The 115,343-nt window shown below is 44.3% G+C and carries 75 protein-coding genes and 1 pseudogene (1 of these 76 running past the window's edge); 42 read left to right on the forward strand and 34 right to left on the reverse strand.

Features of this window, described 5'->3' with window-relative positions; translation table 11 throughout:
- Nucleotides 1-282: 282 nt before the first annotated feature.
- Nucleotides 283-1,245, forward strand: coding sequence for a hypothetical protein (locus VB073_RS15815; RefSeq protein ID WP_323405157.1), 963 nt, complete (start codon nucleotides 283-285; stop codon nucleotides 1,243-1,245).
- Nucleotides 1,246-1,285: 40 nt separating this feature from the next.
- Complete coding sequence (locus VB073_RS15820; protein ID WP_323405229.1) at nucleotides 1,286-1,579, forward strand: S41 family peptidase; 294 nt, start codon at nucleotides 1,286-1,288, stop codon at nucleotides 1,577-1,579.
- A 69-nt stretch (nucleotides 1,580-1,648) separates the two neighbouring features.
- Here the strand turns inward: VB073_RS15820 and VB073_RS15825 are convergent, their stop codons facing one another.
- Complete coding sequence (locus VB073_RS15825; RefSeq protein WP_323405158.1) at nucleotides 1,649-2,488, reverse strand: head GIN domain-containing protein; 840 nt, start codon at nucleotides 2,486-2,488, stop codon at nucleotides 1,649-1,651.
- 721 nt (nucleotides 2,489-3,209) lie between these two features.
- Between VB073_RS15825 and VB073_RS15830 the strand changes: the two genes are divergently transcribed.
- The 13 genes from VB073_RS15830 to VB073_RS15890 all read left to right on the forward strand — a co-directional run bounded on the left by VB073_RS15830 (nucleotide 3,210) and on the right by VB073_RS15890 (nucleotide 31,730).
- A complete protein-coding gene (locus VB073_RS15830; RefSeq protein ID WP_323405159.1) occupies nucleotides 3,210-6,323 on the forward strand; it encodes a TonB-dependent receptor in 3,114 nt (1,037 codons plus the stop codon).
- A gap of 24 nt (nucleotides 6,324-6,347) precedes the next feature.
- Nucleotides 6,348-8,417: a RagB/SusD family nutrient uptake outer membrane protein gene (locus tag VB073_RS15835; protein WP_323405160.1), complete on the forward strand. Its 2,070-nt coding sequence runs from the start codon at nucleotides 6,348-6,350 to the stop codon at nucleotides 8,415-8,417.
- A gap of 49 nt (nucleotides 8,418-8,466) precedes the next feature.
- Nucleotides 8,467-9,849, forward strand: coding sequence for a DUF4959 domain-containing protein (locus VB073_RS15840; protein ID WP_323405161.1), 1,383 nt, complete (start codon nucleotides 8,467-8,469; stop codon nucleotides 9,847-9,849).
- A gap of 24 nt (nucleotides 9,850-9,873) precedes the next feature.
- A complete protein-coding gene (locus VB073_RS15845; protein WP_323405162.1) occupies nucleotides 9,874-11,577 on the forward strand; it encodes a DUF4998 domain-containing protein in 1,704 nt (567 codons plus the stop codon).
- A gap of 215 nt (nucleotides 11,578-11,792) precedes the next feature.
- Nucleotides 11,793-13,262 carry a glycoside hydrolase family 76 protein gene (locus VB073_RS15850; protein WP_323405163.1) on the forward strand — a complete coding sequence of 490 codons (1,470 nt, stop codon included), beginning with the start codon at nucleotides 11,793-11,795 and terminating at the stop codon, nucleotides 13,260-13,262.
- A gap of 12 nt (nucleotides 13,263-13,274) precedes the next feature.
- Nucleotides 13,275-15,458, forward strand: coding sequence for a hypothetical protein (locus VB073_RS15855; RefSeq protein WP_323405164.1), 2,184 nt, complete (start codon nucleotides 13,275-13,277; stop codon nucleotides 15,456-15,458).
- 96 nt (nucleotides 15,459-15,554) lie between these two features.
- Nucleotides 15,555-16,451 (forward strand): ABC transporter ATP-binding protein, encoded by an 897-nt coding sequence (locus VB073_RS15860; protein ID WP_323405165.1) that lies wholly within the window; start codon nucleotides 15,555-15,557, stop codon nucleotides 16,449-16,451.
- Between the two features lie 19 nt (nucleotides 16,452-16,470).
- Entirely contained in the window at nucleotides 16,471-20,421 is a 3,951-nt protein-coding gene (locus tag VB073_RS15865; protein WP_323405166.1) for a xanthan lyase, read from the forward strand.
- A 79-nt stretch (nucleotides 20,422-20,500) separates the two neighbouring features.
- Nucleotides 20,501-21,949, forward strand: coding sequence for a TolC family protein (locus VB073_RS15870; protein ID WP_323405230.1), 1,449 nt, complete (start codon nucleotides 20,501-20,503; stop codon nucleotides 21,947-21,949).
- Nucleotides 21,950-22,083: 134 nt separating this feature from the next.
- The gene (locus tag VB073_RS15875) at nucleotides 22,084-23,136 is read left to right on the forward strand and encodes an efflux RND transporter periplasmic adaptor subunit (protein WP_323405167.1); all 1,053 of its coding nucleotides are present in this window, start codon (nucleotides 22,084-22,086) and stop codon (nucleotides 23,134-23,136) included.
- A 42-nt stretch (nucleotides 23,137-23,178) separates the two neighbouring features.
- Nucleotides 23,179-26,283, forward strand: a complete 3,105-nt coding sequence (locus tag VB073_RS15880; protein ID WP_323405168.1) for an efflux RND transporter permease subunit — start codon at nucleotides 23,179-23,181, stop codon at nucleotides 26,281-26,283.
- Between the two features lie 31 nt (nucleotides 26,284-26,314).
- Entirely contained in the window at nucleotides 26,315-31,009 is a 4,695-nt protein-coding gene (locus VB073_RS15885) for an efflux RND transporter permease subunit (protein WP_323405169.1), read from the forward strand.
- A gap of 4 nt (nucleotides 31,010-31,013) precedes the next feature.
- A complete protein-coding gene (locus VB073_RS15890; protein WP_323405170.1) occupies nucleotides 31,014-31,730 on the forward strand; it encodes a hypothetical protein in 717 nt (238 codons plus the stop codon).
- Between the two features lie 69 nt (nucleotides 31,731-31,799).
- Here the strand turns inward: VB073_RS15890 and VB073_RS15895 are convergent, their stop codons facing one another.
- Nucleotides 31,800-32,954 (reverse strand): ATP-binding protein, encoded by a 1,155-nt coding sequence (locus VB073_RS15895; RefSeq protein WP_323405171.1) that lies wholly within the window; start codon nucleotides 32,952-32,954, stop codon nucleotides 31,800-31,802.
- A gap of 279 nt (nucleotides 32,955-33,233) precedes the next feature.
- Here VB073_RS15895 and VB073_RS15900 point away from each other — a divergent pair, with 279 nt between their 5' ends.
- The 7 genes from VB073_RS15900 (at nucleotide 33,234) to VB073_RS15930 (ending at nucleotide 41,947) form a co-directional block, all read left to right on the forward strand.
- Nucleotides 33,234-35,513: a GH92 family glycosyl hydrolase gene (locus VB073_RS15900; RefSeq protein WP_323405172.1), complete on the forward strand. Its 2,280-nt coding sequence runs from the start codon at nucleotides 33,234-33,236 to the stop codon at nucleotides 35,511-35,513.
- A gap of 247 nt (nucleotides 35,514-35,760) precedes the next feature.
- The gene (locus tag VB073_RS15905) at nucleotides 35,761-36,249 is read left to right on the forward strand and encodes a hypothetical protein (protein ID WP_323405173.1); all 489 of its coding nucleotides are present in this window, start codon (nucleotides 35,761-35,763) and stop codon (nucleotides 36,247-36,249) included.
- Between the two features lie 12 nt (nucleotides 36,250-36,261).
- Nucleotides 36,262-36,858 carry a hypothetical protein gene (locus VB073_RS15910; protein ID WP_323405174.1) on the forward strand — a complete coding sequence of 199 codons (597 nt, stop codon included), beginning with the start codon at nucleotides 36,262-36,264 and terminating at the stop codon, nucleotides 36,856-36,858.
- Nucleotides 36,859-37,015: 157 nt separating this feature from the next.
- A complete protein-coding gene (locus VB073_RS15915; RefSeq protein WP_323405175.1) occupies nucleotides 37,016-37,519 on the forward strand; it encodes a hypothetical protein in 504 nt (167 codons plus the stop codon).
- Between the two features lie 12 nt (nucleotides 37,520-37,531).
- Nucleotides 37,532-38,074, forward strand: coding sequence for a hypothetical protein (locus VB073_RS15920; protein WP_323405176.1), 543 nt, complete (start codon nucleotides 37,532-37,534; stop codon nucleotides 38,072-38,074).
- 12 nt (nucleotides 38,075-38,086) lie between these two features.
- Complete coding sequence (locus VB073_RS15925; protein ID WP_323405177.1) at nucleotides 38,087-38,596, forward strand: hypothetical protein; 510 nt, start codon at nucleotides 38,087-38,089, stop codon at nucleotides 38,594-38,596.
- Between the two features lie 12 nt (nucleotides 38,597-38,608).
- Complete coding sequence (locus VB073_RS15930) at nucleotides 38,609-41,947, forward strand: T9SS type A sorting domain-containing protein (RefSeq protein ID WP_323405178.1); 3,339 nt, start codon at nucleotides 38,609-38,611, stop codon at nucleotides 41,945-41,947.
- A 91-nt stretch (nucleotides 41,948-42,038) separates the two neighbouring features.
- Here the strand turns inward: VB073_RS15930 and VB073_RS15935 are convergent, their stop codons facing one another.
- On the reverse strand, nucleotides 42,039-43,211 hold the full coding sequence (locus VB073_RS15935; protein WP_323405179.1) for a Xaa-Pro peptidase family protein: 1,173 nt from the start codon (nucleotides 43,209-43,211) through the stop codon (nucleotides 42,039-42,041).
- Between the two features lie 80 nt (nucleotides 43,212-43,291).
- On the opposite strand from VB073_RS15935, the gene VB073_RS15940 reads away from it, so the two are divergent.
- The 4 genes from VB073_RS15940 (at nucleotide 43,292) to VB073_RS15955 (ending at nucleotide 46,609) form a co-directional block, all read left to right on the forward strand.
- Nucleotides 43,292-44,653, forward strand: coding sequence for a sigma-54 dependent transcriptional regulator (locus tag VB073_RS15940; RefSeq protein WP_323405180.1), 1,362 nt, complete (start codon nucleotides 43,292-43,294; stop codon nucleotides 44,651-44,653).
- A gap of 337 nt (nucleotides 44,654-44,990) precedes the next feature.
- Nucleotides 44,991-45,533, forward strand: a complete 543-nt coding sequence (locus VB073_RS15945; protein ID WP_323405181.1) for a hypothetical protein — start codon at nucleotides 44,991-44,993, stop codon at nucleotides 45,531-45,533.
- Nucleotides 45,534-45,545: 12 nt separating this feature from the next.
- Nucleotides 45,546-45,905 carry a hypothetical protein gene (locus VB073_RS15950; protein WP_323405182.1) on the forward strand — a complete coding sequence of 120 codons (360 nt, stop codon included), beginning with the start codon at nucleotides 45,546-45,548 and terminating at the stop codon, nucleotides 45,903-45,905.
- Between the two features lie 134 nt (nucleotides 45,906-46,039).
- On the forward strand, nucleotides 46,040-46,609 hold the full coding sequence (locus VB073_RS15955) for a T9SS type A sorting domain-containing protein (RefSeq protein ID WP_323405183.1): 570 nt from the start codon (nucleotides 46,040-46,042) through the stop codon (nucleotides 46,607-46,609).
- 2 nt (nucleotides 46,610-46,611) lie between these two features.
- Here VB073_RS15955 and VB073_RS15960 read toward each other — a convergent pair whose 3' ends face one another.
- From VB073_RS15960 to VB073_RS15985, 6 genes are all read right to left on the reverse strand, one after another.
- Complete coding sequence (locus VB073_RS15960) at nucleotides 46,612-49,101, reverse strand: hybrid sensor histidine kinase/response regulator (protein ID WP_323405184.1); 2,490 nt, start codon at nucleotides 49,099-49,101, stop codon at nucleotides 46,612-46,614.
- Between the two features lie 511 nt (nucleotides 49,102-49,612).
- Nucleotides 49,613-50,365 (reverse strand): shikimate dehydrogenase, encoded by a 753-nt coding sequence (aroE, locus tag VB073_RS15965; protein WP_323405185.1) that lies wholly within the window; start codon nucleotides 50,363-50,365, stop codon nucleotides 49,613-49,615.
- Between the two features lie 101 nt (nucleotides 50,366-50,466).
- The gene (gene ubiE / locus VB073_RS15970) at nucleotides 50,467-51,213 is read right to left on the reverse strand and encodes a bifunctional demethylmenaquinone methyltransferase/2-methoxy-6-polyprenyl-1,4-benzoquinol methylase UbiE (protein WP_323405186.1); all 747 of its coding nucleotides are present in this window, start codon (nucleotides 51,211-51,213) and stop codon (nucleotides 50,467-50,469) included.
- A 27-nt stretch (nucleotides 51,214-51,240) separates the two neighbouring features.
- Nucleotides 51,241-52,185, reverse strand: coding sequence for a phosphoribosylaminoimidazolesuccinocarboxamide synthase (locus VB073_RS15975; protein ID WP_323405187.1), 945 nt, complete (start codon nucleotides 52,183-52,185; stop codon nucleotides 51,241-51,243).
- A 153-nt stretch (nucleotides 52,186-52,338) separates the two neighbouring features.
- Complete coding sequence (locus VB073_RS15980) at nucleotides 52,339-53,322, reverse strand: PhoH family protein (RefSeq protein ID WP_323405188.1); 984 nt, start codon at nucleotides 53,320-53,322, stop codon at nucleotides 52,339-52,341.
- Nucleotides 53,319-55,247, reverse strand: coding sequence for an amidophosphoribosyltransferase (locus VB073_RS15985; RefSeq protein WP_323405189.1), 1,929 nt, complete (start codon nucleotides 55,245-55,247; stop codon nucleotides 53,319-53,321). The genes VB073_RS15980 and VB073_RS15985 overlap by 4 nt, the downstream gene beginning before the upstream one ends.
- A gap of 224 nt (nucleotides 55,248-55,471) precedes the next feature.
- On the opposite strand from VB073_RS15985, the gene dgt reads away from it, so the two are divergent.
- From dgt to VB073_RS16010, 5 genes are all read left to right on the forward strand, one after another.
- Nucleotides 55,472-56,800: a dGTP triphosphohydrolase gene (gene dgt, locus VB073_RS15990; protein WP_323405190.1), complete on the forward strand. Its 1,329-nt coding sequence runs from the start codon at nucleotides 55,472-55,474 to the stop codon at nucleotides 56,798-56,800.
- A gap of 268 nt (nucleotides 56,801-57,068) precedes the next feature.
- Nucleotides 57,069-57,419 carry a hypothetical protein gene (locus tag VB073_RS15995; RefSeq protein WP_323405191.1) on the forward strand — a complete coding sequence of 117 codons (351 nt, stop codon included), beginning with the start codon at nucleotides 57,069-57,071 and terminating at the stop codon, nucleotides 57,417-57,419.
- Nucleotides 57,420-57,431: 12 nt separating this feature from the next.
- The gene (locus VB073_RS16000) at nucleotides 57,432-57,986 is read left to right on the forward strand and encodes a GYF domain-containing protein (protein ID WP_323405192.1); all 555 of its coding nucleotides are present in this window, start codon (nucleotides 57,432-57,434) and stop codon (nucleotides 57,984-57,986) included.
- A gap of 18 nt (nucleotides 57,987-58,004) precedes the next feature.
- Complete coding sequence (locus tag VB073_RS16005) at nucleotides 58,005-58,406, forward strand: CD225/dispanin family protein (RefSeq protein WP_323405193.1); 402 nt, start codon at nucleotides 58,005-58,007, stop codon at nucleotides 58,404-58,406.
- A gap of 32 nt (nucleotides 58,407-58,438) precedes the next feature.
- Nucleotides 58,439-58,798, forward strand: coding sequence for a DUF2752 domain-containing protein (locus VB073_RS16010; RefSeq protein WP_323405194.1), 360 nt, complete (start codon nucleotides 58,439-58,441; stop codon nucleotides 58,796-58,798).
- A gap of 116 nt (nucleotides 58,799-58,914) precedes the next feature.
- Here the strand turns inward: VB073_RS16010 and uvrA are convergent, their stop codons facing one another.
- A complete protein-coding gene (gene uvrA / locus VB073_RS16015) occupies nucleotides 58,915-61,710 on the reverse strand; it encodes an excinuclease ABC subunit UvrA (RefSeq protein ID WP_323405195.1) in 2,796 nt (931 codons plus the stop codon).
- Nucleotides 61,711-61,836: 126 nt separating this feature from the next.
- On the opposite strand from uvrA, the gene VB073_RS16020 reads away from it, so the two are divergent.
- The 3 genes from VB073_RS16020 to VB073_RS16030 all read left to right on the forward strand — a co-directional run bounded on the left by VB073_RS16020 (nucleotide 61,837) and on the right by VB073_RS16030 (nucleotide 67,339).
- On the forward strand, nucleotides 61,837-63,906 hold the full coding sequence (locus VB073_RS16020) for a cation:proton antiporter (protein ID WP_323405196.1): 2,070 nt from the start codon (nucleotides 61,837-61,839) through the stop codon (nucleotides 63,904-63,906).
- A gap of 72 nt (nucleotides 63,907-63,978) precedes the next feature.
- Nucleotides 63,979-65,499, forward strand: a complete 1,521-nt coding sequence (locus VB073_RS16025; RefSeq protein ID WP_416349566.1) for a glycoside hydrolase family 10 protein — start codon at nucleotides 63,979-63,981, stop codon at nucleotides 65,497-65,499.
- Between the two features lie 250 nt (nucleotides 65,500-65,749).
- Entirely contained in the window at nucleotides 65,750-67,339 is a 1,590-nt protein-coding gene (locus VB073_RS16030) for a THUMP domain-containing class I SAM-dependent RNA methyltransferase (RefSeq protein ID WP_323405231.1), read from the forward strand.
- A 76-nt stretch (nucleotides 67,340-67,415) separates the two neighbouring features.
- On the opposite strand, the gene bglX is transcribed toward VB073_RS16030, so the two are convergent.
- The 9 genes from bglX to VB073_RS16075 form a co-directional block, all read right to left on the reverse strand.
- Nucleotides 67,416-69,710, reverse strand: a complete 2,295-nt coding sequence (gene bglX, locus VB073_RS16035; RefSeq protein WP_323405198.1) for a beta-glucosidase BglX — start codon at nucleotides 69,708-69,710, stop codon at nucleotides 67,416-67,418.
- Nucleotides 69,711-69,838: 128 nt separating this feature from the next.
- Complete coding sequence (locus VB073_RS16040; RefSeq protein WP_323405199.1) at nucleotides 69,839-71,212, reverse strand: glucoamylase family protein; 1,374 nt, start codon at nucleotides 71,210-71,212, stop codon at nucleotides 69,839-69,841.
- Nucleotides 71,213-71,228: 16 nt separating this feature from the next.
- Entirely contained in the window at nucleotides 71,229-72,023 is a 795-nt protein-coding gene (locus VB073_RS16045) for an alpha/beta hydrolase-fold protein (protein ID WP_323405200.1), read from the reverse strand.
- Nucleotides 72,024-72,071: 48 nt separating this feature from the next.
- Nucleotides 72,072-73,727 carry a glucoamylase family protein gene (locus VB073_RS16050; RefSeq protein ID WP_323405201.1) on the reverse strand — a complete coding sequence of 552 codons (1,656 nt, stop codon included), beginning with the start codon at nucleotides 73,725-73,727 and terminating at the stop codon, nucleotides 72,072-72,074.
- A 117-nt stretch (nucleotides 73,728-73,844) separates the two neighbouring features.
- On the reverse strand, nucleotides 73,845-74,648 hold the full coding sequence (locus tag VB073_RS16055; protein ID WP_323405202.1) for a LamG domain-containing protein: 804 nt from the start codon (nucleotides 74,646-74,648) through the stop codon (nucleotides 73,845-73,847).
- 12 nt (nucleotides 74,649-74,660) lie between these two features.
- On the reverse strand, nucleotides 74,661-76,199 hold the full coding sequence (locus tag VB073_RS16060) for a RagB/SusD family nutrient uptake outer membrane protein (RefSeq protein WP_323405203.1): 1,539 nt from the start codon (nucleotides 76,197-76,199) through the stop codon (nucleotides 74,661-74,663).
- Between the two features lie 68 nt (nucleotides 76,200-76,267).
- Nucleotides 76,268-79,279 carry a TonB-dependent receptor gene (locus VB073_RS16065; RefSeq protein ID WP_323405204.1) on the reverse strand — a complete coding sequence of 1,004 codons (3,012 nt, stop codon included), beginning with the start codon at nucleotides 79,277-79,279 and terminating at the stop codon, nucleotides 76,268-76,270.
- Nucleotides 79,280-79,641: 362 nt separating this feature from the next.
- Entirely contained in the window at nucleotides 79,642-82,527 is a 2,886-nt protein-coding gene (locus tag VB073_RS16070; RefSeq protein ID WP_323405205.1) for a triple tyrosine motif-containing protein, read from the reverse strand.
- 29 nt (nucleotides 82,528-82,556) lie between these two features.
- Nucleotides 82,557-83,282, reverse strand: a complete 726-nt coding sequence (locus tag VB073_RS16075; protein WP_323405206.1) for a hypothetical protein — start codon at nucleotides 83,280-83,282, stop codon at nucleotides 82,557-82,559.
- Nucleotides 83,283-83,401: 119 nt separating this feature from the next.
- Here VB073_RS16075 and dut point away from each other — a divergent pair, with 119 nt between their 5' ends.
- From dut to VB073_RS16100, 5 genes are all read left to right on the forward strand, one after another.
- Nucleotides 83,402-83,836, forward strand: a complete 435-nt coding sequence (gene dut, locus VB073_RS16080) for a dUTP diphosphatase (RefSeq protein ID WP_323405207.1) — start codon at nucleotides 83,402-83,404, stop codon at nucleotides 83,834-83,836.
- A gap of 13 nt (nucleotides 83,837-83,849) precedes the next feature.
- Nucleotides 83,850-85,598 (forward strand): tetratricopeptide repeat protein, encoded by a 1,749-nt coding sequence (locus VB073_RS16085; RefSeq protein WP_323405208.1) that lies wholly within the window; start codon nucleotides 83,850-83,852, stop codon nucleotides 85,596-85,598.
- A gap of 2 nt (nucleotides 85,599-85,600) precedes the next feature.
- A complete protein-coding gene (locus tag VB073_RS16090) occupies nucleotides 85,601-86,446 on the forward strand; it encodes a DUF4292 domain-containing protein (protein ID WP_323405209.1) in 846 nt (281 codons plus the stop codon).
- A 90-nt stretch (nucleotides 86,447-86,536) separates the two neighbouring features.
- Nucleotides 86,537-87,898, forward strand: a complete 1,362-nt coding sequence (locus VB073_RS16095) for a peptidoglycan DD-metalloendopeptidase family protein (RefSeq protein ID WP_323405210.1) — start codon at nucleotides 86,537-86,539, stop codon at nucleotides 87,896-87,898.
- Between the two features lie 24 nt (nucleotides 87,899-87,922).
- Nucleotides 87,923-89,203 (forward strand): MFS transporter, encoded by a 1,281-nt coding sequence (locus VB073_RS16100; RefSeq protein ID WP_323405211.1) that lies wholly within the window; start codon nucleotides 87,923-87,925, stop codon nucleotides 89,201-89,203.
- Between the two features lie 92 nt (nucleotides 89,204-89,295).
- On the opposite strand, the gene VB073_RS16105 is transcribed toward VB073_RS16100, so the two are convergent.
- From VB073_RS16105 to VB073_RS16125, 5 genes are all read right to left on the reverse strand, one after another.
- The gene (locus VB073_RS16105; RefSeq protein ID WP_323405212.1) at nucleotides 89,296-92,100 is read right to left on the reverse strand and encodes a M16 family metallopeptidase; all 2,805 of its coding nucleotides are present in this window, start codon (nucleotides 92,098-92,100) and stop codon (nucleotides 89,296-89,298) included.
- Between the two features lie 108 nt (nucleotides 92,101-92,208).
- Complete coding sequence (locus VB073_RS16110; RefSeq protein ID WP_323405213.1) at nucleotides 92,209-93,075, reverse strand: nucleoside phosphorylase; 867 nt, start codon at nucleotides 93,073-93,075, stop codon at nucleotides 92,209-92,211.
- A gap of 29 nt (nucleotides 93,076-93,104) precedes the next feature.
- Complete coding sequence (gene floA / locus VB073_RS16115; protein ID WP_323405214.1) at nucleotides 93,105-94,091, reverse strand: flotillin-like protein FloA; 987 nt, start codon at nucleotides 94,089-94,091, stop codon at nucleotides 93,105-93,107.
- 56 nt (nucleotides 94,092-94,147) lie between these two features.
- Nucleotides 94,148-94,648 carry an NfeD family protein gene (locus VB073_RS16120; RefSeq protein WP_323405215.1) on the reverse strand — a complete coding sequence of 167 codons (501 nt, stop codon included), beginning with the start codon at nucleotides 94,646-94,648 and terminating at the stop codon, nucleotides 94,148-94,150.
- Between the two features lie 6 nt (nucleotides 94,649-94,654).
- Nucleotides 94,655-96,046, reverse strand: a complete 1,392-nt coding sequence (locus VB073_RS16125; protein WP_323405216.1) for a tetratricopeptide repeat protein — start codon at nucleotides 96,044-96,046, stop codon at nucleotides 94,655-94,657.
- A gap of 504 nt (nucleotides 96,047-96,550) precedes the next feature.
- Between VB073_RS16125 and VB073_RS16130 the strand changes: the two genes are divergently transcribed.
- Nucleotides 96,551-97,750, forward strand: coding sequence for a 6-bladed beta-propeller (locus tag VB073_RS16130; RefSeq protein WP_323405217.1), 1,200 nt, complete (start codon nucleotides 96,551-96,553; stop codon nucleotides 97,748-97,750).
- Between the two features lie 27 nt (nucleotides 97,751-97,777).
- Here the strand turns inward: VB073_RS16130 and VB073_RS16135 are convergent, their stop codons facing one another.
- Both VB073_RS16135 and VB073_RS16140 read right to left on the reverse strand, forming a co-directional pair.
- Entirely contained in the window at nucleotides 97,778-98,770 is a 993-nt protein-coding gene (locus tag VB073_RS16135; RefSeq protein WP_323405218.1) for a CPBP family intramembrane glutamic endopeptidase, read from the reverse strand.
- Between the two features lie 10 nt (nucleotides 98,771-98,780).
- The gene (locus VB073_RS16140; protein ID WP_323405219.1) at nucleotides 98,781-100,238 is read right to left on the reverse strand and encodes an amino acid permease; all 1,458 of its coding nucleotides are present in this window, start codon (nucleotides 100,236-100,238) and stop codon (nucleotides 98,781-98,783) included.
- Between the two features lie 329 nt (nucleotides 100,239-100,567).
- Here VB073_RS16140 and guaA point away from each other — a divergent pair, with 329 nt between their 5' ends.
- Nucleotides 100,568-102,088, forward strand: coding sequence for a glutamine-hydrolyzing GMP synthase (gene guaA, locus VB073_RS16145; protein WP_323405220.1), 1,521 nt, complete (start codon nucleotides 100,568-100,570; stop codon nucleotides 102,086-102,088).
- A gap of 104 nt (nucleotides 102,089-102,192) precedes the next feature.
- A pseudogene (locus tag VB073_RS17535) lies at nucleotides 102,193-102,498 on the forward strand (four helix bundle protein); the annotation flags it as partial.
- Nucleotides 102,499-102,547: 49 nt separating this feature from the next.
- Here VB073_RS17535 and VB073_RS16150 read toward each other — a convergent pair.
- From VB073_RS16150 to VB073_RS16185, 8 genes are all read right to left on the reverse strand, one after another.
- Nucleotides 102,548-104,602 (reverse strand): HDIG domain-containing metalloprotein, encoded by a 2,055-nt coding sequence (locus VB073_RS16150; protein ID WP_323405221.1) that lies wholly within the window; start codon nucleotides 104,600-104,602, stop codon nucleotides 102,548-102,550.
- A 23-nt stretch (nucleotides 104,603-104,625) separates the two neighbouring features.
- A complete protein-coding gene (gene gltX, locus VB073_RS16155; RefSeq protein ID WP_323405232.1) occupies nucleotides 104,626-106,158 on the reverse strand; it encodes a glutamate--tRNA ligase in 1,533 nt (510 codons plus the stop codon).
- Nucleotides 106,159-106,281: 123 nt separating this feature from the next.
- On the reverse strand, nucleotides 106,282-107,448 hold the full coding sequence (locus VB073_RS16160) for a DUF4998 domain-containing protein (RefSeq protein ID WP_323405222.1): 1,167 nt from the start codon (nucleotides 107,446-107,448) through the stop codon (nucleotides 106,282-106,284).
- Between the two features lie 35 nt (nucleotides 107,449-107,483).
- Nucleotides 107,484-108,782 carry a DUF4959 domain-containing protein gene (locus tag VB073_RS16165; protein WP_323405223.1) on the reverse strand — a complete coding sequence of 433 codons (1,299 nt, stop codon included), beginning with the start codon at nucleotides 108,780-108,782 and terminating at the stop codon, nucleotides 107,484-107,486.
- A gap of 63 nt (nucleotides 108,783-108,845) precedes the next feature.
- Entirely contained in the window at nucleotides 108,846-110,807 is a 1,962-nt protein-coding gene (locus VB073_RS16170; protein WP_323405224.1) for a RagB/SusD family nutrient uptake outer membrane protein, read from the reverse strand.
- 24 nt (nucleotides 110,808-110,831) lie between these two features.
- The gene (locus VB073_RS16175; RefSeq protein ID WP_323405225.1) at nucleotides 110,832-113,972 is read right to left on the reverse strand and encodes a TonB-dependent receptor; all 3,141 of its coding nucleotides are present in this window, start codon (nucleotides 113,970-113,972) and stop codon (nucleotides 110,832-110,834) included.
- A gap of 180 nt (nucleotides 113,973-114,152) precedes the next feature.
- Nucleotides 114,153-114,572: a hypothetical protein gene (locus tag VB073_RS16180; protein WP_323405226.1), complete on the reverse strand. Its 420-nt coding sequence runs from the start codon at nucleotides 114,570-114,572 to the stop codon at nucleotides 114,153-114,155.
- A 573-nt stretch (nucleotides 114,573-115,145) separates the two neighbouring features.
- Nucleotides 115,146-115,343: the 3' end of a WbqC family protein gene (locus VB073_RS16185; RefSeq protein WP_323405233.1), read on the reverse strand. Its footprint extends 417 nt past the window's final position; only the last 198 of its 615 coding nucleotides appear in the window; the start codon falls outside the window, past its right edge — the gene reads right to left on this strand; its stop codon occupies nucleotides 115,146-115,148.

Genomic DNA, 115,343 nt, shown 5'->3' on the forward strand with positions numbered 1-115,343 from the left:
GAACAGAGAAGTTAAGCCCGATCGCGCCGATGGTACTGCATGTCTTGTGGGAGAGTAGGTAGCCGCCATCCTTTACAGGAGCCCCCGTGAGAGTAATCTTGCGGGGGCTTTTTTTTCATGCCATAGAACACTGTTTTAGAACATAAAGAGTTATTGTTTTTATTCCTTAAATTGGTCGTATGTTTGTAATCTGATTCTATAACATGAATTGGAGGTGTATGGACATCTAACAGTTACATTAACCGTTAAAGTAATTCTATAGAAATACAATAAAGTAACCGTATGAAAAGCGATTTTTGCTCTTTGTTGGCATTTCCTGCAATTTCCCTATTAGGCAGGATTCTTTTGGCCGGAAAGTTTCAGGTTTTTATCCTTTTTCCATTGTTTGTTTTCTTGTCATGCACTGGAAAATCTATAAACGTAGCGAGCGAGTCAGGCAACGATAGTATTCCCGAGGGTGCAATCCCGTTTGAATACGATTTCAAAATGAAGAAGGTAATTTTAATTCCAGGACTACTGGATGATTCTATTCCTATGAAATATTTATTGGAGACAGGATTAGGAGTAACTGTATTTTCTGATAGTTTTGCTTATGATTTCGAGGATGATGGACGGGTACAAAAATTAAAGACTATACAAATAGGAAAATGGAAAAAGAGTTACGGTAATTCGTTAAAAGCTAACTATTTGGATAAAAATAATTATATATATAAGAATTTTTTAGAAGAGCAAGTAGCTTTTATCCCATGGCATTTCTTCGATAAGAAAATAATAGAAATATCATTTACACATCAATACATTCGGGAAATTTTTACTACAAAGAACCTTTCAGGGTATGATTCTGTAAAAATTACGATCGATTCAGGTTTATTGAAAATACCCGTCAGTGTTTTTTTACAAGGGAAAAAAATAAATGAGTTTGTTTTTATTGATACAGGTTCTAATGGAGATGTATCGCTCAATTATAACATTTCACTTAAATACAAAATAAACACCGAGAACGCGACTCAGGGTAGGTTGAGAGGATATAGTGTGGCGCATTCCCGTTTTTCCCTTCCTGCTGATACCATTAAAGTAGGTAGAAATTTTGTAACCACTGGACACTATATTTCTTTTGCCTCAGAGAAGGCTCAATTGATGCCTTTTGGGGGGCTTATAGGTACTCGATTTTTCGAGAATTTTGATGTCATTTTGGATTTGAAAAATTATTATCTGTATCTCAAACCGGTGAAGAGAAATAATTGAATTTTAAATTCGTTTGTTTGACAGGTGTACATAAAAGTCTATTTATGAAAACACCCAGAGCGCAGGAGAGACATGGGCCATGTCTCATCGTCTTGCGCCAAACAGCATTATCGTTGGACGACAGACTGCTGGTGCAAATGGAAATGTTGGAAGAATTTATTTGCCCGGAGGTATTGAATTCAAATATACCCAATTGGGAGCTTATTATCCCAATTGGGTGAAATTACAACGAGAAGGTGTGAAAATAGACATTCCCGTATCTCCTACACTGGATGATATTAAAGCTGGACGGGATGTTTGGATCGAGAAAGCCATTGAGATCATTGAAAATTAATTCAACGATCAATATGGGACCGAACAATAAACCGAAGATGGAGCTATAATTTAAATGCAAGAATAATGATCAACTGAACTTCAGTGAACTGCTCTTATTCACACTTTTATCCACTTCTTTCGGATTACCGAAACAGGTAACGTCGGCAGCACCCGAAACGGAAATATCGAGGCGATTCGTAACCCGGATGCTCCCGTCGGCTGCACCTGAAAAACCGGCATTACAATTGCGGGCAGTGAGTTTGGAAGCCGAAACATCACATCCGCCGCTGGCATTCAAGATGAGCTCGTCGGTCTTCCCGGACAGTTCAATATCACATCCTCCACTGGCGGTGATCACGGCCGCCTGTGCGGATATATCATACAAGTCCACATCGCTTCCACCACTCACGTCGGCTCTCACTGTCTCTGCTGCAATAAAGCTTATCCTGGCATCACATCCTCCCGAAAACTGGCCCTTAAATAGCTTACACTCCAGCCTTAAATTTTCCAGATCGGTACCACCACTCAATTCAAGCTCAAAATCACCTGTTTTTATGGGAGTATCAAAACGGATATCTACACCACCCGATGCGTCTATCCTTTCTAAATCCGTAACAGTGACATATACTTTTTGAACTGTGTTATGTGAACGAAGCAATTTGTTGAGAGAAAATGAGCTGTTACCCTTTTTGTTATAAACATACAGCGTGCCATTTTTGACTTCCACGACAGCCCTGTCCAATATATCCTCGCTGACTTCTATAGAAACCGACTGGCGGTCACCTTGACGAACCACAACATCCCATCCGCCCGAGGCATTGATCGCAGTAAAGGACGATACCTGACGGTTTTGTTTTATGATCTTGTTCTGCGCCGGTGCGCTGACGAGTGCCATTGTGGCAAGGATAATTGTAAATAATGTCTTCATTGTTGAAAATGTTTAGTTTATATTCTATTTTATTATAAGACTTGATTTGCGTCGGTTTGGTTACAACTTTCTTTCAATTTTTTTATTTACCATTCAAGCTTGGTTTTTCACTCGACTTTTACTATATTTGTGCTAAAAAAGGAGATATAGACAATGAATAAGATCTGCCAGCCAAAATAACTCTGGTTGAAAGTGTGGGCTAATGGGAAATTGATAAGTCGATTCTTTTATTATTCTGTGGTTTATATTTGATATTTTTATTAAATAATATTTTGAATCTATTATATGTTTGCGTTAATTAACTATATTATTTTGTGTTTTAACTTTCAGAACTCTATTTTTGTGCGTTGTATTTTTCGCAGATTGTAATATTGACTTCTTGCTATATAATGTAAAAATAAAATTTTAAGATAGATGTTGACCCTTTTATTAATTGTGCACGTCCACGTCTATTTTTTGTGTACGTACACGGTTGAATGGAGGTGATTATAAAGCATTCGGTTGATTTTTAATTTCTGATTTTTAATGAGTTAAGTTGGTTTTTCGAGTTGTTGAGAGATTGAAAAATATAGATGGGTATGCATGTTCTTAAAGAGTTTTTTGAGGTTATTTTGTCTATTATGTCAAATTATTAAAAACGAAAGATTAATCAACAAATGTTCACTGTGGTTTTCGGAGTGGACTCAATTATTGAATTTATAAATTTAGTAAAAACATTCACATGAAAAAGCGAATTCAAATTATTCTATTACTGATTTTTCTTATCTCTCCCTTGTGGGTAATAGCTCAGGAACAAAAGCTTATAAGAGGTGAGGTTATTGAAGAGGATTCCGGGGAGCCTTTACCTGGTGCAGCAGTCTTAGTCGAAAAATCAACCAGAGGAGTAACGACCGACATTGATGGGACTTTCGAAATAAGAGCCTCCCAATCGGACAAGTTGGTAATTTCTTTTGTCGGAATGGTCTCACAAACTGTCGAAGTGGGCAAGCAGACATACATAAAAGTGGCTCTCCGTTCAACAGCCAGTGAACTTGAAGAAGTTACCGTTGTGGCATTTGGCCGACAAAAGAAAGAGAGTGTCGTTTCTTCTATATCGACTGTAAAAATTGGTGATATAAAAATTCCATCCTCTAACCTGACTACCGCATTTGCCGGAAGAGTAGCAGGACTCATTTCTTATCAGACTACCGGAGAACCGGGTGCAGATAATGCTGAGTTTTTTGTACGTGGAGTTTCCTCTTTCGAAGGATCCCGTTCTTCTCCTTTGATTCTTATCGACGGTTTTGAGGCCACAAAAGATGATTTGGCGCGTTTGCAGCCCGATGATATCGAAAGCTTTTCAGTTATGAAAGATGCCACTGCGACTGTTCTTTATGGTGCTCGTGGTGCTAACGGTATTCTTATCGTGAACACGAAATCGGGATTGGAAGGCAAGCCCAAAATCAGTGCAAGATTTGATATGAACGTAGCTACCCCTACCCGTGTCAAGGAAGTGTTAGATGGCGTATCTTATATGCGGATGTATAATGAGGCTCAGATCAGTCGCAATCCGGAAGCTGTTCCTTTCTACAGTGAACAAAAAATCCAATCAACCATGCGTGGAGATGATCCCATGATTTATCCCAATATAAACTGGTACGATGAGCTTTTCAATTCTACTACCATGAACACCAAGGCTAACATCAATATATCGGGTGGAGGACAGGTAGCCACTTATTATGTAGCGGCGGGTTTTGATCATGATAACGGATTGTTGAAGGTTGCGGAAATGAATAATTTCAACAATAATATCAGTATCAATCGAGTACATGTACGTAATAATATCATATTGAAATTGTCTCCAACGACCAAGATAGATACGCGTATCCAAGGACGTTTTGAGAAATATAACGGTCCTTCGATATCTGCTACCGATATTTATAAAATGGTTATGAATGCAAACCCGGTTGATCATCCTGTAATTTACAGGCCTGATGAAGCACGTATACATGCCGACCATATTCTTTTTGGTAATACCTTTAATAATAACCAGGTAATGAAACAAAATCCTTTTGCCGAAATGGTAAGAGGATATGAGCAGCGAAATGAGAACAGGATTTTGGCACAAGCCTCTTTATTGCAGGATCTTGACTTCATAACTTCGGGCTTGAAGATGCAGTTGAAAGTCGCAGCCCAAACATGGAACAAAAGTTCAGGAACAAGGTCTTATACCCCGTTTTATTACGGATTGGATAATTACAATTTAGTGACCGGTGAGCACAAACTCTATGTGCTGAATCCCACCAACACGAATTACAAGTTGGGTGATGTCAGACCCGATAACGATTCCGATGCGTTATTCAATGGTGAACTTCGGTTCAATTGGGATCGTAATTTCAATAAACATGCTGTCGGTTCAATGCTGGTGGGTATGATTAGTGAAAAGTTATTGACAAACGGAAAGAATAATTCTATTTACCAAACATTGCCTGAAAGGAATCTGGGGGTTTCGGGAAGAAGTACATATGGCTATGATTCCCGTTATTTCCTTGAGTTTGCCTTTGGATTTAACGGCTCGGAAAAATTTTCAACGGATAGAGCATTTGGTTTTTTCCCTTCCTTTGGTGCAGGGTGGTTGATCTCTAATGAGCCTTATTGGAAAGTGAGTAATAAAATCATCAGCAACATGAAACTGAGATTCTCTTGGGGACGGGTCGGAAATGATGTGCTCGACGGACGTGGTGGACGTTTCTTTTACCTTTCGTCCTATAATCGGGGGGGAGGTTCTTATACTTTCGGCACCGACTTCCTGAACTATTACCCGGGTTACAGTATCTCCAGCTATGCCAATGCCGATATATCCTGGGAGGTATCCACAAAGTACAACTATGGACTAGAGTTAGGGTTGCTAAAGAATGAAGCCATTAAAATTCAGGCGGATTATTTTATCGACGAACGAAACAATATTTATGAAGTACGTAACAATTATCCACACAGTGCCGGTTTGGAAGTGCCGATCAAGACCAACTCCGGAAGGGTCCGTTCAAATGGTATTGATATTTCGATGGATGTTGAGCACAGTTTTAATAAAGAGTTCTGGATGACCGGCCGCGGTACATTCACTTATGCCGTCAATAAAATCCTGCAAAAGGATGAGCCCAATTACAGGGATGCCTACCGCAGTCAGATAGGATACTCCACCTCACAAAGATGGGGATTGGTGGCCGAACGCCTCTTTGTGGACCAGTTAGAGATTGAAAATTCACCCAAACAATTCGATGGTAATTATTTGCCGGGTGATATCAAATATAAGGATGTCAATGGTGATGGAGTTATCAACTCGGAAGACCGGGTGCCGATGGGATGGCCTACTTCTCCCCAGATACAGTACGGTTTTGGGCTATCAACAGGATACAAAAAAATAGATTTTTCCTTCTTTTTCCAGGGTAATGCCAATGTTTCATTCTTTATCGACTCCAGTTCGGGCGAGGGGATTGCTCCTTTTGTCAACCGCCGAAATGCCCTGAAAGTGGTTGCCCGTGATTATTGGAGCGAGACAAATCCTAATGTTCATGCTTTCTGGCCCCGACTGTCGGTCACCGATGTGTCAAATAATACACAACAGTCGTCATGGTGGCTGCGTAACAACTCATTCTTAAGATTGAAAACCGTTGAGATGGGTTATAATATTTCATCTCTTAAAAAAATGGGTATTGAAAATATGAGACTCTATTTTACCGGTGAGAATTTCTTTGTGCTGAGTCAGTTTAAGTTATGGGACCCCGAGCAGGGAAGTAACGGATTGGGATATCCTCTCACCAGAAAATTCAATCTGGGAATTCAGGTGTCGTTTTAGTAACCACTTTAAATAAACAATAAAATGAAAAAAATATTTATATTTTTATATATTATGGTTTTTGCGGTATCATCCTGCAAAGATTATTTAGATGTAGTCCCCGATGAGGCTGAAACACTGGAAAGTCTTTATGCAACCCGTGAGAGTGCCTGGAACGGCTTGGCGAAAATATATAACTATTTGCCCAATATCACTGATGCCGATCTTTCTCCCTGGTTGTTAGGTGACGAATACATGGGAAGAAAAGACTGGGATTCCGATAACAATAAATATCTTCCCATACGAATTATGAGAGGCCTTCAAAACGAAGAAAATCCCGTTTTGGGTTATTGGTCCGGAACACGGGGTGGAAAAAAATTATATGAAGGTATCAGGCAGTGTAATATTTTTATTGAACATATTCACTTGCCTTCGAATATGGACGAATCGGAAAGGGAAGACTGGAAAGCACAGGCAAAGTTTTTGAAAGCCTATTATCATTTCTTGCTGATACAGCAATATGGTCCTATCATTATTCGGGATAAGAGTCTTTCACTCGATGCACCTAAGGAAGAATTATATCAAAATCGTTCTAAATTGGAAGATTGTTTCGATTACGTGATTCGTACCATGAATGAAGCAATACCTTACCTGAAAGGCCAGGCGGTTACCGAGGATGCCGGTCAAATCGACCAAATTGGCGCTAAGGCGATAAAGGCACGTGTATTACTTTTTCGGGCAAGCCCATTCTATAATGGAAACAGTGATTATTATGCTTCTTTCAAAGACTACGACGGTGAACCTTTTTTCCCGCTGACTTATGATGAAAATAAGTGGAAAGATGTGATAGATGCTTGTGACGATGCTCTTGCAACATGTGCTAAATTCAATAAGGGATTATTTCATTTTGAAGGCGAACCCTATCTCTACGATAGAGATGCTTTTGAAGTTAACAAAGAGCGGATGCAGACGCTCTACGACTTGAGATTACTTATAACCACTCCATGGAATAAGGAGTTGCTTTGGGGGTATAGCAATATTCTGTCGAGCAATGGCGACGGTGGTTGGAACACGGGAAGGAATGCGCTGTATGGCAGAACACAAATACGTTTTTGGGCTGTTATGCAATCAGTAATGGGTGCATTTACCGGTTTTTCCGGTGATAACGACGAAGTGGAAAATTTTGCCAATCAACATCTTGGTGCAACTTATGCGATGACCGAAAGATACTATACACAAAATGGCCTTCCTTTGACAGAAGACATTGATTTTATTGAAAGCTCGAAATACCATCAGTATGATGTGCCGAATACGGATGATCCGGCTTATGCTCCCTGGGCAGGCTATATGCAGCCCGATATGGAAACCATCTATTTATACATGAATCGGGAACCCCGGTTTTACGCTAATCTGGGTATTACCGGAGGTTATTGGAGAGGACACTATTTTCTGATACCCTTTAATCCCTATTATAGCACTTCGGGAACGACCGCTATCCCACGGGGAGATAATGGTAAAATACTCTATCCTTTTGGCGGCAGGGAAACATGGAGAAAAGCAAACGACTATCTGGAGACTTGCATCGGAATCCAGAAATTTGTACACCCCGAATCCTATTCCGGCAACTGGACACGCCTTCAACGCAGCCCATTTCCCATTATTCGTTACGCCGACCTTCTGTTGATGAAAGCAGAAGCGCTTAATGAGTTTTACGGCCCTACTCAGGTTGTTTATGATGCGCTGGATGAAGTTCGCACCAGAGCTGGCATTCCATCTATACAAGAAGCATGGAAAATTGGTGGAAAGGCTCGAAATGCCGGCAAACATTTGACCCAGGAGGGATTGCGTGAAATTATCCTCCAGGAGAGAGGAATTGAATTGGCTTTTGAAGGAAGCAGGTTTTATGATATGCTACGTTATAAGAGGGCACCGAAAGAATTCTCTAAACCCGTATATGGCTGGAACAATACTGCTAGTGATATTGGCGCTCAAACCGGTAGGGGACCGGAATTGAAACAGATTCGTAGCTTTACAATCACCGATTGTTTATGGCCGATCAGCATTGGCGAACTGAATATTCAGGGAGGATTGAAACAGAATCCCGGATGGAGATAGAAATTATTAATAATTAAAAGTTAAAAGTTAATAATTAAAAATTAAGAATATGATGATTTTTAGATATTTATTGATAGTAACCTTCTCGTTGTTAATGCTTTATGGGTGTGCGGAAGAAGGTCGGTTTGAAATCAGCGCCAGCGACGATACCGTCCCGGGTGTACCGGTGGTGACCAGAATAGAGCCATTGGATGGAGGCGCACGTATTTTCTACGATTTGCCAAGAGATGAACAACTATTGCAGATAGTAGCTGAAATTACCGCTTCCAACGGAAAGAATTTTAAATTCTCATCCTCTTATTATAAAAAATATCTCGAAGTATGGGGATTAGGGGAACAAAGAGAGTATGTTTTTAATATCTGGGCGGAAACCAGAGGGGGAACTAAATCCGCCATGGTACCCGTTAAGGTTACTCCTAACACATCCAGTATCTGGTATGTGAAAGAGTCAATCGGCGTCAATCCTGGCTTTGGTGCTTTAATCGTGGACTGGAAAAATCCTCAGACGCAAACTGTAAACGTGTTTGTAGACCTTGATTTTATGTTGAACGGCGAACGAAAACTATTAGGATTGGTTTATTCGTCTAACACCGACTCGGTTCATCAGGTGATTCCTGATTTGCCTCCCGGAGAAGCTATTAATGTAAATGTACGCGTTGAAGATATCTATGGGAATAGTACCGATAAATATGTAGTGAATAATGTCCGGTTGTTGGAGGATATGAAAATCCCTAAAAGAGATGCCAGCGGTAATCCTATCTGGATATTGCCTAAAACAAATGATTCTATTGACTGGATCCCCATGTGTTTTGGTGACGGTTTTAACGGTAGATTGGAGCGTGTGATAGATGATCAAATCGACTTCAAGCAGGGATCAAGTGCCGCATCGAATAACTATATGCATACCAGTGGTATGGGACGTACCGGTATTCCCGGTATTCAAATGGCTAATGTATGGAATTTAATTATCGATTTGGGCGGTTACTGGCATATTAGCAGGGTAACTACTCATCAGCGTTGGGATTATTCTGTGAGTGCCCCAAGAAGTACTCTCTATCAGGGAGAAAATGTAGGTCATTTCGCATTGTGGGTTTTGGATGAAGACCAACCCGGAGACAGAGTCTGGAATATTTATGGAGAAGAGGTCAGTGGCACGTGGGTACGTATTTCGGAGCATTATATACCCATTCCGGTCGGCTTGGCATCTATTGAGTATGTCCCGTTAGGAATAAAAGGAGATGAATCCTATATGTTCCCGCAAACGCCCGGATACACAAAACCGGTACGTTGGTTCCGCTACGAAGCGCTTTCCGGGATAAATGCTGAGAATAATATTCCTTATTCATCTTCAAATTTTAACTGCTTGTCGGAAATCACGCTATACGGGATGCCCGAAGGGGACGTTAACGATAAAGAAGTGATTATTAAATAGAACATTCTTTAAAAAATAGGAATTATGAAAAAAGTTATTTTTATAATTATGCTTGTGACAGTGTGGATGACCTCCTGCAAATCGGGGTTTGACAACATAGAAGAATTCGCATCCTCTGAAACCATCTATCCCGGTAAGTTTGATACCATTGCTCTCTCTGTGGGATACAACAGGATCGAACTCGATTTGCTCAAAGACAATTTCGAGTTGGTGAATAAAAAGATGGTGAGGAAAGAGATACCGGTGTCTTCCGAACAAATCTGGCTGGGTAAGGCGGTAAAGACAGTTGTGGAAGTTGAAGGTGAAGATAAACCCCGCGTATGGGACCGTCTTCTCTCGAGAATAAGCATCGACGGACTGAATGAGGCGAGATTATACCATTTCAAGGTATATACCGAGGATGAATTTGGAAACAAGTCGGTACCACAGGAAGCATCGGAGGTACCTTTTACCGACATCGACCTGGATGTGTACGATGATATCCCTGTGCCAAAAATTTCTCCGTCCCCATTCTCTGCTACTTTAAGTTGGCTGGATATATCCAATCCGTTAATGACATATGTCGGCATGCAATATGAGTATTATGATATGGAAAATGTTTTAAGGAAAGGTGAATTGCTTCCGGATGAAGAACTGAACTTTAATATGCAAAATCTCAAAGGTGAATCAAATTATTCGGTTGACGTATATGTTCGTGTCATGCCTTTTAGAGGAGAAGTGCAAATTATAGATACTATTGCTTTTAAACGTACCTATTCTACCACCACACTCAATGAACAAACTTATCGGGAATGGTGCAGGGACAAAGCCCGCAAAGTGGCAACTGTTGGCTGGACACAAGGTGCTACTGTTTTTTGGCAAGTGGAGTCAGACCCAACCCAGATTTTTTCAGTGGTGGAATATACAGACTATACCAATCCCGAAAATCCGGAACAGGCATCGGTTAAAGCTCTCAGAACAGATGCAATCACTATTTTACCGGGTGCCCGGCCCGGCCAGCCCATTACGATTCATTCTATCTATCAACCACCCGGATCTATTGCCGAAGTACCCACTGATGAACGGAAATATACCACGTTGTCGGTTGTGAATGGAATGATTGACATTGACAGGACATTCTGGAAAAATGTGTATACCTCGGTACAGCCCGCGACGGATGGTAAACCGCAGAACGGTAGACCTTTTCAGGACGCTTGCTATGATGGTTCCGACCTGTCGATTAATTCATTCCTGTCATTGTCAAAGCCCAGCAAAAGTTCGGGTGGCTCCAATAATACGGCAGGAGGCGGTAGAAAAGTGTATTTCGTGCTTGATATGGGATATAAGACCACTTTCAATAGTTTCTACTGGATTCATAGAACCGCATCTGGTGATGGCCAGGGATTGATGTGGTGGGGTGTCAAATTATACGGCTGTAATGATTACCTCGGTCTTCGGCAATTTACCAATCCGGTGAGCGCTGCCGACGATCCTGATCCCTCCGCTTGGGAACTTATAAAGGATATCAATTTCGGTGAGGATGAAAAAGGTGTTCTCTTCCCCAGTAATAAACCGCCATTGAATTACAATCCCGTGTATGCACCTACGAATCATAGCAGGCAAACTCCTGTTTACAATCTTCCTGAATGCAATTATAGGTTTGTGAAGGTAGAACTTTCAAAATATGATCTGGTAAATAACAGTAACGTGGGAGTTAAATCATTTAATCTCTGTTTTAAAACAGAGTGAGTTTAGTAGATTGAGACAGAGAAGGGATTGTGATTGGAAAATAACCATCACAATCCCTTTATTGTATCTATTGTACAGGATAACGAACAAGCAGATGCAATAATCGAGTAAAATTTAAAAGCTTGAATAAGTTTGGACTTTCACTTGTGTGACTCCCTGAAAATGCTTAATATTGTACTCCGTAGGTTATTATTGAAGACAATCAGATAAAGTATATGAAGGTGACAAGAAAAAATTATGTGAGAAAAAATTCGGTAGGAGTGATAGGTATCCTGTTCTTTTCTATACTGTTATCTTGTGGTGTAAAAACGCCGCAAGGTAAAAATCAGGAATTTTCTTCCGAAAGAAAGAGTTTGAGTGAAAGAAATCTCAAGCGGGCGATGGAGATTACCGATCATACAATCGCTGCCCATTTTACAGGAAGCGGAATGAGGATGGCCCGGTTTTATAACCCTTATGCCGATACCCGCCCGGATGAAGTGGGAAGCGTATGGATGTATACCAGCGCCATCGAAGCTGTCAACGCCATCCTGCACGCTTTGCAGGCAGAGAAAGAACATGGAGATGGAACTCTCTATAATACGCATTTTAAACGTTATACCGATCAACTTCGGGAACTGTATGATAATGCTGATTATTATTTGGGTACGTTCACCCTGACCTCTTATACCCAGACGAAAGAGTGGACCATTTACGGTGTGAACCGTGGCAGATCTAAAGGCACCGCTAAAGTAGAAGGCATTGAGAATGTATATGACGACCAGATGTGGTTGACCCGCGAACTGTTGGAATCGTATAAACTGACCGGCGAAGAAAACTATCTTCAGAAAGCGGAATACCTGACTGAATATGTGCTCGATGGATGGGATTGTACCATTGATGAAAATGGCAACGAGGTCGGTGGTATCCCCTGGGGGCCGGGCTATGTCACGAAACACTCATGCAGTAACGGTCCGATGGTAAGTCCCCTGGTCTGGCTCCACGAGCTCTATATGGGAAAGAACGACGAGATTACCCATCGCTATATCGACCCCGTAGACAGGAGAACAAGGAAGACGGCACAGATGAAGAAAAGTGATTACTATCTCATATTCGCCGAAAAGGTCTATGACTGGCAGAAGAAACACCTGATTCGCGAAGATGGTGTCTACAGCGATATGATGGGTGGCTGTACTCCTGGAAAACCGGAACTGGAAACGATCGATGGGGTTACTTACCGCAAAGGGGTTATTTGCCGCGACAGGGTAGGGACTCCGCTTACCTATAACAGTGGAACGATGCTGTCGGGTGCGGCCGATCTCTACAGGGCGACGAGCTATAACAGATACCTTACCGATGGTGTGGCGCTATCGGATGCAACTTTCTCTTTCTTCGCGAAAAAAGACCGGGAGGTGGAAGGCTATTACAGCTATAAGATCGATGGATTCAATAACTGGTTCAACGGAGTGCTGATGAGAGCTTACGTCGATTTTTATCCGAGGTATCCCGAAATCGATAGTTATATCGATACTTTCCAGAAGAACCTCGATTATGGTTATGAACACTTCCTCCATAACGGTTTCCTGCCTTCCAACCTGCTGACCGGATGGAAGCCTGATCACAAGGAAAACAATACGGAAGGGATGTTCAGTTTTTCTTTCGCTGCCGAATATGCTGTATTGGCACGTTATCAACTGACAAAATAAAATGTGAATTCTATGAAAAGATCAATCATTGCCCTATCGGCAGGACTATGCTTTTTACTGCCGCTGCACGCCCAACAGGAGAAGCCGGTAAAAACCACCCTACAGACATCCAGGGAGTGGAGGCCCACGATCGATGTGAGATCGGATGCAGTGATGGTCTACGGAGTTGGTGGTAACCCTTCCGACAAATCAAGGAGGATCCCTTTCGAAGAACGGGTACAATCCTGGAGAGATAGAGGTTATATTACCCATTTTATGACCGGTATCGCGTGGGGTGAATATCAGGACTACTTTACCGGCCAATGGGACGGGAAGATGCATCTCGACGAAGGACAGGTACAACAGAACGGCGATACCATCTGGCATGGTCATATGGTACCCTACATTGTTCCTTCCGAGAATTTCCTGACTTATCTCAAGGAGATGCACGTGAAGAGGGTGATCGATGCCGGTATTGATGTGATTTTCATGGAAGAACCCGAATTCTGGGCGAGAGCGGGATACAGTGAAGCATTCAGAAAAGAATGGAAAAAGTATTACGGTTTCGACTGGAGGCCGCAGCACCTGTCGCCTGAAAATACCTATCTTGCCAATAAACTGAAATATCATCTCTATTATAATGCCCTTGACGAGGTCTTTTCGTTTGCCAAGGAGTATGGGAAAAGCAAGGGAATGGATGTGAAATGTTATGTTCCTACCCATTCTTTGGTCAATTATGCCCAATGGAAGATTGTCAGCCCGGAAGCGAGCCTGGCTTCGCTTCCTTCTGTCGATGGTTATATCGCTCAGGTATGGACAGGCACTTCCCGCGAGCCGAACTACTTCAATGGTAAGATGAAAGAACGGGTCTTTGAAACCGCTTTCCTTGAATATGGTTCCATGGAGTCGATGACGGCACCCACGGGAAGAGAGATGTTTTTCCTGACAGATCCTATCGAGGACTGGCCACGCGACTGGGGGGATTATAAGAAAAATTACGAGGCCACCTTTACTGCCCAACTGCTCTACCCCGGTATCGACAAGTATGAGGTGATGCCATGGCCGGAACGGATCTATGAGGGGCTCTACCGTACCAGCCACGACAGCGACAAGAAAGAACGGATCCCACGGCATTACTCTACACAGATGCAGGTGATGGTCAATACATTGAACCATATGCCGAAAAGTGAGAATCGGGTGGACGGATCACCCGGTATCGGAGTGCTTATGTCGAATTCACTGATGTTCCAGCGTTTCCCGGAACATGACGGCTATGAGGATCCGCAACTGGCCAACTTTTACGGTCAGGCCCTCCCCTTGTTAAAGAGAGGAGTGCCGGTTCAGACAGTACATATGGAGAACCTCTCCTATCCTGAAACACTGAAAAATATAAAGGTATTGATCGGTTCCTACTCCGGGATGAAGCCGATGGAAGAACGGGAACACCAATTCCTTGCCGAATGGGTGAAGAAAGGAGGAATCCTGCTCTATTGCGGGAGGGATAGCGATCCCTTCCAGCAGGTGACGGAATGGTGGAACAGCAACGGGAAAGATTATCCTACTGCATCTGCCCATCTTTTTGAATTGTTAGGCGTACCGAAACCTTATGCAGCCGGGCAATATAGTGTAGGAAAAGGCCAGTTGCATATTGTGCGGAATGATCCGAAAGAGTTTGTGTTGACTGAAAACGGAGATACCCATTTTATGGAGCTCCTGAAGAAACTCTATAGCAAGGCTACCAAAAAAACTCTGCAGTGGAAGAATTATTTCAGCCTGAGAAGGGGCCCCTACCTGATGGTTTCCGTTTTGGACGAGTCGGTGAGCCAATCGCCTTTTGTAGCAGAAGGATGCTTTATTGATCTTTTCGATCCCGAGATACCGGTACTGCAGAAGAAAGTGTTACATCCGGGACAACAAGCACTGTTATATGATATTGATAAGATTGACAACCGGAAGCAACCCGGTGTACTTGCAACGGCTGCACGTGTCAGCGATGAGAAAAGAGATGGAAATCGCTACACTTTCACTGCGAAAAGCCCGATTCAAACTACCAACGTGATGCGTATTCTTTTGCCGGGTGAAGCATCTGCCTGTAAGGTGACGAACAAAGACGGAGAACCGGTAGACCACCACTTTTCCATGGATAAGAAAAGCGGCACCGTTTTTCTGAAATTTGAAAATGACCCTGACGGAATCAATGTGCAATTAGAATGGTAGAATAAAAATAAATGAACTATATTTGTAGCGATTTAAGATAAATCAGTCATTTCTTGGTAAAGAAATACATCATTGTGTATTTTGGATGAATAAACGATGAGCATATCAATACGGTCGCTGAATAAGGTTTACCCGAATGGGAACCATGCATTAAAAGATATCAATATGGAGATTCCAACAGGTATGTTTGGCCTGCTGGGACCCAATGGTGCCGGGAAATCCACCCTGATGCGAATCCTTGTGGCTCTTATGGAGCCGTCGTCAGGTGAAGTCGATGTATTTGGATATAACCTGTTGAGAGAGCGTAAGGAGGTGCGTGGTATCCTTGGTTATTTACCGCAGGACTTCCGTTTTTTTGCCAAATATAAAACCTATGAATTTTTAGACTATGCTGCCCGATTATCCGGTATGAACAACAAAAAGCAGCGTCGTCAGGCGGTGGATGAGATGTTGGAAAGTGTCGGATTGTTTGATGTGAGGGAACGGTATGCCGGTAAACTGTCGGGTGGAATGAAGCGTCGCCTGGGTATTGCCCAGGCACTGATCCATAATCCGAAATTGATTATCGTGGATGAACCCACCACGGGGCTCGATCCGGAAGAGCGTATCCGTTTTCGTAACCTGCTTTCAAAAATCAGCGAGCAGGATGTAACCATCATTCTATCGACCCATATCGTGGGTGATATATCGAGTACCTGTAACAGTATGGCTTTGATGAATAAAGGTGAAATAGCCTTTTTCGGTTCGCCCGAAGAGATGCGGAAGACAGCGGAAGGGAAAGTATGGCGTATGCAAATCAGTGGCGACGAGTTGCCGCTGATCGATAAGAAATATCCGGTTATCACTACAATACCATCGGGGACGGGATGGGAGGTTCAGGTCGTTGCCGACGAAATAGAGGGATACGACGCGGAGCCTTATCCGCCCAATCTCGAACACGCGTATGTCTATTATATGGAGAAAAAGTTGAATCGGTGGTTTGATAGTGAATAAGTAGATTAAGATAGAGAGCATGTCTAAATTGCATAATATACAGTCTGTTGCCAAATATGAGAGTAAGCTCCTGATGCGAAGCTGGTTTTACCGTATTTTTCTTATACTGGCGATTCTATTTTTGTGCATATTCAATTTTGGGGCGTTGGTCGCTGAAGGAGGCGGCTTCTGGATCATGAAGGCGTTGCCCGCCAATGTCCCCTATGTTAACCTGATGTTTTTAAATACCGGACAGGCTATCATCGCCGTATTCCTCTCCTCCGAGTTTCTGAAATCGGATAAAAAACTCGATACTTCGGAGGTCTTTTATGTACATCCTCTTAGCAATGCGGAATATGTGATCGGTAAGATTTGGGGGAATATGGCGGTTTTTATCCGTCTCGACCTTTTTGTCATCCTGTTGATTGTTATTTTCAATATTGTCTCCGGCGTATCCATCGACTGGATGGCTTATGGGGTCTATTTTCTGCTGATTTGTATCCCCACCTTGATCTATATCTTCGGCTTATCGGTCGGACTTATGCTTGTGCTTAAAAGCCAGGCCATTACTTTTGTGGTTTTATTGGGATATATCGCCCTTACGCTGTTTTATATTGGTGATAAGTTCTACTACCTCTTCGATTACATGGTGTATAATCTGCCGCTGGTGAAATCGACGATTGTGGGTTTTTCCAATTGGGGTACGTTGATTAACCACCGTATGATCTACCTTTTACTCGGATTGGGATTTATTTGCCTTGCCATCTTTCTGTTCAGGCGCCTTCCTAATACAAAATATGGCAGTTATCGCTGGCTTTTCTTGTCACTGCTCTTCGTGGTTGCCGGGATATGGTCGGCATACAATCATGTGGACTCCATTATGAAAGCGGCCAAAATGCGTCAGTTATATACCGAAGTGAACAATCAATATGTGAGCAAGCCTAAGATGGTGATCGACCATTATGATATCAGCCTGAATCAGCATCCCCAGACCATCTCTTCGGAAGTGGAGATGCGTGCGGTAGCTTTGGAAAAAGCGACTGTATTTACATTTTGCCTGAACCCCGGATTGAGAGTGAGCGAAGTAACCGAAAATGATCAATCATTGTCATTTACACGCGATCATCAAATCCTGTTGATTAATTTCGGACGTGAGATAGCCTCGGGAGATTCGGTTCGTGTCAAGGTGAAATATGATGGGGTAATCGATGATGGCTTTTGTTATCTGGATATTCCTTCCGAGATATTGGAGGAGGAGTATGCCAGTCAGATGTTCAAGATCGACAAGAAATATAGTTTCCAGGATAAGAACTACCTGCTTTTCACCCCCGAAACCTACTGGTATCCACGCCCCGGTACGTCGTACAGCAGTGAAAACCCGGATTGGCAACAGGCTTATTTCAGCCATTTCCGCCTGAAGGTGACGACGATCAACAACTTGAAAGCGCTGTCGCAGGGAACCATGAAATGGCCGATCGTGAAAAGAACCGAGGTAGAGGTTGATGAACCGGAGGAAGAGAATAGTGAATTAGCCGCTCCTGAAGAAGATGACCATCCTGACAGGGATAGGTTCTCCCGAAGAGATTCAACCAGAGGCCCCGGCCGGGATAGGGATACAACCCGATTCTCAGGTCGCGATAGAGACTCAATCCGACCCTTTAGCCGTGATAGAGATACAACCCGGGTCTTTTCACGCGATTCGCTTCGCAGACAGCGAGGCAATAGAGATGGTAGGTCCGGTGGAGAAGAGAATCGTGAAGCGGGCGCTGAACGGGGAGGGAATCGTGAAGCAAGAGCTGAGCGAGGAGGAAATCGTGAATGGGGTGCTGAAGGAGGACGGAGTCGTGAAGGAAGACCGGAAAGAAGTGAGAATCGCCAAGGGAGAGAAAATAGAGGCGAAAATAGCGAAAGAAGAGTAGAGAGAGGAGGAAATGTAGGAAATAACAGGAGCCAGGAAGGGATTACAGATAGAAGTGCCGGAGCAAGAAGCCCTCGTGGGGAGAATCCTTTTATCGCTACCCTATCGGATTCGGTTTCGGATCAAAAGAGTGAATTGCCGAAGAAAAGGACGAAAATAGTTACCGAGGTCACATATGATAGCCTGTTCATTTATGAGACTGATTTCCTGACCCCATCCATTTCACTTATCATCGGTGATTATGAACAGAAAAGTATCGATGTGAATGAAACTCTTTTCAGTATCTGGCACCTGAAAGAGCATGACTATTTTTCTTCCGCCTTCAATTCGATCGTCGACACGATACCTGCACAGATCAGGGAGCGAAGACGTTCGATAGAAAGAGCTTATTCGCTTGATTATTCGTTCAGTCGTTTTTCACTCGTGGAAGTGCCTGTGCAATTTTACAGTTATATGCGCACATGGACGCAGGCACAAGAGGTGATGCAACCTGAAATGGTGTTGATCCCTGAAAAAGGAAGTCTGATCAACGATGCGGATGTGGTAAGAAATGTCCAGAACGAGAAAAATTGGGCAAAACGGAATGGTCAGGAAATCAGTGATGAAGAGGCGGCTATACGTGTTTTGAACCGTTTTATGAGGTTGTTCGAGAGAACCGAAAGCAATTTTGATTGGTCACAGGATCGGGGATCGGTCAATGTTTCCGTGAAGCCCAATCCTTATTTTGTCTTTCCGCAATTATATAATTTCAGATACAATATTTTTTCATCCGAGTGGCCTATTGCCAATCGCTTGGTTGAACTTTACCTTCAGGATAAATCGGATAATAACAACTGGATCAGGCAAATGAACGGGATCAGTAATAGTGAAAAAGCAAACTTACTGATGGAGCAGTCACCCTTCAAGGAACTACTTGCCGATGCGGAACACCGGGATTTATTGGATAACGTCACTTCTCTGAAAGCCAATTATTTGTTTGCTTATGCAGAGCAAAATGTGGGATATAAAGAATACAGGGATTCGTTACGTGCTGTTTTGCAGCGCAATATATTTACCAACCTTAGATTTGAAAATCTATTAGATACCATGGGAATGATTGCCGAGGTAGACTTGCGTACACCTCTTCAAGCATGGAACTATCCTACACCTCTTCCCGTCTATATATTTGGAACGCCGGAAGTCACCCAGATTACGAATCGTGATAAAGAGGTATTTGTTGTGAAACTACAGGTTACAAATGATTCCGATCACGATGGAGTAATCAATGTGGAAATAAATACGGGAGGACAAGGCGGTGCAATATATGATCCGCGTGCAAAAAGGAAGGTGCCACTCAAGGCACATGAAACGAAAAACTTGATATCGGTATGGGACGAAGCGCCTCGCAATATTCATGTCAATACGTTGATTTCGGCGAATTTGCCCAATCTGATCAATCTTCCCGTCAACAATATCATTCGTGAAAGGAACAAACCCATAGATGAAGAAGGCGATTTCATTGTGGGAAACGCATCTTACAGCATACCAGGAGAGGTGATTGTCGATAACGAAGACTCGATTCTGTTCGTGCTGTCGGCACCTGATGTCGTGGGACTCTTACCGCAATGGCTTGATCGAGTGGATGACAACTCATTCCGCTATTCGGGTGTATCGGGGTGGCGTCCGCCGTTGCAGTGGACATTGACTACCAATGATAAATATTATGGCACGCATGTCCGTTCCGCTTATGTGATCAAAAGCGGAAGTGGAAGCCAGACCGCAACATGGAAGATCCCCGTTCCTGAAGCAGGACAGTACGACCTCTATTATTATTTCTACAAGCCGGAAGAACTTCGTAGGGGTGGCAGAGGTGGCCGTGGCCGGGGAGGTTCCGGTGGAGATGCTGAATATCACTTTAAAGTGAGGTATGACGATGACGAAGAGAATGCATACATCAATTTGCAGCGCTCGGAAGAGGGGTGGAGCATATTGGGAACTTACTTTTTTAGTAATGATACGGTACAAGTTGTGTTGAGTAATGATTGCAAGATACGTACCGTCACGGCCGATGCCGTTAAGATTGTCAGAAGATAAATAATTGTTAGTAAATTAAATAGTTATGAAGGATAAATGGTTGAGGATAAAACTTTCCTGCTTGCTGATATTTTTTGCAATGGTGTCATTGCTTTCGGTCACCCATGCCCAGGCGCCGTTAACCATTGAACAGGCATTGGATATTGCAGAAGAGAATAATCCCGATTTGAAAGCATCGAAGCTGAGCCTTGAAAGGTATCAACAGAATCTTGTCGCACAGCGGGCATCACTCAAGTCCAAATTCTCATTGGATCTTAATCCGCTGAGTTATGGCAGGTCGAGAAGGTTTGATAACAGACTTTCTCAATGGTATACCAATGAAACTCTTAATACGAGCGGGACGTTTATGATATCACAACCCATTTTACTGACCGATGGTGAAGTGTCGCTTATCAATACCTTCGGCTGGCAGGATAATAAATCGACGGTGGAAGGTATAGATAACAGTAACAGGGCATTTAGCAACGATCTTTATTTGCGGTTGACACAACCGATTTTTACCTATAATCGTCGGAAAATGGAGTTGAAACAGATTGAGTTTGACTATGAAAACGCGGGAATACGATATGCCTTGCAACGCTTAAATACCGAACGAAGCATTACCAATCAGTTCTATGCCGTATATATGGCCCAAAACAACCTTGCAATCAGTAAGGAAGAACTTGAAAATACGCAACAAAGCTTTGAAATCATCAAAAATAAAGTGGAGGCCGACCTGGCGGCGAAGGAAGAGCTTTTTCAGGCGGAATTGAATTTGGCAAATGCGCAATCTGCTGTTGAAGAACGACGTGTATCTCTTGAAAATGCGAAGGATCAGCTGAAACAAAGTTTAGGAATGTCGTTGAATGAAGATATAGAAGTGATGGCAGAGATAGAGGTGAGCCCCATAGCCGTAGATTTGAACAGGGCTGTGCAGAGCGGTTTGAGTTCAAGGATGGAAATCCGTCAACGTGAGATCGATATTGAACTGGGAGAACTTCAGATGATTCAGACCAAGAGTCTCAACGAGTTTAAGGGAAATATTTCCTTATCGGTAGGTATCATCGGCGACGATGAAAAGCTGAACAATATCTATGAGAATCCTACCCAAAATCCGCGTGTAGCCATCAGTTTCACCGTTCCTATCTTTGACTGGGGTGAAAAGAGAGCGCGGGTAAAGGCGCAAAAGATAGCGCAGACCATTGCCAAACTGGAGCAGGAAAATCTGAGGATCGATATCGAACTGGATGTGAGACAGGTGTGGAGGAGACTTGAAAATCTTCGTACACAGATTGATATCGCAGAAAAGAGTGTGCGCAATGCACAGCTTACATACGATATCAACCTGACAAGGTATCGTGAAGGTGATCTTACAGGTATGGAAATCAATCAGTTTCAAACCCAGCTCTCCAACAGGAAGATGGCCCATGCACAGGCGCTTATCAACTACAAGATCGAACTGCTCAACCTGAAAATTTTATCATTGTATGATTTTGAAAAGGATGAACATATTGTGCCGATCAGGGAATTGGCAGAAGCTACCAATTGAATTTTACTGACTTGAACTATTTCGATAAGCTAAATGAGCAGGGCCAAGCTTGCTTGAACTATGCCATAGCGAGAAATAGTCTAAATAATTGAAAATAAAATAAGAAATCATTTAATATAAAAACAAATAATCGGATGAAGTACAGGATCTTATTATCTACGGTAATTGTTGCTTTACTTACGGCTTGCGGAAATCAACCCCAAGGCACCCAAAGCGATATTGAAACACCTGTATCTGTGCAGGAACTTAAGAAAGGTTCGATCAGCAAGTTGATTAATACGACAGGAACGGCGCTGGCGACTTACAGCGTAGAACTCAATTCCGAGACGAGCGGATTTTACGCGCTTCAGACGAATCCTTCCACCGGCAGGCCTTATAAACTGGGAGATGCAGTTAAAAAAGGTCAACTGATCATACGGCTCGAAAACAAGGAGTATGAAAACGGGATTGCACTGGAATCGAAAAAACTCAGCCTTGAAATTACCGAACAGGAACAGAGCAAACAGAAGGCACTGTATGAAAAAGGAGGTGTTACACTGAGCGAAATGCGCAATACTGAGGTGAGGGTGACCAATGCCCGCCTTGACCTTGAAAACGCCACCATCAACCTGGAGAAAATGAGCGTGAGGGCACCATTCGACGGAGTGATCGTCACCTTGCCGCATTATACCCAGCAGGGGCGTGTGAACCAGGGAAGCCTGATGGTAGGGCTGATGGCCTATTCACGTATGTATATGGATATCAACCTGCCGGAAAGCGCCATCGGGTATGTGAAATCAAACCAGCCGGTATATGTGACACATTACACTTTGCCCAATGACACGCTTCGTGGTGAAATCAGTGAATTGTCACCGGCTATCAGCACTGAAACACGTACCTTCAAAGGAAAGGTGTTGATTGATAACAACGGATTGAAGCTGCGTCCCGGTATGTTTGTGAAGGCCGATATCGTGGTGGATAGGGCAGACAGTGCGATTATCATCCCGAAAGATGTTATCCTTTCACGGAGAAACAGGAAATATGTCTATGTCGTGGAAAAAAATACCGCAATCGTGAGAGATATTCAGACAGGTCTTGAAGATGAAGATAACGTAGAGGTAACCCAGGGATTGAATGTAAATGACAATCTGATCATCAGGGGATACGAGACTTTGCGTGAGAACAGCCGCGTGAAAGTATTGAAGTAGCCTGGACAGAAGGGTAATTATACTTTTAACATGATACAGTAAATGAGGAATATAGTCAGATTTGCATTAAGAAATCCCGTTACCATCAGTATGATCGTATTTGCCATCCTGCTGTTGGGTAAGATCTCGTACGACCGGCTGAGTGTGGATTTATTGCCTGATATGAATTCGCCGCGTCTTTTTATAGAGTTTGAGGCGGGAGAACGTCCACCGGAGGAGATCGAGAAGATGTTTGTCGAAAACATGGAGTCGATGGCTATCCGTCAAAGCGATGTGACGCAGGTATCATCTATTGTCAGGGCAGGATCTGCCCGCATAACGGTCGAGTATGTACAGAATAAGGATATGGATGAAGCCTTCCTCGATCTTCAGAAGGCGATGACCCCGTTTTCGCAGAATCAGGATATAGAATCGATCAATATCACCCAGCACGATCCGAATACAGCGCCGGTAATGCTAATCGCCATGTCCCACCATTCGATAGATGATATGACGGAGTTGCGCAAGATGGCGAATAGTTATGTGCGTAACGAACTCATACGTCTTGAGGGAGTCGCCGAAGTGGCTTTGTCGGGTGAAGAGATTCCTGTGTTAACCGTGGAGACCGATCCTTATAAATTGAGTGCTTTCGGCCTCACCATGGAAGAGATTGCTTCGAGAATTGAGACCAATAACCAGAGTATCTCCGGAGGACGGGTGAGCGAACTGGGGCTTCAATACCTGGTTAAGAGTTCGTCGCTGTTTGCATCCGAATCGGACTTCGAGAATCTGATCGTCGGTTATAAGGCTACCGAGGCAACCTCAGGTGGAACTGCAACACAAGGTGCGAACGGCAGTATGGAAAGAGCACCCCTATTTCTACGTGAATTGGCCACGGTGAAGTTTAAAAACGCTCATCCCGACAATATTGTGCGTATCAACGGTGAGCGTTGTATCGGCCTTTCCGTCTACAAGGAGACCCGGTTTAATACTGTCAAGGCTGTAGATCTGATCAACAATCAGTTGAAGGTGATAGAGCATGCGCTGCCGGGATACAAGTTCCAGGTGATCAGCAATCAGGGAACTTTTATCAAGCAGTCGATCGGTGAGGTGATGGATAGCGCCCTCTTTGGTATGTTATTGGCTGTGCTGGTCCTGTTTTTCTTCCTTCGCCGTATAGGTACAACCCTTATTGTCAGCGTGTCGATACCGATATCGATCATTGCCACGTTTAACATGATGTATTTCAATGGGTTGACGCTTAATGTGATGACCCTGAGCGGCCTTGCGTTGGGCGCGGGGATGCTTATCGACAATGCCATCGTGGTGATTGAGAGTATCTTCCGCAACCGTGAACAAGGACTGGACCGGGAAAAATCGATTATCAACGGAACTACCGAGATATCGGGTGCGGTGATTGCCTCCACATTAACCACCATCGTGGTGTTTATCCCGATCGTCTATTTGCATGGCGCTTCGGGAGAGCTTTTCAAGGATCAGGCATGGACTGTGACCTTTTCACTGCTGTCTTCGCTATTTGTCGCCTTGCTGGTAATCCCCATGTTATACGACCGGTTGTCCGGGCGAAAGAATGTGAAAATCGAGACAAAGGCTGTGCAATTCAAAGGATATAGTAATCAGCTTCGTCGTTTGCTCAAGCAACGGTGGTGGGTGATCGGTATTTCGGTGGCTATCCTGGCTGTTTCCCTCTTTTTCCTTCCCTTTATCGGCACCGAGTTTCTGCCGCGTTCGGAAGGGAAAGATTTTACTATATCCGTTAAATTGCCCGAAGGCACCCGGTTGGAACGGACCGATGCCGTGGTGAATAATCTGGAATACCTGCTCCATAACGTCAGCGAAGACAGTCTGGCCACGATATATAGCCATATTGGCAAAGGATCTTCGGCCAACGAGATCTTCGAAGGCGAGCATACCGCCATGATGAAAGTTATCTTATCCAAAGAAAGCCGGTTGTCACCCGAAGAGGTGATCGCCCGTTTTCTCGATGAGACAAGCGACATAGAGGGGCTGGAACTTTCGTTCAAGCAGGATAACAATTCATTGGGTGAATTTTTGGGAAGCGAGGAAGCCCCCATTGTAGTAGAAGTGAAAGGGGACGATCTCGAAGAGATTGCTTTCCTGACGGATGAGGTGCTGTCGCAAATGGTATCTGTAAACGGCATTTATAATACCAAATCGTCAATGGCGGACGGAGCACCCGAACTCAACGTGTCGCTCAACCGTACCATTGCGGGGATCAATAATATCACGGTGGCCACGGTCATCCAGCAAATAGGACAGCAACTACAGGGACGTGACGTCGGAAAGATGGATTACAGGGGTGAGATGCGTGATATAGTCATCAAGGTGCCGGATATTACCAGGAAAGATCTGGAAAATCTGGTGATACGAAGCGGGAGCCAGGAATTCCGGTTGAGCGAGATAGCTACCATCACCGGTTCGAATGCGCCCAAAGAGATATTCCGCCGCAACCAGAGCCGCATCAACAAGATTGTCGCCGATATGGATGCAGGTAAATCACTCGACAAGGTAGCCCAGGAGATCCGTGCAGCTGTCCGGGATATAGAGCTCCCCACCAACTATTCTATCACAGTGACCGGAGAAGAGGAAAAGCGGAAAGAGTCGATGGAAGGCCTTCTGTTTGCCTTATTACTTTCTGTCATTCTCGTGTATATGGTGCTCTCTTCCCAGTACGAATCACTACTTTATCCCTTTGTGATATTGCTGACCATACCGTTTGGCCTGATTGGCGCCGTCATGATCTTCCTGATAACGGGTACGCCCCTTAATATCATGGGAGTGATGGGTATCATCATGCTGGCGGGGATCGCTATCAACAACTCTATCCTGCTGGTGGGACGCATCAATCAATTGAAGAACTCGATGGATCTTACCGAGGCAATCGTAGTAGCAGGACAGCAGCGTATACGGCCGATCATCATGACAACTCTTACCACGATCCTGGTATTGCTGCCCATGACGTTTGGTTTCGGGGAAGGTGCATCGATGCGCTCATCGATGGCGGTAGCCGTGATAGGCGGGCTGGTTACTTCCACGTTGATGAGCCTGGTGGTGATCCCGTGCGTGTTTTATGTTTTTGAACAGATGAAGCGGAATTTAACCGGACGGCGGTTGAAGGAAGATTGAAGATAGATTGAATTAGATTGACAAGAAAAGGATGAACTTTCTTTTAAATAGAAGAGTAACAATCAGTATGTTGTTTATTGCATTTACCCTGTTGGGGTATGTGTCGTATAAACAATTACCGGTAGAATTGCTTCCTAATGCAGAGCTGCCGATGCTGTACGTATCCGTCAATTCGCAACAGGATATGGATCCTGCCTATGTGGAATCGGAAGTGATCATTCCGCTTGAGGGGGCTATCAGTTCCGTGGGAGGGGTCGACAAGATACAATCGGAGGTCAGTAGCCGCCAGTCGTCTATCCGTATCGATTTTAAAAGCAATGTGAACTTTAAGACCACATCGTTGCGGCTAGAAGAGAAAATGAAAGAGGTGGCGACTTCACTTCCTACCGGATTTAACGTGCGTGTGCAGAAAATGGATGTGTCGATGATGAGCAACACTTTCATGTCGCTGCAGGTACGTGGCTTCGGAGGGGTCGACCGGGTGCGGAGTATCGTGGATGAGGAGGTGGTATCGGAACTGGAGAATATCGACGGGATTGCTGCCGTGCAGGTGTATGGCGGACGTGAACGGGCTATCGAGGTACAGTTGAATAAAGATGCTGCGAAAGCATTGAATATCACTCCTTCCCGTATAAGCAACCTGTTGAATAGTAACGCCCGTGAAAAAATATTTGTCGGTACCGTCAAGGAAACCGACAGTCAATATTTTGTGCATGTAAACTCATCGTATACCAAGGTATCGGACCTGGAAAACCTGGTGGTTGCCCCCGGCCCCATCCTGTTGAAAGATGTGGCCACCATATTCTTCGACTTGAAAGAAGAGACCTCTTTCAGCCGTGTTAACGGGAAGGAGTCGATCTCTGTTTCACTGGTCAATGATGCGCAAACAAATCTTATCGACCTGTCGCATCGTACCCTGGAGGCTATCAATCAACTCAATGAGCATCTGGCCCCATTGGACGTGGAGATCGTTGTCGACTCCAATACGGCCGAAACGATGGAGGATAATATCAACCAGATCATTAATCTCGCTTTGATGGGTGGGCTATTGGCCGTAATTGTGCTTTGGTTTTTCCTGAAGAATGTGCGGCTGGTATTCTTTATTGTCCTTTCCATGCCGATCTCTATCTTTACTGCATTCAACTTCTTTTATTATGCGGGGATTTCAGTCAACAGCCTTACCCTGGTAGGTATGGCCTTGGCTGTGGGTATGTTGCTCGATAACAGTATTGTCGTACTGGAGAATGTATACCGGCTGTCGGGCACGGGCATGCCTGCCGACCAGTCGGTCAAGCAGGGGACAAAAGAAGTGTGGCGTTCCATTGTGGCGGCCACCTTCACCACGGTGATTGTATTTCTGCCTTTTGTTTTCTCGGATAACTTCATGCTCAAGCTGATGGGATCACATATCGGTGTGTCGATCATCTCCACCCTCCTGGTCTCCTTGGCTGTGGCGTTGCTGTTCATACCGATGACAGCCTATTTTGTATTACGCAGTAAAAAGGGCAAAAGTGTTTTCTATGAAAAAGTATCGTTGTCACAACGCCCGATCCAGGTCTACCTTGTACTGTTAAAGGCCTGTATGCGGAATCCCGGTGTGACCATCTTCGGTTCTATTATCCTTCTTTTTCTCACTCTGATTTTATCCCTTTCCACCACAACAAGACAAAACAGGGAGGTGGATTCCGACCGTTTTAATATTTATGTGACGATGCCGGCAGGAAGCACATTGGAGAGCACCGACAAAATTGTTGCTGTTTTGGAAGAGCGGCTGGAGGAGATCCCCGAAAAGAAAGACCTTATCAGTCGCGTGAATGAGGAAGAGGCAGTGTTGACACTCGTTTTACAGGAAGACTTCCAAAAGATCGGGAAACGCAAGATCTCCGATATCAAGGCAGATGTGCAATCTAAAATACCGAATGTGGGTGGTACTGAGATTTTTGTGGCAGATGCTACGGGAGGCGGGCAAAACAGTGGCGGTGCATTGAGTGGTATGGTCGGTTTCATGAGTATGTTGGGGATCGGAGATAACCAGGAACGGATTGTTGTCAAAGGTTCGGATTATGAGATGATGCAGTTGGTGGCGGAGGATATTCAATATCAGATCGATCAACAGGATTATATCCAAAATTCGAGGGTCACTTTTGCGCGTCGTCAGCCGGAAATCCTGCTTGATTTCGACCAGATATTACTCACTTCGTATGGTATTACGCGTGCCAATATACTGACCGGATTATCTGAACTGAATACCGAGTTCTCCTCGGGAACCACTTTCAAGGTGGGCGAGGATACATACGATATCATCATACGGGATCAGACTCCCGAAGAAGAGGAGGAGCAACGGAAAAAACAAAAAACGATAGATGATCTTCAGGCGGTACAGATCACCAATACCAGCGGAGGGCTGCACAACCTGAAAGATATTGCTACCGTCAATAAGGGATTCGGGCGTGCCCGCATTACACGTGTCAATCAGGACAAACAGCTTGAGGTCCGTTACGGATTTCTGCGGAGTGTAGAGCAATCCAAAACGTTGCTTGAAGGTTATCGCTCCAATATTGATGAGTTGATTGCCAATTATAACCTGCCGGCAGGTGTTGCCATCGAGGTGATCCATGAAGAAGACCAGTTCGGGGAGTTTAGATTTCTTATCCTCGCCGCTTTTTTATTGATATTCATGATACTGGCAGTTGTGTTTGAGTCGGTTACCACCCCTCTGGTTATGCTCTTTTCCATCCCATTGGCCGCTATCGGTTCGCTGTTTGCATTGATTATCACCGGGAATAGTCTTATGAATGCCAATACATTGATGGGATTCCTTATTCTGTTGGGCGTGGTGGTGAACAATGGCATCATCCTGATCGACTACGCCAATATCTTACGGAAGAGCGGTTTTCGTCGAGAGAGGGCATTGATGACCGCCGGATTGTCGCGTATCCGTCCGATCCTGATCACGGCTATCACGACGATCATCGCCATGCTTCCATTGGCAATGGGTGATAACGAATATGCGGGAGCTATCGGTGCTCCGTTTGCCATCACCGTGATCGGCGGACTTGCGTTTTCAACCTTGCTCACGCTGGTGATTATCCCTACAGTCAATATGGGACTGGAAAATGCACTGGAATGGTACCGTACGCTGCCGGTAAAGACAAAAATAATCCATCTCGTACTTTTCGTGATAGGGGCGGCATTGATCTATCTTTATGCAGACGGGATGTTGTACCAGATATTATACCTGACGGCACTGGTAGCACTGATTCCCGGGGTTACCTATTTTGCCCAGACCAGTTTGCGGCGTGCCAGGGCGGATGTGGTGGATCCCGATAAGGAAATCCATATTGTGGTACGCAGCCTGGTGAAGATCTATGACCGTTCAGGACGCTTTGCCCGTGAATGGAACAGCGGATTGGCAATACGGCGGCGTTTAGGACTTACTGACGAATGTTATTCGCTGAAAGATTTTCTTCATATCAGTTGGCAATTTATCCTTTGGGGATTTGCCATCTATTTCACCTACTTTTATATCGAAAGTAAATTATGGAGCTTCCTGCTCTCCTTCGCAGTCTATGCCACCACGCTTTACCTGTGGCGTAAGATAAGGACATACCTGTTCTATCGTTTTGCAGGAAGCAAGGCCGTGAAATATATCAATCGGATCATCTTCTGGAGTATACCGCCGTTGATCCTGTTCGGACTTTACAAGAAACTGGATAATCTCCCGATGGTATTGATAATTGGTGCTTTGTGGGGATTGGGCATAGCCATCTATGTCTCTTCCCAGTATCTCTATGCAAAGAATATCAATATCGAACGGATCAAAGGGCGCTTTGCCGGGTTGAGACGTTCCTACTTCCGGATGGTGATGAGCATTCCGCTGATTGGAAAACGTCGCCGCCCGTTCAAGGCGCTGCGCAGCGTGTCGTTCGACATAAAGACGGGTATGTTCGGGTTGCTTGGTCCGAATGGAGCCGGAAAATCAACGCTGATGCGTATTATCACTGGGATTCTGGAGCAAAGCTACGGAACCATCTGGATCAACGGCCTGGATACCCGTGTATACCGGGAAGAGCTGCAGAGTCTGATCGGCTTCCTCCCACAGGAGTTCGGTACGTATGAAAATATGACTTCCTCGGAGTTCCTCGATTATGAGGCCATCCTGAAAGGGTTGACTGATGAGAAAGTCCGTAATGAACGAATCGAGTATGTCCTGAAGGCGGTACATATGTACGAGCGTAAGGATGATAAGATCGGCTCTTTCTCGGGAGGAATGAAGCAGCGGATAGGGATTGCATTGATATTGCTGCATCTGCCGCGTATCCTTGTGGTGGATGAACCTACTGCGGGACTCGACCCGCGCGAAAGGATCCGCTTCCGCAACCTGTTGGTAGAGCTGAGTAAGAATCGCATCGTTATCTTTTCCACCCATATTATTGAAGATATCTCCAGTTCCTGTAACCAGGTAGTGGTGGTGGATAAAGGACAGTTAAAATACTTCGGCGTTCCTGAAAAGATGGTAGATATGGCTGTGGGTAAGGTGTGGCAGTTCCTGATCGATAAGGAACTGTTTGAAGAAAAATTGGATAAATCGTTGGTGGTGAATAATATTCAGGAAGGAGACAAGATCCAGGTACGCTATATCTCGGAGGAAGAGCCTTATCCGGGAGCCGTTCAGGTAGAAGCCAATCTTGAAGATGCCTATTTATGTCTGTTGAAAAATATCTGAAGCTATGAGCTTAAAAAAATATATGGTTTTGACAACCAGGATGGTGCGGTATAACCTGAAAATTATATTTGCGGGTAAATTCTTCTGGTTTCTTTTGGCTGCTTTTGGCTTTTTTGCCTTTTTCATGTTCCAGCAGGCATGGAACCGGGCGGAAATCAACGAAGGGTCGATCTATAATTTGTTATTGTTCCCCTGTTTGTTGCTCATTTTCTATCCGGTGGTTTTCGGTATCCAGAATGATGAAGACAACCGGATACTGGAGATTATCTTCGGTATTCCCAATTACCGGTACAAGGTATGGGGTGTCCGTATGCTGATGATCTATGTGGCCAATTATTTCATCCTGGTACTTTTTGCCTATGTGGCCCGTATCCTGCTTTATCCTATCAATATTTTCGAGATGGCAGCACAGCTTATTTTTCCGATGCTCTTTTTCGGTAATCTGGCTTTTATGTTTTCCACGATCACCCGGAGCGGTAACGGCACGGCAGTGATCATGATTATTCTGGGACTTGTCTTTTTTATTTTTGTAGGTTCCAATAATCAGATGGCTAACTCCTTCTGGAATGTTTTCCTGAATCCGTTTTCCATCCCCGGCGATATCCACCCCATGATATGGCAGAACACCCTCCTCAAGAGCCGCCTTTTCCTGATCATCGGCAGTATCGTCTGGCTGATGATCGGCTTCCTCAACCTGCAGAAACGGGAGAAGTTCGTGTGATCAGACCGATAGATAGAGCCGTGATTGAGTTGAATGTTCCGTCGGTTCAAGATGATTACAAAGCGGAGTTTATACTGAGTATCCGGTGCCAAATTTTTCAGCGATCCATAAACTAAAAAATCTGTCGTCAATAAGATAGAAATCGTTTTCCCTGGTTAGAAATTCTTTTTCTAATAACTGTCGTAAGGCGGATTGTACTGTGCTGGCAGATTTCAACCCATGCTTACGGATAAAATTAAATGAGGTAACCTCTCTGGCTTTCCTTTCCTTGGCGATAGCGTAGATCACCTCTTTCTGTCTTTCAGGAAGGAGAGAGAGGATACCCTCAAACATGGGTTCAAATGAATTAACTGTACTTTCAATACAATGATCTATTATCCGGCTAGTACATACTTCACCCTTTTCCATTGAAGCATAGAGACGATGGAATATGTGTTGGATATACCATGTATGTCCTTCAAAGAGGTTATATATGCGCTCTACCAGTTCGTTACCTATGACTTTTTCTCCATGTTTCATGTGTCGTTGAATAAACTTCTGGTATTCCTTTAAGTCGATGGAACCAAGATTGATTAAAGATACGCTCTGATAAAACGGCCTGGAGTGTGAGAAAAAAATATTCTGCATCATGTGGTGCCGGCTTCCTGCAAAAATAAATGTGGTATTGGTACATTTTTGAATATGAGTACGTAAGATAGCTTCGATATTTTTTTCCGGATATCTGGCTATCTGTTGGAATTCGTCGATGGCTACTACGCAAGGTCTATCAGACGATTCCAGATAGGTGAAAATCTGTTCAAGGGAATACTCCGGTTTTGCAATCTCTCCGACACCTATGTCAAAGATAGGCGAACCTGTAGCCATATCCAGTTTGAATGCCGGACGGAGTGAAGAGATCACGTTGAAGAAATGGTCAATAACTTTTCTTCCCTTCGGTTTCAACGAGTCGAATATCTCTTTACCGAGTATAAAGACAAATTCTTTCAGGCTCCCCGTTGAATAGATATCTATGAAAAAAGGATAGAAATCTTTTTTTATTTCCGGGGAATGAAAACAATGTTGTATGAGCCCTGTTTTTCCCATGCGGCGGGGTGAAATGATTGCTGTATTACGGGAATTTAGTATCGCGGAGAGTAGTTCTTGCGATTCTATTCTACGATCACAGAAATATTCAGAAGAAACGTACCCCCCGATGACAAACGGATTTCGCAGTTTAGGTTTCATACTCCATATAAATTTTCCCCAAAGATAATTATTTAAATTTGAATTATCAATATTTGAATAATTATATTCTTGATAATTTATATAGTTGTAAGCCTCTCAGATTGAAAATAACGAAACTTTTCTCCAAATAAAACCGGACACTTTAAAATTTCACGAAGTGGGTGCTTCCTTTTGTGGTTGTCGTTTAAAATGCTTAATATTGTAACCCCATAGACTATTGCATAGATCGGTGGGATAAGTTTTATTCTATCTTTAAATAACTTCTAAATTTACAGATATATGCATAAGTTACTATTATCGAATATTATTGTTTTTCTGGGGATAACCCTTGCCGTGGGTGCCCAATCGCCCAATCCGGTGGATTATGTCAATCCGCTGGTGGGAACCGATTCCAAATATGAACTTTCCACCGGAAACACCTATCCTGCCATTGCCCTCCCATGGGGTATGAATTTCTGGTCGCCACAGACCGGCAAGATGGGGAGCGGCTGGATGTACACCTATCACTCCGATAAGATCAGGGGATTCAAGCAGACCCATCAGCCCAGTCCCTGGATGAATGATTACGGTCAGTTCTCACTGATGCCCATCACCGGAAAGCCGGTCTTCGACGAGGAGGAGCGGGCGAGTTGGTACTCCCATAAGGCAGAGATTGCGAAACCCTATTATTACAGGGTTTATCTCGCCGATTGGGATATCACCACCGAGATTGCCCCCACCGAACGGGCTGCCATGTTCCGGTTTACTTTCCCCGGGAGCGACAGCGCTTATGTAGTAACCGACGCTTTCGATAAAGGCTCTTCTATCCGCATCATTCCTGAAGAGCGAAAGATCGTGGGATACACTACCCGTAACAGTGGTGGTGTACCGGAGAACTTCAGGAACTACTTCGTGGTTGTCTTCGATAAACCGTTTACCTATGTCGCTGCAGTGAAAGACGGGGTGGTCGCAGAGAATGAAAGGGAATTTACCGGCAACCATGCCGGGGCGGTGATCGGCTTCAAGACGAACCGGAAGGAGCAGGTGCATGCCAGGGTTGCCTCCTCCTTTATCAGTGAGGAGCAGGCGATGCTGAACCTGAAAGAGCTGGGTGGAGACTCGTTCGATACCATTGCCGAAAAGGGTGAAGCGCGATGGAACGAGGTACTGGGACGTATCAGGGTAGAAGATGACAACACCGATAACCTGAGGACCTTCTACTCCAACCTCTACCGTACGCTGCTCTTCCCGAGAAATCTCTCGGAGATTGATGCAGATGGTAATATCTGGCATTATAGCCCTTACAATGGCGAGGTGCTCCCCGGTTATATGTTTACCGATACCGGATTCTGGGATACTTTCAGATGTCTCTTCCCGTTCCTTAATTTCATCTATCCCTCCGAAAACGTAAAGATGCAGGAAGGACTGGTGAATGCCTACAAGGAGAGTGGTTTCCTTCCCGAGTGGGCCAGTCCAGGCCACCGCAATATCATGGTGGGTAATAACTCCGCTTCGGTAGTCGCCGACGCCTATATCAAAGGGTTGAGGGGGTATGATATCGAAACACTCTGGGAAGCGCTCAAGCATGGAGCCAATAACGTGCATCCCACCGTAGGTGCTTCGGGTCGTACCGGCCATGCAGAATACAATCAATACGGATATATTCCCAATAACGTGAAAATCAGTCAGAATGTAGCCCGCACCTTGGAGTATGCCTACAACGACTGGACGATCTACAGCCTCGGGAAAGCCCTGGGCAAGCCGGAATCGGAGATCGCCATTTACGGTGAGCGGGCAATGAACTATAAGAACCTCTACAACCCCAAGCACAAGCTGATGGCAGGCCGTGCCGATGACGGTTCGTTCTCCGACTCGTTCAACCCGACCGACTGGAGCCGTGATTTTACCGAAGGCAACAGTTGGCATTACTCCTGGTCGGTGTTCCACGATCCGCAAGGGCTGATGGAGTTGATGGGAGGACGCCATGAGTTTGTCAATATGCTCGACTCGGTCTTTATCATTCCGGGATATGAAGGGATGAAGAGCCGCTCCATGATCCACGAGATGCGTGAGATGCAGGTGATGGATATGGGGCAGTATGCGCACGGTAACCAGCCGATACAACATATGGTCTATCTTTATAACTACGCGGGAGAGCCGTGGAAAGCACAATACTGGCTGCGGGAGATTATGGACAAGCTTTACTCCTCGGCGCCCGACGGTTACTGCGGCGACGAGGATAACGGGCAGACTTCCGCATGGTATGTCTTCTCTGCCCTGGGATTCTATCCTGTCTGCCCGGGTAGCGACCAGTATATCATCGGTTCTCCGCTCTTCAAATCGGTGGAGATCGATCTGGAGAACGGGAAAACCCTGAAGATCAAATCGACCAACAGCGCAAAGAAAAACCGCTATATTGCAGAAATGAACTTCAATGGTAAACGCTACACAAAAAACTACCTTATCCACGACGACCTGATGAAGGGAGGTGAGATTCTGTTTGACATGGGTGTCCAACCCAACAAGAAGCGGGGTACAAAGCGTGAAGATTTCCCCTATTCCTTTTCAAATAACAGGTAAGATGGCAGTTATTTCTTAAAGATCCAATTGCCACTCATTACGCAAATCGGAGAGGATACCTTTGGAGGTAAACTTAATGGAGTGTTCTATAGGTGTAGCGCACATTGGAAGGTGGGAGATTTTCCTTTCATATAGGGCATGTTAGGCTATTATCATGATGGAAAGCTTATTGATGATATCCCGAATGGTGTCCTTGAATTTACCGAAGGCCGATTTGATATAAAAAAACAATTAAACAGTTACAACAATGAAAAACAGAATTTTAATCATCAGTCTGTTCCTTGTGATGTTCTTGTTGTCCGGAATTGGATGCACAAAAGAAGATGACATCAATGAATTACCCCCGGCCACACGAGAGGGAGCGAATACCTTTGGGTGTAAAATTAATGGAGAAGTATATAAAACTTTGGTAGAATGGAAATACTCTATGATTACGTTAAGAGAGGGGGTAAGGACAGGTTATAAGAATGGGGAAATGTATATCTCTGGAGATTTTATACACCCTAGGATAGGAAGAGTTTATTTCACTTTTAGGTATGATGGAGGATTAGGGAGATATAGAGATATTACAGATGTGAAAAAGAATTCAGATTCGTATATTGATATAACTAGATTTGACGATGAGGTTGTTTCGGGAACATTTAATGTGGTGAAATATGCACCTGAATCTGTAGGAGGAGATTCTATTACAACGTATTATACCGAAGGTCGATTTGATATAAAAAGAAACAATTAAACAGTTACAGCAATGAAAAACAGGATTTTAATCATCAGTCTGTTGTTTGTGGTTTACCTACAAACAATCCAGGGGCAGACATCCCCTTCCATTCAATTGAATCTGCAACCGGGGCAGACCTTTTCCGGGGCAATTGCAGGGAGTCTGCAGTTGCTCAACATGGACCGTATCCCTTATGGGGTGTTATGTGAACGGGTAGTGGGCTGGGCTTTACTCCAGCAATGGAATAGTGGCGATACCACCAATTTTGTGCATATCAAACAAGCGTGGTGGGATCTGGAAAACAGCCGGGAGACACCGGGCAACAGGTTCGATCCCTTGAAAAATGCGGTTACCGTGTCGTTAACCGAGAACAAGATACCGTTGATCGCCATCAATTTCGGCTTCGGGTATGTAGACAGTCTCGCTTTGGAGGATGGGAGAATACTTATCGAGAACAACCAGTTGATAGATGCCGGTGGAGAATCTCCCTATATTACCAAAGAGGTGCATTTGGCGGCGTTGTCCACAGAAAAGGTTATTGTCAATACGCCTTACCAGCTTGTCTGCAACAGCTCTTTCCTGTTGGATAACCTTACAACAACGAAGATAAGACCGGATAGTTGTTGATTTACAGAGGGAATTTCTTGTATTGTAGAAAAAATCCTTAATTTTACCGGAAAATGCCAATACTATGACAACGAATACTCCGCCAAACAGTTGTGCCTGCTTGTGAACGTGGTTTTCAAACAAGTTGAAATATGTTTACCTAATAACAATGAGCATAATGAAAACAAAAACATTTTATTATTTATTTCTTACCGTGTTTTTTATAATTGGAAATGGGTGTTCCAAAGGGGATGAAATCAACGATCTACCTCTTGCCACACAAGTGGGTGCAAACACGTTTGGGTGTAAGCTTAATGGAGTGGTCTATAAATGTAGCGCACATTGGAAGGTGGGAGCTCTTCCTTCTATACAGGGGGTGTCAGGTTATTATCATGATGGAAAGCTTATAGTTGATGCATTGATTGCAAAGAATGAAGTTCATGACAGCCGGCAATTTAATTTTACTTTTGAATGTAGTGCGAATCAACCTGGTGTATATAGACAGGGCTTAAAATACCAGAGACTATCTCCGGTAGAAGGTTATGACTCTAAAGTAGAAATAACACGTTTTGATAAGGATGTAATCTCAGGTACTTTTCAGATGAAAGTTCAATTTGATGATGACCCGAATGGTATCCTTGAATTTACCGAAGGCCGGTTTGATATAAAAAGAAACAATTAAACAGTTACAGCAATGAAAAATAGAATTTTAATCATCAGTATGTTCGTTGTGATGTTCTTGTTGTCCGGAATTGGATGCACAAAAGAGGATGACATCAATGAATTACCCCCAGCCACACAAGAGGGAGCGAATACCTTTGGGTGTAAAATTAATGGGGTGGTGTATAAATGTAGTGGGTATAGAGGAGATACGTGGGCCTTCATTAGATTTGACGGTGTGTCAGGCTACTATATTGATGGACAGTTTAATATTGATGCCACGATTTCAGAGAATGAAATCCATGAAAGACGGTCAATCGGAATTTATTTTAATTGTACAGAAAATCAGCCGGGCATATACAGGGAAGGCATAAAATATCAGTTACAATCACCCATGGAAGGATATGACTCAAAAGTGGAGATAACCCGTTTTGACAAGGACGTAATAGCAGGTACTTTTCAGATGAAAATAAAATTTATTGGAAAGAAATATGGTCCTGATGGAATTAGTTTTACTACTTATGAGGATATTGAAACTATTACCGAAGGCCGGTTTGATATAAAAAGAAACAATTAAACAGTTACAGCAATGAAAAACAGGATTTTAATCATCAGTATGCTCCTTGTAATGTTCTTGTTGTCCGGAATTGGATGCACAAAAGAAGATGACATCAATGAATTACCCCCGGCCACACGAGAGGGAGCGAATACCTTTGGGTGTAAAATTAATGGGGTGGTGTATAAATGTAGTGGGTATGGAGGAGATACGTGGGCCTTCATTAGATTTGACGGTGTGTCAGGCTACTATATTGATGGACAGTTTAATATTGATACCTCGATTTCAGAGAATGAAATCCATGAAAGGCGTGAAATAGGGATTTCTTTTAATTGTATTGAGAATCAGCCGGGCATATACAGGGAAGGCATAAAATATCAGTTACAATCACCTATGGAAGGATATGACTCAAAAGTGGAGATAACCCGTTTTGACAAGGATGTAATAGCAGGAACTTTTCAGATGAAAGTTCAATTTGATGATGATCCGGATAGAACCTATGAAATTACCGAAGGCCGGTTTGATATAAAAAGGAACAATTAAACAGTTACAGCAATGAAAAACAGGATTTTAATCATTAGTCTGTTGTTTGTGGTTTACCTACAAACAATCCAGGGGCAGACATCCCCTTCCATTCAATTGAATCTGCAACCGGGGCAGACCTTTTCCGGGGCAATTGCAGGGAGTATGCAGTTGCTCAACACGGACCGTATTCCTTATGGGGTGTTATATGAACGGGTAGTGGGTTGGGCTTTACTCCAGCAATGGAATAGTGGCGATACCACCAATCTTGTGCATATCAAACAAGCGTGGTGGGATCTGGAAAACAGCCGGGAGACACCGGGCAACAGGTTCGATCCCTTGAAAAATGCGGTTGCCCTGTCGTTAACCGAGAACAAGATACCGTTGATCGCCATCAATTTCGGCTTCGGGTATGTAGACAGTCTCGCTTTGGAGGATGGGAGAATAATTATCGAGAACAACCAGTTGATAGATGCCGGCGGAGAATCTCCCTATATTACCAAAGAGGTACATTTGGCGGCGCTGTCCACAGAAAAGGTTATTGTCAATACGCCTTACCAGCTTGTCTGCAACAGCTCTTTCCTGTTGGACAACCTTACAAACGAAACGGTTACAGGATATTCGGTGCAGAATTTAGCCAATGGACAAACGGTCAACCTGCCGGCAAGCGGTACGGCGGGAGTCACCTTTACCGGTCTGGGTATAAGCCTCTTGAAAATAACCATGCATACGGGTAACGGGAGTTATATCTCCTATCAGGAGATAGAGGTTGTTCCTTCTGGATTTCGTCTTAGAAGTGGAGAGGCCACCAGTATTGAGCCGGAAGACAGATTGCTCACTTCCACCATTCCTTTTAAAGGATATGGTGAAACAACCGCTACCATCAGCCATGCCGATTATCATATATACTATCATTTTAAAAATGGCAATAAAACCCAAAGTGAGAGAATATTGAAGAAGCCAATCGTCATAGTGGACGGATTCGATCCGATGGATGATAGAAAATATAATGAAATATATGACAAGTTGTTGCGTTATTATAATGGCACTGATTCTGTAAAATTGGGAGACGAACTGCGCTTGAAAGGATATGACGTGGTAATCCTGAATTTCCCAATAACCGGAACGAATAGCAAAGCAAATAAGACTAACGTAAATATTCCTGAAATCCCCGGTTTTATAAACCGCGACGGAGGAGCCGATTATATCGAGCGTAACGCGTTCCTGCTGGTGAAACTTATACAGGAGTTGAACGCGGAATTGCAAGGCAATGGCAGCAACGAGAAGCTGGTGGTGGTCGGCCCCAGCATGGGAGGCCAGATAAGTCGTTACGCGTTGGCCTATATGGAAAAGAAAGAAGCAGAGGGCATACCCGATATGAACCACAATACCCGTTTGTGGCTAAGTTTTGATAGTCCGCACCTCGGAGCGAATATCCCGCTGGCAATTCAGAAAGATCTCTATTTTTTCGGTTACTCGGGAGGAGAACAAACAGCAAAAGATGCCTATAATAAACAACTGCACTCTGTAGCTGCTCAACAAATGTTAATAGAACAATTGGATAGTAGATGGGGATCGGCTATTGCTACAGATGGGCAGAATGGTACTGCTGTATATCATCAGACCTATTATACTGCATTAAAGAATAATGGATTAGCCGGTTCAGAGGGATGGCCCACCAAACTGAGAAAGGTGGCTTTGGTGAATGGCAATGGAGGCGGGATATCTACCCATCAACCTTCCGATCAGTTTTTATCGTTAGACGCTTATAAAACCATATTCAATACAAAAGTGGTTGAAATTAAAAACAGGTTTATGCCGCCGACTGGTTCTCAAAATACCTATTTTAAAGGTATGGTTGCCTCGACAGGTTTTTTGAGTTTAGATTTTTTTTCTGTGGATCAGAATGTCACAAATGTCAATCAAAGAGGCTCCATGGATATAGTGCAGGGAGGTACAATCAATGTGCAATCTGACATAAAGGATCAATTCTCGGCGGGCTTAAGAAAAAAAGGAGTTACCAGGCAAACCTGGAGCATGATGGAGAACCATAGCTTTATCCCCACTGTGAGCGCCCTTGGATTTAAGAATTCATCATTCAATTGGAATGCTACGATTAACAATCGTGATCTGGTACAAACCGGTGAAATTCCCTTTGACAATTATTATATTCCTTCGTACAATCAAGGACATGTTTCTCTTACCACAGAGAGCGTCGAATGGCTTAATCATCAGTTAGACGGGAATTACTATAATCAAATAAAGAAAATGACAATTGTCGGGCCAACTACCTTATGTGGCCAGTCTACCTATATAATCGACAATTTGATACCCGGAGCGACGGTTCAGTGGAGTGCGGGCAATAATAATATCACGTTGATATCCGGACAAGGAACAAATAGAGCGGTTTTCAGGCACTCCGGGTTTGAAGACAGCGAGGTGAGGGCTACCATCACCCTTGGAGGAATGCCTGTTGAACAACTTGTCTTTCCGGTAAATGTATGTCAACCCTATATCTCCGGTGCTTCTACCATTTGTAATCCAACCACTTATACGATAGAGAAATTACCAATGGGAGCCACCATAGAGTGGAGGAATAATACTGAAATAGAACGGACTTCACCTCAGGGAGGCGTATCCGCAACTTTCAAAAAGATCAAAAATGGCAAATCGACCGTAAAGGCTAATATTACGGTTGGCAGTAAAAATGTTTCGCTGTACATGAATGTAGATGTGGGTCCTCCCAGCCGTCCCTGGGTGCATAAGGGGAGCACTGTTTACAAGGAAAGTAGCGTAGGTTTTAATATGTGTCTTGGGCAGGGGACGACATCGCTTTACCTGATGATGATGAATCCTGATAATTCATCCGGTTACAGTTCATGGGAAGTGACAAAAACGGTGAATCCCGAGAACTTCCAAATAGTGCAAAGTGAAAATTATTTATATGTCAACCCATTGAAAATTGGAGGTGGTGCATTTAAGATAAGGTCACGCAATGATTGTGGCCTAAGTGAAGAGATGTTTATTAATCTTACGATAACAACATGTGGTGGGGGTGGTGGCCCCATTGAACTGCCCGGATTCCCTATTTTTGATTTAATTATTAATCCCAACCCGACAACCGATGTGGTGAATGTGGAGTTGAAAGTGAAACAACCGGAAGATAGTACCTCTGTCCCGCAGAATATGACTACGGCACAGATATCGGGAATGCATGAAATACAGTTATGGAGCAGTGCCTCCCTGTTGAGGACGTATAAAACCGACCAGCAGAAGTATCAGGTTCCGGTAAGCGGACTGCCTGCGGGTATCTATTTTATACGGGTGATCAAAGATGGGAAGACTTACACCCGGAAATTGATTAAGAGGTAAGACTTAATATTTTTACGGATCATCTCTACTGGTGGAAAGACAATGATTCTGCATTGGGTGCCCCTTTACTGAAAGAAGCAAGGGGCACTTTTTATATCAGTACCGTCAGTGCTTCATCGCACAGGGTTATTTTCTCCAGCCCGTTCTCATGAACGATGTAGGTATTCTCAATCCCTACCGCACCGATACCTGGAAGCACGAATTTGGGTTCAAGGGCGAATGCTATACCGGGTTCCAGCACCTCTTTCGAGCGGGGAGTTAGCACCGGAGGCTCGTTGATTTCCAACCCTACGCCGTGGCCGATAAATTTGGCCTGTTGTGTGGTACCCATGAAATAGGGCTCTAACCCGTTCTCTTTCACCATCTCCTCTGCCAAAAGGTAGAGTTCCGAACAGAATGCCCCGGCACGGAACTGCTGCGTGATGGCATTGTTGATGTCGATAGATACCTGATGGGCTTTATAGGCGATGTCGGGGGCATGTCCTATCGCAAAGGTACGGGTCATGTCATCCATCCAGGGACGGTAATTTCCTGCCATATCCACCATCAACGTAGTGCCCGGCCTGAGTATCGAGCCATTGGCTCCTATCGGCAGTAGGGGGCTGACGCCCTTACCTCCCAGCGCATAATCGTAGGGTGACGGTGCCTGGGCATTGTCGCCGGCGAGCATGCTGCCCATGAAGATATCCATATTATCACCGAAGGAACGGAAGATACCCATCGACCCGTGCAGGCGCATCTGCCGTTCTATCTCAATCTGTAATTCCAGGTCGGTCATCCCCTCGCTGTATAAAGAGGGGATTATCTTATATACCTGGGCGTGTATCCGGGCACTTTCACGCATCTGTTCCAGTTCATATTCCGATTTCACGGACCGCAGTTTCCGCAATACTGCCGAGATACTTACCATCTCCGGCATTTCCAGTGCCGTTTGAAGACGCGTGGCTGCGTTGAGCGTGAGTTGGTCGGCTTCGATCAGAACCCGCTTGGGTAAGGAGAAGCCTCTTTCTTGTAATAAGCCCGGGATCTGTTCCGGTTTACGGATGGGTACTGCCCGTTCGTCTGCAATGTTGGAAGGGCGTTTCACAAACAGGACCAGGTCTCCTTCCGGGAAGAGAAGGAGAAAACCGTCGAAAATGAATCCGCAGAGCCAGAATTGGTTGACCGATGAGGTGATAATACATGCATCAGCTTGCATCTCAGTAATGGTCTGTTGTACCTTTTTCAGCCTTGAAGCGGCTTCATTCAAGGGGAGCTTGTTCATAAAGAATATCAGTTTTTGACATCAAAATTAGCTGATTTTTTTGAAAAACCACTATCTTTACATCATAACTGAATTGAGAGGTGGCGAACAGGCGAATACTGATAGTAGAGGATGATCGTTCCTTTGGACCCATGCTTCAGAAATGGTTCGAAAGGAACGGTTTTTCCGCAACCTTATGCTCCGGCATGGTGGCGGCACAGGAAGCGCTTTCCCAAACAGATCCTTATCAGGTTGTCCTCTCCGACCTGCGTCTGCCTGATGGCGATGGTATCATGCTGTTGAACTGGTTGAACGAGACGCACCGGTCGATACCTATAATCATTATGACCGGCTATGGAGAGATCCAGACGGCGGTGTCGGCGATCAAGCTGGGAGCGTTCGATTTTCTGGAAAAACCCATCAATCCCGAGATCCTCAAGAAAAAGATAGAAGCTGCTTTTGATGCCCGGCAGGAAAATATCTCTTTGCCAGAAAAACAACCGGTGGAGAAGAAATCAAACAGAGAACATAAGGAGTTTGTGGAGGGACAGAGCACTCCTTCCTATGAGATGTACACCTACATTGATCTGGTAGCACCCACCCAGATGGCGGTGATGATCATCGGCGAAAGCGGTACGGGAAAAGAGCATGTGGCCCGTTTGATCCATAACCGCAGTAACCGTGCCGGCGGCCCCTTTATAGCAGTGGATTGCGGTAGTCTTTCCATTGAATTGGCTCCGAGTGAACTCTTCGGTCACAAGAAAGGCTCTTTTACCTCTGCGATAGAGGATAAGACTGGTTTTTTCAGGGAGGCACATGGTGGTACACTATTTCTCGATGAGGTGGGGAACCTGCCTTATGGTGTGCAGATGCAATTGCTTCGCACCCTTCAGGAAAAGAAGGTGAGGCCGGTGGGTACTTCCACCGACCAGCGTGTGGACGTGCGGATCATCACTGCGACCAATGAAAACCTTGAAAAAGCGATCGATAAGGGAAATTTCAGGGAAGATCTCTATCACCGGCTGAATGAGTTTATGATCAAGGTTCCGTCGCTACGGGATTGTGCGGAAGATATCCCGGCCTATGCCGATCACTTCAGGGAGGAAGCCAACCGGGAACTCGGCAGGGAGGTAGACGCCATCTCTCCCGAAGCGATAGCGGTGCTGAAAGGCTATACCTGGCCCGGGAACCTGAGAGAATTGCGTAATGTGATCCGACGGGCGGTACTTTTCTCGAAGGGAGATGCCATTATCCCCGACAGTTTACCGATACTTACAGCAAAAAAAGAAGAATTACAACCGAAAGTAGACGTCTCTCTTTCCGTGGAACCGGAAGAAGAGAAAGAGAAGATCCTTAGGGCACTTGCACAGGCGAAGGGGAATAAAACAAAAGCTGCCATCCTGCTGCAAATCGACCGGAAAACGCTTTATAATAAACTCCATCAGTATAGCATTGGGTTATAATTCTTTAAAATAATGTTTGGAAATTGTCTTTCTTTATTGATATGGTTTATTGATTTTTAATATTTACTCTTCGGATTAGTAGAATTTTTTCTTAATTTTAGCGGAAAATACCAATACTATGACAACGGATGTTTCACCATATTGCAGTTCCTGCTTGTAAATGCTGTTTGCAAGCAGTACAAAAGAGATCGTATTTAAACAATGGTTTTTTTTGCTATTTATTTAGATAATTGATATGTTCCTGTCTTTGTGTAAATTTAATATGAGGTTTGTTAATTGGCTTTATAGGCAGGAAAGAAGCCCTTAATTGTAACTTAGAAACTAAAAATGAAAAATTATGAAACCAGTTCAATTTGCAATATTCATATTATGCATGGGATTATTTTATGCTACATCCTGTGAGAAAGAAAAAGAGAAAGTGTGGACAGAACTACCCCCTGAGACACAGCAAGGCGCCAACACCATTGGCTGCCTGGTGGATGGTGAATTATGGGCTACGAGTAGATTACCGCGCGGCATATTTCAAGAAGAGTCGCTGATTGCTATTTATGCTATAGATGGTCCAGATTCAGGATTGTTACATCTTCATGCGGAAGGAAGGGCCGGAACGATGGTTTTCTTTATAACCAATCCTCAAATCGGGGAGAACAAGGCCACTGTGAGAGCCTGGTTTAATTTAAAACCCGAGTGTGAACGATTCTCAAAAGAAGATATAGGCACGGTATATATTACAAGGCTTGACACCAAAGGACGTGTTGTCAGTGGCCGTTTTGCTCTTGAACTCCCTTGTGAGAAAAATGCGGAAAATGTTATCCGCATTACCGAAGGCCGTTTTGACATGTACATGGATGGAGATTTTAGCAGTTTAAATAACCCGTAAAAAGTAGAAATCATGAAAAAAATTGTACTGTTTTGTGCTTTTGTTGTTTTCTCCACACTGCTTTTTGCGCAGACAGTGGAAGAGGAAATTACAAACCGGATGAATTATGTCTTTGAAAAAGTGAATCGAGGAAATGTCGTTACGGGTATATTGGGAAACTATGGTGTGCAACCTATCCCTTTGGAATATTATGATAGTATTCCTGCTGACAGTAATTTTGTGGATCTCTATATCTTTACAATGCTATATGCGGGGGTCTACAGTGCTAAATTTAATAATAACATATCCCTGATTACCCCGGATGAACTTTCTCAGCGAATTGAGGGCTATTCTTCAGGAGGAGCTATTCCTGTGGGTATTATGTATTACTGATATAACCGGTTCAAGGAAGATGCCGTGGAGTCAAGCCGATCAACGAGCAGATTGTCGAAATTACAGGTAAAATCCGTATGAGACACTTGATTTGTTTGCTGCCGGCCCTAAAGAAGTGATCATCGAAGGAGGAGATGTGTCTTGGACAGGGAACTACCTCTGTTCACCTGATGATGATGAATCCGGACAATTCATCCGATTACAGTTCGTGGGAAGTGACAAAGACTGTGAGTCCCGAAAATTTCCAAATTGTGCAAAGTGAAAATTATTTACAAATCAATCCATTGAAAATTGGAGGTGGTGCGTTTAAGATAAGATCACGTAATGATTGCGGATTAAGTGAGGAAATGTTCATTAATCTTACGATAACAACCTGTGGAGGTGGTGGAGGAGGCCCCATTGAACTACCGGGATTCCCTATTTTTGATCTAATTATTAGCCCCAACCCTACAACCGATGTGGTGAGTGTAGAGTTGAAAGTGAAACAACCGGAAGATAGTACCTCAGTTCCGCAGAATATGACCTTGGCTCAGATATCGGGAATGTATGAAATACAGTTATGGAACAGTGCTTCCCTGTTGAAAACCTATAAAACCGACCAGCCTAAATATCAGGTTCCGGTAAGCGGACTGCCTGCGGGTATCTATTTTATACGGGTGATAAAAGATGGACAGACTTACACCAAGAAAATGATCAAGAGATAAGACTACAGCATCTCTTTACTGATCATCTCGGAAAATATCCGTAACTCCCCGATATTTTCCGAGAGTTCCTCTTTCCAGTCGGGATAGGCTGTTTCATCTTTTCCCCTCAAGTTATCCATTTTCCGAAGGGAGGTGCATAAGTGTGCCGCATCGAGCTGACAAAGGAAAGGGTATATCCTGTGGCAGAGTTTTTGTGCCTCTTCGAATGCGCCATCGTCTATAAGCGCCTGTAAAAGAGTGGTGTCCTGGTGTGCGGTTTGCACGAACCCCGAGAGGATATCCCTGATGGTTTCCGTGTCATCACCAAACAAGGAGACAAGTTGCGGGAACTTATCCTTATAGATGTTTTCATCGGATCCTTTTTTCTCTTTTTCACCCGGATCCTTTTCCTCCTTTTTGGTATAATATTCCCCCGAAACAATTTCAATCAGTTCGCTCATCCGGATAGGTTTTTTGACCAGGCCGGAAAATCCTTCCGAAAGAGCCCTTTCCCTATTATAATCGTCGTGGGCTGTCATTAACCATACGGGAGTTTGAGAATCTTTTTTCCGGATCTCACGCAGAATATCGATCCCCGTGATTTCCCTCATTTGCATATCGGTAAATACGATATCGAAAAGGGAGAGGACTCTCAGGAATCCGTTCACATCCCGGGCTTCATTGCATAGCTTTACTTTATAGCCGTGACGGATAAGATATTCCCTGATCATATTTCCCAGTGAAAGGTCGTCTTCAAAGAGGAGTATTTTCTGAAATTGTGTTCCTTCCTGCAAAGCGTCATTATCCTGCCGGGAGGCTCTGTCTTCATTTCCCCTCAATATACTTTCTTCGGATATCTGCAGGGCCGGTATGGTGACGGTAACGCAGGTTCCCTTTCCTTTCTCTGAAATCACCTTTATCTCTCCATTTAACAGATCCACCAGCCCTTTCGTGACATACATCCCGAAGCCGCTTCCTTCGGCTTTCAACGGGTTTTGCATGCGGGAGAAAGGCTTGAATATCTCCGGAAGCTCATCTGCATCCATGCCTATGCCGCTATCGGTCACAGTGAAAATTAAGCGATCCTCATATTGCAGCCCGATGGTGACCCCGCCCTCACGTGTGTACTTTACGGCGTTGGAGACAACATTGGTGAGTATCTGTTTCAGGAGCGTATGATCTGTTTCCACATATAGCGGGGAAGAGGCCTGGTTTTCGAACTCCAGGCTCAGCGCTTTTTCTTCCGTCAGCGGTTCAAACATGCGGATAATATCCTTCATCAACTCGATAAGGTTGAACTGGCTATTATGCAACCTGGCCGACTTTTGTTGGAGGCGTGAGAATTCAAGCAGGTTGGTCAGCATTGTCAAGATATGTTTTCCCGAATTCCTCGCGGACTGTAATTGCCGTTTCTTGTCTTCATCGGTCTCCTCCGAATCCCACATCTCCATGTATCCCATTATCGAACTGAGGGGCGTCTTGACATCGTGCGACACCGATAACAGCAGTTTATGGCGGCTTTCAATCAGTTCTTCCGTGAGTTGCTTCTCTTTTACCAGGTCGGCACGTGCTTTCTGGCCTTTATTGAGATCATTGATAATGAAGATAATAATGATAAGGATAAAGAAGATAGAGAGCGCGCCGATCTCGATCGCGAACCTGAAAATTCTCCGGGTAAGCTCTTCACTATTTTCTGTCCCACTCCAGGCAATCCGGATAGTTTCATTATAGAACTCATTGGTGAGTTGGGAGATGCGCAGTGAAATGTTCTGTTCGGCATACATAAGCTCGCGGACCTCCCGCTCGATCCCCTGTATGCGCGAAGAGTAGGTTTTGGACGCTTCTTCCGTGATGCTTTTCAGACCGGCAACCATTGTTGTGTCTACACGTGAACTTGATCTTGATTCCTGTTCGGTACGTGTGATGTTGATGGTGCTATCCGGTGCGTGCTGGGGATCAAACACATTTCTCAGACGATTCCAGAATCCCTTTTTCTGCTTCTCTATTACCCGTGTCGTATCGATATTGGTGGTTACTATTATTGAATCGACGATGATCTCATCATAACGGTTGATTTTCTGGTCGAGTTGCGTCAGCGGATTCTGTGACCTGAAGAGCCCCGTCAGCCTCCGTATAATCTTGTTTTTCTCCTGTAGCAAGGAGTCGATATCCTGTAATAGTATGTTCAGCTCATTCTCCGGTTTCATACTATTTATGGTAATTATTTGCTGCGATATATCGGTAGTGATGGAGTCGTATTGCTGTTGAAGTGCTTTCCGCGGTGATGCCAGGTACATGTTCAACACATCCTGTGCCTGTTGTATGGAGACAATCAATTGATTGCTTTCCGACAGGATCCGGTATGAATTGTCCATCTCAGCTTTCTGGATGTCCATATTCTCTTTAAGTGAATAAGAATAAAGGAATAGTCCGGCAAAATAGAGAAGGACCACGAGGAATATCAATCCTATTTTTACCCTGACCTTTTGTTCCGGTGATTTTTTTTTCGCCATTCATCCAATATTTTTGTAAATATACATGATAAATTTTAATCGTGTATATTTCAGTGTAGACGTGGTCGCTGAGGAAAATGTGGAATTGTATATTTCCTGTTGTGGAATTTTTCCACACTTTCCACGATATTTCCACAATGTGAATCTCCGGTGTAATATTTATAATATAGGATTAAGTTTCCTATTATCAGATGTTTAGTCTCTTTGGATGTATGCAGGTATTGGTTTGGTATCCAATTTGATATATAATAAATATCAATGAGTAATCATAAAAATAAAAGGAGTAAAAATTAATGCGGTTTTTATTTTTTTAAAATTTATCGTGATGAAAAAGATAATCAAGTCTATCAAGACGATTCTATTTTGATATAAATGATTCCAGCGTCATTGTAAATGACAAACTACACTATCGCACCTCTATATATTTCTTAAGTTAACGTATTCTTCAAAACACAATGGCAAAGGACCCGATCGCCCCTTTACTGAGATAAGTAAGGGGGCGGTTATTTTTTTATTCATTCCATATATCCCATGCAGCCAGTGCCTGGAGTTCAAGCATCTCCCTGCCGTTTTTAACCGTGGCACCTTGTCTCTTCCCTTTTTGCAGGAACAATGTCTCTTCGGGGTTATACACCAGATCGTAAAGCAAGTGGCGGGGTGTGAGATGGGTATAAGGTATGTCGGGACAATCCTCTGTTTGGGGAAAAGTGCCTACTGGCGAAGCGTTTATGATAACTGTAAATTCAGATATAACGGCAGGGGAGAGGTCGTTATAAGTAAATCTCTCATTTTCCGGGGTACGGGATACATATCGCCATTCTATCTGCATATCTGTCAGCGCCTGTGCGACTGCTTTCGATGCTCCGCCGGTACCCAGTATCAGCGCTTTACGGTGAGATGCCGGGTCAATCAAAGGTTGAAGAGATTGCTTAAATCCTATGTAATCGGTATTGTGCCCGATAAGTTTGTGATAATACATGTCTCCGGGCCTTCTCTCTATTTTGATCACGTTTACGGCACCGATCTTCCGGGTTTCGGGAGAGATTTCACTCAGAAAGGGGATTATCTGTTCCTTATAGGGAATGGTGACATTTAATCCTTTCAATTGTTGATTGAGCAGGAGGATATGACGGATCTCCTGAATATCTCCAATCTCGAAATTGAGGTATTCCGCATCAATCCCTTCACGGTAAAACTTCTCAGTGAAGAACTTCGCCGAGAAAGAGTGTTTCAGGGGAAAACCAATCAGACCGTATGTAAGCATTGTTCAGTAGTTGTTCGATTGTTGTTCAGTTGTGATTCGTGAGTAGAGCGAACGAATAACGGCGAAGCCGAATAACAATGTATAGGCGAAGCCGAACACAATCAATTCACCGGTTTCTCCGCGATATACAACGTGGCAATGCCGAGGGTGTATCTTCTCAGCCGGATATTGGTGAATCCGTTCTTTTTTAATATCAGCATCATCTCCCTTCCCTGAGGAAAAGCAGCGATGGATTCAGGCAGATAACTGTATGCCCGTTGTTCTGTTGCCAAAATGCCCGAGAGTACCGGCATGACATATTGGGTATAAGTGGTATACAGTTGTTTGATCGGTGTTTCCTGCGGCGTGGTGAGTTCGAGAAAAAGAAATACACCACCCGGCCTCAACACGCGGAGTACTTCCCGGAAGCTTCTGTCGATTTCTTCGAAATTACGAACACCGAAAGCGACGGTCGCCGCATCAAAACTGTTATCGGCAAAGGTGAGGTTGGCGCAGTCCTCTACTTCGAAGTTGATGATATGCTGTAATCCTTTTGCCTTTACCTTTTCTTTTCCGATATTCATCATTCCTTCGGAAATATCTACGGCAATGATCTTTTCCGGTTGAAGTATCTTCTGTGCCAGAATAGCGAAGTCGCCTGTGCCGGTAGCGATATCCAATAACTCCTTGTGAGGATATTTTCTCAGCACTTTTAGCGCATCGTACCGCCAATAGTTATCAATCCCGAGTGACATCGCACCGTTCATCCTGTCGTAGCTGGGAGCGATCTTATCGAACATGCGTCTCACCTGGTCCTTCTTCGGTTGATCGGGATTATAAGGATTTACCTTTTCTACTTTGTAGGCCATTCTTTTATTGGGGTTGAAATTCAACTATTATCGGGATTGTAAATATTCATTGATATTTTTCTCAATACGGGATTCCAGATTATCCGTATCGGCCTTCACAAACTTCTCTCCCACAATCTTTTCGTACAGTTCGATATACCGTTCCGATACACTCAGGCAGTATTCGTCGGTCATTTCGGGAACCTGTTGTCCGGCTTGTCCCTGAAATCCGTTGTCCATTAGCCATTTGCGTACAAATTCTTTAGAGAGTTGCCGTTGCTCCTCGCCTTTCTCGAAACGTTCCTGATAGCCCTCGCTATAAAAGTAACGGGACGAGTCGGGTGTGTGGATTTCATCAATCAGGTAAATTTTTCCGTCTTTCTTGCCAAACTCATATTTGGTATCCACCAGGATTAGCCCTTTTTCTGCTGCCATCTCTGTACCTCGTTTGAACAGAGCGTAAGTGTATTTTTCCAGCTGTTCATATTCTTCCCTGCTTACCAGTCCCTGTGCAATGATCTCCTCTTTCGATATATTTTCATCATGTCCCTCATCGGCTTTCGTGGTAGGGGTGATCAGGGGTGTCTCGAACTTCTGGTTTTCACGCAACCCTTCTGCCAGGGGAAGGCCGCAAAGTGTACGTGCTCCCTTCTTGTACTCACGCCATGCGCTGCCGGTGATATAACCACGAATCACCATCTCCACCTTATATGGTTCACATTGATGTCCTACCGTCACCATTGGATCGGGAGAGGCTGTTTTCCAGTTAGGCACGATATCGGCGGTAGCATCCAGAAATTTAGCGGCTATCTGATTCAATACCTGTCCTTTATATGGAATGCCTTTGGGCAGTACCACGTCGAATGCCGAAATACGGTCGGTGGCGATCATTACCAATGTGTCTTCCCCAATGCTATACACATCGCGTACTTTCCCGTGGTATACTTTTGTCTGTCCGGGGAAATTATAATCTGTTCTTGTCAATGCGTTCATATCTTAATTGATTTGATGATTTATTGATTTAATAGAACTTAGAACTGGGAACTGAGAAGTGAAGAAGTCTTTTGAAGCGTTTAATTGTTTAATTGTTTCACTATTAATTTTTCACTCTTCACTCTTCACTTTTAGTTTTTAATTTTTAGTTCTTCACTCTTGGCTCTGAGAACCTTCCCACTTTCCTGCTTTCCCACCTTCCCACTTCTCACTTGTCTCATACGCTTCCACTATCCTCTGTACGAGCTTATGCCGTACAATATCTTTCTTGTTGAATTCAACCGTCGCAATACCTTTGATATTTCTCAGTACCTGCATCGAATGGATAAGGCCCGACTGTTGAGAGTGGGGCAGGTCGATCTGGGTGATATCGCCGGTGATGATCATTTTACCGTTTAACCCCAGGCGTGTCAGGAACATCTTTATCTGCGGCTTGGTGGTATTCTGCGCTTCATCGAGAATGATGACGGCGTCGTTCAGGGTGCGTCCCCGCATAAATGCGAGCGGTGCGATCTGAATGATCTTGTTTTCGATATACTCCTTCAGTTTTATTGGCGGGATCATATCTTCCAGTGCATCGTAGAGCGGTTGTAGATAGGGATCTATCTTCTCCTTCATATCTCCGGGCAGGAAGCCCAGTTTTTCACCTGCTTCCACGGCAGGGCGACTCAGGATGATCTTCCGGACCTTCTTTGATTTGAGTGCCCTTACCGCCAGTGCAATGGCGGTATAGGTCTTCCCGGAACCTGCTGGGCCTATGGCGAACACCATATCATTTTCGTCGAACGCTTCTACCAATCGTTTCTGATTGGCAGTACGGGCCAGAATGGGTTTCCCGTTCAGTCCGTGAATGATAAGATTATCCACATTCACCATGGCAGGTGCCTTCCCCTTCACCATGTCCAGAATATCCTCCTCCTTCAGCACGTTCATCTCGTTGCTGAATTTTTCCATTTCACGGATCTTTTCTTCAAAGCCCGTAAGCTCTTCCTCTTCGCCGATCACTTTGATCACATTTCCCCTTGCTACAATTCGTAGTTTGGGATATAGTGTCTTGATCAACTGGATGTTGCTGTTGTTGATTCCAAAAAAGACAACCGGGTCTACGTTCTCTATGATAATGATGCGCTCAATCATTCTCCGTTCTTTGAGAAGTTTAACGAATATTGCTGCGTTTTGTTCTCTTGACCTTCAATATAATTGATGAACGCGTTGTTTACAAGCCTGTTTCCGCCAGGGGTAGGGTAGTCGCCCGAGAAATACCAGTCGCCCCCATTATTGGGACATGCTTTGTGGAGGTCCTCGATACTTTGGAAAACGATTTTTACTTCTGCTTTTATCTCTTTGGATGTGAGCATGTGCGCTATCTTCTCGGAGATTTCTTCATCGGTAAAGGGTGCATAGATATCCTTTACATAGTTCACGATATGCTCTTTCTTCAAATGACGTTGGGCCACCGATTTCTTGTATGTCTCGTCGATCACATGCTGCATGCCACGCTCTTTCAGCAATTCAATAGCTGCTTTAAAAGCGATGAATTCGCTCATTCTCGACATGTCTATACCATAGCAGTCGGGATAGCGTATCTGGGGTGAAGAAGATACGATGATGATCTTTTTTGGATCGAGCCTGTCCAATATCTTGATGATGCTCTGCCGTAGTGTGGTGCCCCGTACGATACTGTCGTCGATAATCACCAGGCTATCAATACCTCTTCTCAACGAACCATAGGTCACATCATAGACGTGTGCCGCAAGGTCGTTTCGGGTATTCCCCTGTGCGATGAAAGTACGCAGTTTGATATCCTTGATCGCCACTTTCTCCGAACGGACCCGCTTGGAGAGTATTGTATCGACCTCTTCCTTGCTGAGTGAGTTCCCTTTTTCGAGGATAGTTAATGCTTTTTTGTGATTGAAATGATTTTCTAATCCCTGGAGCATGCCGAAATAAGCGACCTCGGCCGTATTGGGAATAAATGAGAAGACCGTATTATCGAAATCATCATCCACTGCTTCCATGATTTTAGGAACCAGCAATTCTCCCAGTTTCTTCCGTTCCCGGTAGATGTCATAGTCGGATCCCCGGGAGAAATAGATCCTCTCGAAGGAGCAGGGGGTGATCTTTTTCTTCTCCTCCTGTATCTGATGCAGATTGATAGAGCCGTTGCGCTTCACGATGAGTGCTTCTCCCGGATTAAGTTCATGGACATCATCCTTCTTCAGGTTGAATGCCGTCTGTATAACTGGACGTTCCGACGCAACCACCGCTATTTCATCGTCGTGGTAATAAAACGCCGAGCGGATACCCCAAGGATCACGCAGCACAAAAGCGTCGCCACAGCCAATTAACCCACAGAGGGCATAGCCGCCGTCCCAAATAGAGGATGCCCTTTTCAACAGAAAGGGTATATCGAGCTTTTCTCCGATCTGGTGGCTGATCTCCTGACCGTTCATGTTCTCTTTTTTCAGATGATCATATTGGTATTGAACCTCACGATCCAGATAATGTCCAAGCGATTCAAGCATAACGAAAGTGTCGGCATAATCGCGCGGATGCTGTCCTTCCTGAAGCAGTTGCTGGAACATTTCGTCCACATTAGTCATGTTGAAATTCCCTGCCAGGGCGAGGCTTCTCGATGCCCAATTATTGCGGCGCAGCAGTGGATGTACATAGCTGAGCCCGCTCTTGCCGGTAGTGCTGTAGCGCAGATGCCCGATAAAGAGTTCCGCGGCAAAAGGAACCGTTTTTTTTACAAACTCCACATCACTGAGTTGTTCCTTGGTGAATCGTTGGAGCGATGCATGCACATTGGAGAATATCTCCGATATGGCACTTGAGCCCAGCGCGCGTTCCCTGAAAATGAACTCGTTGCCAGGTGACGCTTCGAGCTTGACGGCTCCCAGTCCCGCACCTTCCTGTCCACGGTTATGCTGCTTTTCCATCAGCAGGTACATTTTGTCGAGTCCGTATTGCCACGTCCCATACTTATTGTAATAATAATCGAGGGGTTTGAGGAGGCGGATTACTGCAATTCCGCATTCGTGCTTGATAATATCAGTCATTGATAAACCTTTCTATAATTAAGGCACAAATTTACTCTTATTTGTGGAAATTTGGCGGGTATCGGGAGGATAATCTTATCAAAAAAATGTCAACGGACCGGTTTTTCGAAGAGTTGGTATTATCTTTGTCCATATATATATAATTATTCAAATTTCGCAAAACCTCTGCTTTAGTTGTACCTGTTGCGGTGAGTCTATTTGCGAGAATTCAATAAAATAATCGTATGAACTGGGAACGTTTATTGTCGGCGAAAAGATTTGGGATGGAGCATTATGAAGATGCGAAAAAACATGAACGGACGGAGTATCAGCGCGATTACGACAGGTTGATCTTTTCCTCTCCTTTCCGTCGTTTGCAAAACAAGACACAAGTATTTCCCTTACCGGGAAGTATTTTTGTGCATAACCGGCTGACGCACAGTTTGGAGGTTGCCAGTGTGGGGAGGTCGATGGGTGAGAATATTGGACGTGAACTTCGGAGACGATATTCGGATTCGGCGGCTCATTTCGAGGAGATCGGGTCTATTGTTGCGGCTGCATGCCTGGCGCATGATATGGGAAATCCTCCTTTTGGCCATTCCGGGGAGAAAGCGATCTCCACCTTCTTTTCGGAAGGGAAAGGATCTTGCCTTAGGAATGAATTGGAGCAGGAGGGTGGCCGCTGGAGCGATTTTACCTGTTTTGAAGGAAATGCAAATGCCATACGGCTGCTGATGCATCAGTTCAGGGGAAGGCGGAAGGGTGGTTTTGCGATAACCTATTCCACATTGGCTTCTATTGTGAAATATCCCTATTCTTCTGAGTTGAGTGGAGGAAAAAATAAATTCGGTTTTTTTGCATCAGAGGAGGACGATTACAGGCAAATTGCGGAAGATCTCGGTATAATCAAACGAAATGAAGATCCGTTGAAATTTGTACGTTACCCTTTAGTCTATCTTGTAGAGGCGGCGGATGATATCTGTTATCAGGTGATGGATATTGAGGATGCACACAAACTACGCCTGCTATCCACCGAAAAAGCGGTAGAATTGTTACTTGGTTTTTTCGAAGGGAAGGATAAACAACGACGTATCGCCACTTTATCGTACGTGACGGATATCAACGAGCAGATTGCCTATCTGCGTTCCGGGGTGATAGGGCTGTTAGTCAATGAATGTTCGGCGCTCTTTCTCTCCAATGAGGAGCAGATCCTCGCCGGAAAGTTCTCCGGCACACTCATTAAAAATATCTCTCCATTTGTAGCAGGAGCTTACAGTCGATGTGCGGAATTTGCCCAGCAACATATTTACCGTTCAAAAGATGTACTCGATATTGAACTGGCCGGCTATAGGATCATCGGTTATTTATTGGAGGTATTTACAGATGCTATCCGGAATCCCGGTCATACCTATTCGAAGTTGCTTCTCGACCGGATCCCGGAACAGTATGAAACAGACTCTGCCTCTTTGTATGGAAAAATTCAATCGGTGATCGATTACATATCAGGTATGACGGATGTCTATGCGCTTGATTTATATCGCAAAATAACAGGAATAGGTATACCTGTTGTCTGATTCTGCTTACTATTTGGTAAAAATAATTTTTTTTATATTTTTTATTGAAAATGTTGTTGGATATTTAATTTATTTTTTTATATTTGCAACGTGGTTTTTTCATAATAGTATTAGATTTAAGGTTAACATGTTTGGCAGAATGTCGAGAGACATTCTGCCGAATGCTTTTAACACTTTATATTTTAGTTCAATCCTAATATTTTTTACTTTTGTGGTAAATTAAGGTATGCGGAAAATAATTTTTATTCTCTTCTTTTCATTGTTTCTTATGCAATGTACTTCAAATGAGAAATCGCTCAATAAGAAACTTGAAAAAATGGCGGCCAGCTACAACGAGTCGGCACCGTTGATGTTCAATCAATATATTCGGTTTGACAAGGCAGTTGTTGCATCCGAAAATGTATTTCAATATCATTATACGGTATTAAATACTGCTAATCCGGACTCCCTTCTTGAAGGTGTTTTTATATCATTAAAAGAAGAAATAGTAAAAAAACACTCATTGGAGGCTGATCTTCGCATATTTAAGGAAAACAAAATACCTCTTGAGTATATTTACAGAAACGAAAAAGGAGTGATTATCCGTTCATTGAAGATCACACCGGAAGATTACCAGTAAAAAAGGAGAAATATGAATCGTTATTTTTACATCGACGCAGAAGGAAAGCAAAAAGGGACTTTTTCGCCCGAAGAATTGAGGCGTGAGCGGATAAAACGTGATACGCTTGTCTGGACACAAGGTATGGAACAGTGGAGACGGGCTGAAGAGACCGATGAACTTCGCTTTCTGTTTGCCGATACCTATAGGGATCCCGAATTAGTGGAGGCACAGCCCTCTGCACGGTACGATCAGTACAGGCAAACCGCCGGATCGCAGGTGATACAGCCAATGCCCAAGACCTGGCTGGTTGAGTCGATCCTGGTGACTATCCTTCCGTTCATCTTTTGTAGCAGCATACTGAATCTCCTTGGAATTATCGGTATCGTATATGCAGCGCAAGTGGAGTCTTTTTATAACAGGGGTGATTATGCCGCTTCGCTGGAATCTTCACGATCCGCTGCGAAATGGACCAAGATAGCCCTGTGGATCGCTATCGGTTGGGTGATACTTATGGTAATTACCGTGGTGTTGCTTTTTTGGTTTGTTGCGGATTTGTCACCTCTTAATAATATTCTGAATACTTAATCTCAAAATATCGAATAAATGGAATATCAAAATGATCAGGAACAGCCGACTTCTGCCTATAATAAGGAAGAACGCGACCCGGTACAGACTCCGCCGCCGTATCAACAACCACCGGTGGATAACATCCCTCCTCTGAAACCGGGTAATTGGCTTTGGCAATCCATTGTTGCCACCCTTCTCTGCTGCGTGCCTTTCGGAGTTGTGGGGATCATCTATGCCGTTAGAGTTAATTCGCTCTATTTTAATGGAAACTATCAGGAGGCAGAGCGAATGGCGCAGAAAGCAAAGATGTGGACGCTTATCTCTATCGTAGCAGGATTGCTCTATGTTATCCTCTGGACAATTCTGGTAATTACCGGTAATTTGCCGGAATACATGCAGAATATCATTGAAAAGAATGCAAGCGGTTATAATTTTTAAGCCCTGTTGTGCATAAAGGTTTGAAAATAGGTATGGGCGCAGCCGTAATTGTATCGATTGCGGCGGCGCTTTATATTTTTTACACGTTCGATCCGAAGACACAGCCTCTTTTCCCGAGATGTCCCTTTTTGCTCGTGACGGGTTATGAATGCCCGGGATGTGGGTCCCAGAGAGCTATCCACAGCTTGTTGCATTTCAATATCGGGGCTGCATTGAGATATAATGCCTTTATGGTGTTGGCGTTGCCTTATATCCTCCTGGGTATTTATCTGGAGTATTTTGGCGGGAAAAAGCGTTTCCCCAGGACTGTGAAATTTTTCTTTGGGCGTTGGTCGGCCGTTATGGTGCTGATTGTAATAACTGCCTATTGGATTTTGAGAAATTTGTTATAAATCCGATTTTTGTAAAAAACAATACATATTTATGCCTCTTCTTTAGGGTTTACGGTTCAGCTACAATATCAGTTTCCTGGAGTTTGCCCATTTCGTATACCGTCTCAGGAGCAATGTCAATGGAGTTTTTGCTTCAGGAAATGGCCGGTGTGTGATTTCTCACATTGCACGATCTGGTCCGGTGTCCCTTCACATACCACATATCCTCCGGCTTTACCTCCTTCCGGTCCGATATCGATAATATGGTCGGCACATTTGATGATCTCCATATTGTGCTCGATAATGATGACCGTATGGCCGCGTTCTATAAGGGCGTTGAATGCCTGCAGCAACGTTTTGATATCGTGGAAGTGCAGGCCGGTGGTCGGTTCATCGAAGATAAAGACGGTGGGTTCTGCTTTCTCTTCTCCCAGGTAGTAGGCTAGCTTCACACGTTGGTTCTCTCCGCCCGATAGGGTGGAGGAGGACTGTCCCAGTTTGATATATCCTAACCCTACATCCTGCAGCGGTTGCATTTTCTTCACGATTTTCTTTTCGGTAGCCCCCTTCTGTTGTCCAAAAAATTCGATTGCCTGGTTGACGGTCATCTCCAGTATATCGTGAATAGAGGCTCCCTTATATTCTATCTCCAGGACTTCATCCGAAAATCGCTTGCCGTGGCATGATTCACATTCCAGACGTATATCGGCCATAAACTGCATCTCCACGGTGATGGTGCCCTCCCCTTTGCATTCACTACAGCGTCCTCCTTCCACGTTGAACGAGAAATAGGCGGGCGAGAAACCCATCTGTTTTGCCAATGGTTGTGCTGCATAAAGTTTACGGATTTCGTCGAATGCCTTGAGGTAGGTGACCGGATTGGAGCGGGATGACTTACCGATAGGGTTCTGGTCGACGTATTCCACTCCTTTCATCAGCCTGATATCACCTCCGATACCGTTGAATTCGGCATGTTCCAGGGCAGTGCCTTTATAATGGTGTTGCAGTGCGTTGAATAATACATCATTCACCAGTGATGATTTGCCCGAACCGCTGACACCTGTCACCACTGTCATCACATTCAACGGGAATTTCACGTCGATATTCTTCAGGTTATTTTGCCGTGCTCCTTTTACCTCTATATAATTATTCCATTTGCGGCGAACTTTAGGAATTTCGATCTGCTCTTCACCGGTAAGATACTTGACGGTGTAGCTGTCGCTCTTTTCCTCCAGCTCCGCCACATCACCCTGATAGATCACTTCACCTCCCAGTCGGCCTGCCTTGGGGCCTATGTCGATAATATAATCCGCCGCACGGATGATCTCTTCATCGTGCTCCACTACCACCACCGTATTTCCCATATGTTGCAAATCACGCAATACGCCGATCAGCAGGTAAGTATCGCGCGAATGAAGCCCGATACTGGGTTCGTCGAGGATATAAAGCGATCCCACTAGGCTGCTCCCCAGCGACGATACCAGGTTGATACGTTGACTCTCACCGCCCGAGAGGGTGTTCGAGAGCCGGTTAAGCGTGAGATACCCCAGACCAACGTTTAAAAGGAACTGAATACGGTTCCTTATTTCAGTGAACAAGCGTTCAGCGATGGTGGCATCGGTCTCGTCCAGTGTAAGTTGATCGAAAAAATCCTTTAGTTCGGTGATGGGAATGACGACTAATTCGGTAATTGATTTCCCGCCCACTTTTACGTACGACGCTTCCTTCTTGAGTCGTGATCCTTTGCATACCGGACAGCTGGTCTTACCACGGTAACGTGCCAGCATGACCCGGTACTGTATCTTGTAGAGGTTTTTCTCGAGCATCCCGAAGAAATCGTTAATCCCGTAGATGCCGAAGTTATGACGGCCATTCCAGAGTATATCTTTTTCATCCTCGGTAAGATCGTAGTAAGCACGGTGGATTGGGAAATCTACTTTATAGGCATTGTGTACGAACTCCTGCCGCCATTCGCTCATCTTTTCTCCTCTCCAGCACTGTACACACTCCTCCTGGACGGAGAGGCTCTTGTCGGGGATTACCAGATTTTCGTCGATGCCGATCACCTTCCCGAATCCTTCACACTTGGGACAGGCACCGACGGGACTATTGAAGTTGAACATCATCTCGGTCGGTTCTTCGAAAGTGATGCCGTCCGCTTCAAAACGGTTGGAGAAGGTGAACGACTCAATCCCGTTTTCACCCCAGAAACGGACGATACATTCGCCGTTACCTTCCAGAAAAGCGGTCTCTACCGAATCGGAGAGCCGATTCACTGTCGCCTTGTCGGAAGAGCAGGAGAGCCGGTCGATCACCAATAACACTTCGTTTTCCGAGGGCAGTTTTTTTTGTTCCAACAGTTCGTCGATACGGTAAAACTGTTCACCCACATCCACACGGGTGAATCCCTCTTTCAGCAGTATCTCCAACTGGCTACGCAGGTCACGGCCGTTCCGCAACTGGATATGCGACAGTACCGCCATACGTGTACCCTCCCGGTACTCTTTCATTTTCTCCACCACATCATTTACGTAATGGCGTTTTACCTCCTTGCCCGAAACGGGGGAGATGGTTTTACCGATACGTGCATAAAGCAGCCGCAGGTATTCATATATTTCGGTGGAAGTGCCTACTGTGGATCGAGGATTGCGGGAAGTAGTCTTCTGCTCGATGGCAATAGCTGGAGGGATACCCCGTATATAGTCGCACTCCGGCTTGTTCATCCGTCCGAGGAACTGTCGGGCATAAGCTGAAAGGCTCTCCACGTACCGCCGTTGGCCTTCGGCATATAATGTGTCGAATGCCAGTGACGATTTTCCTGATCCGGAGAGTCCTGTGATAACAGTAAAAGTATTGCGTGGGATATTTACGTCGATATTTTTGAGGTTGTTGACGCGTGCACCCTTTATTTCGATCTGATTTGAATTGCTCATATGACCATTTCTATAACTGACAAAGATAAGGATTATGGGGCAAAAAGAGATTATTCGTCCGGAAAACTAAAGAAAATAATTATATTTGCGGGTGGAAATCGCTATTCCCCATATCAAAGTCATCCTATGGAATCTTTTTTGTCAGAAATAGAACATGTATTTGCCCTGCCGTTTTCCAATCCGGTGTTGATATTTGCGATTCTGTTGTCAATAGTGCTTATAGTGCCTATCATGCTGAAGCGGATTAACGTACCAAGCATCATCGGATTGATCATCGCGGGTGTTATCATCGGTCCTCACGGACTTAGCTGGATTGATAATACCCATGGTGGGGTGGCGATGTTTTCTACGATAGGATTATTGTATATAATGTTTATCGTGGGGTTAGAGCTTGACCTAAGCGAATTTGTACAGCATAAGAACAGAAGCCTTGCTTTTGGCTTTTTTACCTTTGCCATTCCCCTTGTCGTCGGCTATCCTGTGTGTCATTATCTTCTCGGTTACGATGCCAATGCTAGCTTCCTTACAGCAAGTATGTTTTCCACTCATACTTTGGTGGCTTATCCCATCGTGAGCCGTATGGGAGTTGTCCGTAACCAGGCAGTTGCGATCACTGTGGGAGGTACCATCCTGACCGATACGGCTGTACTGATTATCCTCGCCATGGTGCTCTCCAATACCAACGGTGGACTAGATGCCGGTTTCTTTATAAAACTGCTACTTTCGCTGTCGCTCTTCTCGTTGATTATTTTCCTGATAGTCCCCCGCATTGCCAAGTGGTTTTTTAAGAGAGCTACACCTGAAAAGTATTCGACTTTTATTTTTGTGTTGCTTGTGGTGTTCGCAGCCGGTTTTCTTGTGGAATTGGGAGGCATTGAACCTATTATCGGAGCTTTTGCCGCAGGACTGGCGCTGAATAGATTAATTCCCCATTCGTCGGCATTGATGAACCGGATAGAGTTTTTCGGGAATGCACTTTTTATTCCTATTTTCCTGATATCAGTAGGAATGGTGGTTGATATTAGTGTGGTAATGGATGGACCGCGCACCCTTGTCGTGGCATTGACTCTTACATTGGTAGCGCTGTTGGGGAAATGGCTGGCGGCATGGGTGACACAAAAGACATTTCATTACTCGACTACCCAGAGAGATCTTATCTTCGGGTTGAGCAGTTCTCATGCAGCGGCCACTCTGGCTATCATTCTTGTGGGATACAAGGCAGACCTGATAGATGAATATATTTTAAACGGGACGATTATCCTTATCCTGCTTACCTGTATTGTGGCCTCAGTTACCACACAAAAGGCCGCCAGAAAAATAGCAATCAGTGAAGAAAATGAGCCACTTGCTCCTTCTTCTATGGGTGAGTTTGCCCAGGAGAAAATTCTGGTGCCCATTGCCAATCCTACCAACATTGGCCAACATGTGGAACTGGCATTACTGTTGAAAGATAAAAAATCGGTGAATCCTGTTTCTCTGCTGGGGGTTGTGCCTAATAATCAGGAGGCGGAAAAGAATATCGTGAGCTTCAGAAAACAGTTGCAAGGGCTTGTTTCCAAGGCCACTGCTGCCGAGGTGAACATTGATATTATCACAACCATCGACCATAATCCGGCGGATGGTATTGTGCGAACTGCCCGCGAGACGATGTCGGATATTGTGATCTTGGGATGGCCGGGCAAGGCAGGATTATGGGATAAACTGCTGGGAGAGAAGGTAGATTTGATTATCAGAAGTATGGATAAAAATCTGTTTGTCTGTCATGTGGAGCAGAATCTTATTCTGTCTAAACGAATTGTGGTGATTTCGCCTCCTCTGGCAGAGAAGGAGGATGGCTTCGGGTTGTGGGTGAATAAGGTGGTGAAACTCTCCTCTGAATTGTCAATTCCTGTATTGCATCTGGGACACCCTGATACGCAAGCGATCATTTCCGGACAGAAAAGATCCGGAAATTTCACCTTCCATTCATTTGTGGATTGGGCTAATCCGTTGTCATGCGGAGATATGATTAAAAAAGATGATCTGATCATACTGGTGTCGGCCCATATCGGTTATATCTCCCATACCCCCATATTGGAAGGTCTTCCCACCCGTCTGGAGAGCCGTTTCCCACATCATAGTCGTATCGTTGTGTATCCCAAACAGCATTTAGCAGATCAGCTACTGGAGAACGATGATCATATTTTTATTCCGTAAAACAGGAATTTAAGATTTTAGATGTAGGGTTTAGGATAATAGGTAATTAATAATTGGTAGTTAATTAGTTAGATGAATCGATTTTTTGAATTTTCTTTTCTTTTCTTTTTTATTCTTTTAATCTCCGGGTGTGGAACATCTAAAAAAATGATGACACATATTCCCGATGCTGCACCAAAACGAGAGTTCCGCGGTGCATGGATCCAGACAGTAGGTCAATCTCGTTATAGCCAGATGAATAGTGCGGCTATGAAGCACTATATTGCCGATATGATACGGAAATTTGATGAGGCGGGTATCAATGCGGTGATTTTTCAGGTCCGTCCCGAAGCAGACGCTTTTTACCGGTCTAATCTGGAACCGTGGAGCCGCTTTCTGACGGGTGTGCAGGGAAAGGCTCCCGACGATCCATCTTTCGATCCGCTTGCGTTTATAGTCGAGGAGTGTCATAAAAGAGGAATGGAGCTTCATGCCTGGCTGAATCCTTACCGGGTAAAGACCAATATAACTAACTCACTTGCACCCGATCATCTCTACTGGAAGCATCCTGAGCGTTTTGTCCAGTATGGAACCCAGTTATTTTTCGATCCCGGATTACCGGAAAACCGAGGGTTTATATGTGAGGTGGTACGTGATATTATCACCCGTTATGATGTAGATGCTATCCATATGGATGACTATTTTTATCCTTATCCTATCGCCGGCTCCTCTTTTCCCGATGACAACAGTTTCAACATGTATGCCGTTTCTCAGGGTTTTTCGCCCTCTCAACGTAACGACTGGCGCCGTAACAATGTGAATTTACTTATTCAGCAAATAAAATTGACTATTGCCGGTACCAAACCGTGGGTGCGTTTCGGCATCAGCCCTTTCGGTATTTACCGGAATAAGCGAAGTGATCCCAATGGGAGCGATACAAACGGTTTACAGAATTATGACGATCTGTATGCCGATATTAAACTATGGGTGGAGAAAGGATGGATTGACTACAACCTGCCGCAGCTTTATTGGGAGATCGGTCACAGCGCTGCCGATTATACTACCTTGTTACACTGGTGGAATGCTAATAACTTCGGCCAGCATCTTTATATCGGCCAGGATCTGAAAAGAAGCATCGACAAGAATGAACTGAATGAGAAGATACGCCAGTCGAGGGAAATGTCTTTCGTGCATGGCAACTGTTACTGGTACGGATATCAGATACTCGATAATTTTGCCGGAGTAGCAGATGCATTGAGAACCGACATTCATCGTTCCAAAACTTTGATCCCCGCCTATACTCATCTGTATGAAGGGCGTCCGGCAGCAGTGAAGAAACTGACGGACGTGTATACCGAAGATATGCATTTCCTGACGTGGAATCATCAGAAGGATCCATCGAATCCCGAGGCGGCTCAGCGATTCGTTGTCTACCGCTTCCGTCGGGGTGAAAAAGTGAATATTAACCGGGCCGAAAATATTGTGAAGATCACCCCCGACAACTTCTTCGTATTGCCTTATGAAGGAGGAGAAAGCCGATATATCTACGTGGTGACAGCATTGGATGCTTTCCATAACGAAAGCAAACCGGCAAAGACCAAGGTGAAGTTATAGAAATAATTAATGCGGATTTTATCTCATCGCTTGGTCTGGCGCTTATTTTTCTGGTAGCCTTTATCCCAATTATCGATTTTATTCAATGCCTATGAGGTAAAATCGCTTTGCTGGTATTATCTTTGTACCCATATTAACAGGAGAACGAATGATTGAAAACGAACGTTTTGGCGAACTGAACGAAAAGGGAGCAGCTAAACAGCAGTTGTCGCATGCTGAAGAGATAACCGGACACAATGCTCAGTTTCCGATGATCGCCAAAACATTGGCAGAGATGGAGGACGTACTGGCGGAAGAACTGATTGCCCTGGGTGCGGACAATGTGGAAATAGGTACCCGCATGGTGATGTTCACGGGTAACAAGGCGATGATGTATAAGGCGAATGTGTATTGCCGTACCGCATTGCGCATCCTGAAACCTTTTTATACTTTCAAGGCGGAGAGTGCCGATGAGGTATACGAAGCGGTGAAGAGTTTCAATTGGGCCGATTACCTTACATTGGATAACACATTTTCCATCGACGCCGTAGTCTTTTCGCATATCTTTACCCATTCCAAATTTGTGGCATATAAAGTGAAAGATGCTATTGCCGACTGGTTTATGGAAAAATACGAAAAACGTCCGTCGGTCAGTGTCTCTAATCCCGATATCATGCTGCATATCCATGTGGCACATAATAAATGTACTTTATCGTTGGACAGTTCGGGTGAATCTCTCCACAAACGAGGTTACCGTGTGGCGCAGGGAGATGCACCGCTGAACGAGGTGCTGGCTGCCGGCATGATCCTGAAATCGGGATGGAAAGGGGAGTGCGACTTTGTCGATCCGATGTGCGGTTCAGGGACGTTACTGATCGAAGCTGCGATGATTGCCTTAGGAATTCCTCCCGGTATTCACCGGCCAAATTTCGCTTTTGAGAAATGGAAAGATTTCGACAGTGATCTTTTCAGCACGATCTATAATGATGATTCGGGTGCAAAGGAATTCAACCATCGTATCATGGGTTTTGATATCTCCCCCAAGGCCATTGCTATTGCCGAGAAGAATGTCAGGAATGCAGGTCTCAGGAAGTATATTGATTTGGAGGTAAAGCCTTTCAAGCAGTTTACTGAAGCACCATCAAAAGAAGGCCTCCTGATGACCAATCCGCCTTATGGAGAGCGGCTCAAAGTGGAGGATCTGGATGAACTCTATTCGATGATCGGTGAGCGATTGAAACATGTCTTTCCTGGTTACCGTGCTTATGTGTTGAGTTATCGTAAAGAATCATTTGATGCGATTGGACTCAAACATTCCGCAAGGTACTTTCTTTATAACGGGGCGTTGGAGTGCGAGATGCGCGAATACGAGATTTTCTCCGGCAAGCGCGACGATCGCCCGGAAAAGGATGCACCCCGAGGCAAAGGTGGGTCTGCCGGTGATGATGCCCGGCACGAAAGGAATTCCAGAGAGGGATATCGCCGTTCTCAACGGGCAAACGAAGCAGGAGAAGAGAAGCCGATGGGTGAATCACGTGGTCAAAGAAGGTCGGACGATCGGGATCGGAGCAGGCCTTTTAAGTCGGACAGACCCTTTAAACCTCGTGAGCACTCCGAATCCCGTGACGGTGACAGACGCGGGGCACGTTCCGGTAATTCAGGAGATAAATCATTTAAGCCTCGTGATCGATCCGAAAAACCCCGCGGCGAAAGACGTGAATTTCGTTCCGACAAACCGGGAACGAAGTCTTTTCGATCCGATAAACCGGGGGCCAAATCTTTCAAATCAGACAAACCCTCAAAACCAGGAAACTCCTTCTCCGGTAAGGATGCTAAACCGAGAGTCTCCAGAAAAAAATAATTATATATCCTCCAATACATAATTTTTTCGCAGCCGTTATTTTCGCGGTTGCGAAATTTCCTTTCTTCTCTATATTTTACTCCATCAAGAAATCGATCTCGTTGGAGTTATCGGCTGCGTGTTGTGCTACCCAGAGTTTCATATTGCCAGGCTCTGCTTTTTTATGCATATCGATACCGTAGAAAGCGAGATCATCTGAAGTCACTTCAAACTCAACCTGTTTGGATTCGCCTGCCTTGAGGGAGATCTTTTGGAATCCTTTCAGTTCTTTTACTGGCCGGGTTACGCTGGCTACAAGCTGGCGGGTGTACAGTTGTACTACGATCTCGCCGTCAACAGCTCCTGTATTGCAGACATCGGCTGTTACGGTGATCTTGTCGTTCTTGGTTTTCAACGCTTTTTTATCGATGTTGACATGATTGATTTCGAAAGTGGTATAACTCAATCCATAGCCAAAAGGATAAAGCGGGGTGATGGAGGTGTCGAGGTAACTGGACTTGTAATCGACCGATTCGTTGTTGAGATCAGCCGGGCGGCCGGTATTCTTCTGATTGTAGTAGATGGGGATTTGTCCCACGTTTCGGGGGAATGACATCACCAGTCGTGCTGACGGGTTGTAATCGCCCGCGATCACGTCGGCGATACCGTGTCCCGCTTGTGTGCCGGGGAACCATGCTTGCAGGATGGTGTTCATATTTTTATCTTCCCAGGAGAGGTCGAGTGGACGTCCGCTGAGTGAAACCAATACTACCGGTTTTCCCGTTGTCTTTAATGCGTTGAGTAGTTCCCTTTGTGGCTCGGGCAGGCGTATATCGGTTCTTACAGCCGCTTCACCCGACCAGTTGAAATCTTCTCCCATCGCAGCAATCACGATGTCGGATCTGCGCACTGCGGCTACCGCTTCCGCGATCTTTGCCGGTGTGGTTCCGGTGATCGAGCTACCCTCTGCATAGATCAGTTTCACCGTAGAACCGGCGTACTTCTCTGTCAACCCTTTCAGGATAGGTACGCTTTTGTTGCGGTCACCCAACCCGGCCCATTCGCCATTCAGGTTGATGGAGTCGTTCATCAGAGGACCGACCAAGGCAATGGTCTTTCCACTCTCTTGTGTAATAGGAAGAATTTGATTCTCATTTTTCAACAGTACCACGGAAGAGGCGACGGCTTTACGAGCCGTTTCCATAAATTCGGGTGTCATCGTGTTTTGTCTTGCACGCTCCTCATCGAGGTAACGATAGGGATCGTCGAAAAGGCCCAACAGGAACTTCATCTCGAGGATGTGACGCACAGCGAGATCGATCCTCTTTTCGGATACTTTGCCTTCTTCTACAGACTCTGCCAGGTATTTAATGAAGGAAGCACCGGTCATATCCATATCGATCCCTGCATTGACCGCCAGTTCCGCGGCATGCTTTTCATCTTTTGCCACACCGTGAGGCACCAGTTCGTTGGTACCGGTATAATCAGTTACAACGAATCCGTTGAATCCCCATTCGTTGCGAAGCACCTCTGTCATCAGCCACCGGTCTGCCGTAGCCGGTACGCCGTTGATCTCGTTGAAGGCGGCCATAAAGGTACCGACACCTGCTTCTTTGGCCGCCTGATAAGGGGGGAGGTAAACATTACGTAGCGTATGTTCCGATAGTTCGGCTGTGTTATAATCCCTGCCTGATTCGGCTGCACCGTAAGCTGCGAGGTGTTTTCCTGTAGCCAGGAGTGAGGTGAGTTTATTTAGTGAGTTGACGTCTCTTCCTCCTTGAAAGCCAATAACCCGGGCCTCAGCCACCTTGCTTCCGAGATAGGGATCTTCACCGGCACCTTCCATTACACGGCCCCAACGGGCATCACGGGCAATATCCACCATAGGTGCGAAGGTCCAGTTGATACCGTCGGATGCCGCTTCAATAGCGGCAATTTCGGCTGTCCGTTGCATCATCTCCAGATCCCAGGAGCAGGCTTCTGCCAGCGGGATGGGGAAAATGGTCTTATAGCCATGGATCACATCCTGTCCGAATAAGATAGGAATTCCTAATCTGGTTTTTTCCACCGCAATTTGTTGCATACGCCGGATTCCTTCCACGGAAGTAGCGTTAAAGATGCTGCCAATCAATCCTTTTTCGAGATAGGGCTGGAAATCGTCAGACATCACCGGTCCGGTAATCGACCAGTTGGCGGAGAACTGTGTCATCTGCCCGATTTTCTCTTCGAGCGTCATCAGTTTCAACACTGAATCCACCCGCTGTTCTATACGTTTCTCACCGCTGAAACTCTGCCATTTGCCGGCTTTTGAATTGCTGGATGAAGGTGATCCGCATGATGCCAGCAAAATTGCCACTGCGATATATGTTACTGAAATAATATCTTTTTTCATTTTATTTAGAAGTTAGAAATTAGCAGGGAGAAAGTCCGAAGTGAAGAATTCATTGTCAATAATCAATTAATAAAGTTCTGTTTTTGGTTCATCTCCCCAGTCTCCCTTTTCACAACCTGTCCACCTATTCACATTTCATACGTAAACCCCAGTTTCTTCAACCCCTCCTGAATTTCGGGAGCTCCCATAAACAGTTTCCAAAGCAGGCCGGTACGATAGTTTTCGATCATCGGTGCGATGGTAAGTTGGTCGATGGCCAGGTATCGTTGCGGATACCAGTTGTCTTGTGCGCTGAAGGCATCGTAGAAACCGTATTTTCCCCAAATCTTGTCGCCCAGATCGAAATAGAAATGTTTCAATGCCTTCATCGACTGGTCGGGGGTGTAGGGGAAGCTGGACAATGCTGCGGTAGGCGTAATTACTCCCAGGTCATTATCCATCGGCATATGTGCCGAATAGCCTTTTACCGAGTAGCTGGCGGTCAATCCCCAGCAGTTATCGCCGTAGCCTTCAAACCCTCTGGGGTTTTCCACACAATATTCGTAGTTGATGAGTGCCTGGTTTTGGTTGAGTTGCCAGTAATCGGCATATTGATCTTTCAACCCTTTCGGACTAAGGCCGATATAGGAATAATGCGACCAGAACAAAGGCCCTCCATATGCTGTAGCTCCGTTATGTTTCAAGATCAACGGATGGCCATAGGCAATGGCATCGCTTTTGATTCCACCACCACGTGCCCATCCGTTATGGTAAGCCGATGCCGGGATAGAGTGGGTGGGAGAGGAGGCTGCCAGGATGTAGGTGATAAGACACTCGTTGTATCCTTCGAGCGGGAAGTTCATCTCCCATCCATATTCCGGGCTCCAATGCCAGTAGAGCACATCCTTCCCGTTGAGGTACCATGTCCAGTCCATTTCCCGCCAGAGGGTATCGATCTTTTCTGCAAGTTGTTGTTCGTTCTCGTTTCCGTTCTTGAAGTACTCCCTTACGCAAAGCAGTCCTTGTATCAGGAAGGCGCTTTCTACCAAATCACCACCATTGTCTTTTTTACCAAACGGTTTTACTTTTCCTGTGGGGCCATGCAACCAGTGGGGCCATACCCCGTGAAACCGGTCGGATGTAGCCAGATAGTCGGCTATCTTGTGCAGCCGTTCAACACCTGCTTCTCGGGTGATAAAGCCACGGTCGATTCCAACCAGAAGACCAGCGATACCGAAACCGCTTCCACCCGTGGTGATGACGTCCGCATCGTTTTGGGGGTAATCTCCATCCATATGTATCCGTTCAGGTGCCAGTCCCGATGTGGGCTCTGCTCCTTCCCACATATAATTGAAGTGGGTCTTTTGGATAAAATCGAGTAGTTCTTCATCCGAAGAGAAAGTGGTAGGACGCGTCTCTTCCCCGGCAGTAATTGACTCTTTTTTATTGTTACTACTGCAGGATAAGAGGAAGATAGCGCCGGTTACCAGTGCCGTGATTGATAAAAGTATACGATTGTTCATTTTGTCTGTCTGTTTTTTATTTTTTTCTTTGCTGGAAGAGCCACGACATGAAATCGGGTCTGTTAAATGCCGGATCCCAACTACCATGATTTACTCCCGGAAATTCTATATATTCAACACTGGCTCCTTCCGCTTTCAATTTCAGATAAGCTTCACGTGAAAGGCGGACCGGAACGACTGAATCGGCATCGCCATGAAAAATACGGAATGCCGTTTTGGAGGAAAAGTCGTCAAACCGGCCGGTATGAATGCCGCCACAAATAGGAATGGCTGCCGCGAACAGGTCGGGAAAACGGCAGACCATATCGAATGTACCCATTCCACCCATCGACAAGCCGACGATATATATCCTGTCCGTGTCTATCGGGTATGTTCCAATGACCTTGTCCAACAATTCTTTCGTCAACGCCAGCGGTTTTGTAATTTCGGCATCTAATGGGAAAGGGCTCTCCTGCTGAAAGCCGTCGGGCCTTTTGGGCGTAGGCCAGTAGGACTCTTCTGGACATTGGGGAAAGAGGACGAAAGCGGGGTATTCTTCACGGTTCACCGGGTTGGTAAACATCATCCCTCCGTGACGCAGTTGGGAGAGATTATCTGATCCTCTTTCTCCCGCTCCATGGAGAAACAACACAAGAGGATATTTTTTGCCCTGTTCGATCTTTAATGGATTTAACTGGCGGTAGTGCAATGATTCTCCTTGTCCTGATACATAGACAAGGGAGTCATATTCCTGGTACTGGGCAACGGATGCTGCCACTACGAGGAATTGGAATACCAAAAGCAAAGGTGCTATTTTTACAATCTTTTTCATCTTATTCAATTTTTCTCAATCCAACCCTGACAAGTAAGGCCGATTGAATTAATAAGTAAATCCAAGTTTCGTTAAACCATTCTGTATCTCGGGAATTTTCATGAAGATATCCCAGATCAATCCCGATCTGTGATTCTCGATCATGACGATGATTGGTCCCTGGTCGATGGCAATATGCTGGTTGTCGAACCAATTATTTGAGAGGTTGAAAGCATCCACAAATCCATAATCACTCCAGAGCTTGTCTCCCAGTTTATAGTAGAAGAAGTGAAGCGCTCTCATAGATTCTTGCGGCGTGTAAGGCATGGAAGCCAATGCCGCCGTGGGTGCGATTACGCCACGATCATGAGTGGGTGAATGGGCACTGTATCCCTGATCCCCGTCACTGGCCGTCAGCCCCCAGCAATGTTCACTGTAGCCACTGTATCCTTTTGGATTTTCTACACAATAACTGTAATTGATCTTGGCATGGTTCCTGTTCTGTTCCAGGTAATCGGCATATTGATCTTTCAGCCCGTTGGGATTCAATCCGAGGAACGAGTAATGAGCAAAGAACATCGGTCCACCATAATTGGGTCCCAGGGGTAGTTTGATGCCATGATACGAAGCCCCATTTCTCATCTCTCCATTGCGTGCCCATCCCTGGTCGTATACTTCTTTCGATATGGAGTGGGTGGGCGATGCCGCTGCCAGCACATAGGTGATCAGGCTCTCGTTCCATCCCTGTATCTTCAAGTTCGCTTGCCATTCCTGTTGTGGACTCCAATGCCAGTAGAGGACCTTTTCGTTCCCTTTCTGGAACCATGTCCAGTCAATATTGTTCCATAATTGGGTAATATCTTGCCGGAGCTTTGTCTCTGCCGTCACATTCTTGTCAAAATATTGTCTTGCCGTCAGCAGGCCCTGAAAGAGAAAGGAAGTCTCTACCAGGTCGGCTCCGTTATCGGTGGAGCTGAATGGAATGGTTGCCCCTGTTTCTCCATTGATCCAGTGCGCAAATGCGCCATGATAGGGAATTGCTTTGGTTGCCAGGAAAGTGACGATAGTCTGTATGCGGCTGAGTGCTTCCTCCCTAGTGATAAAACCTCTATGCACGGCTACGATCATTGCCATCACGCCAAAACCGGTGCCACCGGTGGTCACCGTGTTACCTGGGGTAGTGCGTTCACGTACCATTCCACTGACGGGATGTGCAAAATCCCAGAAATATTTAAAAGTCTGTTTTTGTACCAGTGTAAGTAGTTCCTCGTCGGAGATGCGTGGAAACTTATCTGCCGGATCGACACCGGTGTTGATGGAACATACTTTACCCGTTACAATAGCACCTCCCGATGACGATTTCAATCCGGTGTTGATCGTCAGCTTATAAGAAGCGAACTGGTTGAGAGGAATGGCGGTCTGGATGGTGACGATGTTCCGCTCGGTCTTGAATGTAAGCAGTATAGGTTGGCCCGACGGTGTGGACTGTAAGGTGATATTACTTTGCAAGGTACTCTGGTCGATATTGTCAGAGAAAACCAGTTTTACTTGCAGGTTGGTTTTGACGTCTGTATATGAGGCTTGGTTGACGATCCCGTCAATTTCAATTTCGTTCAACTGAAATATGACGGACACGGGAGGATCATCCTTGCCCCCGCATGATGCCAAAGAGAGTATCACAAGGAGTAGAAAGATACTACTCCATTGTTTACCTGTTTTACGCATACCTTTTTTTATGATTATTCTATCGTGCATGGAATATGGATCAAAAAGTGAAAGTGGCAATTAAGAGGAAGATCTACTCCCTCTTAATTGTCAATAATCAAGATTTATCGCGAGAAACTATTTTGTCATATTTGCACGTATCTGCTCTTCTGTCAATGCTTTGTTGTATATGCGCAATTCGTCAATCAGGCTGTTATCGGAATTATGGTTCCATTCGGTGAACCGGGGTGCACCGGAGCCGATCGACATCACATCACATCCTTTCCAACTGATGCCGGAAAAAGTGGCAGATGAAGCAATCGCTTCTCCATTTAGATACAATGTGGCACCGAGACTACGCAACACTAACGCGATATAGACCCAGTCAGCTGTGGCTGGATTGAGGTTGGTTGTTGCTCCCCCGTCGAGCCAGGTATCAGCATTTCCGTCCCCTATATTTGCCTTGATGCGTTGAAAGTCACCATCGTTTTCCCGGAATATCCTGATTCCTGAAGTCCGGTTATTCTGCATATTTGCTGCGGCCCCTTCCGTCGGCGGACCAATTACGATGATACCGGCTCTATTGGGGTTTCCGTTGAGCTTATACCAAAACCCGAAGGTCACTTCATTGCCCAATGGAGCCGCCAAGTTGCTCAGGTTGAACGTCAGGTAGCTGTTGGCAGCGCCGGCATAAGCCTTGCCCGTTTTTCCGTCGGCAAAACCGGGACTTCCTACTGGTATTGCTTCCATTAAACTCTGGTATTCTTCGAGCTCTTTATCAAACGATAAATAGAATATCTGTCCATCCGCTCCAAGTGGTGGAGGTGTCGGCTGTTCGGGATAATCGAACGGCGGATCCTGGTCCAAGTCCTGAAAGCATGATTGGAAGCCCAATGATAGCATAAAAAGCAGGACTGCGTAAAAATATTTTATCTTCTTCATGTGATTGTTCAATTAGTAATTAGGATTTTGTTTCAATACTCCATTTGATTTATCTACTTCGTTCTGAGGTAATGGCAACAAAGCATGCTTGTCCTGATAATTTATCTTTCCGGCAGCATGTAACACATCCCGGGCAATTCCCCAGCGTACTAAATCATAGAAACGGTCGAATTCCATCCCCAGTTCTACGCGGCGCTCGTGACGGATAGCGTTCTGAAGCTCGGCTTGGTCAGTCGTTGTCACTTTGGGCAAAATTGAATTATTGTTTCCACGAGCCCTGGCTCTTACCATTTCGAGATAATCAATCGCCTCATTGGTCTTTCCTGTTTCATTGGCTGCTTCTGCGGCCATCAGCACGACATCGGCATAACGGATAATACGGATATTGTACCAATAGCCCGATTTGGAATAAGTGATACGCAAAGCGGGATTGGTATATGCCTTCTTATTGTAATATTTATTGATTACATCAGCGTTGGCCATCGGCTTCTCGTTATAGGGTTGGTTGGCAGGGATAGAGGCTGGATCTCCTCCTGTCTTGTAGAAATAGAGAAGTGTCTCATCTTTACGGGGATCGCCTGTTTCGAATGCCCCAGCCAGCAGTTCTGTGGGAGTATTCCATCCCCAGCCGAGGTTCCAGTCACCAGCTCCTCTTACACCCTGCACTTGCGCGAACTGACTCCCTAAATCATTCGTCGCGGGTTGGGATGCGGTAGCAGTGCATTGTAATTCGAGTACCGACTCACTGCTGTTTTCTCCTGTTTCACGGAAAATCTGGTTATAGGGTGTGTTCAAATTGTATATTCCGGACTGAATTACATCGGTTGCCGCGGCATACATGTTGTTCCAATCATTACGCATCATATAGGTTCTCGCGTGTAAAGCGCGTGCAGCACCCCAAGTCAATCGTCCGACAAATACGGGAGGCCATACGCGCGGAAGATGTGTTTCGGCAGCCGTCAAATCGGCGTCTATCAACTGGTAAATCTCTGTAGCAGGCGATTTGGGTATATTGGCTTCTGCCGCATCTGCTATCTTGAAATCAATTTTGGGTACATCTCCAAAAGCACGTACAAGATTAAAGAAAGCGAAAGCACGGAAAAAATGGGCTTCCGACTTGTTGATCTGATCTCCATCTGACAGGGCAACACCTCCTTTTTCCGCTTCTTCAATATCATGCAATATGCTGTTGGACAAATGGATGATTTCATAATTATCAGTCCAATAGGACCCAATAAGTCCATTGGTGGCAATATATTCGAAATCGTCATACATCGCACCGTGCGCGGCACCATCGGAAGCGGTACTTCCTTTTTCCGCATCTTCTGATCGAAAGCTGTGAATAGCCAGTGCTGTTGATCCGGAGGTTACATGGAATCCTCTTAGTTTGGCATACAATGTAAATACATCCGACTGAAAGGAGCCGCTACTGCCTTCGTCACCTCTCACCCATTCACCTTGCGGTTCCTGGTCTAATAAATCACTACAGGCGCTCACTAAAATGGAGAGGAGCAGCGTGATCATTATCTTGTTTTTTAGAAAATTCTTCATAAGATTATATTTTTTCATCGAGCATTTGAATTCAGTAAAATAATCCAGATGTTCTTTTATCCTTTTGTTTAGAACGTTAAATTAATCCCGAATGTATAAATCATGGGCATGGGATAAGTACCGCCATCAATACCGAACGCAAGGGCAGATCCACCTATTTCGGGTGTGTATCCCGTATTGCGTGTCCATGTCTTGAGATTCTGCACATTGGCATACACACGAAGCGATCTCAGATATAATTTTTGCAATAAAGACTTGTCGAAAGTATAGCCCAGTTGCATATTGCGGATTCTGAAGAAACTTCCATCTTCGATAAAATAGCTTGAGTTGACAAGGTTGATCGATCTTGAAGGATCGATAATCGGTTCCCAGTTGGAAGTGCCTTCTCCGTGCCATCTGCTCATGCTCTTTGTGAGATAGTTAAGACGTGCATAGGTCGGGTCGTCCCATGTGCGGTAGATCTCATTGCCGTATACGCCCATCATGTCAATTCCCAAATCGAAATTCTTGTAATTGAGGCCGATATTGAAGCCGTAAGTCAGGTCCGGGGTAGGATTACCAATCATGGTACGGTCATCCTGGGTAATCTTGCCATCTCCATTTATATCGGCGAACTTGAGGTCTCCGGGAGCTACACTGCCCACACTGTTCGGGTAATAAGTCTTCACATCTTCCCTGTTCTGATAAACGCCAATCACTTTATAGCCGTAAAAATGGCCTACGGGATATCCTTCCACTGAGCGGGCAACACCGTTGGCTTGGAAAATAGCATCTTCCGGCCCACGTCCCAAAGAAATCACTTTGTTGTCGATTGTTGTCAGGTTGGCTCCAATGCTATATCTGAAATCACCATTGCCAATCTTGTCGTTCCAGGTAGCAGAGAGTTCAAAACCCTTGTTTTGTATTTCTCCCAAATTCTCCAACGAGTTTTTTGCACCCGCCATACCGGCAAGCATCACGATGATGTCCATCGTATTCTTGTTATAATAGACTGGCTCCAGTCTCAATCGATTTTGTAGCAAGTTGATTTCAAAACCGGCCTCCCATGAGTGGGTCTCTTCCCATGAAAGATTTTGTGGCAGATACCGTACAGAATATCCTGTAATGATATTATCTCCGAAGATGGCGCTACCGCTACTTTCCAGACGGGGATAAGTAGGGTAATTGGATCCTCCTGTATTTTGACTACCCAGTATACCCCACGATCCTTTCAGTTTCAGATAGTCTATAAATGACTGTTCTTTCATGAATTCCTCTTCCGAGAGCACCCAGCCGCCACCGAATGAATAGAAGTTCTGCCAGGTGTTACCCACGGAACGGAATACGGAGGCTCCGTCACGACGGAAGGAGGCATTGAATAGATACTTGTTCTCGTAGTTGTAAAGCGCCCTTACAAGGTATGAAAGGGTAAAGCGTTTGTATTGAGAACTACCATTGTTAGATGATTTATCGGATATCGAGGATATCCACCACTTGTCGACATTGTCGCTGGGAATAGAGAAAATGATATCTTCCAGATTCTGGCTTCTGGATCCACCTAACGAGGAGTATTCTATGAAATTACTGGTAACACCCGCGGTAGCGGTGAGATTATGTCCGCCGAAAGAATTATTGTATGTAAGGATATAATCGCCTTGCGCCACGGTAAGGGTTGATTTCGATTGTGACACCGACTCGGAAGTAGTGAGGTTTTCCTCCCCTTGTATATCGGGATTATAGACTGAAATGATCGGGCTTAAGCCTCTACTTTCATTGACAGCATAATCCATTGAAAAAGTGGTTTTAAAATTGAAATGTTTCAAGAAGTCTACTTCTCCATATATATTTCCGGCTGCACGGTGGTTGACTCCTATATTGTGATTCGCCCGGGTCTCCACGTCAATCAGAGGATTCCATACTTGGGCCCGTTGAAAGTCGGGCAAGGTATGGAGTAATTTCCCGCTATTGTCATAAACCGGAGATATGGGAGCAGCCTTGATGGCCGCACTCACTCCTTTTGCATCCGTGGGAAGTGTCCTGGACGCGTTTACCTGATACCCAAAGCGGAGTGCATCGGTGACACTATAATCACTGTTCAGGTTGACTGTCAGTCGTGAATATTTTTCGTGCAGGATATTGCCTTCTTCCGAAGTATATCCTACTCCCAGATAAAAACGATTTTTTTCACTGGCGCCGGTGATACTTACATTGTTATTCGAAAGGAAACCCTTTTGAAAGATTACGTCCTGCCAGTCGGTGTCGGCTGTCCAATTTGTATAGTCAAAAGGAGCTTGTCCCTGATTCACCCGTTGTTCATTGTATAGTTCTTTGAATTGGGCCGCGTTGGTCATCGGCATCCTGTCCAACACCTCCTTGAATCCGAGGGAAGTATTGATATTCACTACGGTCTCACCTTTCCTGGCCCGTTTCGTGTTGACAATGATCACACCGTTGGCACCTCTTACTCCAAAAATGGCCAATGAGGAGGGATCTTTCAATATCTCCATCGATTCTATATCGGCAGGATTCAAGTAGTTGATATTATCTGAAAACAGACCATCTACCACGTAGAGAGGTGCAAATCCGTTGATGGAGTTTGTTCCCCTAATACGGATTTCGGGATCTTGTCCCGCACGTCCGGTATTGACTACTTGTACCCCGGCCACTTTCCCCTGGATAGATGCCAGAAGGTTGGCGGAGGGACGATTCGATATCTCCTCGGCATTTATGCTGGCGATCGATCCGGTAAGGTCACGTTTTCTAGCCGTACCATACCCGATTACAACCACCTCTTCGAGTGCATGCACATCTTCACGGAGGGATACATTGATGGCATTACGCCCGTTGACAGGCTCCTCGAGACTCTGCATCCCTATATAACTAAAGACAAGGGTTGCGTCACCCGGTACATTCGACAGGGACCAATTTCCGTCGATATCAGTCACGGTACCATTGGTAGTACCTTTCACTAACACAGTAGCCCCGATGGCGGGTTCCCCTGTGGCTTCTTCCGTCACTGTCCCCGAAACGTTTATCTGCTGTGCCGATAAAAGAAGGGAACAGAATAGAAAACTTAATACTGTTACGATTTTCAATTTCATGGATCTTCTACTTTTAATTAGTACATAATCACTTTTTGTTGTTTTCACCTTAAATAGAAAAAGAATGGTTTTCTTGCCTGTGATTCATATTCATTTATTTTTAAATATGTTATAATATAGGATGCGCCTCGGAAGTGCTACAATAAGCTTGGCATTTCTCTCGGCTTTTACTATATTTGAATTGAACTTTGTACAAAAATAAGGTGCTATGGGTAGGTCAAGAAAATAAAAGACCTCGCTAAAAGTACTATGTGTTGTATAACATGTTTTAAAAGGATACTTTTTTACTACGTTTATTGATAGTAAATATTTGTATATTAGATTTTTGTAAAATATAATATGGGTAATAGAGTAGTACCCTTTTACTTAAAATTGATCATGAAATCGACTAAATTATCCGATTCTCCAAGCGATAATTTCTTGCGTAAACGGTAGCGTGCTGCCTCTACTCCACGAATTGAGATATTCAACATGTCGGCAATTTCTTTCGACGAATAGTTCAATCTGAGGAGAGAGCATAACTTCAGGTCGGTTGGTGTAAGTGATGGGTACCGATCTTTCAGATTCCGGAAAAAATTCTGATGAATCAGGTCGAAATTGCTTTGGAACAGATTCCACTCATCCTCTTCCGGAATGTTGTTTTCGATCATTTTAAGCAATTCGTTACCTTCGTAACGGTGGATCTTTCCTGTAAGTATAAGAGATTGCACGTTCTCACGTAAATTCTTTAGCAGTTCGGAATGATTGATCAGGGTCATGGCTGCACTGGCCAGTTCTTTTCCTTTGTAGATCAGTTCTGCTTCCAGCTTCTCGTTTTGTAGCGTGGTGATCTCCTTTTCCTGCCGTTCGATTTGTACGAGTCGTCTGTTCTCCTGTTCTTCAAAAAGTTTCTGTTTCCTGCGGACAATTCGATAGATATGTCTCTTAATCAGAAATAACGTAATAGAACCTACAATAAGGAAATAGAGGAGATATGCCCACCAAGTTTTATACCATGGATTTTTGATGCTGAATGAATAGTTGAGGGATGACAAAATTTTTCCGGAACTATCCTTTACCTGGGCATAGAGGGTGTAGTCGCCTGGAGGGAGATTATAGTAAGAAGCCGACCGGTTTGCGTCGGTGTTCAACCAGCGGCTGTCATATCCTTGTAAGAAGCACTCTATCTGAAATATTTTCTTGGAGAATTCGGGATAGAGGAAACGGAAAGAGATGTTATTATGCTGAAAAGCGATCACTCCTTTCTGTGAGGGATTGAGATAGGACAATTGTTCGTCGTTACGGCTGTGGAACGTGATGGAGGCGACCTGTAGTTCCGATGCAACTTCGGGTTGTTCTTCAAAAAAGGAATATTTGGCTATTCCTCCGTTCATGCCGAAATAAGAAATATTGTCGCCGGTCACCAATATGTTGGCTCTTCCAGCGTTGGGCGGATTGTTCAGTATGGTGTATGGAATACGATCCTTGATGCTATATCTGTTGCCGCTATATTCAACCAGGAGATACTCCTTATGACATATAAACCAAAAGAGTGTGTCGTTCACTGAAATGATGCGGTGGGTATCTGCAAATCCTGCCAGATCGTTGTTCAACAGCTCGAAAGGGATGATCTTCTGCTCGATATCATCATAAGTATAGAAACGGTTGCCATCGGCAAATACTATTCTTCCTCTTAACTTCATCACCTTGATGGGGTGGTAGTTATAGACTTGCGTACTATCGAACGAGAGATAGTTTTCGATTTCAACCACATTCCGTAGTTCGCTGTCCAGCTTCAACCGGTAAATACCCTTGTACATATGTCCAGCCCAGATATTTCCGGCATGATCTATCTCCAGGTTTTTAATCAGGTCGGAAAAGCCTTCTACTCTATGGCTAAAAGCCCAGTTTCCGGTATTGTTCTGTGTATATACCAATAAAGAGGTGTAGGACGATTCTATCAAGATATTCTTTCCGTTGATGGTTGCCTGTTTTATATCCATCCCACCGGTGTTTGCTTCCGGAATGCGTATCTCTTTGAAGTCCTGCAACAGGGAGGTGCCCAGGTTATGTCCCACGAAAATCTGGTGGTCGAAACTTTTTATGAACCACGACTGGATATCGAATCCGGGAATCCGGGAGAGATTGCCACGACTGTCGGGGTAGTTGTAGATACCCTGGTTTGTAGCCAGATAGAGTTGGTTGTCTTGAAACAGGATATCTTCTACCGGCCCGATCTGGTTGTCGGAGGGTTCAAAAAAAGAGAGGAGTGAGTGGGTTCTGATATTGGAGATGCCATTGTCGAGTGCTGCCCATATAGTTCTTTCCCTGTCCCTGAATAGTGCCAGTACCGTGTTGTTGTTCAGTCCGTTGTTTCGATGGATATGCCATTTCTGTGCTCCGTTTTTATCAATGGCGAATATGCCGCTGTTGAGTGTCCCGAAGATATAGGTGTCGCTGGAAAGAATAGCCCGGTTAATAGTACTGTGAACCAGTTCGCTCCGGCTGGATATCTCCCACCGATCCAAAGTGTGATCCTTTTCGGAGAACCGGTACAATCCATTCTTGGATGTGACCAGCAGCCAATCGTCTTCATAAGGTAGTATGGCCACTATATTGTCGTCGTTCCAGCGGTCACGGGTGAATAACGACTGAAAATTCTCCCCGTCGTAGAAGCAGAAATCGCTGTCGATGAGCTGGGCAAACATCTTCTTTTCGTCCACGGGAAAGAAGTACAAGACGGCAGGGTAGGGTTTCTGTATCTGCACTTCTTGACCATCATAGACAAAGATGGTTGCAAATGTCTGGAAATAGAGTTTCCCGTTGAATGGGTAGATGCTCCATATTTCATCATTATGAAACTGATGGCCTTGTATGTTTCGGCTGAGTGAATGATAGGTGAGCTGGTTGGTTTCGTTGGATTCAAAATAGCCGAATTCCTCAAAAGAACCCACGTAAATACGTTCATGATTATCGTGAATGTCGACATAGATCGATTTAACAGAGAGGTTATTGGGCAAATAATGCAACGTCCAGTTCACTCCGTCGTAACTGAGCATTCCGTTGTCGTTTCCGAAATAAATGACGCCATTGTTACCCTGTGCAATCGCCCAGTTTTGGTTGCCGGCATTATAATGATCGGTGGTATAATTATAGGCAGGAGGAATAAAGGGAATATGCTGTGCAACTGACGGCATGGCAAAAGAGATGACGACTATAGTGAGAATCGCCGTACAAAACTGTTTTTTACAGGCCGGTTGCGTCGTCATATAAGGAGTTTAAAGACGGTTACAGGAGTTTATTTTTTCTCCACTATTTTCTTAATTTCAGCCTCGCTTAATACTTTCACATTGGTGAAAAGAAACTTTGTGTCAAGGAAATTACCATATTGGTTGCATTCATTGACTGCTGCATTGAGCTTCAACTTTATATCCTTGTTGAAGGGGAAAAGTAACAGGATGGTGAAATAATTCTCTTTTATATCAAATTGCTCAATGACTACATCTGTTTTTTTTAGTTGAAAGGTAAACTCCCGTTTTACCATCTCTTTCTGTAAATCGGTGAAGTTTTGTCTCTCATTGGTTGTGAAAAGAGCGAAAAAGCGTAACTTTTTATCTTGTCCCCCCAACCCTGAAGAAATATAGACTTGTTGGTGTCCGGAGAGGTCGGAACTCAATACAATACGGCTGCTCACCAGCGCCATGGACGACCAGTGCAATAGTTCCGGCTCTAACGGACTGCTGTGGTATGTTTCGATAGAGCGGTAAGCACCCACGTCGGGGATGGATGCCAACAGAGTCAGGCTCCTTCTTTTGCGTTCAATGGACTCATCGGGTGAGAATAATATGGCTACTTCCTCATCTCGCACAAAGGGACTGTTCTCCCTCCGCAATCTGTCGAAGTACCTGAAATATTCCATTTGCTCCTCAATCGGTACCAGGTCTTCGAGAATGTGGAATGAGTCAATGCCTTGCTCATTCAGAGTCTGGCGTAATTTCGCTAAAAGATCATCTCGGTCACTCATGCTTGCAAAGATAAAACTTTTGGTGAATTATTTCATTAAATTTCATCAAATAGAGCCTTAATTCCTCAGAATTGTATAAATTCGCACTATTAAACAGAATAGACATTTCCATTGAACTGATGCAAATTAAAATAGTCAATAAATCGCGGCATCCATTCCCTGAATATGCCACCGCACTTGCTGCCGGTATGGATCTCCGTGCCAATTTAGAGGAATCTATAGTACTGAAACCACTTGAGCGGACGTTAGTGCCTACAGGTATTTACATACAGTTGCCGGAAGGGTACGAAGCGCAGATCCGTCCCCGAAGCGGATTGGCTATCAAGCACGGTATCGGGATCGTAAATGCTCCGGGTACCATTGATGCTGATTACCGCGGTGAAATAAGGGTGATCCTGGTGAATCTCTCGAATGAAGAGTTCACTATTCAAGATGGGGAACGTATCTGCCAGATGGTGATTGCAGCGCATGTCCGCGTGGAGTGGAAGCCTGTTGATTTCCTCGATGAAACGGAGCGAGGTGCCGGAGGATTCGGTCACACCGGCAGACAATAAAAAAGAATCAAGAATGTACCATTCAATATCAACAGGAAGGAATTTATTTCTCGCTCTTCTTTTGATTATTTCATTATCGGTAATCTTCCCGGAGGAAATAATCGCACAACAAGAGCAACAAGGGAGCCAACTCGACGAAGATGTAAGGAGGAAGTTCGACTATTATTTTTACGGGGCATTGAATGCGAAATCCCTGGGAAAGTATGCTGAAGCGATGGATCTGTTTCAGCATTGTTATGCATTGGATTCCACCAACGCCAATGTGTCGGTAGAATTGGGCACATTCTATAATGTGCTGCAGGAGAAGGATAAAGCTTTGGATTTTTTCCGGAGATCTGTACGATATGATCCTGCCAATTACTATTATAACATGATGCTGGCTGGTTTAAGTAAAGAACTCGGTTTGAAGCAGGAGGTGATCGATATTTATATCCATTTATCTCAATTATACCCGGAAAAACTCGATATCCGTTTTGAGCTGGCCAATGCATTTGCCGAGAGTGGCGACTTCCAGAAAGCCATTGATGTGCTGACCGAGTTGGAAAAAAATACCGGTATCAACGAGATGATTGCCCTGAATAAATTCCGTCTCTATTCTATGATGAATGAGAAGGAGAAGGCTTTCGACGAGATCCGGCAAATAATCGAAAAGAATCCTTCCGAGCAGAAGTATCTTATTCTGATGGGTGATCTCTATCTTGAAGATAGTAAGCGTGATAAGGCGTTGGAATACTATGACCGGGCAAAAGTGATCGATCCTGACAATCCGGCGCTGATCCTTTCAATGGTGAATTATTATGAGAAAACGAATGATAAGCAGGCTGCACAGGCCGAGTTGCAAAAAGCGGTTACAAATTCATCGATAGAGGTAGACGTAAAACTACAGTTACTTACCCGCTATCTTAGTATCCTGCAGCAAAGCAAGCAGGATATGAAACAGGTGAATTCCCTTTTCGAAACGCTTTTTGAACAACATCCCAATAATTCCCAGTTGAATATGATCTATGGGAATGTACTTTTGTTGCAGGAAAATAAAGAAGGAGCTGCAGAGCAGTTCAGGATTTACACCAAAGCCAACCCCGAAGATCCTGCCGGATATGAACAGTTGCTTCGTATAGCATTGCCTGAGGAGGATATGGAAAAAATAAAAGAAGTGACTATTGAGGCGCTAAAACATCTACCGCAGGAACCCCAGTTTTATTTCTATCTGGGAGCTGCCCATTATCAACAGGAGAACAAGAAGGAAGCACTCAAGGTTTTCGAGGAGGGGCTTGCTAATGCCATCTTCAGGAATCCTATCGTTGAATCCGATTTCCACGGACAGATAGGCGATCTGAATTATTCACTCGGGAATAAGGAGGTTGCTTTCGAGAGTTATGAGAAAGCGTTGAAACTGAATCCACAGAATCTACCTGTTTTAAACAATTACAGCTATTACTTGTCTCTTGAAAAGAGAGATCTTGATAAAGCAGAACAGATGAGCGGTATTACGGTGAAGGTGGAACCGATGAATCCCACTTATCTCGATACATACGGATGGGTATTGTATGAGCAAGGGTCCTACACCCTTGCCAGGATGTATATAGAACAGGCCATACAATACAGTAAAGGGGAGCCCTCGCCCGATGTGTTGGAACATTATGGTGACGTCTTGTTCAAAACGGGAGATAAAGAGAAGGCAATAGAACAGTGGAAGAAAGCCAAAGAGGCGGGAGGAGGATCAGCTACATTGAAAAAGAAAATTAAAACAGGTAAATTATAATCATGTATCATTCACATTATCGACAGATTTTAATCATCTGTCTGTTGTCGGTAGTCACATTCACTGGCTGTAAACCGAAACAGAGAATTGTTTATTCCACTTCACCGGTGGAAGACAAAGCTCACAATGAGCTATTCAATGATATTATTACCCATGAGTTCCCATACCGGACCTTCTCTGCCAAACTCAGTATGGGAATGACTTCCGGTACTAAATCGTTTAGTTCTAAAGCCAATATACGGATTATAAAGGATAAGGCTCTTCAGATTTCAATACAACCGGTTTTCGGCGTCGAGATGTTTCGGCTTTATATGAGTCCCGATACTGTATTTGTGCTCGACAAAATGAACAAGCGATATGTATTGGAATCAATCGCCACAATAAAGGAATTCTACCCTGTAGGTTTTGATTATTATACAATGCAATCGCTATTTACCAACGCACTTTTCGTGTCGGGAAAGAACCAGATAGATGCCTCCGATTATAACACTTTCAATTATAATCGTGCTTCCGACCAGAACTATCATATTACGGCGAAAGATGTTGAATCGGGTATCGATTATTCTTTTATTGTCAATGGGGATGACCGGATTACATATACCCATCTGATGCTCCCCGAAAAAGAACAGTTTATGCAGTGGGGGTATCAGAATTTTGTGGTATTGAACAATGTTACATTCCCGCATAAGATGGATGTGACCCTCTCGTCGGCATCCAGAAAGATTGATGCAGAGTTGCTTTTTTCCGATGTAAGCACGGGCGACTCTGTGACTCTGACGTTGAATATACCCTCGGGTTATACGAAAACCTCAATGGGAGAGATACTGAAGATCCTTTCTCCAAAGTGATTAGGTGGATAGGTGGACTGGTTTGATGAAAACGCTCTGGAATGCTTGACTCTAACAGTCTAAAAGTCTTGGTTCTGAAAAATATATCGTATGAAGAAATTTGTATTCTTATTCCTTTTCCAGACTGTTGCTCTCCTCCTACTGTCGCAAACGCAGCAGATCGAGAATTTGCAACGTCAGCAACAGGTGTTGATGGAAGAGATAAAAAATACGAATAAGCTTTACCTTGATCTGAAAAAACAGAGTACAACAATTTTAGAACGGATAAATCTTATCAATAGTCAGATAGCTGCCCGTAAGGAATTGATAAATACTCAGACGAAAGAGATTGAAGCATTGCGGAAGGAAGAGTTGCGGCTTGAAAGCGAGATATCCAGGTTGAATAAAGACCTGAAAACGAAGCAGGATAATTACGCTGATGCAATGAGAGGAATGCTGAATCATAAATTCAGCCAGAATAAATTACTTTTTATCTTATCGGGTAAATCTGTGGGAGAATCGTTGCGCAGGATGCAATACCTTCGTGAATATTCCAAGTGGCAGAAAGTACAGGCTGAAGAGATAAAGAAGCAGCAGGTGGATATCAAGATGAAGCAGGAGTCACTGGCTAAGGCCAAGGCCGATAGGGAGAACGCATTAATTGCATTGCAGGCTGAACAGCAGAAGTTACAGGGCGAAGAGCAAACACGCCAGTCGGAGGTGGCAACGGTAAGGGGGCAAGAGCGGCAATTACAGAAAACTCTTCGGGATAAGCAGCAACGGGCAAATCAGTTAAATAACCAGATCGAAAAGCTTATTGCGGAGGAGGTGGCACGACAGGAGCGTGAGGCAGAAGCCAGAAGGAAAGCCGAAGAAGCTGAGCGACAGAGAAAAGCCGAAGAAAAACGTGCTGAAGATCGACATAAAGGAACAAATGATAAGAAGAAGGAAGAACTGGCTGAAGCGCCTACCAAGACAGAAGAACGAGCTTCAGGTACAACACCTGCTCCGAAAATTGAAGCCGGTAGCAGTAAGGTATCGGTTGAGTCTTTCAATCTCTCGAAGGATTTCGCTGCTAACAAGGGGAGGCTGCCTATGCCGGTTAGCGGAACAGCTGCTATCGTGGGTAGCTTCGGGGCCAAAAAGCACAATGAATGGAATGTTACAACCAACAGTAACGGTATCGATATTCAGACCGAAAAGGGAGCCAATATCCGGAGTGTATTCGACGGGGAGGTATCGAAAGTATTTTCTTTCCCCGGCTCCAATACCTGTGTGATCGTGCGTCACGGTGATTATTATACATTCTATGCAAATATATACGACTTGTTTGTGAAGCAGGGAGACAAAATAAAAACAGGACAGTCATTAGGGCGGATCTTTACCGATCCCGATACCGGTATTTCTACGATGCATTTCCAGTTGTGGCAAAAAACAAACAAACTCAACCCGGCTCCCTGGCTCAGCAGATAATGAATAACAATCGAATCGGAATATATGTCGCTGAAAATTAGACTGATTGTTATGAATTTCCTGCAGTTTGCGGTGTGGGGAGCTTATCTCACTTCTATGTCCCGCTACCTGGGACCAGCCGGACTGGGGGCACATATAGGTATCTTTTATTCGGTACAGGGGATTGTGTCAATTTTTATGCCGGCCATCATGGGTATTGTAGCCGACCGATGGGTGCCTGCACAGAAGTTGTTGGGAATAAGCCATCTTCTGGCTGCATCTTTCATGCTTTCTGCCGGCTTATATGGATTATATAGTGGTACGGGAGTCTCATTTCCTATTATTTTTGGCTTATATACGTTGAGTGTGGCTTTTTATATGCCCACGTTGGCATTGTCCAATTCGGTTGCTTATACCATCCTTGAAAAGGGCGGGATGGATACGGTCAAAGCGTTCCCGCCAATACGTGTATTTGGTACTATAGGGTTTATCTGTACCATGTGGCTGGTAGATATACTGGGATATCAGGTCTCGTCGATGCAGTTCGTGGTGAGTGCTATCCTGGGTATCATATTGGGGATATATGCACTTACATTGCCCAACTGTCCTGTGACCACGGCTACAGACACCAAGACACTGTTTCAGGCGCTTGGACTTGATGCTTTCAGGCTTTTCAGGATAAGAAAAATGGCCCTCTTCTTCATCTTTTCAATGTTACTCGGCGTAGCACTACAGATAACCAACGGATTTGCCAACCCTTTCATCGCCAGCTTCGAGGCTTATCCTGAGTATGCCACTACCTTTGGTGTACAACATTCGAATATCCTGATATCCCTTTCCCAGATATCTGAAGCACTCTGTATCTTATTGATTCCTTTTTTCCTGAGACGTTACGGCATAAAGAGTGTGATGCTGATGGCCATGTTTGCCTGGGTACTCCGTTTCGGTTTCTTCGGTCTGGGTAATCCCGGCAGTGGCGTATGGTTACTGGTTCTTTCCATGATTGTGTATGGAGTTGCTTTCGATTTTTTCAATGTGTCCGGATCGTTGTTCGTGGATAAAGAAACCCCTCATACTATTCGTGCCAGCGCACAGGGAATGTTCATGCTGATGACCAACGGGATAGGAGCTACCATCGGTACCTTGTGGGCACAGTCGGTGATAAACCGCTTCTGCTCATGGGCGGATATATCGGTGGGTTCTACCTCAAGGTCGCTTCTTGTCGGTGATTGGCAGAGTGTCTGGTTTATTTTTGCAGGTTATGCTCTTGTGGTTACTCTCCTGTTCGCTCTCCTGTTTCGATATAAACACGTGAGAGGTAATTGATTTCAGGATTGATATAGTATTACAAAAAACAGGAGGAAAGACGGATAAGTCTCTCTCCTGTTTTTTGTATGTGTAAAATTCAACCGATACGGCTATTCAGTTACTTTCGGCATCATCACGACTGTTTTCAGGTTACCCTGATCAAGTAATGTTTTGGCAAAATTCCGAATATCATCCGGAGTGACCGTATTGACCGTTTCAATGTATTGGGTATGCCCATCCTCATTATAGAAATACTTGTTCCTGAGAATATTGACCCAGTATCCGTTCTCCTTCAGGTTTTCGGTATAACTCTTGTTCATATACTCCTTAACCTTCGAGAAGTCACCTTCGCGCGGTCCGTTTATAGCAAAATCCTTCAGTACGTTTAGCACAATCTGGTTAAGGTGTTCCATCCTTTCAGGATCGGTATCAAACATAACCTGTAAAGCGGTTTGTCCTTCCGGATAACGGGAGATAGAACCTCCTGCATATACTCCGTAAGTTCCCCCTTCCTCTTCACGTACTTTTTCGGTGTAGATGATATCAAGGACCTGATCGAACATGCTCATCAATATCTGATTCTTCATGTTACGTTCTATTTTTCCGGTTACTACGTTGAATACCGATGCTTTGGGATTTTGCATTTCCCTCTGGAAAATATTATTTATACTTCCCGTGCTGAAACTCATAGGTACTTTTACGAAGTCACTTTTCTTCGCTTTTCCGGGCAAGGAAGCAAGGTATTGTTCTACCACGGGACGAACCTTTTCCTCGTCGATATTGCCTACGAACGTGAATACAAAATTGCCGGCATTTGAGAATCGTTCCTTATACATCTCCATGATCCGGTTGTAGTCGATCTTTTTCAGATCCTCAATTTTCAACCGTTTTGTCAACGGATTGTCGCCATACATTGTCATTGTCACCGAGTCGCTGAACGCTACCATCGGTTCGGCCTCCTGATTTTTCAACTGGGTCTCCATCCGCTGGATAAATGACTGGAAAGCATCATTATCCTGTCGTGGAGCAGTGAAGTAGAGGTAGATTAATTGGAGCATGGTCTCGAAATCCTTGATGGAAGAGGAACCGTTAAAATCTTGTGTGGTAAGGCTGATTCCCGGGCGAGCGGAAGCGGTCTTGCCCGCCAATACTTTAGGCAGATCGGTCGCACTGAAATTGCCAACTCCACCCAATGTGGCGACATTACTCATCATCCGGCTATTGATAGGATCTTCGGAGGCATATTGCGAATATCCACCCACACTTGTGGCCGACATCATAATCTGGTCGTCTTTGAAATCAGTATTTTTCAGGATAACCTTCATGCCATTTCCCAGCGTCCATACGGTGGTACTCATAGCCTCATCCTTTTCAATCTTTACGATCTTTCCCGGCTTTGGGGGATTCGCAACCAGCGGTTCATCGATCACTTCTTCCTTATAAGGCTCTATCGTCTCGGCTTTGACAGCAGCCAGTATTCCGAGTAATGCCTCTTCAGAAGGATAAGTCAATCCTTCCTTTTCCGGGCCGGTGATGGCGATCACGATATTCTCATTCCCTATCAATTGGGTGATTGTCTGGTTGATCGCTTCAACGGGAATATTAGGTGCCATCGCCTGCATGAATTGATGTTCAAATTCGATACCGGGAATAGGTTCACCGTCAGTGAAAGCCCGGACATATTCTTGAGAGTAAGAAGAGTTCCTCTGTTTATCGCGGTTGTTGTAGGCGTTTTCATATCCTTTCAGAATATTGGTGCGAGCGACTTCATACTCCGATGCCGTGAAGCCGAATCGTTTCACTCTTTCGGTTTCGCGCACCATAGCTGCCAGGGCGTTTTCGATTTTATCTTCTGCACTTCCTGATACTACGGTCCATGCATCCTTTGTCTTGGCTACAAAATAATCGCCATCATAAGCGCCGGCGGAAGTAAAAGGAGCGTTGGGTTTCTGCGTGATTTCAGCAAAACGCTGGTTCATCATTGAAGAGGCAGCATTCAGGATATACTGCATGATATACCCTGCCTGTGTATTCTTCAATTCATCGGGAAGAGGGTCATGCTTGTAAAACATCAATATCTGGGTATTGCGGGCTTCCTTATCGGTAGCAATGGCCACGATGGGTTCTTTATTATCGGGAACCGGATAGTATTCACGTTCTGCCCTTTCTTTATCGAGTTGAATGGGCGAGAACAAGTTCTTTACCTTCTGCTCCATCTCATCCAGATCAAAGTCTCCTACGACGATGATGCCTTGGAGGTCAGTACGATACCACTTATGGTAATAGGCTCTTATCTCTTCCGGCTTGAAGTTGTTGATCACGTCAATGCTACCGATAGGCATCCGATTGGCATATTTACTGTCGGGGTACATTTTCGGGAGCAACTGATCCCATAGCCTTTGCTGGGCTCCACCGCGGGTACGCCACTCTTCACGGATAACACCCCGTTCACTTTCCAGTTCTTCCTCTTCAAGGGCAATGCCGCACGACCAGTCGTAGATCACAAGAAGGGCGGAATCGACCAGATTCTTATTGGTGGTCGGTATATCGGATATATAATATACCGTTTCGTCGAAAGAAGTATAGGCATTGATATTGGTGCCGAACTTGATGCCATTATCCTGCAGGTATTCCAACATGGTTTTTTTGGGGAAATTGGTTGTGCCGTTGAAAGCCATATGCTCTAAAAAGTGAGCTAGACCGGCCTGATTGTCCTCTTCCTGCATGGAGCCGACTTTCTGCGCGATATAGAAATCGGCTCTGTTCTCGGGCAGATTATTTTGGCGGATGTAGTAGGTGAGTCCGTTGTCGAGTTTACCCGTCCTCACCTTCGGATCTACAGGTAAAGGAGGATTTTGTTGTGCGTATGCAACCATTCCGGTTACAAGAAGCAGAAATGTAATTAATTTTTTCATATTTATTTTAAGTTGAAAGTTCGAAGTTGAAAATTAGAAGTTGTTGAATTGTGTAATCGTTAAATTGTTAAGCTGAAAACACAAATCTTACATCTAAAATCCTACATCCTAAATCCTGTCCAATACTATTCTCATAAGATCTTCTATAGAACCTTTGTAGTCGGCATTCGAATTCAAAGCAACCCTGTTGGCTATTATAGCGCAAACGGTCATCGACTTATGTCCCATCAGTTTTCCTAATCCCGCGATAGCTGAACTCTCCATCTCATAGTTGGTGATGGAGTGTTTTCCAAACCTGAATGACTCGATTTTTGCATTCAGATTGGGGTCAGCCAAGGGCAGGCGAACATGTCTCCCTTGAGGACCATAAAATCCTATGGCAGAGATAGTCACCCCACGGATCATATCGTATCCCACACGGTCTACCAGTTCCTCGTCGGCGCTCACCACATAAGGAGAACAATGATAGGGTGACCAGTTTACCTCTCGTTGGAAAGCCTCTTCAAACTCTTTTTCGCGGATCGATTCTGAATTGGCATAATAATGAATAAGTCCGTCGAAGCCGATCGATTTTTCGGATACCACATAGGAACCTACCGGGCAATGGGTTTGCATTCCTCCTGAGGTACCGACCCTCACCATGGTGAGTTGTTTAAATTCATCTTTCACTAACCTCGAATTAAAATCGATATTGGCCAGTGCATCCAGTTCAGTGAGTACGATATCTATATTATCTGTACCAATGCCGTGAGAGAGGGCGGTAATCCGCTTCCCCTTGTATATTCCGGTGATGGTATGGAATTCACGACTGCGTACATCACACTCTATGCTATCGAAAAAGGAAGCGGTCATAGTTACACGATCGGGATCGCCCATCATCACTATTTTGTCGGAAAGTTGTTCCGGCTTTATATGAAGATGAAAGGCACTTCTGTCAGAATTGATGATCAATTCCGATTCAGGTATGATTCTCATAATAGGTGTCGTGTCTGTTATTCTTACCGTTATTTCTTATCTCCTCCTCCCTGTGGCTTGGCGATGGAGTCTCTCATATCTGTATCCGCCTTGATATTTTCCATCCGGTAGTAATCCATAATTCCCAGATTACCATTACGGAACGCTTCAGCCATAGCGATCGGAACTTCCGCTTCGGCTTCGATCACCTTGGCACGTGCTTCCTGCGCTTTGGCTTTCATCTCCTGTTCCAGGGCGATAGCCATGGCGCGTCGTTCTTCGGCACGCGCCTGTGCAATATTCTTGTCAGCCTGCGCCTGGTCCATCTGCAGTACAGCACCGATATTTTTACCTATGTCAATGTCGGCGATATCGATGGAGAGAATTTCAAAAGCTGTTCCTGCATCTAATCCCTTTTTCAAAACTAATTTGGAGATAGAATCGGGATTTTCGAGCACCGATTTGTGTGATACGGCCGAACCGATGGAGGAGACAATCCCTTCACCCACACGGGCAAGAATGGTCTCTTCACCGGCACCACCCACCAATCGTTTAATATTGGCACGTACCGTTACACGCGCCTTGGCGATCAACTGGATACCGTCGATAGCTACAGCCGACACAGGAGGTGTATCAATTACTCTCGGGTTTACAGACATTCTCACCGCTTCTAACACATCACGGCCAGCCAGGTCGATAGCCGTAGCCATCTGGAAGGTGAGGTCGATATTTGCTTTGGAGGCAGAAACCAGTGCATGCACCACTTTTTCCACATGCCCTCCGGCAAGGTAGTGGGCTTCCAGATTGTCGCGGGTGACCATCTTCAGTCCCGCCTTATGGGCTTCAATCATCGCGTAGACGATGGTGTGAGGCGGTACACGGCGCAGCCGCATCAGGAAGAGCTGTACGAGCGAGATTCGTACTCCGGCGGAGAGCGCATTGATCCATAAGAAGAAGGGAACATAGTGAAAGAATATCAATAAGAAGACGATGATTACGGCAATCGTAATAAATAAAGGAATTGAGATAGAATCCATAATGAATTATTTTTGGTGTTTTATATTGAATGTTTTAGATGCTTCCTGGGCAGGTTTCAGTTTTTTCCGAAAGCGGAAATTTCGGCTTTTTTCTTTACCAGTACATTGTAAGCCTCTACTTTCACTACTTCGATTTCGGTATCTTCATCAAGGAATTCACCGTCGAATGATTTTCCTTCCACTTCCACATCGTTGATCAATAGTTGCCCAATAGGATTCAGACGGGAAATAGCGACGCCGGTATCGCCTACTGCTATTTTCTGTAAATGGGAGGTATCGACCTTTCCCTCAATGTTGGTATCGAGGGATATCTTTCGTAGTGATTTCGATTTCAGTAGCCAGAAGAAAGAACCTCCAAGTAATACCACTGTACCTCCGAGTGCGATATTTCCGACCATATTACCCTGAAAAATATATGCATAGGCTATACCTCCGATCAGGAAGATAGCTCCGGCGATACCTGCAATACTGATGCCGGGAAGCAGGAAGATCTCAATGAGCATAAATACTATTCCCAGGAGGATTACGGCGATTATAATAACAAGATCGAGTGTCATAGCGGATTAATATTGATTAAAATGAGTACGTATTTCTTCGTTTCTGGCATCTATTTTGAGCCTTTCCATTTCTCTTGAGAGAGACTCAGTCTCTTTCTCAAGGCTGAGGATGGAAGATACCAATGCATTATTTGCGGATCCGTTACCCGCGAATTGGTCTCTTTTCTGAGAGAGTTCATTATTCAACGTTTTTAGTTGTTTCTCATAGCCCAGCGCTTGGGAAAAGATCGATCTGGCCCGCTCACTTTTGAAATCCGACAGGGTATGATAAGTTGCCAGATCGTTGATCACAAAAGTGAAATCACCGGAGGTCTGCTGTTGTGAGACGGTTCTTTGTTGAGCCAGCGTACGTAATGATTGGTAGTCGATCCCCTCTTTCCATGTGTCGGCAATCGAATGGATTCGAGCTCTGCCGACAAGATAATTTTCATCATCCGTTTCGATGAGTTGCACTTGCGGGTTTGGGATAAAGGTGTAAATACACACCGAGTTGTCCGGTTGAAACCGATCGGATGCGAACCATCCCACACCTTTCTCTTCATCAATTGCGAGCATGTAGTCGTTGAAAGGTGAATTGAATGGCATATTCAATTGGTTGGGATTAAGGTAGGTGTCTGAATTTAAATTGTATCGGGTGACGAACAGGTCATATCCTCCAAACGAATTATCATCCGTAGAAGCAAAATAGAGGGTCATCCCATCACTTAATACAAATGGGAATGCCTGATTCCCTGGCTTGTTGATGCTTTCCGGTAATCTCTTTTCGTTTCCGAAAGTGTCGAGTAGCTTATCCATTGTATAAAGGTCGGTACCGGTTGTCACATCACCGCCGGAATAGTATATTTTATCCTTCCGCTCGTTCATGTAAAGCGTTTCATCGCTCTTCAACCGGTCGGAAAAGAACTCTTGTATCGGCATCAATGAACCTGATGAAGCACTCAGGTGATAGGCTGACAGGAAATCATCTTTGGAAACGACCAGACTATCGATGATTTGCAGATCTTCCGTACGGTTGACGGCTCGTTGTAATTTTTCGGCATAGGACCGTTTTATGTCCAGCATCTGCAATGCTTCATTATCCTTGCGTTTGGCCTTTTGATATTTTTCGAACTCCTTTTCTGCATCTTTAAAGCGATACAGTTTTGTGTAGAGTTCTCCCAGATAGATGTAGGATTCCGGGATTTTTCGTTCCGATGCAAATTCCAGATATTTTTGCGCCTCTTTTATTCTCCCGGTTTGGTAAAGGCTGACCCCAAGCCATTGGTTGAGAGATGGATTATTAGGATTGTTGAGGTATTCAGTTTGAAAAACAGGTAACGCTTGGGCATAACGGCCTTCCAGATACCAGCTCTTGGCATCATCAAGCGTTTGCCCCGTAGCGTAAAGGCAAAAAAACATCAGAATATATATAGAAAAAAAGCGACCTCGTTTCATATCAGCGTTATAAACTAATCTTCAAAGATAATAATTTTTTGTATCGGTTTTGTTATGCATTGCAAAAAAATCACTGTTGCATTTGTCCCCCTTCCGGACTTTCCTCTCAACTGTTTGGGTCATCAATACAACTCTGGAATGGCCTGTCCTCTTGATGGAAATCAAAATATGTTGTAAAGCATGGGTAAAGAGTTGTAATAGTCTAATAAATAATATACTTTTGTGGATATTGATAAAAATATTTAATTTTACAGATCGTTTTGTTGTATTCCTGATCCCATGATCAATACAGGAATGCATCCTATTTCCTTGAACAATGACCGGGTATTTAGAGGAAAGTAAATTTATTACACAAGAAGAAAAGCTCCTATGACAAATAAGAATGAGTTTGACAATCCATTGATCTTTTATTTTGAAAATTAATTATGAGAAGAATTTATTAAGTTAAAACAACAATCTATGTTTCCCATGATTAAAAAGGTAATATTTCCTTTCCTGTTTTGCTCCTTATTGATAGCATGCAACAGGAGTGCTGCGTTAAAAGAAGGGGCAGTTGCCGAATCCGGTGAAATCAAGGTAATAAAGCCGGCTTCAACGGAGAATACCATCGATATCTCTCCCTATCTGGATACCATCAGGTATGTCAAGTTAGAATTGACAGATGAATCCATGGTAGGTTATATTCAGAAAATGATGGTGTTTGAAGAGCGTATTTATATCCTGGACACACACACCTCTTCACTATTTGTTTTTGATATCGACGGTAACTATCTTTTTAAGATTTTCAGTGTAGGAGAAGGTCCAAAGGAGTATATGCAAGTGGATCTTTTCGATATTGACTCAAAAAAGAGGCAAATAGTACTGACAGATTTAATGGCAAATCGGGTGCTGAGATATAACCTGGATGGGCATTTTATCAGCCGGACAAAGATACCTTTCTGGATTGATGGGATTGTGCCGGGCCATGATGGAGGTTATGTAATGTATACCAATTATCTAAATAATAAATCTACCCTGAAGCAGGAATACAACCTTCTCTATCTGGATTCCCTGATGAATATAACCCAATCCTATTTTCCCTATTCGTCTGAACAGTTTATTAAATTAACGAGTCCGCAAGGGAGCGTGTTTTATCCATACAATGGGGATTTTTATTTTTTTACCGGGTATGGAAACACTATTCACAAAGTCGGTAAGGAGGAATTGTCGCTGGTGTACTCTTTCGATTTTGGAGACAAGGTGTTTGATATAAGTAGATTGACGGATGAGAAGAGTGCAAAAGAATATTTAAAAAAGAAGACGTTTTATTCCCTATATGCCATACAGGAAACGGATGAGATATTGTCTTTTTCCTTAAGCGAACCAATCGACTCGCCGCTTCCTTTTCTTTTTCATGGTTACTATTCCAAAAAGACAAATAACCTTTTGTATTCTCTTGCTTTTGTGTTAGGGAAGGAAGGACAAGGACAGTTTTACACTCCTTCCATCGCCGCTTATGGATCATGGTTAATCGCTGAAATTGCAGTAGAAAGTTTGCTTTCCTGGAAAGAAAGTACGCAAAATGATCGTTTCGAGAACAAATTTCTGGAGCAGAGAAAACAATTCACAGAGAGCCTGGAGATAGAAGACAACCCCGTATTGATGTTCTACAGACTAAAACCGTTCTGAATAAAGATAGGGGATTGTCTTGCCATTTCAATTTTCCATCGTGCTATCTGCCGTGTAATCTGTTTCAACTACCGGTGGGGCAGGGGGGAGTGTGGGCATTACCTTTTTGTTTAGAATTTTCCAATCCCATTTGTAGATCCGTTGCAGAACGAAGACAAGTAGTACACTTGAGACCGAAATGGAGATAAGGCTTGCGGCCGGATCAATATCGTGGAAGAGGAATAGTGCGTCAGTCTGTAAAACGGATGCATGGTGGGTGACCAGGAGGGAGCCAAGCGCGTTGTTGACAAAATGGACACCGAGTGCCAATTCAATACCGTCATCGAGGATGGAAACCATTCCCAACATCAATCCCATGATAAGATATTGCGGCATGGAGAGCCAAAAACCATATTCTTTCACTTCTGGATTGGCCACATGCATAAGTGCAAATAGCAGTGATGGTATGAGCAGTGCCCACCAGCGGCTCCTGGTCCATCGTGCCACACCCTGTGTCAGATAACCACGGAACATAATTTCTTCAATGCTTGTCTGAAAGGGCATCACGATCAGCAAAATCAATATGAGCGTGAAGAAAGCACCGGGATTGAATCGGAATTCATATTCGCTCGGCGAAGCGGTCAACACGCTGATGGCTGTATCAACGAGTATGAAGATTCCCCAGACCATAATTCCCATCCATATACGATCCCAACGGATCTTTTTGCGGCCGTTGATGGTCTCGCGCACTGTGCGCCCGTGAAACGGTTTTATCAACAAGGCAAAAAGGAGGTACATAAAGGCAAAGGTGCCTAACATTACCAACAGGTAAAGATTATAAGAGATACCGTAGTCATACGGGTTTAGAATGACGGCGTCAAGGAAATCGCCGATATTCCCTCCATTCGAAAGGAAGGTGGGAAGTAACACTAAAAAGAGAGGGAAAGCCGCTAGCTGTGCTAATAACAAAACAATTACAGACATCAGGATATACCGGCCAATACCGTTTTTGCCTTCCAGGGCACGTTCTAAATGTTTCATATGTGTATAATTATTTCTTCAACATTTTCCTTGCATGGCTGTGGCGACGTCCATACAGGAAGTAGACGATCATTCCGATAGCCATCCAACCTATTAACCTGATCCATGCATCTAAAGGTAATGAAGCCATTAGGGCGAGGCAGCATAATGCTCCCAGGATGGGGACGAATGGAACCCACGGTGTTTTGAAAGCTCGTGGCATATCGGGTTCTTTCTTTCGTAGAATAATAATTCCTATGCTTACAATGATGAAAGCCAGCAGGGTCCCGATAGAAACCATATGTCCGAGCATATCGATAGGAAATAATCCAGCCAGGATTCCTGCTGCAATCCCGATGATGATGGTGGTGATATGGGGTGTCCTGAATTTTGGATGCGTTTTAGATAAGTTTTCCCAGAGCAGGCCGTCTTTTGCCATGGTGTAGAATACCCGCGATTGCCCGAGCAATAAAACCAGTACTACTGAACTCAATCCAGCAATCGCACCGATTTTGATAATGGGGCGCAACCAGAACAGTCCCTGCCCTGCGTTATCGATCGCCACAGCGATAGGAGCCGCCACATTTAATTCCTTATAGTTCACAATGCCGGTGAGTACCAGTCCAACTGCTATATATAAAATTGTACATATCAGCAGGGTCCCGAGTATCCCTATCGGCATATCCCGTTTGGGATTGATGGCTTCCTGAGAGGTGGTGGATACTGCATCGAAGCCGACGTATGCGAAGAAGACCACTGCGGCTCCAGCGAGTATGCCTGACCATCCGTATTCTCCCCACGTGCCGTTATTTTCAGGAATGAAAGGCTGCCAGTTTTCGGTATTGATATAAGATATCCCAAACCCGATGAAAAGTAGAATCACAATCACTTTGATCAACACGATGATGTTGTTGAACTTGGCAGATTCTTTTATGCCGACCACTAGTAATGTGGTAGTAATGGCGACGATGAAAACGGCAGGGAAATTAATGATAGTTCCTGTTACATACCACCCGTCAGGCCCATAGGCGAATGGTCCCTGACAGATTACCGCAGGTAAATGAATTCCGAAGTCGGCCAGAAAACTGACTACATATCCCGACCAGCCCACGGCTACAGTGGAGGCTCCGAAAAGATATTCCAACACAAGATCCCACCCGATAATCCATGCAACAAATTCACCCATGGTGGCATAACCATAAGTATATGCGCTTCCCGAAATAGGTATCATGGATGCGAACTCGGCATAACAAAGCCCGGCTAAAAGGCACCCGAATGCAGAAAGAATAAACGAAACGGATATTCCCGGGCCGGCATGTATGGCTGCGGCAGTTCCGGTCAGCACGAAAATTCCGGCACCTATTACAGCTCCTACACCCAGCATGACTAGATTTGGTGCCGTTAAGTGCCTTCTCAGTTGGTTGTTAGAACTTTCGGCTTCATGCTGGAGCTGAGTGATATTTTTTTTGACAAATAAGTTTGCAGCCATAAGGGTTTAATTTGATGAAAGATGTTAAAATGACTTTATTGATTTCAAATGATGCTATAAATTGCAAAAATAATATTTTTTTGATTTTTTATTCGTTTGAACGAAAGAAAAATGAAATTAATAATCTGTCGGTATTATTTTTGTGATATTGAAACCGATTCTATGCAGAACCATCGATGGTATTTTGAAGGGTATGACAATTATTCCATTCATTCAATTCATCCCGATTTTATCGTTTTTCCATCCTCTTTGATTATCTTTGTGACCTGAAAAATTTCTTTTTTTGAATTAACGTCATCTATAGGCGTTCCAACCCACGGTTATACAATATGCACGAAAAAATTATCATCCTCGATTTCGGTTCGCAAACCACGCAGCTGATCGGTCGCCGCGTAAGAGAATTGAACACTTATTGTGAAATAGTGCCTTACAATAAATTCCCATTTAATGATGAATCGGTAAAAGGAGTAATCCTTTCGGGAAGTCCTTTCTCTGTGAATGATGCCGATGCTTTCAAAACCGATTTAAGTGAAATTCGCGGTCGTTACCCGGTACTGGGTATCTGTTACGGTGCACAGTTGATGGCACAGTCGGCAGGGGGAGCCGTGGAGAAAAGTGATAGCCGCGAGTACGGGCGTGCCCGTCTGAGCATTACAGATAAAAATGATCCATTGTTGGGATTTATCACTTCGGAGAGCCAGGTGTGGATGTCTCACGGCGATACAATCGTGCGTATACCCGATGGTTTCGGGGTGATTGCTTCTACGGACGATGTTATGCTTGCTGCTTATAAGGTAGATGATGAAAAGACCTGGGGAGTACAGTTCCACCCCGAAGTATTTCACACCGAACGGGGGACAGAGGTATTGGATAATTTTTTGAAAGTCTGTGGTATGAAGAAAGATTGGACGCCTGCCTCATTCATAGAGACCACCGTCGAAGAATTGAAAGAACAGTTGGGCGACGATAAGGTAATCCTGGCCCTTTCGGGAGGTGTGGACTCGTCGGTCACGGCTGTATTACTTAATAAAGCGATTGGGAAAAATCTTACCTGTATCTTTGTTGACCATGGCTTGTTGCGTAAGAATGAGTTCGATACTGTGTTGCAGAACTACGAACATCTTGGACTGAATGTGATCGGTATAGATGCAAAAGAATATTTCTATAGAGAGCTGGCGGGCGTAACTGATCCCGAGCGTAAGCGAAAGATCATCGGAAAAGGATTTATCGATGTTTTCGATAGGGAAGCCCATAAGCTGGAAGATATCAAATGGTTGGCTCAGGGTACTATCTATCCCGATATTATCGAGTCGCTCTCTATTACCGGAGTAACTATCAAGAGTCATCATAATGTAGGCGGCCTGCCTGAAAAGATGCACCTGAAACTGTGTGAACCCTTAAAACTTTTATTCAAGGATGAAGTGCGCAGGATAGGGTTAGAGCTGGGTATGCAATCCCATCTGATCCACCGCCATCCTTTCCCGGGACCGGGATTAGGAATCCGTATTTTGGGAGATATCACACCCGAAAAAGTACGTATCGCACAGGATGCCGACGATATATTTATCTCGAATCTTCGTGCAACCGGACTGTATGACAAGGTATGGCAGGCCGGAGCCATTTTGCTGCCGGTACAGTCGGTGGGTGTGATGGGAGATGAACGGACTTACGAAAACACAATCGCATTGCGGGCCGTGACATCGACAGACGCCATGACAGCTGATTGGGCACATCTGCCTTACGAATTCCTTGCAAAAGTATCGAACGAAATTATCAACAAGGTGAAAGGCGTCAACCGGGTAGTGTATGATATTTCGTCCAAGCCCCCGGCTACGATAGAATGGGAGTGAGTTTGATGTTTAATTGTTGAACTGGTTGGGTAGATTTAAGAATCATGCCAGGCTATAAATATAGTTTTGAGAAGCTGGATGTTTGGTAGGATGCAAGGCAGTTTGTCGTTAAACTGTATCGGCTAACAGAATCTTTTCCGGCAGACGAAAAATTTATTCTTTGTAATCAAATTCAGCGGGGAGGGATTTCTGTTGTGTCAAATATAGCCGAAGGTACTTCCCGCGGATCCTTTAACGAAAAAATCCGTTTTCTTGAAATAGCTTTTGGTTCGTTGATGGAGGTTTACAGCCAGTTGATAATAAGTTTTGACTTACACTATATTTCGGAAGAAGAACTAACCAGCGCAAAAAATGAAATAGACAAGATTTCAAACAAACTGAATGCGCTAAAAAGGAGTTATGCTAAATAAATAATTCCCTCCAACGATTAAACAGTTTAACGATTCGACGATTTAACAATCACTTTAGCTCCGGATATGCAATGCGCGAATGATACATGGTGACCAGTTTCTCCACGAAAGCATCTTTTACGATCTGTATATCCCTGAACGTAATAGGGGCTAACTTGAAATAACCTTCGGCCACTTGGGAGTCGATGATTTTGTCGACCAGGTTGCGAAGAGACTCTTCGGTATATTCGGACAGGCTCCGCGATGAAGCTTCCACCGAATCGGCCATCATCATGATAGCAGTCTCCTTCGAGAACGGATTGGGCCCGGGATAACGGAAATCAGCCTCATTGGCTTCCTTGCCCGGATTGGCATTTTTCCAGGAGATATAAAAGTATTTAGGCATACTGGTCCCGTGGTGCGTTTCAATAAAATCTATAATCTGCTTCGGCAGGTTATTTTTTTGTGCTAATTTCACTCCATCCCTCACGTGATTGATGATGATGCGTGCACTTTCCTCAAAGGGGAGCCCTGCGTGCGGATTTATTCCCGGCGATTGATTTTCGGTGAAGAAGGCAGGATTCACCATCTTCCCGATATCGTGATACAACGCTCCTGTTCTTATTAATGAAGCGTTGGCTCCTATTTTTATTGCAGCCGCCATACCCAGGTTTGAAACTTGCAGTGAATGCTGAAAAGTTCCCGGCGCTTTTTCGGACAGTTCTTTCAATATCGGTTTATTGATGTTCGACAATTCGATAAGGCTTACTCCCGATATGAATCCGAAAGATTTTTCGATGAGATATACCAGGGAATAGGAGAACAATATAAAAATGAAATTGATGAAGAAATAGAGAAATATAACCGGGTCAATCTTGTTGATATTCCCTTCCTGATGCATGACCAACCCGATATACATTAAGCTGTAGGCAAGCAGGATGAAGAATGAACTGCGTATTAGCTGATAGCGTTCCGAGAGCTCTTTCAACATAAATATCGATACCATGGCAACCGCAATCTGTATAACCACAAATTCAAACGGGAACGGAACCATCAGCGAGCTTAAGATAATGGTAATCAAACTTGCAAACAATGCCGTGCGGGAGTCGATAAACGTCCTTATCAGGATGGTGACTATGGCGTACGGGATAATATATACGTTGAAAAGGTCAAGTTGGCTGGTAATTGCCGTTAGAGCTACAAAAGAGGTAATCAGCAGAAGCATAAACATGACGTGCTGCCTGTTCCTGTATTCGTGCGGCCTGAAGAAAAGCAGGTATGCGTAAAATGCCCCGAACAGAAGGATTACAAGCAAGAGTTGTCCGAAAATCGTCCATCCGTTGTTGCCGGTTCTCCCGCTTCGCTCTTCCGTCACTCGTTTTAACGAATTCAATACCTTGTAAGTTTGAGGGCTTACTATCTCTCCCTGATCTATAATGCGCTGTCCTGCCTGCACCATCCCTGTAGAGGGGGATACCTGCTGGATAAACTCTTCCCTGGCTTTTTCGGATGTGGAAGCATCGTACACAATATTTTCGCGAATATATTTATTGATGTCTGCCGACCGTATCATTTCGGCGTCCATACTCTTGGGGGTATTATGGAGAAGTTGCTCATAGGCCGATTTAATGGTGTTGAACGTTTCCACGCTTTTTGATTCGGCTAAATTCCCCTTTCTTAACCGCATAGATTGCGTTTCGGAAATGAAGACCTTGTCGTAATCCTCCGAACGCATGATCCCCGACTGATATATCTTCTGCAAACTGTTTCTCAGATAGAGAATATAAGCAGGAGGCAGGCTTTTTAGTTTCGTGTTCAGGTTGACATCGGCATCAAATTCGGCCATCGCGTTTTTTTCAATATTCTCGTCGATGGTGTAATACGGTTCGTAAAAACGCAGGATACTGTCTTGTTCGGTTTTCAGTTGATCCGCAGGTTTATAAACAGGAAAATCGAACGGAGCAGTCAAAAGTCCATACTGCCAGGGCCTTCCTTCGCTGAACGAATACTTGAAATCTCCTTGCCGGGGAAACAACAAAGTGACAAGTGCAATTGCCAGTATGAAAATAGCAGGTACAAAAAAACGGGTTCTTAGTCTGAATTTTCTTTTTGACTTCCGGTTCATAAATTCGAATAGTTGTTTGTTATTTAATCACTCTCCGCAACAGGAACCTCCTGTATGGCCTTTCTTAACCGGCCTATGGTTTCCTGCTTCCCGATAAGGGCCGAGATATCGAACATGTGCGGCCCTTTACATTCACCAACTACCGCCAACCGGAAAGTATTCATAACGTTTCCGAGGGGATAATTGTTTGTCTCAATCCATTGCATTACTGTTTTCTCCTGGTTTTCGGAAGAAAAATCATCGATCTCCTGCAACACGCTGATCAGTTCGGCCAGCTGTGCGGGAGTCTCTTTTTTCCAGCGTTTCTTCACCGCTTTTTCGTCGTATGAAGTCGGGGCGATAAAGAAAAATGACGCCTGCCCCCACAGTTCTTTCACAAAATTGACGCGTTCCTTTACCAGTCCGATCACCTTTGCGACATATTCTTGTTCGCAGGAGATATTGTTCTCTGTAAGAACAGGTTTAAACATCTCTGCAAGAATATCGTCAGGCGTTTTCTGAATGTATTTGTGGTTGAACCATTTGGCTTTTTCAAAATCAAATTTTGCACCGCTTTTACTGCAGCGGTCAAACGAAAAGGCGTTTACCAGTTCATAGAGGGAGAAAATCTCCTGCTCTGTTCCCGGATTCCATCCCAGCAAAGCCAAAAAGTTTACCACTGCCTGTGGCAAATACCCGCTTTCGCGGTATCCCGACGATACCTCACCCGATTGCCGGTCTTTCCATTCCAATGGAAAAACAGGAAATCCCAAGCGGTCGCCGTCACGTTTGCTCAGTTTCCCGTTGCCTTCGGGTTTGAGCAGGAGCGGTAAGTGGACGAATTGCGGCATGGTGTCCTCCCAGCCGAAACTTCTGTAAAGCCACACGTGCAGGGGCGCTGAAGGCAGCCATTCTTCCCCGCGGATAACGTGCGTGATCTCCATAAGGTGGTCGTCCACCACGTTGGCCAGGTGGTACGTGGGCAGCTCGTCGGCCGATTTGTAAATCACTTTGTCGTCGAGAACCGAGGAGTTGATCACCACTTCTCCCCGAATCAAATCGTTCACGGTGATATCGATATGGGGTTCAATTTTTATACGCACCACATATTGCGTTCCGTTACCGATCAGCTCTTCCACCGCTTCGGCGGGTAACGTCAGCGAATTTCGCATATGAAGCCGGGTAGTGGCATCGTATTGAAAATTGGGTGTTTCGTTGCGCTTGGCGTTCAACTCTTCGGGTGTGTCGAAGGCCATATACGCCGTTCCATTTTCCAATAACTGCCCGACGTACTTTTTGTAAATATCTTTTCGCTCCGACTGCCGGTACGGTCCGAACTTTCCTCCTTTGGAGGGGCTTTCGTCGTAAGGCAATCCTAACCAATCGAATGCCTCCTGAATATACTCTTCCGCCCCGGGAACAAACCGGGCGGAGTCGGTATCTTCAATCCGTAGGATAAAATCGCCGCCTTGTTGTTTGGAAAACAGGTAGTTGTATAATGCCGTGCGTACTCCGCCGATGTGAAGCGGCCCCGTAGGACTGGGGGCGAAGCGTACTCTTGTTCTTCTGCTCATAATTTAGATGTTGAGGTTACAAAGGTAAGAAAAAAAGACAAGACATGTAAAAAACTACCCTTTAAACAAGAAGAGACTGATTCTTGTTATCGAAACAGTCTCTTAAGGTTAGCTTGTTTTTATCCGCTATTGTTGTCCACTGTCATAGTACAATATCCAGTCAGCTAACTGGAACAATCCCGAGCCATGATTTGCAGTTACATTAAGCCTGTAATGAGTATAAGCAGTTCTGTTCGACATTAGGAAAGAAATTTTGTATCCTCTTTGAGGAAATTTTGGGAAATTAGTCTGTCTGTCCAGCACAGTCCAGGTAACGCCGTCATCAGATCCTTCCACCGTCCAGTCTTTTGGGTCCCTGCTATCATCATCATTTGCGGATGTCAGTGTATATTTTGTAGCGGCGAAAGTGCGGTCCATTTTCCACATCATCCAAGCTTTATTTTGGAATGTAAGGTATTTAGTCACAGGGTCATTGTCGATTAATTTATCAACATTTTCATTTCCATGCCCTGGAGAGTTATTGTTACTTTCACTTATTTTTCCAGAAATTGTCATGAGATTGATTACTATAGGCTGTACAACTACCGTCTGGGAGTTTGTCAACCAAATTTTATCCACGGAAGTTAAATTTCCAACAATGGGAAAGACGGATACTTTATAATCGAAAGTATATTCTCCCGGTGATAAGAAAGGTATTCCGAGTGCAGCAACTGGAAGATCAACCTGAGGTTTTCCCTCCATATCCGGTAATTGAACTTTACCTGATTGGGTAAATCCTCCGGCTCCGGAAACTGTATATTCGATATCCCCGGCAAAACGCATGAGGACGTTTGTAATACCAATCACAGAAATATACTGATCGGCGCCAATAACTTGAACAACAATAGAGGGTGGGGTCAATGCATTCACAAAAGCTTGTGAGACAGGAAATGCAGTGATAGAGGTAGGAACAGATATGTTTTTCTTTGCATCAAGTGTATAAACAATGAATTCATAACCTGTACCAGCATCCAAACCTTCGATACTTACCGAATCTACTAAAGTTTCATACGTTACAACTGTGCTGTCGGCGCCATAGATAATTTTGATCGATTTGGACTTTTGATCTTTCGGATTATTCCAAGCCAGTACAACCCTCTCAAATCCCGGATAGACACGTAAACTGTCAATCTTGCCCGAATAATTGTATTCTTCGAGATATTGTTTGAAATTATCCTCCATGCTGTCACATCCGTAATTGCTTAATAATGCAAGAAGGATGCTAACTATTATTGTTGATTTTATTTTCTTCATATTGTAAGTTTTTGAAAATTTATGCATTAGCTGGTTTACTCCCATCCTTCTTTAACCCCTGTCAAGGTGGCAGGATCATCTATCATGCTCCCATCTGCTTCCGTGCCGAAAACCGTTATTTCTGATGTACATCCCGAGTTTCCGTTACCGTATTGTTTGATACCTTTATAACGTAAGTAACGGAAAGGTTTTGTAAATCGAGGATTTTCAGGATAAAACATATACTCATGACCGTCTCTGGCTTCATTCCTTGCCTCTATCACGTTGGAGGGTTGTGTAATCTTATATCTTCCCACATATTCCCATCCATCAAAAACGCCATCAGCAGGATCTTTATCATCACTAATCCAAATGTCCCATATTTCCACGTTTTCACCTCCATAAAGCATTCCCCATGCATTGCGCTGCCATATTTTGAATCGGCTTCCTTTAATTTCCCGACCCATGTCGATAAAATAGGAAAATGGATACGATTGCGGACCAGTATGAAAATAGTTCAGATTAAGTTTGGGCTCATAGTCATATTCATTGTCCCAGAATTTTTCAATACGCCCTTCATAATATGTTTCTCGGGCGTTCTTCATACTATCGTCCCGCCAAGTGCCTCGATATGCTTCCAACGGTACTTGATCAAACGGATTACTGCTGCTGTTGTAGTCCCATTTATTTCCGTACAGGAGATTATTCCGCAAGAAAGACCACTGTTTTTTTGAAATTGGACCGTCCATTAAAGGTGTTAGTTGCCCGAAATCTTTAGTTTCCGTTTTATTTTCATAAGTATCTCTGATATGGATACTTACCGAGTGTGGCAAGCCTTTTAGATTTTCGATGATATAACGGTCTTTCGCGAGATTAGAAGCATATATTTTTGTTGCTTTTGTGTCTCCTACTTTAACATCCACATAAATAGTTATATTTTGTCTCAATACATTTGTCCAATCCAATACAAGTGACGAAAATCCCGGTTGAACCTGAACTGTTTCCAATACAGCAGCAGTTGTGGGCGCTAATGGAGTTACTCGTTGAATCACTGGTTGGGACTCGTTTGCGTTTCTGTCTACCGAGAATATTTTCACTTCGTATTCTTTTTCCTGACCGAATCCTTCTATGAACAGCGTGTCTGAATAAACACTGCTTGTCTTGGATATTTTCTTACCTGTATCGATAATGTATTCAGCCCTGGTATAAAGGAAGTCTTCATCATCGGGTATGGTATAAGTGAAATAACCGCCTCCATATAATGGTGTGAAAGTTACGTTTGTCACCTGGCCGGGAGGTGTGGCGTCCACTTGCAATGTATCACCACAACTATTGAGCAACGAAATAGTTGCCATTGTTATTATAACTGAAAAATAATGTATAAATTTCATATGCTTTTAAAATTAATATTTTATAAATTACCATCCAGGATTTTGTATTAAGTTAGGATTTCTGTTTATATCTGACAGGGGTATAGGCATTAAATAATCGCGTGGTGTCTGCCACACACGGGGTTGTAATGTCATCAAAACATAAAATTGTGCCGGATCTACGCCTGTAGTGTTCCAACCCTTCATAGGAGTGAGGAAATACCTGTCGGCTTCCTTCCATCGTAATACATCGAAATACTTATGTCCTTCAAAAGAGAGTTCAATTATCCGTTCGCGATGGATAATATCACGTAAACCTTCTTTGGTAAGATGTTTTCCGGGAGTTTTTACAATGTTGGCATCGCTCCATACTTCTTCTATAGGCTTTAAGCCACCAGTTGCCCGGATTTTGTTTAAATAAGAGTAAGCTTCCGGGGCAGGACCGTTGTATTCATTGTATGCTTCGGCATACATTAAATAAAGATCAGATAAGCGAAGGATGGGATAAGGAAATTTCACTACACGTGCCCAGTGTCCTGTGCCTGACTCGGGATGGACCAGCTTTTTCACACCAATACCTGTCCAGTAAAAATCGGTGGTATGTTGCGAACCCCGCCCTCCCGGAAATTCATTGTAGCGCATTTTAACGTCATTGGCCATGTCGTGAGTTCTCCAGATGCTTCTGTCAACAACCAGCCATGCATAGAATCGAGGTTCCCTATTCAGGTGTAGTTTAATCGTTTTTTCTCCCGACTGCATATATCCTTTATGATAGTTGTCTTCCGGCACGTCTGTAATCTCGAGTCTATTGTCGTATTCAAATGTTTTATCGTCCTCAATAGGCACACCATTTCTTGAATAATAAAGTTCGTCCATCCTGTAGTCAGCACCTAGCCATTGCCAGGCATAGCTGGCAGTGGTGGGTTCCGCAACGGAACGCATGTTAGTGGCGTGTGCAAATCCCCCCTGTCCTTCATAATCCAAACCGGAATATCCCCACAATAACTCATCGTTCCATGGAGCTACAATGGAGAAACGTTTATTGTAAGCATATTGGATAATTTCGGATTTTTTGAAATTATCCACGTCCCAGAATTTGGGTTGCCCGGTAAAGGTGTAGAGTTTTTTACCGCGAGCTTCTGCATAATCAATGGCTTCCTTAATTCCGTCGAGTGCTTGTTTCCATTTTTCGGGTTCGTATTGCATGGGGAAGTAGGTATTACCTCCTTTGTTCTTAAAATTACTGAAATATTCGGAGTTACCATTAAATAAAGGACTTGCGCGTGTCAATAGTATTTGGGCTTTGATAGCGCGGGCATTTATTTGGTCGATCTGCCCATAATAGGCATTATCGCGTTCCACAGCAAGTTCCGCCTTGGGATTTCCGTTTGCATCGTATAAGACTTCATTAATTAGCTTCAAGGAGTAATTAAAGCAAGAATCTATAGTTTGCCTCTCCTGACGTACTTCTTCTACTTCAGAAAAAGGTTCCAAGTTCTTATCGGCAATAACAATTGGACCGTATAAACGGGTCAGGTAAAAATGGTAATACGCTTTCAGAACTTTCACTTGGGCTATCCAGTCGGCGCGTTCGGCGGGAGTAATATCGGGTACGTTTTCAATATTTTCGAAAAAGATATTACATACCCTAATGCCTTGGTATAAAGATATGGCTCCTCCCCCTCCACTCCAATAGTTCAGAATGGGATCGTTGGAATTGTTCCATCCGCGCATCAATTTCTCACCTCGTGTGTTTCCACGGGCATCGGCTACTTCTGCATCCAGCCGGCCTACCCATTCGTCGCCTGCTAGTGACATGGATTCGTGGAGTTTTTCATAATTGGGCATATACCTATAGCAGGTAGATAAGGCGCTCAAAGCCTTGTCTCTATTCTCAAACAAGCTGCCTACTTCTACCGTATTGTCCGGAACAATATCCAAGAAATCGCAGCGGGTAAACATTAAGGATAATCCTATAATAAAACTTATAGCTATTATTTTTGATCTCATATTTGTGTTGTTATTAAGTAAATATTAAAAAGTAACATTCAACCCGACGTTGTACACACGTTGTAGCGGGTAAGCTAATCCGTTTCCTCCCATTTCCGGATCCCAGAGTTTAAAGTCGGATAGGTTAAACAGGTTCTGTCCGGTAAAATAAACACGCACCATGTTGAAAGGTATAGGTTTGAACCACTTGTTGGGCAGTGTATAGCCTACCTCCAGTGTTTTTAAACGTAAAAAGCGCCCGTTTCGAAGCCACCATGTTGAATTTTGCTGACTGTTGTTCTGATTAACGGTAGCAGATAAACGGGGCCAAAATGCGTGTGATACTGGGTTATTGGGGTTCCAATGATCGTCGGCAATGATTTTTAATGCTCCTCTGTGTCCTGCAAAAGGAGCTATTCCGAACTTGTCATCTCTTCTTGCGTTGGGATCGATAAAAAATGAAACCCTGTCCTGTCCCTGAAAGAAACAGGATAAGTCTAAATTTTTATATCCACCCGATAGACCAAATCCATAATTGATTTCGGGAACCGTAGGGTATCCTATATGTACTTGGTCATCCGAATTTACTCTTCCATCGCCGTTTATATCCTTATACTTAATGTCTCCTGCCTGCGGAATACTTCCCAGTTCTTGACGAGGTGAATTGTTTACATCAGCCTGGTCAATAAACAACCGTTCTGCTACATACCCTTTCCAAGTGTTGATGGGCCATCCTATATCACTCAAATAAGGCCAACGGTATTCTGGTTCTTCGTTTTCCACGTATTCGTTGTGTGCGTAGGTGAAGTTAAATCGTCCGGTAATCCATGCATCTTTGTTGAAAGAATAATTCAAGTCAATGGATCCGTCCCAGCCTGCACTTTTTACTTTTCCCACGTTTCCATATACATTGCTGGTCAATCCCATAGTGGCGGGCAGGTTGGCGCGTGCCTGATAAATCTGTTTCCTGTCTTCGGTGAAATACTCAAGGATGACTTTTAATGCGCGGTTTTTGAAAATATCCACCTCGAATCCAACGTTTTGTTTCTGCGCAATCTCCCAAGTGATCATCGGGTTGGCATAACGGTTGATGTTAAATCCTCCGTAATACGAGTTGAAGTCTTTTCCCCAACGGTATCCTCCGGCACCCGATATGTCGGAGAGGAAGAAGAAACGGTCTGCTGCTCCGGCAATCTGGTCGTTTCCTACCCTTCCCCAGGAGTATTTCAGCTTGAAATTGGGCAAAATATTTTCGAGCGGACTCCAAAAGGGCTCGTTGGATAAGATATAACCTACTCCAAAAGCAGGGAACAGCCCCCAACGGTGCGATCTGTCGAATTTTTCTGATCCGGTGTATGTTAAACTTACTTCAGCCAGGTATTTTTGCATAAACCCATAATTGAGCCGGGCGCGGAGTCCTTGATTGCGTTGGGGAAGTGTTCTTTGGATTGTTTGATCTTCCGGTTTATAGATGCCGGTGTTTTTACTTTCTTCCTGTGTGTAAATAAGCAGTCCGCTAAGGTCGTGCATATCATTAAACGAGTTAGCATAAGTCAAGCCGCCTTCCATATATACCCTGAATTCACCTTCACGAGTAATAGTCGGATTACCCAAAGCATCTGTTCCTTTATGTACTTGTTGTAACACATAAGTATCGGTAAATTCATCGTAGCTTTTTATATTATAGAGATAAGGATCATATGCTCTATAATTTTCATATCTGTTATCGTTTTTGATGGATATTTTTGCTCTTGCCATTAATCCTTCTAATATAGGATCCATATTCTGGTCGATAGAAAATTGTGAGGTAATGCGCCCCATTGAACCATCTTTGTATCCGCGGACCATTCTGGCAAAAGGATTGATCATACCACCAGTGGCATCCGAGCCGAATAACGTATGTTTCACGTACGCGGTTTTTTCATCCGGCAAGTAAAATTTCGGGAATTCGACCGGGTTAGTGGCTACCACACTGGCGAAGATTTCGTTTGTGTTATCAAGTGGACCGGTGAAGTTCTCGAAAATGGAGTTCATATTGATATCCATCTTGGTTGTCGGGGTTAAATCCATAGTTATATTAGCCAAAATGTTAAATCTGTCAATAGCAATGTTATTTTTGAAGTTATTCAGCTTATTGTCTTTCAGAATACCGGTGTCTTTATCGTACGAAACAGCTAAATAGTACTTAACCACACTACCTCCCCCCGTGATGTTCAGGTTGTAATGCTGATTCATGGTATTGGGTTTAAACATGATGTCGTACCAATTCAGATTAGGATAAGCATATTCATTGAGGTTATCAATTGTGTTCTGAATCTTTTGTGCACTGTAATAAGGTTCTAATAAAGGATTGTCATTGAACTGAGCTTCATTATACAAATTCATATATGTTACACCATCCACTGTTTCCAATATCTTTGTGGGAGCGGACATTCTGGCGTCAGCGCGGAAGGAAATCTTCGGCTTTCCTGCAATTCCTTTTTTAGTGGTAACCATAATAACCCCATTGGCACCTTTAGAACCATATAAAGCTGCTGCGGTGGCATCCTTCAGGACGGCGAACTGTTCAATATTATCAGGATCTACACGGGCTAAGTCGGTAGAACTCACTTCAAATCCATCCAATAAAATTAATGGACTACTGGCGTAGCCGAAAGTGGTAACACCGCGCACAAAAAACTGGGCATTGTCGTTTCCCGGCTCACCACTTCTTTGGTAAGAGATTACACCAGCCAAACGGCCAGCTAAGGCTGTAGTAAGGTTGCTTGAAGGAACCCTCAGTTGCTTAGGGCTTATCGTTTCAATGGATGAGACAATACTTTCTTTTTTTTGAGTGGCGAAAGCCGTGATGGTTACCTCATCGAGTAGCTCAACGTCTTCTGCCATGGTAACATTCAGGGTTGTAAGATTGCCCACAGAAATTGTCTGAGACTTCATTCCCACAAATTGAAGTCTCAGTTCTTCGTTGGGAGCTGCTTCAATGGAATAACGGCCGTCAGCGTCTGTGATTACACCTCCTTGCCGTCCCAGCACTTGTACTGTCACTCCGGGTAAAGGATCGCCATGGCTGTCTGTTACAATCCCTGTAATGGCTCTTCGGGTTTGCTGCACTTCAAGCTTTTCCGGTCTCTCTTTTTTGGAAGTTGCCTGAGCATATGGTGCAAACGACAAAAGAAATAAACACAAAAACACACCACTTAGTTTAAAAAATGTGTTTGATGCCTCTGTCTTTTTAAGATTTAGGCAGAATAGATTTTTTTTGTTCATGCAAATGAAGTTTTTGAATTAAAAATTAGTAAATCATTATTTACACTTAGTTAATTAATAGCCTATGTGAAAAGATTTGAAGAGGAGACAATTGACCTGTCAGGGATAAGTCACTCTCCATTCCATCTCACTAAGCTGATTTGTCTTGAGAGAATATTTTTTCAGAGGCTTATCCTTTACATTGCTCCAACCCTCAGCCTCCAGTCTAACAGCGTCGTACACATAAATATATATGTATCCTTCAGCACTTTTCATTACCTGTTCCCAACAGGACAATGTGATCCCAATTCGGATTTTCCGGGTTTTTCCGGCCTCTATTTTGTAATCTGTTGCATGAGTAGGGCTTGAAGGATCATAGTTAAGAAATCCGTCTTTCAGGGTGGATACATAATAAATGGTTGAAGAAGACTTGTTTTCTAGATACATAGAATCATGACAATCGTCAAATCCTTTACCACATGTCGTTGTAAAAAGAATAATTACAACAATGATTAAATTAACAAAATTTGTTTTTATCATTTTAATTTAAATTATGATCTCAATCTTCACGAAGAAAATAAGAAGTTTTAACGTTTTGTGTATTGCTGTGTTTGAGAGTGGAAGCAATACAAACCAGTTATAGTCTTTGGACTTTTGAGTATGTAAAATGCATGGGCTCGTAGCTCTTTGGGCGTTTTTGAGGCACCAAGTATTGTGTCTCGAAAGAATGTTGGTGCTTTCTGAGTGTCTCGAATATGGATAGGTATATGAAAAAGTGGATCTCACGCCTTGGAGCACTGCAAGGAGTGAAGAAAAAGAGATGAAAGTGTTAATATATGTTAACGGGGGAGGGGGGGTAAATACTAATACTAATCCTAAGCGGCAATAAATTCACTGCCAGCATTGAAGTTTTAATATGATATTTTCTACCTGTTTTCACATTGATTCATTTACCTTTTCAGGAAAATTACCCACTAATTTCAAGATATAAAAATAACTTTAATTGAAAATAGGAGTGTTCAATTTTTGCAAAGATAGCTAATTTTAATTATTTGCGAGCTTTTTAATGTTAAAATTTATTTTTTTTAGGTTTGAGTAGGATTCTCTTGGTTTTCACAACCACAACCTTGCCTCGTTGCCCATATTAAATACCAGGTCGATGATACTTGCATTTTGAATGAATCCCAGCTTCTCGCGGAAAACCTGGTAATAAGGCTTAGTCGTGAAATCGGACAGGCGTTTCGGGTGGATCGTTTCCCGGTAATCGGAAGTTCCTTCCGGTATTTCAACAATATACTCCGATGAAAGCCT

It is taken from the genome of Proteiniphilum sp. (genome assembly GCF_034927365.1).
Classification (GTDB): Bacteria; Bacteroidota; Bacteroidia; order Bacteroidales; family Dysgonomonadaceae; genus Proteiniphilum.

What these genes read in the sequence shown, in the direction of transcription:
- VB073_RS15815 (WP_323405157.1), top strand. Translation starts at nt 283, where the DNA reads ATGAAAAGCGATTTTTGCTCTTTGTTGGCATTTCCTGCAATTTCCCTA.
- VB073_RS15825 (WP_323405158.1), bottom strand. Translation starts at nt 2,488, where the DNA reads ATGAAGACATTATTTACAATTATCCTTGCCACAATGGCACTCGTCAGC.
- VB073_RS15830 (WP_323405159.1), top strand. Translation starts at nt 3,210, where the DNA reads ATGAAAAAGCGAATTCAAATTATTCTATTACTGATTTTTCTTATCTCT.
- VB073_RS15835 (WP_323405160.1), top strand. Translation starts at nt 6,348, where the DNA reads ATGAAAAAAATATTTATATTTTTATATATTATGGTTTTTGCGGTATCA.
- VB073_RS15840 (WP_323405161.1), top strand. Translation starts at nt 8,467, where the DNA reads ATGATGATTTTTAGATATTTATTGATAGTAACCTTCTCGTTGTTAATG.
- VB073_RS15845 (WP_323405162.1), top strand. Translation starts at nt 9,874, where the DNA reads ATGAAAAAAGTTATTTTTATAATTATGCTTGTGACAGTGTGGATGACC.
- VB073_RS15850 (WP_323405163.1), top strand. Translation starts at nt 11,793, where the DNA reads ATGAAGGTGACAAGAAAAAATTATGTGAGAAAAAATTCGGTAGGAGTG.
- VB073_RS15855 (WP_323405164.1), top strand. Translation starts at nt 13,275, where the DNA reads ATGAAAAGATCAATCATTGCCCTATCGGCAGGACTATGCTTTTTACTG.
- VB073_RS15860 (WP_323405165.1), top strand. Translation starts at nt 15,555, where the DNA reads ATGAGCATATCAATACGGTCGCTGAATAAGGTTTACCCGAATGGGAAC.
- VB073_RS15865 (WP_323405166.1), top strand. Translation starts at nt 16,471, where the DNA reads ATGTCTAAATTGCATAATATACAGTCTGTTGCCAAATATGAGAGTAAG.
- VB073_RS15870 (WP_323405230.1), top strand. Translation starts at nt 20,501, where the DNA reads ATGGTGTCATTGCTTTCGGTCACCCATGCCCAGGCGCCGTTAACCATT.
- VB073_RS15875 (WP_323405167.1), top strand. Translation starts at nt 22,084, where the DNA reads ATGAAGTACAGGATCTTATTATCTACGGTAATTGTTGCTTTACTTACG.
- VB073_RS15880 (WP_323405168.1), top strand. Translation starts at nt 23,179, where the DNA reads ATGAGGAATATAGTCAGATTTGCATTAAGAAATCCCGTTACCATCAGT.
- VB073_RS15885 (WP_323405169.1), top strand. Translation starts at nt 26,315, where the DNA reads ATGAACTTTCTTTTAAATAGAAGAGTAACAATCAGTATGTTGTTTATT.
- VB073_RS15890 (WP_323405170.1), top strand. Translation starts at nt 31,014, where the DNA reads ATGAGCTTAAAAAAATATATGGTTTTGACAACCAGGATGGTGCGGTAT.
- VB073_RS15895 (WP_323405171.1), bottom strand. Translation starts at nt 32,954, where the DNA reads ATGAAACCTAAACTGCGAAATCCGTTTGTCATCGGGGGGTACGTTTCT.
- VB073_RS15900 (WP_323405172.1), top strand. Translation starts at nt 33,234, where the DNA reads ATGCATAAGTTACTATTATCGAATATTATTGTTTTTCTGGGGATAACC.
- VB073_RS15905 (WP_323405173.1), top strand. Translation starts at nt 35,761, where the DNA reads ATGAAAAACAGAATTTTAATCATCAGTCTGTTCCTTGTGATGTTCTTG.
- VB073_RS15910 (WP_323405174.1), top strand. Translation starts at nt 36,262, where the DNA reads ATGAAAAACAGGATTTTAATCATCAGTCTGTTGTTTGTGGTTTACCTA.
- VB073_RS15915 (WP_323405175.1), top strand. Translation starts at nt 37,016, where the DNA reads ATGAAAACAAAAACATTTTATTATTTATTTCTTACCGTGTTTTTTATA.
- VB073_RS15920 (WP_323405176.1), top strand. Translation starts at nt 37,532, where the DNA reads ATGAAAAATAGAATTTTAATCATCAGTATGTTCGTTGTGATGTTCTTG.
- VB073_RS15925 (WP_323405177.1), top strand. Translation starts at nt 38,087, where the DNA reads ATGAAAAACAGGATTTTAATCATCAGTATGCTCCTTGTAATGTTCTTG.
- VB073_RS15930 (WP_323405178.1), top strand. Translation starts at nt 38,609, where the DNA reads ATGAAAAACAGGATTTTAATCATTAGTCTGTTGTTTGTGGTTTACCTA.
- VB073_RS15935 (WP_323405179.1), bottom strand. Translation starts at nt 43,211, where the DNA reads ATGAACAAGCTCCCCTTGAATGAAGCCGCTTCAAGGCTGAAAAAGGTA.
- VB073_RS15945 (WP_323405181.1), top strand. Translation starts at nt 44,991, where the DNA reads ATGAAACCAGTTCAATTTGCAATATTCATATTATGCATGGGATTATTT.
- VB073_RS15950 (WP_323405182.1), top strand. Translation starts at nt 45,546, where the DNA reads ATGAAAAAAATTGTACTGTTTTGTGCTTTTGTTGTTTTCTCCACACTG.
- VB073_RS15955 (WP_323405183.1), top strand. Translation starts at nt 46,040, where the DNA reads ATGTGTCTTGGACAGGGAACTACCTCTGTTCACCTGATGATGATGAAT.
- VB073_RS15960 (WP_323405184.1), bottom strand. Translation starts at nt 49,101, where the DNA reads ATGGCGAAAAAAAAATCACCGGAACAAAAGGTCAGGGTAAAAATAGGA.
- aroE (WP_323405185.1), bottom strand. Translation starts at nt 50,365, where the DNA reads ATGCTTACATACGGTCTGATTGGTTTTCCCCTGAAACACTCTTTCTCG.
- ubiE (WP_323405186.1), bottom strand. Translation starts at nt 51,213, where the DNA reads ATGGCCTACAAAGTAGAAAAGGTAAATCCTTATAATCCCGATCAACCG.
- VB073_RS15975 (WP_323405187.1), bottom strand. Translation starts at nt 52,185, where the DNA reads ATGAACGCATTGACAAGAACAGATTATAATTTCCCCGGACAGACAAAA.
- VB073_RS15980 (WP_323405188.1), bottom strand. Translation starts at nt 53,322, where the DNA reads ATGATTGAGCGCATCATTATCATAGAGAACGTAGACCCGGTTGTCTTT.
- VB073_RS15985 (WP_323405189.1), bottom strand. Translation starts at nt 55,247, where the DNA reads ATGACTGATATTATCAAGCACGAATGCGGAATTGCAGTAATCCGCCTC.
- dgt (WP_323405190.1), top strand. Translation starts at nt 55,472, where the DNA reads ATGAACTGGGAACGTTTATTGTCGGCGAAAAGATTTGGGATGGAGCAT.
- VB073_RS15995 (WP_323405191.1), top strand. Translation starts at nt 57,069, where the DNA reads ATGCAATGTACTTCAAATGAGAAATCGCTCAATAAGAAACTTGAAAAA.
- VB073_RS16000 (WP_323405192.1), top strand. Translation starts at nt 57,432, where the DNA reads ATGAATCGTTATTTTTACATCGACGCAGAAGGAAAGCAAAAAGGGACT.
- VB073_RS16005 (WP_323405193.1), top strand. Translation starts at nt 58,005, where the DNA reads ATGGAATATCAAAATGATCAGGAACAGCCGACTTCTGCCTATAATAAG.
- VB073_RS16010 (WP_323405194.1), top strand. Translation starts at nt 58,439, where the DNA reads ATGGGCGCAGCCGTAATTGTATCGATTGCGGCGGCGCTTTATATTTTT.
- uvrA (WP_323405195.1), bottom strand. Translation starts at nt 61,710, where the DNA reads ATGAGCAATTCAAATCAGATCGAAATAAAGGGTGCACGCGTCAACAAC.
- VB073_RS16020 (WP_323405196.1), top strand. Translation starts at nt 61,837, where the DNA reads ATGGAATCTTTTTTGTCAGAAATAGAACATGTATTTGCCCTGCCGTTT.
- VB073_RS16025 (WP_416349566.1), top strand. Translation starts at nt 63,979, where the DNA reads ATGAATCGATTTTTTGAATTTTCTTTTCTTTTCTTTTTTATTCTTTTA.
- VB073_RS16030 (WP_323405231.1), top strand. Translation starts at nt 65,750, where the DNA reads ATGATCGCCAAAACATTGGCAGAGATGGAGGACGTACTGGCGGAAGAA.
- bglX (WP_323405198.1), bottom strand. Translation starts at nt 69,710, where the DNA reads ATGAAAAAAGATATTATTTCAGTAACATATATCGCAGTGGCAATTTTG.
- VB073_RS16040 (WP_323405199.1), bottom strand. Translation starts at nt 71,212, where the DNA reads ATGAACAATCGTATACTTTTATCAATCACGGCACTGGTAACCGGCGCT.
- VB073_RS16045 (WP_323405200.1), bottom strand. Translation starts at nt 72,023, where the DNA reads ATGAAAAAGATTGTAAAAATAGCACCTTTGCTTTTGGTATTCCAATTC.
- VB073_RS16050 (WP_323405201.1), bottom strand. Translation starts at nt 73,727, where the DNA reads ATGCGTAAAACAGGTAAACAATGGAGTAGTATCTTTCTACTCCTTGTG.
- VB073_RS16055 (WP_323405202.1), bottom strand. Translation starts at nt 74,648, where the DNA reads ATGAAGAAGATAAAATATTTTTACGCAGTCCTGCTTTTTATGCTATCA.
- VB073_RS16060 (WP_323405203.1), bottom strand. Translation starts at nt 76,199, where the DNA reads ATGAAGAATTTTCTAAAAAACAAGATAATGATCACGCTGCTCCTCTCC.
- VB073_RS16065 (WP_323405204.1), bottom strand. Translation starts at nt 79,279, where the DNA reads ATGAAATTGAAAATCGTAACAGTATTAAGTTTTCTATTCTGTTCCCTT.
- VB073_RS16070 (WP_323405205.1), bottom strand. Translation starts at nt 82,527, where the DNA reads ATGACGACGCAACCGGCCTGTAAAAAACAGTTTTGTACGGCGATTCTC.
- VB073_RS16075 (WP_323405206.1), bottom strand. Translation starts at nt 83,282, where the DNA reads ATGAGTGACCGAGATGATCTTTTAGCGAAATTACGCCAGACTCTGAAT.
- dut (WP_323405207.1), top strand. Translation starts at nt 83,402, where the DNA reads ATGCAAATTAAAATAGTCAATAAATCGCGGCATCCATTCCCTGAATAT.
- VB073_RS16085 (WP_323405208.1), top strand. Translation starts at nt 83,850, where the DNA reads ATGTACCATTCAATATCAACAGGAAGGAATTTATTTCTCGCTCTTCTT.
- VB073_RS16090 (WP_323405209.1), top strand. Translation starts at nt 85,601, where the DNA reads ATGTATCATTCACATTATCGACAGATTTTAATCATCTGTCTGTTGTCG.
- VB073_RS16095 (WP_323405210.1), top strand. Translation starts at nt 86,537, where the DNA reads ATGAAGAAATTTGTATTCTTATTCCTTTTCCAGACTGTTGCTCTCCTC.
- VB073_RS16100 (WP_323405211.1), top strand. Translation starts at nt 87,923, where the DNA reads ATGTCGCTGAAAATTAGACTGATTGTTATGAATTTCCTGCAGTTTGCG.
- VB073_RS16105 (WP_323405212.1), bottom strand. Translation starts at nt 92,100, where the DNA reads ATGAAAAAATTAATTACATTTCTGCTTCTTGTAACCGGAATGGTTGCA.
- VB073_RS16110 (WP_323405213.1), bottom strand. Translation starts at nt 93,075, where the DNA reads ATGAGAATCATACCTGAATCGGAATTGATCATCAATTCTGACAGAAGT.
- floA (WP_323405214.1), bottom strand. Translation starts at nt 94,091, where the DNA reads ATGGATTCTATCTCAATTCCTTTATTTATTACGATTGCCGTAATCATC.
- VB073_RS16120 (WP_323405215.1), bottom strand. Translation starts at nt 94,648, where the DNA reads ATGACACTCGATCTTGTTATTATAATCGCCGTAATCCTCCTGGGAATA.
- VB073_RS16125 (WP_323405216.1), bottom strand. Translation starts at nt 96,046, where the DNA reads ATGTTTTTTTGCCTTTACGCTACGGGGCAAACGCTTGATGATGCCAAG.
- VB073_RS16130 (WP_323405217.1), top strand. Translation starts at nt 96,551, where the DNA reads ATGATTAAAAAGGTAATATTTCCTTTCCTGTTTTGCTCCTTATTGATA.
- VB073_RS16135 (WP_323405218.1), bottom strand. Translation starts at nt 98,770, where the DNA reads ATGAAACATTTAGAACGTGCCCTGGAAGGCAAAAACGGTATTGGCCGG.
- VB073_RS16140 (WP_323405219.1), bottom strand. Translation starts at nt 100,238, where the DNA reads ATGGCTGCAAACTTATTTGTCAAAAAAAATATCACTCAGCTCCAGCAT.
- guaA (WP_323405220.1), top strand. Translation starts at nt 100,568, where the DNA reads ATGCACGAAAAAATTATCATCCTCGATTTCGGTTCGCAAACCACGCAG.
- VB073_RS16150 (WP_323405221.1), bottom strand. Translation starts at nt 104,602, where the DNA reads ATGAACCGGAAGTCAAAAAGAAAATTCAGACTAAGAACCCGTTTTTTT.
- VB073_RS16160 (WP_323405222.1), bottom strand. Translation starts at nt 107,448, where the DNA reads ATGAAGAAAATAAAATCAACAATAATAGTTAGCATCCTTCTTGCATTA.
- VB073_RS16165 (WP_323405223.1), bottom strand. Translation starts at nt 108,782, where the DNA reads ATGGCAACTATTTCGTTGCTCAATAGTTGTGGTGATACATTGCAAGTG.
- VB073_RS16170 (WP_323405224.1), bottom strand. Translation starts at nt 110,807, where the DNA reads ATGAGATCAAAAATAATAGCTATAAGTTTTATTATAGGATTATCCTTA.
- VB073_RS16180 (WP_323405226.1), bottom strand. Translation starts at nt 114,572, where the DNA reads ATGATAAAAACAAATTTTGTTAATTTAATCATTGTTGTAATTATTCTT.